Origin of the sequence: Streptomyces sp. NPDC086519 (assembly GCF_040686075.1) — a bacterium.
Taxonomy (GTDB): domain Bacteria; phylum Actinomycetota; class Actinomycetes; order Streptomycetales; family Streptomycetaceae; genus Streptomyces; species Streptomyces shenzhenensis.
In genome coordinates this window covers 1-113,771 of the sequence record NZ_JBFBJL010000019.1, presented here as the reverse complement: position 1 = coordinate 113,771, position 113,771 = coordinate 1, and the positions used below count along the sequence as shown (strand labels likewise).

Genomic DNA, 113,771 nt, shown 5'->3' with positions numbered 1-113,771 from the left:
CGATCGAACGGCTCGCGGGAGTGGTGGCGGTGTCCCGCCGCGCCGACCGGGCCGCCGAACGCGTCACCGCGAAGGCCGGCCGATGAGCACCGATCCGAGCGCCGACGTGAGCACCGTTCCGAGCATCGGCGTGAGCGCCGAACCGAGCGCCGAACCGAGCGCCGACGTGAGTACCGAAGCGAGCGCCGACGTGAGCGCCGAATCGAGCATCGGCGTGAGCGCCGAAGCGAGCGCCGACGTGAGTACCGAAGCGAGCGCCGACGTGAGCACCGTTCCGAGCATCGACGTGAGCGCCGAAGCGAGCGCCGAACCGAGCATCGGCGTGAGCGCCGAACCGAGCGCCGACGTGAGTACCGAAGCGAGCGCCGACGTGAGCGCCGAATCGAGCATCGACGTGAGCGCCGAACCGAGCGCCGACGTGAGCACCGAACCTAGTACCGGCCCGGGCACCGACCCCAGCACCGGCCCGGGCACCGACCCCAGCGCCGCCCCGGACGCCGTACCGGCCGGGGCGTTGGACCTGGACAAGCTGTACGCCGCCCGGCTGCAGGCCGCCCGGGCCCGGCCCTACCTCGCGACGGCGCTGTTCGCCCTGCACGTCGTGGCGTCCCGGCAGGTGCCGACGATGGCCGTCGACAAGCACTGGCGGTGCTACGTCTCGCCCGCCTTCGTGGACCGGATGCCGGAGGAGGACCTCGCCGGTGTGTGGGTGCACGAGGTGTCGCACCTGCTGCGCGACCACCACGCGCGCAGCGACCGGGTGGCGAGGCAGCGCGGGCTGACCGGGGCCGGTGAGCGGCTGCGGATGAACATCGCGGCGGACCTGGAGATCAACGACGACGCGTACGGCGACGGCCTGGCCCAGCCGCAAGGCGCCGTCCGGCCGTACATGCTGCGGCTGCCCGAAGGCCGGTTGATGGAGGAATACCTGCGCCAGTTCCGGCTCGGGCCGCTGACGCAGGACCTCACCTGGCTGGACTGCGGCAGCGGGGCCGACGGCCGGGAACGGGAGTGGGACCTGGGCCCGGACGGCGCGCACGGCCTCAGCGAACAGGAGCGGGACGGGGTCCGGTTCCGGGTGGCGCAGGCCATCGCCGGGCGGCCGGGCAGCACGCCGGACGGCTGGCGGCGCTGGGCGGAGGAGGCCTTCCATCCGCCGCAGCCCTGGCGGGAGTTGCTGGGCGCCGCGGTCCGCTCGGCGGCTGCGGCCGCCGGCGCCGGCGACGACTACAGCTACGGCCGCCCGTCGCGCCGCTCGGCCGGGCTGCCTGGCGTGGTCCTCCCGAGCCTGCGCCGCCGGCCGCCCCGGGTCTCGGTCGTCATCGACACCTCCGGTTCGGTCAGCGACGCCGAACTGGGCAGAGCCCTGCTGGAGGTGGCCGCGATCGCCCGCGCCGTCGGCGGCCGACGGGACCTGGTCTCCGTGCTGTCCTGCGACGCCGCCGCCCGGACCGTGCAGCCGCTGTGCCGCGCGGAGGGCATCGCGCTGGTCGGCGGCGGCGGTACGGACCTGCGCGCGGGCTTCGCCAGGGCACTGCGGGCACGGCCGGCCCCGGACGTCGTGGTCGCCCTCACCGACGGCCAGACGCCCTGGCCGAAGACACAGCCTGCCTGCCGGACGGTGGTGGGCCTGTTCCCCCGGCGGTACAGCGGCACGTCAGGGGAGAAGGACGACCCCGACTACGTACCGGACGCACCGCCCGCCTGGGCCCGGGTCGTCGACATCGGCTAGCACGGCCGACTTCGAGTCGCGCGCTCTGCCGTGCGGCTCCGGATGCCGGATGCCGGGGTCCGGGGTGCCGGGCAGTCGGGTGCACGCCACCGCCGAGCACGGCGCGGGCCCGTACCGCGCGGTCGGACCCGGCGGCGGCCTCGGACTCGGCCTCGGACTCGGTCTCGGTCTCGGAAAGGGCCGTCGGTCAGCCGGTGCGCGCCGCCGACAGGTAGGTGTAGGCGGAGGCCCGGGAGATGCCGAGACGGGTGGCGACCTGCTGGACCGCGCCGCGCACCGCGAAGACGCCCTGCCGGTCGAGGTCCCGGAACAGTTCCAGCCGTTCCTCGCGGGTGAGGTGGGGCCACGGCTTGGGCCGGCGGAGCTGGCCGGCGTCGACGATCGAGTCCAGGACGGCGGTGATGTCGTCGCCGAACGTGGTGGCCGGCGGCCCCCCGGGCCCGGCGCTGACCCCGGCGAGGCCGCCGACCAGGGCGTGCACCTGGTGGACGGCCGTGACGTCGAGGTTCATGCACAGCGCCCCGAACGCCGTGCCGCGTGAGTCGCGCAGCACCATCGTGGACGACTTGACCAGCTTCCCGTCCCGGGTGCGGGTCAGGTAGTTCAGCTCGTCGCGTGCCTCGTCACCGGCCGCCAGCAGTTTCATGCCGATCTCGCTCATGGAACCGCCGACCGTCCGGCCGGTGACCGATCCGGCGAGGGCGACGACGGAGTGCTCCGGACGGCGGAAGTCGTGGACGACGACCTCGCAGAAGGAGCCGAAGGTCGCCGCGATCCCGTCGACGACCGGGGACAGCGCGCCGATGATCGCGTCCTGTTCGGCCCGCGCCGCCGCCTCGCCGCCCGCAACCGCCCGTTCCTGTGCCATCGGCTCGCCTCCGTGCCCCCTGCCCCGACCTGGTCTGGACTTCACGTCCAGATGATAGACAATCAGTCCATGCGGTCGGCGCCGAGCGGCCGCGGGCCGATGACGAACGGCCCCTGTCACGTCCGTCGCCGGCGCCCCCCGGCGCGCGACGGCGCCCAGAACGGAGGACGAACATGCCCGACACCCCGCCCGTGACCCTCCAGGACGTGCAGGACGCGGCGGCGCGGATCAAGGGCGTGGCCCACCGCACCCCCGTGCTCCGCTCGCGCACCCTGGACGAACTGGTCGGTGCCGAGGTCTTCCTGAAGTGCGAGAACCTCCAGCGCGTCGGGGCGTTCAAGTTCCGGGGCGCCTACAACGCCGCGTCCCGGCTGTCCGCCGCGCAACTCGCCAAGGGCATCGCGGCCTACTCCTCCGGCAACCACGCCCAGGCCGTCGCCCTCGCCGCCCGTGAACTCGGCTCCACCGCCGTCATCGTGATGCCCGAGGACACCCCGCGCGCCAAGCTGGAGGCGACCGCCGGATACGGCGCGGAGATCGTGACGTACGACCGCTACACCGGCGACCGGGTCGCGATCGGCGAGGCCCTCGCCGCCGAACGCGGGCTCACGCTGATCCCGCCGTACGAGCACCCGCACGTCATCGCCGGACAGGGCACGGCCGCTCTCGAACTCATCGAGGAAGCCGGCGAGCTGGACGCCCTGGTGGTGCCGGTCGGGGGCGGCGGGCTGATCGCGGGCAGTGCCACCGCCGCCAAGGGGCTGCTGCCCGGGATCAGGGTGGTAGGGGTCGAGCCCGAGGCCGGCGACGACACCAGGCGGTCCCTGGCGGCGGGGCACCGGGTGTCGGTCCCGGTGCCCCGCACCATCGCCGACGGCCAGGCCGCGGACATCCCCGGGGAGCTGACCTTCTCCGTCAACCAGCGCTTGGTGGACGACATCTCGCTGGTCGGCGACGACCAGATCGGGGACGCGATGCGGTTCGCCTTCGAGCGTCTGAAGACCGTCCTGGAGCCGAGCGGCGCCAGCGGCCTGGCCGCGCTGCTCGCCCACCGGGTGGCGCCGCTGCCCCGCCGGATCGGGGTCGTCCTGTCCGGCGGCAACGTGGGCGCGGAGCGGTTCGCCGAGATCGTCGCCGGCTGAGCGCGCGACAGGGCACACGCGGCACGCTCACCGAGGAGCGCGGCGGCGAGGAGCGCTGCGGTTCCGGGATGCCGGAGCGCCCGCGGTGCCGGGCGGCTCTTGCGGAGTCGCCCGGCGGAGCACTCAGCAGTCGCGGAACTCCGGTGACTGGTTGAGGATCTGCGCGCGCGTCGAGGTGAACCGGGTGTGCGTCTCGCCGCCGCGCGCCCCGGGCGGGAACACCGCGACCCGGTGGCAGTTCTGGAAGGCCAGGGCGACCCCGAAGTGCCGCTCCAGGCTGCCCCGGATCGCGTCGGAGGACAGCGCCCGCAGCAGCTGCCCGCGCTCCCTCTCCGAGGGCGGCGGGGTCTGGTTGTCGGCGAACTCGGCGGTACCGGAACGCAGTTCGGCGGCCAGCCGGGCGATCAGCTCGTACGCGTAGGGCAGTGACGTACGGACGGTTTCCATGAAGTCCTCCTCCCGTACCGCACCGTTCTCGGCTTCGGCGAGCAACTGCGGGGAGACGTCGAGCGACATGTGGTGATGTCCTGTTCTTCTCGAAGTGGTCAATGAAAGTGGTGGTCTCAGGCGAAGGCGGGCAGGGCCGCCGGGCCGTGCCGGAAGTCCGGATCGACCTGGGCGGCCAGATCCCGGCCCGTCGCCGCGTCCGCCCAGGCGGCGGCGTTGCGCAGGTGGAACTCCACGGCGTGCCGCTGGAAGGCCTCCCAGTCCTTGGCCCGCGCGTCCACCGCGGCCCGCAGCCGGTCCAGCGCCCGGGAGTTGTGCCGCTCCAGCGCCCCGCCGCCCCGCCCCTGCTCCTGGGCGCGGACGTACGGCGACAGCCCGCAGTGGGCCAGCAGGTCGTCGCCCACCCGCTCGCGCAGGAAGGCCAGGTCGTCCGCGCCGGTCACCTTGTTGCCGACCACGGCGACCGGGATCTGGAACTCGGCCGCGTGGTCCCGGTACTGGTGGTACACGGACAGGCTCTTGCGGGTCGGCTCGACCACCAGGAAGGTCATGTCGAAACGGGTGAACAGACCGGAGGCGAAGGCGTCGGCGCCCGCCGTCATGTCGACGACCACGTACTCGCCGGGGCCGTCCACCAGATGGTTGAGATACAGCTCCACCGCGCCGAGCTTGGAGTGGTAGCAGGCCACCCCGAGGTCGCTCCCGGCGAACGCCCCGGTGACCATCAGCGGCACCCCGCCGACGTCCTGGACATGGCGGGAGTGCACCTCGTCGTCGCCCAGCAGCCGCAGCAGCCGCGAGCCGTGTCCGGGCGGTGTCGTCTTGACCATGGCCTCCCGGGACGCGATCCGGGGGTTGGTGCCGCGCAGGTAGTCCTTGATCTCACCGGTCCGCGCACTCAGCGGCGGCGCCGCGAACAGCTCGTCCTCGTCGAGGCCGAGGGCATGGGCCAGGTGCTGGTTGATGTCACCGTCGATCGCCACGACCGGTGCGCCGGAGCGGGCCAGATGACGGGCGAAGAGGGCCGACAGCGTCGTCTTGCCGCTGCCGCCCTTGCCGACGAAAGCCACACGCATCCTCTGCCGCTCCTCCTTTTGAAAATGGAATTCATGAGCACAGGTTGGTGGGGGCTGCGGACGGTGTCAAATCGGGGTGGCCCCATCGGGGGGCGGCCCCGCGCGGTTGACGGGGCCACAGGTCTGCCAGGGCGCGGTGCCGTACGGGCCCGCTGTCCCGGGCCGGCCTGATCATTTGTTCTTGACCGTCGTCACCGGCCGACCTAGCCTCCAGCCAACACACCTGGACAGATGGGCCGACGATGGCGGACGCACGGGAACCCGGCAGACAGCTCCAGGTCGAGACGCACGGGCTCGACGTGATCGGCGACGTGGACCGCAAGGGCACACCGCGTACCCTGTTCTGGCCCTGGTTCGGCGCGAACGTCTCCGTCCTCGGGGTGAGTTACGGCGCCTTCGCGCTCGGCTTCGGCATCTCCTTCTGGCAGGCGCTGGCCGCCGGTGTCCTCGGCATCCTCGCCTCCTTCCTGCTCTGCGGCTTCATCGCGGTCGCCGGGAAGCGGGGCTCGGCACCCACCATGGTGCTCAGCCGGGCCGCCTACGGCGTCCGGGGCAACCGGCTGCCCTCGGTCGTCTCCTGGGTGCTCACCGTCGGCTGGGAGACCGTCCTGATCGCCCTCGCCACCATGGCCACCGCGACCGTCTTCACCCGGCTCGGCTGGGGCGGCGGCACCGAGACCGAGGCGGTCGCGCTGATCGTGGTCTGCGGGCTGACCGTGGTGGGCGGTGTGACGGGCTTCGACCTGATCATGCGGCTACAGACCGTGATCACGGTGGTGACCGGCGTCCTCACCGTCGTCTACGTCGTCCTCGTCGCCGACCACATCCACTGGGCGACGGTGAACTCGATCCCGTCCGGCTCCGCCCAGGAGTTCATCGGCGCGCTGGTGTTCATGATGACCGGCTTCGGCCTCGGCTGGGTCAACGCGGCCGCCGACTACTCGCGTTATCTGCCCCGCGCCTCCTCCAGCCGGGGCGTGATCGGCTGGACCACCTTCGGCGGCTCCGCCGCCCCGCTGCTCCTGCTGGTCTTCGGGCTGCTGCTCGCGGGCTCCTCGGCGCCCCTGAACAAGGCGATCGCCGCCGACCCCATCGGCGCGCTCACCACCCTCCTCCCCACCTGGTTCCTGGTCCCGTTCGCCGTCGTGGCCGTCCTCGGCCTGGTCGGCGGCGCGGTCCTGGACATCTACTCCTCCGGACTGGCCCTGCTCTCCGCCGGCCTGCCCGTGCCCCGCTACCTCGCCGCCCTCGCGGACGGCGTCCTGATGACCGCAGGCTCGGTCTACATCGTCTTCTTCGCCGACGACTTCCTCGGCCAGTTCATGGGCTTCCTCACCACCCTCGGCGTGCCGATCGCCGCCTGGTGCGGGATCATGCTCGCCGACCTGGCACTGCGCCGCCGCGACTACGACGAGGCCGGCCTCTACCGCCCGGACGGCCGCTACGGCGACGTCCCCCTTCCGCCCCTGCTGCTCACTCTCGCCGCCACGGCCCTCGGCTGGGGCCTGGTCACCAACACCGCCGCGAACTGGCTGACCTGGCAGGGGTATCTGCTGGGCCCGCTCGGCCTCGGCGGCAGGTCCGGCGCCTGGGCGTACGCCAACCTGGGCGTCCTGGCCGCCCTGGCGCTCGGCTTCCTCGGCACCCTGGCCCTGGGCCGCGGCCGGGTCCGGGCCCAGGAGTCCCTGCCCGCGAGCGTCCCGGCGACGACCGTATGACCACCCCGCCCGGCCTCCTGGCCGTCATCGACATGCAGCACGTGTTCGCGGACCCGGCCGGCCCCTGGGCCGCCCCGCGCTACGCCGAGGCGGCAGCGGGCGTACGACGCCTGCTCCCGGCGTTCGGGGACCGCACGGTCTTCACCCGCTTCGTCGCCCCCGCCCGCCCCACCGGGGCATGGCGTGCCTACTACGACCGGTGGCCCTTCGCGCTCCGGCCCCCCGACGCCGAACTCTGGCGCCTGACGGACGAGTTCGCCGGGCAGGCCGAAGTCGTCCTGGACGCCCCGACGTTCGGCAAGTGGACCCCCGAACTCGCCGCCCGCGCCGCCCCGCACGGCCGCCTGGTCCTGGCCGGCGTCAGCACCGACTGCTGCGTCCTGTCCACAGCGCTGCCGGCCGCCGACGCCGGCATCGAGGTCCTGGTCGTCGCCGACGCCTGCGCGGGCGCCGACGACGACTCCCACGCGAAGGCCCTGCACCTGCTGGACCTCTACCGCCCGCTGATCCGGGTGACGACCACCGCCGAGCTGCTCACCTAGGCCCGGCGGAACACCGCCACGCTCTCCAGGACGCCGGTTTCCGGCCGCGAGCTGCCGGGCGAGGTGCCCGGGGTGCGGCGAAAGCCCCGGTGGTGTTCCGGCCGCATGGCCTGGCTCGGACCGGGTACGCGTGCCGTGGCCGCCCGGTACCCTGCCGGACGCGCGGCCCGTACCACCACCGCTACCTGGGGATCTGCCATGGTGACACCCGCACACGACGACTTCCCGACGCCGGCCCAGCGGGCTCTCGACTCGCTGGCCGTGAACGCCGAGGACCACGACGCCCTGGACACGCTCGCGCACAGTGACGTGCTGGTCCCGGTGCCGGACGACGCCGCGGAGGCGGCCGACCCCGCGATGATCGCCCTGCCCGTCCTGGAACGCCCCGACGGCGACCCCGTCGTCCCCGTGTTCACCTCGGAGGGGGAGCTGACCGGCCTGCTGCCGACCGTCTCCCGCTACCGCGTGGTGCCGCTCGGCGCGCTCGCCTCGCAGTGGCCCGAGGAGAACCTGTCGCTCGCCATCGACGGCAGCTCGGCGCACGCGCTGACGCTCACCTCGGAGGGAGTGCGCACCCTGCTGGCCCGGCCGGCGGGCTGACCGACGGGCTCCGGTCACCGTGAGGCCGCCGTGCGGGCCAGAATGGCGCCATGGAATGGATCTCCGGGGTGGCCGGGGGACTGGTACTGATCCTGGTCCTGCGCAGCATCCTGCGTACGCTCGTGGTCCCCCGTGGTCTGTACTCGGTGCTGGTCTACCGGCTGTGGTGGGGCACGCGCCGCGTGCTCTGCCTCGCCGCGCACCGGGGCGGCTACCGGGCCATCGACCGTGCGCAGACCTGGCTCGCCCCGCTCATGCTGATCGGCATGCTCACCGCCTGGCTCGGCGGGGCGTTCCTCGGCTTCGGGCTGCTGCTGTACGCGTTCTCGCCGCTCTCCTGGAGCATCGCCTTCCGGGAGGCCGGCTCCAGCCTGTTCACCCTCGGCTTCGCCAGCGGCGCCCGGCTGCGGCTGTCCGCGCTCGACTTCGTCGCCGCCGCCACCGGCCCGGTCGTCATCGCGCTGCAGATCGCCTACCTGCCCACGCTGTACGCCGCCTACAACCGCCGCGAACTGGAGGTCACCCTTCTGCAGTCCCGTGCCGGGGAGCCCGCCTGGGGTCCGGAGATCCTCGCCCGGCAGTGGCTCGTGGACACCGAGACCGCGCTGCCCGAGCTGTACCGGTCCTGGGAGCGGCTGGCCGCGGACATGGGGGAGAGCCACGCCACCTACCCGGTCCTGCTGGCCTTCCGCTCGCCCCGCCCCTACCGCAGCTGGCTGGTCGGCCTGATCGCCGTGATGGACGCGGCGGCCCTGCAACTCGCGCTCACCCCGCGCAGCGCCCCGCCGGAGGCCCGGCTGGTGCTGCGCGCCGGGTTCACCGCGCTGCGTGACATCGCCGCCTCCGTCCGGGCCGCCTTCGACACCGACCCGGCCCCGGACGCCCCCATCGAGCTGACCTATGGCGAGTTCGAGGAGGCCGTGACCATGCTGGAGAAAACCGGCTTCCGGGCCGAACGCGGCACCGAGGAGGCCTGGCCGCACTTCCACGGCTGGCGGGTCAACTACGAGGCGGTCGCCTACGAGCTGTGCCGGCGCTGTGACGCCGTACCCGCGCTGTGGACCGGTGGCCGCGACTTCCCGTCGGAGCCGATTCCGCCGCGGCGCCCGGTGGACCGGCGGCCTTCCGAAGGACGGCCGGAAGTTCCCCCCGGACGCGGGTGACACGGCGCGTCCAGAGGGAAGATCCCAGCAGGGGCCGGGGAGAGCGAGAGGGGCGGATCGTCGTGAGGGTCGTCCTGCTGGGCACCGCCGCGGGCGGCGGATTCCCGCAGTGGAACTGCGCCTGCGCGCTGTGCGCCGCCGCCCGGGACGGCAAGCTGCCCTCCCGAAGCCAGGAGTGCGTCGCCCTGAGCGGCAACGGCCGGGACTGGTGGCTGCTCAACGCCTCCCCGGACATCCGCGCCCAGCTCACCGCCACGGCCGCGCTGTGGCCGGGACCGGGCCCGCGGGAGACCCCGGTGCGGGGCGTGCTGCTCACCGACGCCGAGGCCGACCACGTCGCCGGCCTGGCCGTGCTGCGCGGGGCGCCGGACCTCAAGGTGTACGCGGCGCCGCCGGTGCGGACGGTGCTGGCTCCCGTCCAGGCCGCCCTGGACCGCTACGCCCCCTGGGACTGGGCCGACAGCCTGGCCGACGGCGGCTTCGTGCTGGCCGGCGGCCTGGTCGTCACCGCCCACCCGGTCGGCGCCAAGGTCCCGGCGTACGTCCCGGCCGCGCTCGCCGAGGCCGACGGCCGCTGGGTCACGGCCTACCGCGTCGAGGACCTGGCCACCGGGGGAGTGCTGCTCTACGCCCCGTGCGTCGGTGCCTGGAGCGACGCATTGGATGAACTGTGCGCGGAGGCCGACTGCGTGCTGCTGGACGGCACCTTCTTCACCGCCGCCGAGATGGGCACCACGGTCCGCACCGGTCCCCGGCAGGCGGCGATGTGCCATCTCCCGGTCTCCGGCGCGCACGGCAGCCTCTCCGCCCTGGCCCGCCATCCCCGCGCCCGCCGGATCTACACCCACCTCAACAACACCAACCCCCTGCTCGACCCGACGTCCCGGGCCCGCGCCAGGGTGGCCGCAGAGGGCGTCGAAGTCCTCCCCGACGGGATCGAGCTCGCGCTCTAGCGGACCGCAGGGGGCTCCAGGGGCTCCAGGGGCTCCAGGGGCTCTAGGGGGTGTCCGCGCCTTCGAGCATCCGCCCCAGCACCGCCCGCTGCAGCGGCTGTACCTCGGCGTGCAGGGCGCGGCCCTTCGCGGTGAGCGCGACCCACACGCCCCGTCGGTCCTCGACGCAGACGGACCGCTCCACCAGGCCGTCCTTCTCCAGCCGTGCGATCAGCCGGGACAGCGCGCTCTGGCTGAGATGGACCCGTCCCACCAGGTTCTGCACCCGGCAGTGGTCACCTTCCGCGGGGGTCTCGGTGGCGAGCAGGTCGAGCACCTCGAAGTCGCTCGCGCCCAGCCCGTGCGGATGCAGCACCCGGTCGATCTCGCACATCGTGCGCGCGTGCACCGACAGGATGTCCCGCCACCGTTCCTCAAGCCGGGCCTCGGCCGTCTTCACTGCCATACCCGCACCGTAACACCGATCACGCCAATTGTTGAGTGTGCAACTAGTGCGGGTGCAAGCAGCCGTACGACGAGCGCCCGGGGAGTACGGCGGCGGTCAGGCCACCGGGTCCTGGAGCAGGCCCACCATGTTCCCGTCGGCGTCCTTCACCGAGGCGACCAGCCGGCCGTTGCCGACGTCCCGCGCGTCCTGGACCAGCTCGGCGCCCTCCGCCAGCAGCGCCGCGAGCCGCTCCCGCAGGTCGGTGACGTGCCAGAACGGCGTCGGCCCGGTCAGCCCCTGGGCGTGCCCGTTCGGGTCGAGGCCGATGTCCTGCCCGGCGGCCTTGAACCCGATGTAGTACGGCTCGTCGGCGTACGGCTCGACGCCCAGCAGCGCGCCGAACAGGGCCTTGGCCCGGGCCGCGTCCTTGACGGGGTAGATGATCGTCTGCACGCCTGAGGTCATGGCGTTCTCACTCCTCGCGATAAGGGAACCGGCGCTTTCCGGCCGGTGACCTCACGCTAGGACGGCGGCGCCCGCCGCGGCTTCTTCGATCCTGACCGGTTGAGAAAGCGCCCCGAAGGGGTGCGGGGCTGTATCGACAGGCGGCTCCGCCGCCCGGGCGCGGCGCGACCGGCCCACGCGCGGCCGCGGCCGCCCGGCGGCGGACCCCGGCACCCCCGGCACCCCCGACCGCGTCCGGCTCACGTCGACTCGCGCCGCACCAGCTCCGTCGGCAGGATCACCGCCGCCGGGTCCTCGCCCCCGATCTGGGCGAGCAGCACGCGGACCATCTCGGTGCTGATCCGGTCCCAGGGCTGGCGGATGGTGGTGAGCCGCGGGGTCACCGCGGTGGCCGCCGGGGAGTCGTCGAAACCGCCGACAGCGATGTCATCCGGCACCCGCTTGCCGGCCCGCTGGAGCACCGCCAGCACGCCCTGCGCCATCAGGTCGGAGGCCACGAACACCGCGTCCAGGTCCGGGGCCTGCGCGAGCAGCCGCTCCGCCCCCGCCTCGCCGCTCGCCTTGCTGTAGTCCCCGGACACGACGAGCGCCTCGTCGATCGCGACGCCCGCCTCGGTGAGGACCTCCTTGTACCCGGCGAGCCGCTCGACACCGCCGGGGGTGTCCAGCGGGCCGGTGATCATGCCGATCCGGCGGCGCCCCACGTCCAGCAGGTGCCGGACCATGTCCCGGGCGCCGTCCCGGTCGTCGGCGGCCACATAACTCACCTTCGAGCCGAGCCCGATCGGCTTGCCGCAGGCCACCAGCGGCACGCCCGCCGCGCGCAGCTCCTCCGCGACCGGGTCACCGGAGTGACTCGACACCAGCAGCACGCCGTCGACGTGCCCGGCGGTGATGTACCGCGTGATCCGCCGCCGTTCGTCCTTCGTGCCCGCCAGCATCAGCAGCACCGGGATGTCGTGGCTCGCCAGCGCCTGCGTGCAACCGCTCAGCAGGACGTTGAAGTTGGGGTCCTCGAAGAACCGCTCCTGCGGCTCCGTCAGCAGGAAGCCCACCGAGTCCGAACGCCCGGTGATCAGCGAACGGGCGTGCCGGTTCACGACGTACCCCGTCCTGCGGATGGCGTCGTTGACCGCCTCCGCGGCGGCGGGACTGACGTAGTGCCCGCCGTTGAGCACCCGCGAGACGGTGCCCCGGGAGACACCGGCCTCGCGCGCCACGTCATGGATCGTCGGCGGTTTGCGCCGGCCCCCCGTACTGCTGCTCATGGTCATGACTTTACGGCCCCGGAGAGCAGGTCAAGGCTCCAGAAGCGCTGGATGACGAGGAAGAGCGCGATCAGCGGGAGCACCGCGAGGAACGCGCCGGTGATCACCAGCGTGTAGAGCGCGGGCTGGTTGGAACCCTGGGCCAGCAGTGTGTACAGGCCGAGCGTGAGCGGGAACTTCTCGTCGTCGCTCAGCATGATGTACGGGAGCAGGAAGTTGTTCCACACGGCGACGAACTGGAAGAGGAAGACCGTCACCATACCGGGGATCATCATCGGCATCGCGATCCGCGTGAAGATCCGCCATTCGCCCGCCCCGTCCATCCGCCCGGCCTCCACCACGTCCGAGGGCACCGCCGCGGCCGCGTAGACGCGGGAGAGGTAGACGCCGTACGGGGAGAGGATCTGCGGCAGCAGCACGGACAGGTAGGAGTCCGCGAGGCCGGCCTTGGCGAGCAGCAGGTACTGCGGGACGGCGAGGATGATCGGGGGCATCAGCACGCCCGCGAGCAGCACGTTGAAGATCGGCTCGCGGCCCTTGAACCGGTAGGTCGCCAGGGCGTAGCCGCTGACCGCCGAGACACCGGTGGACAGCAGGGCGCCCAGGCCGGCGTACAGGGCGGAGTTGCCCATCCAGCGCCAGTAGATGCCGTCGCGGTAGGCGTTGAGGTCCTTGAGGTTGCCGGCGAAGCCGGTGCCGGGCAGGAAGGTGAACGTGGAGAACAGCTCGCTGCCGGACTTGGTGGACGCGATCACCACCCACGCGACCGGGAGGAGCGTGTAGACCGCGCCGAGCAGCAGCGTGATCGTCGGGAACAGGGCGACCCGGCGGCGCAGCGGCGGGCCCTGGGCGGTGCCCGGGGTGGTGCCGGCGGCCGGGGCGGCCTTGCGGACGGCAAGAGAACTCACTGTGCTGCCTCCTGCTTGCTTCGGCGGTTCGCGGCCCGCAGGAACCCGAAGGACAGCACCAGCGTGGCGACGGCGATCAGGGTCGCCTCGGCCGCCGCCGAGTAGATGTCCCCCTTGCCGAAGGCGTCGACGTACACCTTCATCAGCGGACTCCAGGTCGTGCTGACCGAGTTGGTGAGGGGTTTGAGGGTGGTCGGCTCGTTGAAGACCTGGAGCGTCGCGATGATCGAGAAGAAGAAGGTCAGCACCAGCGAGGGCGCCACCATCGGGATCTTGATCCGCAGGGCGACCTGCATCGGGGTGGCGCCGTCCAGCTTCGCCGCCTCGTACACCTCCGCCGGGATGGACCTCAGCGAGGTGTAGATGACGATCATGTTGAAGCCGGTGCCGCCCCAGACCGCGATGTTGGACAGGGCCAGGTACAGCGGCCCGCCGTCCAGCAGGTCGGGCTGCGGCAGGCCCAGCCTGTCGAGCACGAAGTAGAAGGGGCTGACGTCCGGCAGGTACAGGAAGCCCCACAGCAGCGCGGCCACCACGCCGGGGATGGCGTACGGCAGGAAGATCGCGAGCCGGGTGAACGGGGCGAGACGGACCCGCTCGGAGTCGAGCATCAGGGCGAACAGCAGGGCGAGGCCCAGCATCACCGGGACGACGATGCAGCCGTAGCCGAGGACCCGCAGCGCACCGTCGTAGAACTCGTTGTCGCCGAGGGCCTGGGTGTAGTTCTCCAGGCCGGCCCAGACCTCGCTGCGGGCGCCCGCGCCGAGACCGAGGCCGGAGACGTGCACCTTGCGGAAGCTGAGCCAGACCGCGTACCCGATGGGCAGCACGAAGAACAGCGCGAAGAGGAGCGTGGCGGGGAGGAGGAAGAAGTAGGGGGCGCTTCGCGCTCGTTTGAGGGTGACGGGAGACGGAAGGGCGTACGGGGCCCCCTTGACCCCGTACGGCTTCCGGCGGTGGGGGCTGGTCACTGAGAGACCTCGAAGCCCTGCTTCTTCATGTCGGCGACCGTGGCGTCCTGCATGGTCTTCAGGGCGGTCACGAAGTCCGACTTGTTCTTCGCGGCGGCGCCGAAGGCGTCGTTGAAGGACGTGTAGGCGACGTTCACGTTCGGGCCCCACGCGGAGGGCGCCGTGGTCTTCGCGATCTTCGCGGCCTCGGTGTAGAAGTCCGCCTGGTTCGAGAAGTACTCCGGCGGGCTGGTGAAGGCGCCGCTGGTCTGGGCGTTCGTGGCGGCCGGGTAGATGCCGCTCTCCTTGGCCAGCGCGTTGAGCGCGTCGCCGTCCGTGTTCAGCCAGGCCGCGAACTTGGCGGCGGCCGCCTGGTGCTTGGAATCGGTGGTGACGGCGGTGGAGGAGCCGCCCCAGCTGCCGGTGACGTTCTCGGACGCGGACCACTGGGGGAGCGGGGCCATGGCCCACTTGCCCTTGGTGTCCGGCGCGGCCGTGGTCAGGGTGCCGGGGGCCCACACCGCGCTGACCCAGGCGATCTGCTTGCCGGTGTCCAGCGCCTTGTTCCAGGCCGGGGTGTACATCGGCTGGTTGTCGACGGCGCCCTCCTTGACCAGGCCGCCCCAGAACCTGGCGACCTTCTGGGTGGCCGCGTCGTCGATGGCGACCTTCCACTTGTCGCCGGAGGTGGTCCACCACTTGGCGCCGGCCTGCTGGGCCAGGCCCGCGAAGAGACCGGAGTCGTTGGCGGAGAACGTGGTCAGGTCGACGTCCGGCGCCTTCTTCTTCAGCGCGCGGGCGGTCCCGGCGAACTCGTCCCAGGTGGTGGGGACGGTCAGGCCGTACTTCTTGAAGAGGTCAGCGCGGTAGTAGAACATCATCGGGCCGATGTCCTGCGGCACCGCGTACACCGCGTCCGTGCCCAGTGTGACCTGCTGCCAGACGCCGTCGGCGAAGTCGCTCCTGGCGTCGCCGACCTCCTTCGATATGTCCGCGACGGCGCCGTTGCTGACCAGCGTCGGCAGCGCCTGGTACTCGGCCTGCACCAGGTCCGGACCGGACTTCGCCTTGTGCGCCGTGAGGATCTTGGTGACCAGCGAGTCGCCGGACGCCTGCTTCTTGAACGTGACCGTGATCTGGTCCTTCTTGCCCTGACCCTTGTTCCACAGGTCGACGACCTTGTCCATGCCCGGTGCCCAGCTCCAGAACGTCAGGTTGACCGGACCGGAGTCGGCCTTGCTGTCGTCGGAGGAGCCGCAGGCGGCGAGGGCGGTGGCGCCGAGCGAGACGGCGACGACGGTTGTCACGAGGCGGCGGCGCTTCGTGTGCGGCATGGATCTCTCCCCTGACCTGGGCCCCCGCACATCGCGGGAACCAGCCATGCAGATGGTGTGTGAGCGTTCTCAGACACGGATCATCGCCCGTCGCGAGTCCGTGCCCTGCTCTGTGAGCGTTCACAGTAGAGAAACGTCCCGGACACTTGTCAATGGTTAACGCTGTGCGGTTATGTTGGGCTCACGCCACGATCCATGTGTGTGAACGTTCCCAAATGATCGATTAAACGGGAGAGATCCATGCCGGACACCACCCCCAGGGGCCTGACCAGGCTCGCCTTCGGTGGGGACTACAACCCCGAGCAGTGGCCGGAAGACGTCTGGCACGAGGACGTCCGGCTGATGCGCGAGGCCGGGGTCACGATGGTGAGCGTGGGGATCTTCTCCTGGGCCCTGCTGGAGCCGGCACCGGGGGAGTACGACTTCGGCTGGCTCGACCGGGTCCTCGGCCTGCTGCACGACAACGGCATCCGCGTCGACCTCGGCACCCCCACCGTGGCACCGCCCGCCTGGTTCTACCGCGCCCACCCCGAGGCCCTGCCGGTGACCGCGGAGGGCGTGCGCTACGAGTTCGGCTCGCGCGGCGCCATCTGCCACTCCAACGCCGACTACCGTGCCGCCGCCGCGAACATCACCACCCGCCTCGCCGAGCGCTACGGCCACCACCCCGCGCTCGCGATGTGGCACGTCCACAACGAGTACGGCGTCCCCGTCTCGGCCTGCTACTGCGACTCCTGCGCCGCCCACTTCCGCCGCTGGCTCACCGGCGCCTACGGCACCGTCGACGCGGTCAACAAGGCCTGGGGCACGGCCTTCTGGGGCCAGCACTACACGGATCTCGCGCAGATCAACCCGCCGCGGGCCACCCCGACCGTCGGCAACCCGGGCCAGACCCTCGACTACAAGCGGTTCGCCGACGCCACCATCCGCGAGAACTTCCGCATGGAGCGGGACATCCTGCACCGCCTGGCGCCCGGCGTCCCGGTGACCACCAACTTCATGACCGCCCTGAGTCAGTGCGACTCCATGGACTACTGGGCCTGGGGCCGCGAGGTCGACCTGGTCACCAACGACCACTACCTGATCACCGACGGCCGTCGCACCCACGTCAACCTCGCCATGGCAGCCGACCTCACCCGCTCGGTGGCCGGCGGCGCCCCCTGGCTGCTCCTCGAACACTCCACCTCGGGCGTCAGCTGGCAGCCCCGCAACCCGGCCAAGGCCCCCGGCCAGATGGCCCGCAACTCCCTCGGGCACGTGGCCCGCGGTTCCGAGGGCGCCATGTTCTTCCAGTGGCGGCAGTCCCGGCGCGGCGCCGAGAAGTTCCACTCCGCGATGCTCCCGCACGGCGGCACCGGGACCCGGGTGTGGCGCGAGGTCGTCGAACTCGGGGCCGCTCTCGACTCCTTGAGCCAGATCAAGGGCACCCGCACCCGGGCCGACGTCGCCGTCCTGTGGGACTGGCAGTCCTGGTGGGCGCAGAACCTCCAGTGGCGCCCCACCGAGGACCACGACCCGCGCGAGCGTGCCGACGCCTTCTACGAGGCCCTGTACGACCGCCACCTCACGGTCGACTTCGCCCGCCCGGAAAGCGACTTGTCGGCCTATCCCCTTGTCGTCGTACCGGCCCTGTACCTGATGACGGAGGCGGCCGGGAACAACCTGCGCGAGTACGTCGAGAACGGCGGCACGCTCGTCGTGTCGTACTTCTCCGGGATCGTCGACGAGTACGACGCGGTGCACGAGGGCGCCTACCCCGGCCCCCTGCGCGAGACCCTGGGCCTCGGCGTGGAGGAGTTCTCGCCGCTCCTGAAGGACCAGCGGGTGCGGCTGACCGGCCCCGACGGCTTGGAGCTCACCGGCGACGTGTGGACCGAGTTCGTCGTCCCGCAGGGTGCCGAGACCGTCTGGACCTACGCCGACGGCCTCACCGCCGGCCTCCCGGCGGTCACCCGGCACCCGCTGGGGGAGGGCACCGCCTGGTACGTCTCGACGCGCCTGGACGCGCACGGCCTGGACGCCGTGCTCGGCCGGGCCGCCGAGGACGCCGGGATCGCGCCCCGCGCCGAACTCCCGCGCGACGTCGAGGTCGTCCGCCGCACCGGCGAGTCCGGCTCCTTCCTCTTCGCCGTCAACCACACCGGCACCGACGCCAAGGTGCCGCTGGAGGCGCACGGCACCGAACTGCTGACGGGCGAACGCGCCGCGGGCCGCCTCGCGGTCCCCGCCGGCACCGTCCGGGTCGTACGACTCGACGGCTGAGCCCGCGCGCCGGGCCCGGGCCGCCGGCCCGGGCCCACCGAGACTCCCCTCCGTCCGCGAGTGCCATGAGAGCCGCGGGCGGAGGGGCCTCCTCCGGTCCCACCGGAGGACACCCCTGACCAGTCACGTCGAAGGGACGACGGACGATGACGTTCCATCCCAGACGCACCCTCAGAGCCCTGCTGCTGCCGCTCGTGGCCGGGCTCGCCCTCACCGCCCTGCCCGCCCAGACCGCCCAGGCCGCGAGCACCCTCACCAACGGTGGCTTCGAATCGGACGGTACGGGCGCGGCCACGCCCACCGGCTGGTCGGAGTACGGCGACACGGGCGCCTCGTACACCGAGTCCGGCGGCCACAGCGGCAGTTACCGCCTGAGCCACTACTCGGCCTCCGCCTACAAGGTGGAGACCTACCAGTACCTGTCGGGCCTGGCCAACGGCACCTACACGCTCACCGCCTGGGTCCGCTCCAGCGGCGGGCAGAACTCCGCCTACATATCCCTGAAGAACTGCGGCAGTCCGGACCAGAAGACCGACCTGCCGGTCTCCACCAGCAGCTGGGTGCGGATCGTCACCTCGATCGCCGTCACCAGCAACCAGTGCACGGTCAGCGTCTACTCCGACGCCAACGCCGGCAACTGGATCAACGTCGACGACCTGACCTTCGCGTCCGGCTCGACCGGCCTGTCCGTCAAGGGCGCTGACATCTCGTCACTGGCCAAGAGCGAGGCCAAGGGCGGCGTCTACAAGACCAGTTCCGGCACCACCGGGGACGCGGTCACCATCCTCAAGAACGCCGGCATGAACTACGCGCGCCTGAAGGTCTGGGTCAACCCGGCCGACGGCTACAACGACAAGGCGCACGTCCTGGCCATGGCCAGGCGGATCAAGGCGGCCGGCATGAAGCTGCTGGTCGACTTCCACTACTCGGACAGCTGGGCCGACCCGGGCAAGCAGACCAAGCCCGCCGCCTGGGCGAACGACTCCTACAGCCAGCTGAAGACCGACGTGTACAACCACACGTACGACGTCCTGAACGCGCTGAAGTCCCAGGGCACCACCGCCGACATGGTCCAGATCGGCAACGAGATCAACGGCGGCATGCTCTGGTCCGAGGGCTCCACCAGCAACTGGTCCCAGCTCGCCGGCCTGATCAACTCCGGCTACAGCGCGGCCAAGGCGGTCTCCTCCGGTACCCAGGTCGCCCTGCACCTGGCCAACGCGGGCGACGACGCCACGGTCCGCTGGTGGTTCGACAACGCCAGGACCTACGGCATCAACTACGACGTGATCGGGCTGTCGTACTACGGCTACTGGCACGGTTCGCTGGCCGCCGCCCAGACCACCCTGGACGACGTGGCGTCCCGCTACAGCAAGCCGGTCTTCGTCGCCGAGACGGCCTACCCGTTCACCCTCGCCCAGGACGACTCGCTGGAGAACCAGATCGACACCACCAGCGAACTGGTCACCGGCTACCCGGCCACCGCGGCCGGCCAGCTGGCCTGGATGAACGCCGTCGCGAACATCGTCGAGGCCGTCCCGAACGGCCGCGGGCTCGGCGTCTTCTACTGGGAGGCCACCTGGACCGCCGTCACCGGCAACGGCTGGGATCCGACCGACGCCTCCTCCGGCAACGGCTGGGAGAACCAGGCCCTGTTCGGCTACGACGACAAGGCCCTGTCCTCCATGGCGTGGTTCAGGCACCGCTGAACCACCACTGAACGAGGGGCCCGGCCGTAAGGGGACGACCGGGCCCCTCAGCCGTGTCCCGAACCAGGCGCATCCGGTACCGCGTCTACTACCGGCGCGACGAGATCCGGATCGCCGAAGTGGCCCGGATGTTCGAGAAGGGCTGGTGAGACCGGTCCGCCCTGCCGCCACGGGACTCGGGGGCCGGCCGCCACCTGGTCCGCCACCTGGTCCTCGGCAGGGTCCGGGAGCCCGGTGCCGCGGTCCGCGCGGCACCCACCGCGAGGTGACCGCCGGGTACGCCCGGCGGTACCCTGGGGCACCCGTCAGGGGCGGTGCCGAACAGGAGACGTACGACCATGACAGCCCCGGAAGCCGAGAGCCTCCGAGTCCAGCCGACCCCGCGGCGGCGGCCCGAGTGGCGCGGCCAGGCCCCGGTCGTCGCGGTGGTCGCCGTCGGCGGCGCGCTCGGCGCCGTGGCCCGCTACGCCCTCGCCCTGGCCCTGCCCACGGCCGCCTGGGGATTTCCCTGGGCGACCTTCTGGACGAACGTCATCGGCTGCGCGGTGATCGGCGCCTTCCTGGTCCTGATCACCGAAGGACTGTCCGCGCACCGCCTGCTCCGCCCCTTCTTCGGCACCGGCGTCCTCGGCGGCTTCACCACCTTCTCCACCTACGCCGTCGACATCCAGAAACTGGCCGACCACGGCCGGCCCGCCGTCGCGCTGGCCTACCTCGCCGCGACCCTGGGCGCGGCGCTCACGGCGGTGTGGTGCGCGGCCACCGTGACCCGCCGTGTCCTCACCCGGAGGCAGCGATGACGAGACTGACCGGCCGCGCCCTGCGCCTGACCGTCTACATCGGCGAGGACGACACCTGGCACCACAAGCCCCTCTACACGGAGATCGTGCACCGCGCCCACACGGCCGGGCTCGCCGGCGCCAGCGTCTTCCGGGGCATCGAGGGCTTCGGTGCCTCCTCCCGCATCCACACCTGCCGGCTGCTCTCCCTGAGCGAGGACCTGCCGGTGGCGGTGGTCGTCGTGGACACGGAGGAGCGGGTGCGGGCGTTCCTGCCGCAGCTCGACGAACTGGTGACCGAGGGACTGGTGACCTTGGACGACTGTGAGGTCATCAGGTACGTCGGCCGCACCGGAAACCCGGATGAGGTGGGCGAAACGGACGCGAAGGGTAAGAAGTCGTTGTGAGCTGGCTGTTGGTGGTCCTCGGCGCCATGGTCGGTGCCCCGCTCCGCTATCTCACCGACCGCGCCGTCCAGGCCGGACACGACTCCGTCTTCCCCTGGGGCACCTTCGTGGTCAATGTCACGGGTTGCCTGATTCTGGGCCTCCTGGCCGGAGCCGCCTCGGCGGGCGCCGCGAGTCCGCACCTTCAGCTGCTCCTCGGCACCGGGCTGTGCGGGGCGCTGACGACGTACTCGACGTTCTCCTACGAGACCCTCCGGCTGACCGAGACCGGCGCCGGGCTCTACGCTGCCGCCAACGTCGTCGCGAGCCTCGTGGCGGGGCTCGGGGCGGCCTTCGCCGGGGTGGCGATCGCCCACTCGGTGTGGGCCTAGGACTTGCTTCACACCCGCCCGTTGTAAGACTGTCTACAGCACTGTCGACCAAACTCTGCAGAACTGGATCCCATGAGCGCCATCTCCGTCGGTCAGGCCGCCGTCCTCGGGGTAGTCGAGGGGGTGACCGAGTTCCTTCCCGTGTCCTCCACCGGTCACCTCAAGATCACCGAGGGGCTCATGCACATCCCCGTCGACGACCAGTCCGTCGTCGGGTTCTCCGCCGTCATCCAGGTGGGCGCCATCGCCGCCGTGCTGGTGTACTTCTTCAAGGACATCAAGCGGATCGTCTCCGCCTGGTTCCGAGGCCTGACCCACAAGGAGGAGCGCTACCACCACGACTACAAGTTCGCCTGGTGGGTCATCTACGCGACCATTCCGATCGTCCTGGTGGGCCTCGCCGCCAAGCCGCTGATCGACGGGCCGCTCGCCTCGCTCTGGGTGGTGGCCGGCTCCCTGATCGTCGGCTCCGGTGTGATGTGGTGCGCGGACCAGATGGGCCGCCACAAGCGCGGTGAGGACGACACCTCCTTCAAGGACGCGATGCTGGTCGGCTGCTCCCAGATCCTCGCCCTGCTCTTCCCCGGCTTCTCCCGCTCCGGCGCCACCATGTCCACCGCGCTCATCCTCGACCTGGACCGCGTCGCCGCCACCCGCCTCTCCTTCTTCCTCGGCATCCCGGCCCTGACCGGCGCCGGCATCTACGAACTCAAGGACGCCCTTGGCGCGGGCGTGGGCGCCGCCCCGCTGGCCGTCGGCACGATCGTCTCCTTCGTGGTCGCCTACGCCTCCATCGCCTGGCTGCTGAAGTTCGTCGCCAAGCACTCCTTCAACGCGTTCGTGCTCTACCGGATCGTGATCGGCCTGGCGGTCTTCGGCCTCCTCGCCACGGGCACCATCAACGGCTGACGGCCCCGGTCCCACACGTCACCGCACCGTAACGGGGTGTGATGCCTGCATTCAGGTGTCGCACCCCGTGAATGTTTCCTTTCCGGAAAGCTTGACAGCGTCCGTACGCAACCCGGACCATCTCATCCGTGAACCTGTCAGACAGCCCGACAGCCGGACAGCCCCCGCGTCGCGTGAGCGCCATGGAGGCGGTACTGGCGCATCTGCGCGGCGCCATCGAGCGCGGCGAGTACGCCGTGGGCGACAAACTCCCCTCCGAGGCGGAGCTCTGCCGCACCCTGGAGATCAGCAGGCCCGTCCTGCGCGAGGCCCTGCGGGCCCTGCAGACCATGGGTCTGACCGTCTCCAAGACCGGCAAGGGCACCTTCGTGGTCGCCAGTGCCGTCGAGGATCCCACCTTCGGCGACTACGCGGCCAGCGACCTGCTGGAAGTGCGTCGGCACGTCGAGGTCCCGGTCGCCGGGTACGCGGCGCTGCGCCGCACCCCGGAGAACCTGGACCACCTGGCCCATCTGCTCGACCGCATGGAGCGGGAGACGGACACCACCGCCTGGGTCGCGATGGACACCCTCTTCCACCTGGCCGTGGCCGAGGCCGCCCAGAACCCGGTCTTCCGCCGGGTCATCGAGGAGATCCGGGACGCACTGGCGCGCCAGTCGGCCTTCCTCAACGAGCTGGGCGGCCGCCGCGAGCAGTCCAACCGGGAGCACCGGGCCATCGTCGAAGCGCTGATGGACGGTTCCGAGACCGACGCCGTGGACGCCATGAGCCACCACCTCGACCGCGTCGAGACCACCCTCACCCACATCGTGCGCCCCGCGCGCACGGACCAGCACCAGGAAGGCGGAACCGAGGCGTGAGCGAACAGCACCTCAAAGACGAGACGCGCCCCTCGTCCCGTCACGTCGACGCCGGGGACCACGGCTACAGCAAGTCGCTGAAGCACCGGCACGTCAACATGATCGCCATCGGCGGAGCCATCGGCACCGGCCTCTTCCTCGGCGCCGGCGGCCGCCTCGCCGACGCCGGCCCCTCCCTCTTCGTCGCGTACGCGGTCTGCGGGGTCTTCGCGTTCCTCGTCGTCCGCGCCCTCGGCGAACTCGTCCTGTACCGCCCGTCCTCCGGCGCCTTCGTCTCGTACGCCCGGGAGTTCCTGGGCGAGAAGGGCGCGTACACGGCCGGCTGGATGTACTTCCTGAACTGGGCGACCACCGGCATCGCCGACATCACCGCGGTCGCCACCTACACCCACTACTGGGGCATGTTCTCCGACATCCCCCAGTGGGTGATCGCCCTGATAGCCCTCGCCGCGGTCCTCACCGTGAACCTGATCTCGGTCAAGATCTTCGGCGAACTGGAGTTCTGGTTCGCCATCGTCAAGGTCAGCGCCCTGGTGATCTTCATGCTCATCGGCATCTTCCTGCTGGTCACCCAGCACCCGGTGGACGGCGCGACCCCCGGCCCGTCCCTGATCACCGACAACGGCGGCGTCTTCCCCAACGGCCTGCTGCCCATGCTGCTGATCATCCAGGGCGTCGTCTTCGCCTACGCGTCGGTCGAGCTGGTCGGCGTCGCGGCCGGCGAGACCGAGAACCCCGAGAAGATCATGCCGAAGGCGATCAACTCGATCATGTGGCGCGTGGGCCTCTTCTACGTCGGCTCGGTGGTCCTCCTCTCGATGCTGCTGCCCTGGAACAAGTACACGGCCGGACAGAGCCCCTTCGTCACCGTCCTCTCCCACATCGGCGTCCCCGCGGCCGGCGGCGTGATGAACCTCGTCGTCCTCACCGCGGCCATGTCCTCCCTCAACTCCGGCCTCTACTCCACCGGCCGCATCCTGCGCTCCATGGCCGTCAACGGCTCCGCCCCGAAGTTCACCGCGAGGATGAGCCGCAGCCAGGTCCCGTACGGCGGCATCCTGCTCACCAGCGGCATCTGCATCCTCGGCGTCGGCCTCAACTTCGTGGTCCCCGCCGACGCGTTCGAGATCGTCCTCAACTTCGCGGCGATCGGCATCCTCGCCACCTGGGGCATGATCATGCTCTGTCACCTGCTGTTCTGGCGGAAGACCCAGAACGGCGAACTCATCCGCCCCGGCTACCGACTGCCGGGCTCCCCCTGGACCGAGATCGTGACGCTGGCGTTCCTCGCCTCCGTCCTGGTCCTCATGTACGCCGACGGCGGCGCCGGACGCACCACCGTGCTCTGCCTGCCGCTGATCGTCGCCGCGCTGGTCGCCGGCTGGTACGCCATCCGCGGCCGCCTCGCGCGCCCGTCCACCGGAACCGACGCGTGACCCGCGAACCGGTCCGTCCCGACTCACCCGAGACCAGGCAGTGATGTACAGCAGTTCCCCCGCGGCCGCACCCGTCGTCCGTGAACCCCTCCACGCCCCCGTCGCGCACCTCATCCGCGGCGGGGTCGTCGAGGGCATCCACTACGGTTCCGTCGTCGTCCTCGACGCCGACGGCCGGGTCCAGTTCCAGCTCGGCGACATCGAGGCCGCGTTCTACCCGCGCTCGGCCCTCAAGCCCGTCCAGGCCGTGGCCATGCTGCGGGCCGGGCTGCCGCTCGACGGCGACCTGCTCGCGCTGGCCGCCGCGAGCCACTCCGGCGAGGAACGGCACCTCGCCGGGACCCGGCGCATCCTCGATCTCGCCGGACTGACCGAAGCCGACCTGCGCAACGTCCCCGACATGCCCTACGACCCCGCCGTCCGCGACATCTGGATCCGCGAGGGACGGCAGCCGTCCCGGCTCGCCCAGAACTGTTCGGGCAAGCACGCGGCGATGCTGTGGACCGCGAAGCTCAACGGGTGGTCGCTGGGCGACTACCTCGATCCGGCCCATCCGCTCCAGCAGGCCGTCGCCGAGATCGTCGAGGACCTCACCGGGCAGCGGATCGCGCGAACGACCGTGGACGGGTGCGGGGCACCGCTGTTCTCCGTCTCCCTGCACGGCCTGGCCCGCGCGGTGTCGCGGATCGCGGCCGCCGCGCCGGGTACGCCCGAGGCGCGGGTCGCCGACGCGATGCGGCAGCATGCCGAGATGGCGTCCGGCACGGGGCGCGACGTGGCCGCGCTGATGGCGGCCGTGCCGGGGCTCCTGGCGAAGGACGGCTTCGAGGGCGTCGAGGTCGCGGCACTGCCGGACGGGCGCGCGGTGGCCGTGAAGATCGCCGACGGGGCGAACCGGGCGCGGGTGCCGGTCGCTGCGGCCGCTCTGGCCAGGGCCGGGGTCGATCCGTCGCTGCTCACCGAGTTCGCCGGTGAGGCGTTGCTCGGCGGCGGTCGGGCGGTCGGGTGTGTGCGGCCCGTCCGTTCGCTGGAGCCGGTTTCGGTTTGCGCCTAGTGGGTCCGGTCGAGTCGTCGGTCGGCGACTGCGGGTCCGTTGCGGCCGCTCGCGCGGTTCCTCCCCCAGCCTTCGGCCGGGGGTACCCCCAGCGCCCCTGTCGGGGCGCTGTAGTTCCGGGCTTGGAAAGTTCACTCCCTCCGAAAGAGGAATTCCCACCCTCATGACCACCACCCTCGTCACCCGCAGCGAACACGACCTGCTCGGCGACCGTGATGTGCCCGTCGACGCCTACTGGGGCGTGCACACCCTGCGCGCGACCGAGAACTTCCCGATCACCGGCACGCCGATCTCCGCGTACCCGCATCTGATCGACGCGCTGGCCGCCGTCAAGGAGGCCGCCGCTCTCGCCAACGAGGAGCTGGGGCTGCTGGCGCCCGCGAAGGCCGCCGCGATCGTGGCCGCCTGCCGGGAGATACGGGCCGGCAAGCTGCACGACCAGTTCGTCGTCGACGTCATCCAGGGCGGCGCCGGGACGTCGACGAACATGAACGCCAACGAGGTCGTCGCCAACCGGGCACTGGAGCTGATGGGGCACCGGAAGGGGGAGTACCGGTACCTGCACCCCAACGAGGACGTCAACCTCGGTCAGTCGACCAACGACGTCTATCCGACCGCCGTCAAGATCGCGACGGTCTTCGCGGTGCGCGGGCTGCTCAGGGCGATGGCCGTGCTGCAGGACTCCTTCGGGCGCAAGGCCGTCGAGTTCCGTGACGTGCTGAAGATGGGGCGTACGCAGTTGCAGGACGCGGTTCCCATGACGCTCGGGCAGGAGTTCTCCACCTTCGCCGTCATGCTGGACGAGGACCGCAGCAGGCTCGCCGAGGCCGTGGAACTGATCCACGAGATCAACCTCGGCGCCACGGCGATCGGCACCGGCCTCAACGCGCCCGCCGGCTACGCCGAGTCCGCGCGCCGGCACCTCGCCGAGATCACCGGGCTGCCCCTGGTCACCGCCGCCAACCTGGTCGAGGCGACCCAGGACTGCGGGGCGTTCGTCCAGATGTCCGGCGTGCTCAAGCGGGTCGCGGTCAAGCTCTCCAAGAGCTGCAACGACCTGCGGCTGCTGTCGTCGGGGCCGCGTGCGGGCCTCGGCGAGATCAACCTGCCGCCCGTGCAGGCCGGTTCGTCGATCATGCCGGGGAAGGTCAACCCGGTGATCCCCGAGGTCGTCAACCAGGTCGCCTTCGAGGTCATCGGCAACGACGTCGCCATCACCATGGCCGCCGAGGCCGGGCAGCTCCAGCTCAACGCCTTCGAGCCGGTCATCCTGCACTCCCTCTCGGAGAGCATCACGCACCTGCGCAACGCCTGCCTGACGCTGGCCGAGCGGTGCGTGGACGGCATCACCGCCAACACAGAGGTGCTGCGGGCCACCGTCGAGAACTCCATCGGCCTGGTCACCGCCCTCAACCCGTACATCGGGTACACGGCGGCCACCGACATCGCCAAGGAGGCCCTCGTCACCGGCCGCGGCGTCGCCGAACTCGTCCTGGAGAAGGGCCTGTTGCCCGCCGAGCGGCTCGCCGACCTGCTGCGCCCCGAGGTCGTCGCCGGGAGCGGCGCACCTCTCGCCTGACCTGCGAGTACGCACCAGGACCGGTTCGGAGACACAATGGTGATCGTGACAATGACGTCGTCCCGAGCCTTCCTGCCGGTCCTGGAGCGGATCGCCGAGGAGATAGAGCGCACGCCCGGCCGCGGCCGCCCCGCCGACTACATCCCGGCCCTCGCCGCCTGCGATCCCCGCAGCTTCGGCATGGCGGTCGCCGAGCTGGACGGCACGGTCTACGGCGTGGGGGAGTGGCGGCAGCCGTTCTCCACGCAGTCCGTCACCAAGGTCTTCACCCTCGCCCTGGACCTCGCCCGCGAGGGCGGCGAACTCTGGGAACACGTCGGCCGCGAACCCTCCGGCAATCCCTTCAACTCGCTGGTCCAGCTGGAGTACGAGCAGGGCATCCCGCGCAATCCCTTCATCAACGCGGGCGCCCTCGTCGTCACCGACCGCCTCCAGACCCGTACCGGAGACGCGGCCGGCGAGCTGCTGGCGTTCCTGCGCGCCGAGAGCGGCAACTCCTCCCTGGACTTCGACAAGGAGGTCGCCGCCTCCGAGTCCCAGCACGGCGACCGCAACGCCGCCCTGGCCCACTTCATGGCCTCCTACGGCAACATCGACAACGACGTCCCGCTCCTCCTCGACCAGTACTTCCGCCAGTGCTCCCTCCGCGCCTCCTGCGCCGACCTCGCCCTCGCCACCACCTTCCTGGCCCGCCACGGCATCCGCGCCGACGGCACCCGCCTCCTCACCAGAAGCCAGGCGAAGCAGGTCAACGCGGTGATGCTGACCTGTGGGACCTACGACGCGGCCGGCGAGTTCGCGTACCGGGTCGGGCTGCCGGGGAAGAGCGGGGTCGGGGGCGGGATCATCGCCGTCGTGCCGGGCCGCCTCGCCCTGTGCGTGTGGAGCCCCGGTCTGGACGAGCGGGGCAACTCGGTGGCGGGCGTGGCCGCGCTGGACCGGTTCACGACGCTCACCGGCCTGTCGGTGTTCTAGGACGTGCGGCCCCTGGCGCGGGTGCCTGCGTGGTCCGGCCGCCGCACGGCACGGTGATGAGTTCCATGGCGTGGCCCGCCGGGTCCCTGAAGTACACGCCGCGGCCGCCGCCGTCGCGGTTGATCGTGCCGGGCTGTCACCGGCGCGGGTCGGCGCAGTGCTCGATGCCGCGCTGCCCGATCCGCGCGTACGCGGCGTCGAACTCCTCGAAGCGCTCCGCGGACTCCCGGTTGTCCCGGGCGTGCACGATCTGCGGTTCCACTCGACCGGCAAGGGACGCCTCCGAGGGCCTCTCGAGCCGGCGTGGTCAGCGGAGAGAGGCGAGGCCGTCGAGGAGGCGGTCCACGTCGTCGGCGGTGTTGTAGGGGGCCAGACCCGCGCGCAGGGCGGGGGCTTCGAGCTTGAGCGCGGTGAACGGTTCGTGGGCGTAGAACGATCCGGCGGGAGCCAGCACGTCGCGCGCGGCCAGGTGGGCCTGGGCCTCGCGGGCGTCGCGGCCCTCGAGGGTCATCAGGAGCGTCGGGGAGCGGTCGGCGGCCTTCGAGTGCACGGTGACGGCGTCACCCAGGCGGTCCAGGCCTTCCTCCAGCCGTGCGCGCAGGGTCAGTTCGTGTTCGTGCACGGACACCAGAGAGCGGGCGAGGCGCTCCCTGCGCGCGGCCCCCGTGCCCGGGTCCAGCGCGGCGAGGAAGTCCACGGCGGCGGTGGCGCCCGCCAGGATCTCGTACGGCAGCGTGCCGAACTCGAAGCGTTCGGGCACCGTGTCGGGGGAGGGCAGGAGCTTGTCGGGGCGCAGGGTTTCGAGGAGTCCGGGAGCCGCCGCGAGCACCCCGCAGTGCGGCCCGAGGAACTTGTACGGCGAGCAGACGAACAGGTCGGCCCCGAGCGCGGGTACATCCACGAGGTGGTGCGCGGCGTAGTGGACGCCGTCGACGTACACCAGGGCGCCGACTTCATGGGCGCGGTCGGCGATCCGGCGGACCGGTGGCTTCGTGCCCAGCACGTTCGAGGCCGCGGTGACCGCGACCAGCCGGGTGCGGGACGTCAGGGCCCGCTCGTAGGCATCGAGATCGAGCTCGGTGGTCTCCGGGTCGATCTCGATCCAGCGGACCGTCACTCCGGCGCGCTCGGCGGCCTGGACCCAGGGGCGGACGTTGGCGTCGTGGTCGAGGCGGCTGAGGACGATCTCGTCCCCGGCGTTCCAGTCCTTGGCCAGGTGGCGGGAGAAGTCGTAGGTGAGCTGGGTGGCGCTGCGGCCGTGGACGACGCCGTTCGCGGGCACGTTCAGCAGGTCCGCGTAGGCGGCACGGAAGTCCGCGACGGCCCGCTCGGCGTTGAGCTCGGACGGGCCGGCGGTTCCCCGGTTGGACAGCGGGCCGGTCAGCGTCGCGGCGATGGCGTCGGCCACGGGGCGCGGGGTCTGCGTTCCGCCCGGGCCGTCGAAGAAGGCGAGCCCGGTGGCCAGGGAGGGGAAGTGGGCCCGCAGGGCGGTGAGGTCGATGGCCATGGTCTCGGCTTTCTGTCGGACGGAGTGCCTGGCGTCGGGTGCCTTCCCCCTGGCGCGGGCCCCGACGCACGCAGAGCGATCCACCGGGCCCCGGCCCGGGAGTCCGGCGCGCACCCACAGGTAACAACCAGGCCCCTCCCAGGAAAACACGCCGTCGCCTTCCGGCCACCCGCGATTGACACGCTGACCCAGTGTTGGCCATGGCTTTCCCCGTCGATCTACGCCGCTGCCAGGTGCTTGGCCTGGCCGGCACCGCCTTCCTCGCCCTGGGAGGTGAGACAGCCGGCGCCCTGCCCGTGGAGGATCTGCTCGCACCCAGCTCCGTGCAGGCGGCGTTCGGCCTGGTCGGCGTCTACTTCGGCGTCGTACTGCTGATCGCGGCGTGGCTGCTGCTCGGCCGCCTGGTGCGCGGCGCCGAGCCGCCCACCCCGCGGCAGCTGCTGCTGGTCCTCGCCGTCTGGGCGGCCCCGCTGCTGCTGGCGCCCCCGCTGTTCAGCCGGGACGTGTACAGCTACCTCGCGCAGGGCGCGATGGTCGACGCGCACATGGACGTCTACACGTCGGGGCCCGCCCAGCTCGGCGGCCCGCTGGCCGACGAGGTCGCGCCGGTGTGGCAGAACACCGCCGCCCCGTACGGCCCGGCGTTCATGGGCGTGGCCTCGCTGCTGTCCGGGCTGACCCGCGGTGAACTCCCGGCGGGACTCCTCGGGATGCGGCTGGTCGCCCTGCTCGGCGTCGGCCTGATGGCGGCCGCGCTGCCCCGCCTCGCCCGGCACAGCGGCGCCGACCCGGCCGCCGCGCTCTGGCTCGGTGCCCTCAACCCGCTGGTGCTGCTGCACCTGGTCGCCGGCGCCCACAACGACGCCATCATGCTCGGACTGCTCGGCCTCGGCCTGGTCGCGGCGCTCGGCCGCTGGCCCGTCCTCGGCGCCGTACTCGTCACCCTCGCGGCGCTGGTGAAGGCGCCCGCCGCGCTCGGGCTGCTCGCGGTCGTCGTCGTGCAGGCGCGGGGGGGCCGCAGTCCCGTGCGGGCCACGCTGACGACGGCGATCGCGTCGGGAGCGACGACGGTGGCGGCGACCGCCGTCGCCGGGACGGGGTACGGGTGGATAGGGGCGCTCGACACGCCCGTCTCCCCGCACAACTGGGCGCTCAGCAGCCTGCTCGGCCGGGCCACGGGCGCGCTCCTCGAACACCTCGGCAGCGACCTGGCACCGCTCGCCGTCCCGGCCTGGCATCTGCTCGGGCTCGCGCTCACCGCCGTGACCGTGCTGCTGATATGGGTCCGGCTGCGGCCCCGCCCGGTCTACGCCCTCGGCCTGAGCCTGGCCGCGGTCGCCGCCTTCGGGCCGGCGATCCGCCCCTGGTACGCCATCTGGGGACTGTTCCTGATAGCGGCCGCGGCGCCCAGCACCTCGGTACGGCACCGGGTGGCGGCCGTCACCGGCGTGCTCGCCCTCGCCGTGCTGCCCAGCGGCGGCCCCGCCGACGCCGGCCAGCTGGTCCTCGCCGTCTCCGGCGGGGTGCTCGGCGTGGTCGTGCTCTGGCAGGCCCACCAGGCCGCGCAGGCCCCGGCCGTGGGACGTACGGCATGAGGGGGCCGCGGACCGACCGGGGAAGACTGCTGCTCGTCCTGGCTCTCGTCGCCGCCGTGACCGTGTTCACGGCCACCGTGCCGCTGCTGCGCGACTGGTTCGACCTGCGTGTGTACTACGGCACCGTGCACACCTGGGTGCATCACGGCGGGCGGATCTACGACTACCGGGTGCCCGGGACGACGTACGGCTTCACGTATCCGCCGTTCGCCGCCGTCGGCATGCTGCCCATGGCGCTGGTGGGCCTGCACCTGGCCGTCGCCGCCTCGCTGCTGCTGAACCTGGCCGCGCTGGCGTTCGTGCTGCGCGTGCTGGCCGGGCCGGGCTGGCGGCGCTGGGGGTGGTACCGGTGGGCGCTGGCACTGTGCGGGCTGGCGCTGTTCGAGCCGTTGCGGGACACCTTCAGCTTCGGCCAGGTGAACCTGATACTGCTCGCCCTGGTGCTCGGGGACTGCTGTCTGCTGCGCAGCGGGCGGGGGCGCCTGGCCGGGGTCGGCATCGGGCTCGCCGCCGCGACCAAGCTCACGCCGGCGCTGTTCATCGGCATGCTGCTGATCGGCCGCAGGTGGCGGGCGGCCGGTGTCGCCACGGCCGTGGCGCTGGCTGCGACCGCTCTGGCGGCCTGGGCCGACCCGAAGGCCTCCCGCTTCTACTGGACGCACGCGCTGTGGGACACCAGCAGGGTCGGCCGGCTCGACTACGTCTCGAACCAGTCGCTGCAGGGCGTGCTGGCCCGGCTCGGCCATCCGGACAAGCCGCTGTGGGCGAGCGCGGTGCTGCTCACGCTGGCCGTGTGGGCCTGGCGGACCCGCCGGGCCGTGGCGGCCGGCGACTGGACGACCGCCTTCGCGCTCACCGGTCTGACGGCCTGCCTGGTCAGCCCGATCACCTGGGTGCACCACCTGGTGTGGGTGCTGCCGTCGTTCGTGCTGCTGGCCCGCGCCGGGCACCCGCGGATCGCGGGCGCTCTCTACGCGGTGATGTGCACCAGCGTGGTGTGGCTGTGGTTCGACGACGCCTCCGGCGTCGACGGGTTCCTCGGCAGCAACCTCTACACCTGGATCACGCTGGGCCTGCTGCTGGGCCTGCCGGTCGGTCAGTCCCGTCCGGAGCGTTCGCCCCTGAGCCGCTTCGCCAGGGTGACGGCGCCCGCGCCGAGCACCGCGAAACCCGCGACGACGGCGGTCTCCGACCAGCCGGAGTCGTCCTCGGGTGCCGTGGCCGCCGCCATCGGTACGGTGCTGGGCCCCGGGCTGGGCCGCGGCGGCCTGGCCCGCAGACCGTCCAGCGAGCCCACCGGGTCGACCCGTCCGGCCGCCGCGAAGCCCCAGTCGAGCAGTTGACGGGCCTCGTCGTACACGCCGCCGTCCTGCGGGTTCATCACCGTGACGATGAGGGTGCGCCCGCCGCGCCGGGCGGCGGCGACGAGGGTGTTGCCGGCGTTGCTGGTGTAGCCGTTCTTGATCCCGATCAGGCCGGGGTAGCGCCCCACACCGTCCTCGCCGGTCAGCAGCCGGTTGGTGTTCTCGATGCCGAACGACCAGCCGGCGCCGTCGGGGAAGCGGGCCTCGGCGGTGGAGCAGTACCGCGCGAAGTCGGGGTTGCGCAGCCCCTCCCGGCCGAACACCGCCAGGTCGAACGCGGAGGAGACCTGCCCCGGTGCGTCGTAGCCGTCGGGGGACTCGACGTGGGTGTCGAGGGCGCCCAGGGCGCGGGCGTTGGCCTGCATCCGGGTGACGGTGCGGTCCCAGCCCCCGTCGAGCGCGGCGAGGACGTGCACGGCGTCGTTGCCGGAGCTGAGGAAGACCCCGCGCCACAGGTCGGCCACCCGGTAGGTGTGTCCCTCCTCGACGCCGACCAGGCTGCTGCCCTCGGCTACGTCCGCCAGTTCCTCGGGGGTCACCCGGTGCTGGAGGTCCGCGGGCAGGACCGGCAGCACGGTGAGCGCGAACAGGGTCTTCAGCGTGCTGGCCGGAGGAAGTCTGCGGTGTGCGTGGTCGGCCGCCAGCACCTGGCCGGTGTCCGCGTCGGCGACCAGCCAGGAGAGCGCGGAGAGGTCCGGGAGCTCCGGGGCCCCGGGGTGCGGCCGCACCTGGGTGCCGGAGTGGTAGAGCAGCGACGGGCCGGGCACCACCGCCCTCGGGGGCGGGGCCGGGGCCGGCGCCGCGGTGCCGGCGACGGCCGTGCCGGGCGGCAGCGCCAGCAGGCCCGCCAGGCAGACGGAGCAGGTCGTCACCGCCGCTCGCCGGGGAAATCGGCCAGGGAATCCGATCGTCATATGATCAACGTAGGAATGGAGGCGGTGTCCGGCGCGCTGCCCGGGCCGGTCGGGTGCAGGGAGCAACCCGGATGCCGCACGCCGGGGTGTCAGCCCGTCGGCAGGGTCGGCTGCACGCGCCGCAGGAAGGCCGCGTTGTCCGGGGTCTCCCGCATGCGCTCCAGGAGCGTCTCCAGGCCGCCGCCCGGGGCGCCCTCCCGGCTCTGCAGGGCCCGGCGCAGCCCGCGTACGGCAGTCAACTCGGCCGGGGTGAGCAGGAGTTCCTCGCGGCGGGTGCCGGAGAGGGCGATGTCCACAGCGGGGAAGACCCGCCGGGAGGCCGGCTCGCGGTCCAGGCGCAGCTCCATGTTGCCGGTGCTCTTCAGCTCCTCGAAGAAGTAGCCGTCGGCCCGGGAGCCGGTGTCCACCAGGACGGTGGCCAGGATGGTGAGCGAGCCGCCCTCCTCGGCCTTGCGGGCGGCACCGAAGAACCGCTTCGGGCCGAGCAGCGCGCCGGCGTCGACACCGCCGCTGAGAGTACGGCCGTTGGAAGCGGCCGCGTTGTTGTGGGCCCGGCACAGCCGGGTCAGGGAGTCCAGGAGGATGACGACGTCCCGGCCGTCCTCGACGAGCCGCCTGGCGCGCTCGACCACGAGTTCGGCGAGGGCGATGTGCTCCTTGGCGGGCCGGTCGAAGGTGGAGGCGTACACCTCACCGCGCACCGAGCGCCGCATGTCGGTGACTTCCTCCGGGCGCTCGTCGAGCAGCAGCACCATCAGATGGCACTCCGGGTGGTTGCCGGCGACGGCGGCGGCGATCTGCTGGAGCAGCACGGTCTTGCCGGTCTTCGGCGGGGCCACGATCAGTCCGCGCTGCCCCTTGCCGACCGGCGCGAGCAGATCGGCGACCCGTCCGGCGAGCCCGGCGGCGGGGTGTTCCAGGCGGATCCGCTCGTGCGGGTGCAGCGGGGTCAGATCACGGAAGTGACGGCGGCCGCGCAGTTCCTCGGGCGTACGGCCGTTGACGCGCGTGATCTCGGTCAGCGTGCGCCGGTCGCCGCGGACGCCCTCGACGAGGTCGCCCCTGCGCAGGCCGTGACGGCGGATCAGAGCCGGGGAGACCTGCGGGTCGGCGGGGGAGGGCAGGCAGTCCCGGGCCCGCAGCTGCCCCTTCCCGCCCGCGTCGATGTCGAGGACACCGGTGACGGGCCGGGTGGCGGCCCGGTCCTGCTGCTGGACAGGGGGTTCGAGTGTGGTGGTCATGAGAGGTGGTCCTTTCGCGGACGGAAGACATGAGTGAAGGGGGAGTGGCCGCGAGCGGGAGGGCGTGTGCGCAGTCTCCGTGCGGCGGGGAACGGCACCTCGGGAACAGCGGGAAAGGCCCAGGTCACGAGGTGGTGCTGAGAAGCCGGTGAGCCGGTCGGGAAGCGACGGGCGACACGGCTGGAGGAGTGGAACCGGCACTGGGCGCCCGTAGCGGGGCGCTCACACGTGCTGATCGCACTATACCCAGGGTTCCGCGATCGTCAACATGGCACCGCTCACCGCTATTCCCGCCGCATGCCCGGCCGGGCATCGGTTCCCGCGTCCCGGTGCCTTGCGTGACCGGCCGGGAACCGCCCCCGCACGGGCCCGCGGGCGCCTACGATCGTCCGTGTCCGTGTCGTGCCGCTGTCAGGAGCCCCTGGTGGAGACCCCCTCCGTGCCACACCGTCCGGACCCCGCCGGCGGTTGCCCGCACGCCGACAACGCCAGGCTGCTGGCGCGCGGTGCCGTGGCTCCGGTGGTCCTGCCCGGTGGCGTCGAGGGCATGGCGGTGCTCGGGCACGAGGCGCTCAGGGAGTTCCTCCAGCATCCCGAAGTCGCCAAGGACCCCCAGCACTTCACCCGGTTGCGGGAGGGCCGCATCCCGGCGGGCTGGCCGCTGCTGACCTTCGCCACCGTGCGGGGCATGACCACCGCCGACGGCGCCGACCACCGCAGGCTGCGCGCCCTGGTCAGCCGGGCCTTCACCCCGCGCCGCGTCGAGGAACTGCGGCCCCGGATCGAGGAGTTGACCGGCACCCTGCTCGACGACCTGGAGCGGGCCGCCGACGCAGACGGCGTAGCCGAGCTGCGCCGGCACTTCGCGCTGCCGCTGCCCATGGGCGTGATCGGTGAGCTCCTCGGCGTGAACCCCGAGTTCCGCGACCGGCTGCACCACCTGACCAACCAGGTCGTGGCCACCGACATCGGACCCGCCGAGGCCGTCGCCGCCAACCGGGAGCTGGTCGCCGTCCTCGCCGCGGTCGCCGCCGCCCGTGCCGAGCACCCCGGCGACGATCTCACCAGCGCCCTGATCGCCGCCCGCGACGAGGACGGCGACCGGCTGGGGCAGGAGGAGCTGATCGGCACCCTGGTCCTGATGATCATCGCCGGGCACGAGACCACCCTCAACCTCGTCACCAACGCGGTGCGCGCGCTGTGCGGCCACCGCGACCAGCTGGAAATCGTCCGGAAAGGGGACGCGAGCTGGGCGGACGTGGTCGAGGAGACGCTGCGCTGGGACGCGCCGGTCAGCTACTTCCCCTTTCGCTACCCGGTGCGGGACCTGACCGTCGACGGCACGGTGATCCCCGCCGGCACCCCGGTCCTGGCCGGCTACTCCGCCGCCGGACGCGACCCGGCCGCGCACGGCCCGGACGCCGACCGCTTCGACGTCACCCGGCCGGCCCGCCCCGACGCCGTCCGCCATCTCTCCCTCGGCCACGGTGCCCACTACTGCCTGGGCGCCCCGCTGGCCCGCCTGGAGGCCACGGTGGCCCTGGAACGCCTCTTCGACCGCTTCCCCGCCCTGGACCTCGCCGTCCCCGAGGACGGCCTCGTCCGGCAGGCCAGCTTCGTCGGCAACAGCGTGCGCACCCTCCCGGTACGGCTGCGCCCCCGGACCGGCGGCGCCCGCGGCTGAGGCGCATACCAGCCATACGAACCCGTGATGGCGCTTCGCTGACGAATTTCTTGTTCTGGCCATAAGCCCTACCTACGCTGCCACCACCGCACCTCGGCGGCTTGGGACAAGGGACATGGCAATCATGGGTCGACTGGCCGGAAAAATCGCTTTCATCAGTGGAACGGGAGCTGGAATCGGCCGGGCCGCGGCACAGGTTTTCGCTGCCGAGGGCGCCACGGTATTCGGCTGCGACATCGACGAGAAGAGCGCCTCGGAAACCGTTGGACTCGTCGAGAAGGCCGGCGGTGTCATGCGTTCCCTGGCACCGGTCGACCTTTCCACCGAGGCCGGGGCGCGGGAGTGGATCGAGGCCGGGATCGCGGAATTCGGCGGGATCGACATCCTCTACAACAACGCCTCCGCCCTGCGGAACGGCCCCTTCGAGACGATGCCCGCCGAAGACTGGTACTTCACCATCAGGAACGAGCTGGACATCCCCTACTTCTGCACCCGGGCGGCCTGGCCGCACCTGATCGCACGCGGCGGCGGGGCCGTCCTCAACGTCGCCTCCGTGGCCGCCGTGCGCGGCGCGCCGTTCATGCCCATGGTGCCGCACGGCGCCGCCAAGGGCGGGGTCCTCGCCATGAGCAAGCACCTGTGCGCGGCCGGCGCCCCGCACCACATCCGCGTCAACACCGTCGCCCCCGGCATGACCCGCACCGCGGCCACCGCGTCCTTCCTCGACGACCCCGACGGCCCGAAGGCCCAGCTGGAGGCGCGGATCCCGGTCGGCCGGGTCGGCCGGCCCGAGGACATCGCCCGCGCGGCGGCCTTCCTCTGCTCCGACGAGGCGGCCTTCGTCAACGGCGCCAACCTCATGGTCGACGGCGGCGACAGCGCGATGGCGGGCTGAGCGCGGATGCACGCACGACTCGACCACGTGGGCGTCAGCGTACGCGACCTGCCCGCCCAACTCGCCTGGTACCGCGCGGCCTTCGGCCTGAGGACCGTCTTCGAGTTCCGTCTCGACGGCCCCGGCCTGACCGGCGTCGTCCTGGAACACCCGCACGGCTGGCGGCTCGAACTGCTCGCCAGGCCCGGGTCCGCGCCCGGCCTGAGGGCACCGGACCCGATGACCGCCGTCCTCACCGAGGGGTACGGGCACTTCGCGGTCACCACCCCCGAACTCGACCCCGTGTACGCCGCGTTGACGGCGCTCGGGGCCGGCGAGGTCCTCGCCCCCGGCCCGTCCCCCGAACCGGGGGTGCGGATGGCCTGGGTCAAGGACCCCGAGGGAAACCTCATCGAACTCATAGAGCGCGGCGAACTCGGAGAGAACGGCGAACTCGCCGAAGCCGAAGACCGCGGCACCACCGTTAACCCGTGAGATGGAGCAGGGAATGACCAACGCTGTGAAAAAACTGGACGTGGGCACGCTCATAGCCTGTTGTCTGGCAGTTGCCGCCGCGCAGCTGTGCATTACCGTCCCCTCGCCCATCAACGGGGAAATCCAGAGCGCATTCGGTGCCTCCGGATCGCAGGTCGCCTGGGTCACCTCGGCATTCATTCTGCCCACCGCTATTCTGGAACTGAATTTCGGTGTGGTGGGCGACCTGTTCGGCCGTAAGCGACTGCTGGTCCTCGGTGGATTCGTGCTGGCGGTCGGTGAACTCCTCAACGCCACCTCGCAGAACATCACCATGCTCTGGACCGGCCAGGCCCTCGCCGGCATCGGCGCCGCCGCGCTCTTCCCCAGCTCCCTCGCCGTGATCGCGGCCGCGACGCCAGGGGAGAAGGACCGCGCCAAGGCGGTCTCGACCTGGGCGCTGAGCATCTCCCTCGCCTCCGCCGTGGGCCCGCTCTCCTCCGGGATCCTCGCCACCGTCGCCGACTTCCGCTGGGCGTTCGTACCGCCGGTCGTCCTCGGTGTCGTGGTCGGCATCTCCTGCTGGGCCCTGGTCACCGACTCCAAGGCGCCCGAGGGCCGCGCCCTGGACTGGCCGGGGCAGATCAGCATCGCCGTCGGCCTCACCGCCCTGCTGTGGGGCATCATCGAGGGCGGCGACCGCGGCTGGAGCAGCCCCTCGATCCTCTTCGCGCTGATCCTCGCCGCCGTGGCCCTGGTCGGCTTCGTGACGGCGGAGCGGCGTGCCGCGTCCCCGATGTTCAACCTGGAGCTGCTGAAGATCCCGTCGTTCGCGGCGGCCGCGGTGGTCGCGCTGACCGGCATGTTCGGCTTCATCGGCACCGCCTACTGCGTCTCCATCCGGCTCGGCGCGGTGATGCACCTCAGCGCCCTGCGCGCCGGCATGCCGTTCGTGATCCTCCAGCTGATCCCGCTGCTCCTCGCGCCGGTGCTCAGCAGGATGCTCACCCGCGTCGAGCCGCGCTGGCTGCTGATGGGCGGTCTGCTGCCGATGGCCGCCGGCCAGTTCTGGATCGCCGCGCTGCCCATCACCACCACCTCCCTGGCGGCCTTCATCGGCCCGGTGCTGCTGCTCGGCATCGGCTTCATCTGCGTGGTCTCCTCGCTGACCTCGGCCGCCGTGAACGCGGTGCCGATCGAGATGACCGGCATGGCGAGCGGCGCCACCAGCCTGGTCCGCGAGTTCGGGCAGGGGCTCGGGCCGGCCGTGATCAGCACCATCGCGATGAGCGCGGCCTCCTCCGCGCTGGTCGGCAAGCTGAGCGGCGCCGACGCCGGCATGGAGGCCGCGGCCGGACCGCTCGCGGTGGTCAACGCGGGCAGCGACAGCGCCAGGGCGGCCGCGCAGGACGCCCTCGCGCACGGCATGGCCCTCGGCGTGGTGATCTGCGGCTGCGCCTCGCTGCTGGGCGCGCTGGTCACCCTGCTGCTGGTCCGCAGGAACACCGCGCGGGCGGCGGCCCAGGTGCCGGTGCAGACGGCATCCGCCTGATCCGCGGCACGGAGTGCAGGCCGGGGCGTGAGCCCCGGCCTGCACGCGCGCACCGGCCGCGGACGGCTCCGCCGGCTACTTCCGGCGCGGCGGGAAACGGGCCCTCAGGCCCGCCGGGGCGAGTCTGCCCATGAACTCCAGGGCCACCGACGAGGCGTTCGGCGACTCGACGGCGAAGCGTTGCGCGAGCCGCGAAGTGGCCAGTGTGAGCTGTCGCATGGCCAGTGCCGAGCCCAGGCAGACCCGCGGTCCGGCACCGAACGGAAGGTAGGCCGGACCGGGTGCCGGCCGCCCGTTCAGCCACCGGGCGGGGTCGAACTCGTCGGGCCGCTGCCACCACCGGGGATCCCGGTGGATCAGGTAGGCGTTGAGCAGGACGTCGTCGCCGGGGCCGACCGACCAGTCGCCGAGGGCCGTCGCCGTGCGGGCGGTACGGGTCATCAGCCACGCGGGCGGATACAGGCGGAGCGTCTCCCTGACCACCGCCTCGGCCAGCGGAAGCCGTGCCGCCGACACCGGGTCGGACGGCAGCGGGTCGTCGCCGCTCGCCGGTCCGTCCGCCTCGTCGCGCAGGTCACCGGCGAGCCGGGGCCGCCGCGCGAGTTCCCACACGACGGACGTGAGCGCGGCGGCGGGCACGCCGTGGCCGCCCATGAGGATGCTGTGGAGCGTCGACGTCACGGTGTCGTCGGGCATGGCCGGATCGGCGGTGAGCAGGAACCCGAGCAGGTCGCCCCCCGGCTGTCCGGCGTCCGACGCGCGCCGCTTGCGGACGATCCCGGTCAGCGCGTCGGTCAGGCGCCGGGAGGCGCGGAAGAAGTGGCGGTGGCGAGGGATCGGCAGCCATGCGGGGAACTCGTAGGACGACTCCGTGAACGGCTGGGTGGCGCGGATGACTTCGTGGAGCAGGCCGGGGACGCCGACGGCGTCCGCCCCGAAGCAGTACTCGGCGATCGCCCGGGCGGTGAACGCGCGCATCGTGGTGAGCACGTCCACCTCACGGCTTGCCCCGCCGGCCGTCACCGCGTCGAGGATCTCGACGGTCCGGTCGTCGGACGCGGCCGCCGCCGCGCGGTTGAGCCCCGGCCAGGTGGCACGGCGTGCGGACATCCACGCGGTGGCCTGCGTGGTGGCCTCGTCGAGGTCCCGCCGCATGTCGAAGGGCGCGAGCTCGGTCACGAAGCCGTGGCCGGTGCGGGCGAGGACGTCGTGGGTGAGGTCCGGGTCGATCACGAACACCGTCTGCTCGTCGTAGGAGAAGACGTCTCCGTACTCGCGGTGGCAGCGGCGCAGGAATCCGATCCGGTCCGCCTCGTACGCGCGGGTGTTGCCCGTCAGCCAGTGCCCGCGCGGGCCCGGCGGCCGTGCGGGCGTTTCGCGTTGTGCCATCCGGCCTCTCCCAGCAGATCGCAGGACCCCTCGTACGGGATCCCGCGATCGGCGTTCTTCCCCTGTCTGCGGTGGGTGTGGTGCGGAAGGGAGCGGGGTCGGGCTACCGGAGCTGGTAGGGCCAGTACGGGTAGCGGCCGCTGACCCGCTTCCTGCCCACCAGGCGAGCCACCAGGCGTCGTGTCCGTTTCATGAACACCCCCATTGCCGTCTTGGCGAATATTTGTCCGATCGTGGCACGGACTGTCAGGGGCGGCAATACGCCCGCCGAGGTTCTCCCCGGCAGCGGCCGACAAAGCTGATGCCATGTCAGATCAACCCCTTGTGCTCGTCCGCAATCCATAACGGTCTTGCCGAGGTGGGGACTTGATGTCTGGTTATGCCTTATCTTCACGACATGTCCACGCCACCGCAGCAGCCCCCTTCCGCTCCGCGGCAACCCGATCCCGACCCGCAGGACACGATCGCCGCCCAGCAGCCGCCCACGCCCGCGCAGCCCTCGTCCGCGCAGTCGCCGCCCGCGGTCCCGCCGCAGCCGACCGCCTACCCCTATCCGAACCCGCAGTCGCCGCTCCCGCAGAACCCCTACGCCCAGCCCGCTCCGCCTGACCAGGCCAACCCCTATGCCGCGCCGCCCGGTTACGGCTACCCGCCGCCGGCCGCACCACCGGCAACGGGCCCGAGCACGGCCGGGAGAGCCGTGCTGTGGGCCGTCGTGGGCGCGGTGGTCGCCTCCGCGGGCTGGGCGGCCGGACTCTTCCTGACCGGGGGCTTCGGGACCGGCGCCGACCTGCGCGGCTACCGGGCGCCCGCGAACCTCTGCGCCGGCTCGGACTACTCGTCGTTCAAGGACGAGTACCCCGTGGACGACTCGGCCCCGACGAAGAACGCGATGAAGGACCCGGCGCTGGACGAGAGCTACTGCAGCCTCAGCCTCAAGAAGACCGGCTCCAGCTACGCCGACGCCTACCTCTCCCTCCAGCTCGACCTGCACAAGAAGACCGACCCGGCACCGGAGTTCACGGCCACCTGGAAGAACTACGGCGACAGCCACACCGATTACGACGTGACACCCGTGCAGGGCATCGGCGACGAGGCCTACCTGGTCACCCAGGACACCAGCAACGGCTCCACCACCAGCGGCTCGCGGTACGCCACCCTCGCGGTGCGGGACGGGTGGACGACGTTCACCATGTACTACAGCGCGTACTTCTCCTCCTACGACAGCGACACCGACCCGCCCAGCCTCGACGACGTGACGGGCTGGCTGAAGACCGACACCAAGTCCACGCTGGAGCAGCTCAAGGCCTGACGCTCAGTCCTGGTCGAGGGCGTTGGTGATCGCCTTGACCGGGCCGTGCGCCGCGTAGCCGCCGTCGACGGTGATCTCCGCGCCGTTGACGTACGAGGCCTCGTCGGAGAGGAGATACACGACCAGCGGCGCCACCTCGTCGACCGTGCCCGGGCGGCCCTGGGGGGTCATGGCGAGGTGGGCGGCGACGAACACCGGGTTGGCCGCGGCCATCAGCGGGGTCTCGATGTAGCCGGGGTGGATGATGTTCGTCCGGATGCCGCGCGGAGCCAGCTCCAGGGCCGCCACCTTGGACAGGCCCCGCAGCGCCCACTTGCTGGCCGTGTACGCCACCGCGTGATGCGCGGTGAGCCCGGCGACCGAGCCGACGTTCACGATCGAGGAGCCGGCCGGCATCAGCGGGGCGAGGGCCTGGATGCCGAGCAGGGCGCCGGTGGTGTTCACGGCGAACGCCCGGTTCCAGTCGTCGAGTTCGACCTGACCGAGCCGGGCCCGCATCGGGATGCCCGCGTTGTTCACCAGGCCGTGCACGACGTCCAGCGAGGCGGCCAGCAACGCCCAGTCGGCGGGCGAGGTCACGTCCAGGTGGACGTACCGGACGTCGAGGCCGTCGGCGCGCAGGGACGCGGCGAGCTTCTCCCCGGTCTCGTCCAGCACGTCGGTCGCGATGACCGTGGCGCCCTCCCGGGCGGCCGCGGCCGCCTCCGCGGCTCCCTGGCCCTGCGCGGCTCCGGTGACGACGACGGTACGGCCCGCCAGGCGTGTGGCGCTCACGGCTTCCTCCAAGGGGGTACGGGAGAGATCAGAGATCCTCCCGTCCACGCTAGGAAGCCGCGGACAGTTCCGGAAACGCGTTGTCCGGATGGGTGGCATCCGTCTCGGCGATCTTTGGCGGCTCCTCCTCGCCGAGCGCCGCCCCGACCCTGCGGACCGCGTCCCGCAGCCACCGGTGCGCCGGGTCGGCATGCCGGTTGTGATGCCAGTACATGGCCTCCACCAGCGGCACGTCGGGGAACGGCGCCGGTACGACCGCACAGCGCGCGAAGCCCTCGTAGCGGCGGGCGAGCCGTTCCGGGACCATGGCCACCAGGTCCGTACCGCTCACCAGGAACGGCAGCACAGTGAAACCGGGCGTGCTGACCTGCACCTTCGGGGTGATCCCGAGGGTCTCCAGCTGGCGCTCGGCGGGGGTGTGGCTCTTGCCGATGGCGCACGCCGCGTGCGGCATCTCCGCGAGGTCGCGGAGGGTGAGCCGGCCGTCCACCAGGCGCGGGTTGCCCGGGTCGACGATGCACACGAACCGGTCGTGCATCACGGCCTCGCTCACACCGGGGAGCTGGTAGCCGAGCGGCACGATCATCAGGTCGTGACAGCGCAGATGCGTCTCCGTCTCCAGCTGCCCGTCCACGATCGGATGGAAATCGATCCGCACGCCCGGCGCCTCGGCCGCGATGGCCCGCAGCAGCGGCTCCACGAACACCGTCATCACGTAGTCCGACATGACCACCGAGAACCGCTGGCGGCTGCGCTCCGGGTCGAAGTACCGGGTCAGCGACAGCGCCTCCTCGGCCTTCTGAAGCGAGCCCTGGACGACCGGCAGCAGCCGCTCCGCGAGCGGCGTCAGCTCGTACTCGCGGCCCACCCGGATCAGCAGCTCGTCGTTGAAGTGCCGGCGCAGCCGGGCCAGCGAGCCGCTCATCGCGGACTGGCTGGTCGACAGCCGCACCCCCGCGTGGGTGACGTTCTTCTCCTCCAGGAGCGCTTCCAGTGCCACCAGAAGATTGAGATCGATCGCTCCGAGACCCATGAGTGTCCCCTTCCGGCCGGCCACGTCCTTGAAGCTTCGGTGAAACGCGAGGTTAACCAGCGGGCGGCCGTCGAGGAAGGGGGTCGGGGCCACTGTCGGGAAGATGTGATGCCAGGCATCCCGGTACCGGATACCCGCAGGTGGGGGGTCTGCGCGCACCACAGGCCCCCCACAGCCCGGGGTGCTAGGGGCGCGGCGTGCGGCCCCGCCTGCGGGCCCGCGGAAGGTACGCGTCCGCCCGTCCGGGCACGATCCGGTTGGACACCGTGCCCAGGTGCTCGACGGTCAGCGTCACCTCGTCGCCGGGCCGCAGCGGGGGCGGGGTGCGCTCCCCGAGCCGGCCCCAGAACTCCGCCAGCGCACCCCAGCCGCAGGTGCCCGAGCCGAGGATGTCACCGGGGCGCACCCAGGCGTCCCGGCTGGCGTAGGCGATCATCTCCTCGAAGGTCCAGGAGACGTTGGCGAGGGTGTCGTGGCCGATCAGCTCGCCGTTCAGGGTGACCGTCATCTCCAGGTCCAGGAACCCGTCCGCATCCCGCCGGTCCTCGACCTCGTCCGCCGTGACCAGCCAGGGGCCGAGCGTGTTGGCGAAGTCCTTGCCCTTGGAGAAGCCGAGGCCGAGGTTCTTCTCCGGCTTCTGCAGATCACGGGCCGACCAGTCGTTGAAGACCAGGTAGCCGATGATGTGGTCCCTCGCCTGCTCGGGGGTGAGGTCCCGGCCGCCGCGGCCGATGACCGCGCCGACCTCCAGCTCGAAGTCCAGCACCGAGCAGCCCGCCGGCACCGGCACGTCGTCATGGGCGCCGTAGGCCGCGTGCGGGTTGGTGAAGTAGAAGTTGGGGGCCCGGTACCACTCCTCCGGGACGTGTTCCAGGCCGTCCAGCGACTTCGACACGCCCTCGATGTGCGCCTCGAACCCGACGAAGTCCCGGATGGAGGGCGGCTTCAACGGCGGCAGCAACCGCACCTCCTCCACTGCCAGCTCGCCGGGGGCGTCCAGGGCCTCGGCACCCGCCGCGTGCAGCACGCCCGCCTCGACCAGCGTCAGGACGCTCACCCCGTCGGGCAGCGGGTGGATCAGCCCGTCCCGTACCACCCCGGCGCGCTCCTCGCCCTCGTACTCGTATGTCGCGAAACGCATCGCCGCTCACTGCTCCCAGTGGTTGGTGTTGGTGACGGTCCCGGCGCTCAGATGGCCGGCGAACACGCCCTTGGGGTCACGCGCGGCCCGGATCTCGTTCAGCCGCCGCCACTGCTCGTCGCCCATGAACCTCAGCTGCCGTACGGTGAAGTCGGAGTCGCCGAGGTACTGGCCCGCGGTCACCGGCTGCATCGCCGCCATCGCCTCGTCCAGCCAGCCGCGCAGCTCCGCGTCCCGTCCGGCGTCGTCGGACACGACATAAGCGGCGCAGTAGATCTCCGACTGCAACGAGAACGCCATGTCGGGGAGGCGGCGCAGCGGTGCCATGGAGAACCAGATGGTGAAGGTCTGCCGGGTCGGGTGCTCGGTGAACGCCTTGCGGATCGCCGGGACGACGTCCTCGGCGCTGCCGGTCAGCCACGCGTTGTCCACGAAGTACCGGTGGTCTTCGGGGTTGGCGGTGCGCTGGCCCGTCAACTGTTCGGCGATGGTGGTGGGCCGGGCCTCGACGCGGAACAGGGCACGGTCGGCGTAGGGGTTGGCGTGCAGCGGCGCGAGCGCCTCGGCCGCCTCCTCGGGGGTGTCCGTCATCGAGACGCCGGTGACCAGCAGCACCGGTCCGTCGAGGTCGGGCGGGGTCTGGGTGAGAGCGACGATCTCGACCAGGTCGCAGACCGTGTGATGGATGCCGTGCAGCCAGGTCATGACGTCGTCGAAGAGGTCGAGCGGGTAGGCGTGCACGGTGTGCGCGAGATGCCGGGGGAGGGGACGGGTGCGCAGGTGGAACCGGGTGACGACGCCGAAGAAGCCGGGGCCCGCCCCGCGCGCCGCCCAGAAGAGGTCGCTGTGCTGACTCTCGTCGGCCCGGACCAGCTCGCCGTCGGCCGTGACGACGTCGATCGCCACGATGTTCTCGGCCGCCCAGCCCCAGCCGCGCGCGTTCCAGCCCTGCCCGCCCTGGAGCAGGAAACCGCCGATGCCCACCGAGGGACAGTGCCCGCCGTTGAAGAAGCGTCCGAACCCGCCCAGATACGGGTTGAGTTCGTCGCCGCCCTTGACGCTGGGGGTGGCCGTCACGATCCCCGTCCCAGGGTCGTACGCCATCTCGCGGAAGCCGCCGAGATCGATCAGCAGCGCGTCCCGGCGCACCGACCAGGCGGCCCAGCTGTGCCCGCCGGAGCGGACGGCGACCTGCCAGCCGCGCTCCAGGGCGAGCCGTACGCCCTCGACGACATCCTGTTCGGTGACCGCCATCAGGACGGCGGCGGGCGTGCGGTCGGCCGGGCGGCGGGCGTTGAAGACCCTGCCGTACACGGCCTCCTCGAAGTCCTCCTCACCCGGGAGGTGGAGGGTGCCGGAGAACCGGTTCTCGTCCGGGGACTCGGGGGTCGTCCCCCGGTTGACTGCATGCATGGGGCGGCTCACTTGACTGCGATGGGACTGACGGGGACACCGGCCGCGCAGGGCACCGGCAAGGGCGCCGCGACCAGCAGGAACTCATAGACACCATCGGCCGCGCAGTCCTCCGCGAGGGCCTCCAGGTCCCACAGCTCGCCCAGCGGCAGGCCGAGGTGGGGGACGGCGACCCGGTGCAGCGGCGACATCGCCGGTCCGGCGAACTCGCTCGGCCGCACCTCCAGGTCCCAGGTGTCGGTGGCGATGGCCGCGACCTCGGTGCGGTGCAGCCAGCCGAGGGTGGTGAAGGACAGGCCGGGCGCGTGACCGGTCTCGTAACCGCCCCACGCGCCGAGCCGCCGTACCCGGCCGAGCTGTCCGGTGCGGACGAGGACGATGTCACCCCGGCGCACACTGGAGGTGGCGCCCTGCGCCTCGACGGTGTCGTGCAGGTGCTCCTCCAGGATCGGAAAGCCGTCGGGGAGTTCACCGCGCGTGTCGCCGACCGTCCGGCCGACGTCGAGCAGGACCCCGCGGCCGGTGAAGGCGTTCCGAAGGTGCTCGATGCCGGTCACGCAGGCACCGTCGTCGCCGCCGGGGCGCGAACCGCCGTGCCAGGTCCGCTCGGTGTCGTGTCCGCGGCCCAGCCCGTGCCACCGGGTGGCGGCTTCGAGGCCGGACTCGCCGAAGCCCTGGGCCAGCGAGACGGCGCGGCCGCGCCGGACCAGACCCGCGGCGTGCGCGCGGATCGCGTCGTCGACGAAGTTGAGTGTGCCCAGCACGTCGTCCCCGCCCCAGCGGCCCCGGTCGCGGTACGCGGCGCGGGCCTTGGCCAGCTCTTCCTCGATGGGCCCCAGGGTCATCGGCTGTGTCCTTTCAGCAGCAGATCGAGGGCGTTGCCCCCGGCGATCGCGTCCCGTGCGGCCGGGGCGAGGCCGGCCGCGTCCAGACGGGCCACCGGGTCGGTCACGCCCATGTCGAAAGGGTGGTCGGTGCCGAGCACCACCCGGTCCGCGCCCACCTCCTCGACCAGATGGCGCAGCGCACGCGGGGTGTAGACGAGGGCGTCGAACCACATCCGCCGCAGATAGGAACTGGGCGGCTCGGCGCAGCCGCGCGCGTCCGGCCGTACCCGCCAGGCGTGGTCGGAGCGGCCGACGTACGTCGGCAGATAGCCGCCGCCGTGCGCGGCCACCAGCTTCAGGCGCGGGAAACGGTCCAGGACCCCGGTGAAGATCAGGTGCGAGAGCGCGACCGTGGTCTCGGTGGGCTGGCCGACCGTGTTGCCGAGATAGCGGGAGGCGAGCCGCTCGCCGAGCGAGCAGCCCCACGGGTGGACGAAGACGACGGCGCCCAGCTCCTCCGCCTTCAGCCAGACGTCGTCGTGCGCGGGGTCGGCCAGCTCCCGGCCCCCGACGGCGGTGGAGACGCTGACGCCGTACAGGCCCAGCACGGTGACCGCCTTGTCCAGCAGGGCCACCGCCAGGTCCGGGTGCTGGAGCGGTACCGTGCCGAGGCCGTAGAGCCGGTCCGGCGCGGCGGCGCAGTGCGCGGCCACCGCCTCGTTGACGGTACGGGCCAGCCGCACGGCGAGGCCGGGGCCGGCCCAGTAGTGGTGCATGGGCATCGGGCCGACCACCTGGCGGTCGACGCCCATCGCGTCGAGGTCGGCGAGCCGCGTGTCCACGTCCGTCAGCTTTCCGGCCAGACGCCGGAGTTGGGCCCGGTTGGCGGCCAGCGACTCGGGGGAGTGGGCGCGCTGTTCGGCGGCCAGCTCGGCCGCGAGGCCCGCGGTGCCCGCCACCAGGGCGTCGGCCCCGGGCACGGCGAGATGGCCGTGGAAGTCGACGACGGGCGTGCTCATGCGGCCACCGTCAGGGAAGCAAGGGTCTCCGACAAGATCCGGGCCGGGTCGGCGCCCGGCGTGTCGGGGTGGATCTCCCACTCGGCGAGCTGGAGGGAGTTGTCCAGCACCATGCGGACGCGCGGCAGCCGCCGGGCCATGAACCGGTCCAGTGCCCTGTCCACCGGCTCGTCGGCGGTGACCAGCTCGGCCAGCAGCACCGCGTCCTCCATGCACATCGCGGCGCCCTGCGCGATCAGCGGCGGACAGGCGTGCGCCGCGTCGCCGATCACCATGGCCCGGCCGCGGTGCCAGTCCTCGTCGACCAGGACCGCCTCGATCCAGCGGTAGTCCACGGCCGTGTCCTCCGGCAGCGAGGAGAGTATCTCCCCCCAGGTTCCGCCGTACCCGGCGCCGCGCTCGCGCAGCAGGTCCAGCGAGGCGCGCGGGCCGATCAGGGAGGCGTCCAGGTTCTCGTCGAGGAGGTAGGCGTAGCACTGGTCGTCGGAGATCGGACTGTAACCGGCCTTGTAGCGGGGACCGCCGTAGTACACCTCGGCGCAGTCCATCTCGGCGGGGCGCCGGGCCACCACCCGGAAGATCGACATGCCCACCGGGCGGGGCCTGGTGGTGATGCCGATGAGCGCGCGCGTCGCCGAGTTGATGCCGTCCGCGCCGACCACCAGGTCGTAGCGGCCGGTGGAGCCGTCGGTGAAGGTCACGTCCACGTGGCCGGGCGACTGCTCCAGTCCGCGTACGCTCAGGCCGAGGCGGACGGCGACGCCGTGCGCGTACACCGCGTCGCACAGCGCGTTCTGCAGGTCGGAGCGGAGTGCGCCGGCCGTGGACGGCAGGTCCGCGCCGCCGGTGTGCGGGGTCTCCAGCTCGGTGATCAGACCGCCGTCCGCCCGGCGCAGCCGCATCAGGTCGAACGGCACGGCCCGGGACAGCACCCGGTCCAGTACCCCGACCGAGCGCAGCGCCTTGAGCGCGTTGCCCTGGACGGTGATGCCATGGCCCACCCCGAACCACTGGGGCGAGACCTCGACGAGCTCCACCTCGACCCCGCGCTGGGCGAGGGCGAGACACAGCACGCTTCCGGTGATGCCGCCGCCGACGACGAGCACCTTGTTCACGGGCATGGGCGATCCTTGCGAGAAGTAGAAAGACAGACGTGGGGGCCGGCAGCCTTCAGCCGGTGAAGCGGGGGCCCAGCTCGTGGTAGTGCTCCACGGCCGGCGGGGCGGCGAAGAACGGGCCGACCAGGGCCCGCCAGCGCGCGAACCGCTCCGACTCGCGGAAGCCGACCGTGTGCGCCTGGACCGACTCCCAGCCGACGAGCAGCAGGAAGGTCCGCGGCCGCTCCGCGCAGCGCAGCAGCTCGGTCCAGCGGAACCCGTCCGCCTCGGCGAGCACCTCGCGGGCCTGGCCGAAGACCTCCTCGAATTCAGCTTCCCGGCCTTCCTCGACGGTCAGCTCGGCGTGCTCGACTACCACGGTGCGCTCCTCGGTTCGGGGTGGCATCGAGCCTGATCGGCGGTAGGTGCAGGGTCAACGGATCGAGGCATCGACAAGGGGGACGTCATCCATCCCCGACGGCGATGGCGGCCCCGGCCGGCGCGGCCGCACATCGACGCAGGCCCCAGCGGAGTGCGCGGGCGATGGCAGGCATCGTGAACGGCCATTTCCGCCGGCCGAGCGCGATGCCTAGCGTCGAAGGCGAGCCCCCATCCGTACGAGGAGAGCCGCCCGTGCCCGAACCTTCCCCCTCCCACGCCGGACCCTTCGCGCTCGGCACCTTCCAAGGCGGCGCGGCCGCCTTCCCCGGCCTGGTCGCCGGCACCCGGGTCCGTGACCTCTCCGGTCTGGCGGCCTCGGTACGCGCGCTGGTCGAGGACTGGGACACCTGGCTGCCCCGGCTGCACGAACTGGCCGCGGCCGGCGACGGCACCTGGCACGACCTGGCGGACCTGCGGGTCCTGACGCCGATCGAACCGGGCCAGATCCTGCAGAGCGGCGCCAACTACCGCAAGCACGTGGTCGATCTGGTCGCCGCCGAGAAGGAGAGCGTGCACGGCGCCACCCCTGCCGAGGCCCGCGCCGACGCCGAGAAGATGATGGACGAGCGGATCCGCGACGGCGTCCCGTACATCTTCCTCGGCTCACCGCGCGCGCTGTGCGGGCCGTACGACGACATCGTGCTGCCCGCGCTCGGCGAGCAGCACGACTGGGAACTCGAACTCGCCCTGGTCATCGGCAGGTCGGGGAAGAACATCCCGGCCGCGGAGGCGATGTCGTACGTCGCCGGGTACACGATCAGTAACGACCTCACCACCCGGGACCGGCTGTACCGGCCGGACCTGAAAGCCATCGGCACGGACTGGTTCACCGCCAAGAACGCCGACACCTTCCTGCCGACCGGGCCGTTCCTGGTCCCGGCGGAGTTCGTCGGCGATCCGGGGGACCTGCGGATCACGCTGCGGCACAACGGGGTGGTCCGGCAGGACGAGTCCACCAAGGACATGATCTTCGACATTCCCCGGCTGATCGCCTACGCCTCCACGACCACCACCCTGCGCCCCGGCGACCTGCTGCTGACCGGCTCCCCGGCCGGCAACGGCGCGCACTGGGGGGTCTTCCTGGAGCCCGGAGACGTGATCGACGCGGAGGTCACCGGCCTCGGCCACCAGCGCAACACCGTCAGGAGCCACGCATGAGCTTCCAGCCCATCACCCATCTGCGCCACGTCGACCTGGCCGTACCGGACTTCGCCACCCAGCGCGCCTTCTACGGCACCACCTGGGGCCTGACCGAGGTCGCGAACGACAGCGGCATCGCGTTCTTCGCCGCCGAGGGCAGCCCCGAGCAGTACGTCGTGCGCATCCGCGAGGACGAGCGGAAGCGGATGGACCTCGTCGCCTTCGGCGCGGTGTCACCGGCGGCGGTGGACGAACTGGCGGTGCGACTGGGGCGGGCGGGGGTGCGGATCATCCACGAGCCGCGGGCGCTGGACACCCCCGGCGGCGGGTACGGGCTGCGCTTCTTCGACCCCGACGGGCGGGTGGTGGAGGTCTCGGCCGACGTGGCCACCCGCACCCATCGCAAGATCGAGGAGCGCGAGGCCGTCCCCGTGCGGCTCTCGCACTGTGTGGTCAACTCCCAGGACCCGGAGGGGCTGCGCGACTTCTACGTCCGGCACCTGGGCTTCCGGCTCACCGACACCCTGTACTCCACACACATGGGTGACCTCATGTACTTCCTGCGGTGCAGTCCGCTGCACCACTCCTTCGCCATCGCGCGCGGGCCCCATGTGTCGCTGCACCACGCCTCCTTCGAGATGCGTGGGGTGGAGGAGTACATGCGCGGCACCGGCCGCGCCCTGCGTGCCGGAACCCGGCTCACCTGGGGGCCGGGACGCCACCTGGCGGGCGACAACACCTTCTCCTACTTCCACGACCCGCATGGCAACACGGTCGAGTACACCACCGAACTCGCCGTCCTCGAAGAGGACCTGTGGCACCCCGGCCGGCACGACGTGGACGACCCGATCACCCAGGACCAGTGGGGCACCGCCGACCCGATGAGCGAGTCGGTCGCCAAGGAGCAGTTCAACGACCCCGACGTGCTCTTCGAAGCGCCCCCGGTCTGACCCCCATCCTTCCGAGAAAGGCCGCAGTTGTGGCAGAGATCCTGAAGCACGCCGTGCCCAAGGCCGAGGTGGCCGCCTCCCTCGACCAGGTGCGCCGGACGGTCGCCGAAGTCATCGCGGACATCCGTGAGCGAGGTGACGCGGCCGTCCGCGAGTACTCCGAGAAGTTCGACAAGTGGAGCCCCGACTCCTTCCGGCTGAGCGAAGAGGAGGTCGAGCAGATCGTCGCCTCGGTGCCCCGGCAGGTCATCGACGACATCACGTTCGTCCAGGAGCAGGTCCGCACCTTCGCCCGCCACCAGCTGGACTCGATGGGCGAGTTCGAGGTGGAGACGCTGCCGGGCGTGCGACTCGGCCAGAAGCACGTCCCGGTGCAGGCGGCCGGCGCCTACATCCCGGGCGGCCGCTACCCGCTCACCGCCTCCGCCCACATGACCATCGTCACCGCCAAGGTGGCGGGCGTGCCCCGCGTCGTCGCCTGCACCCCGCCCATCCGCGGCGAGATCCCCGCCGCCACCGTCGCCGCCATGCACCTCGCCGGAGCCGACGAGATCTGGCTGCTCGGCGGCGTCCAGGCGGTGGCCGCGCTGGCCGTGGGCACCGACACCATGGAGCCGGTCAACCTGATCGCGGGCCCCGGCAACGCCTATGTCGCCGAGGCCAAGCGCCAGCTGTTCGGCGAGATCGGCATCGACCTGTTCGCCGGACCGACCGAGATCCTGGTCCTCGCCGACGACCAGGCCGACCCGTTCGTCTGCGCGGTCGACCTGCTCTCCCAGGCCGAGCACGGCCCGGACTCCCCGGCGGTCCTCATCACCACCTCCCGCGAGGTCGCCGAGAAGACCATCGCCGAGGTCGAGCGCATCCTCCCCGCCATGCCCACCCGCGACTACGCCGAGCCCGCCTGGCGCAACCACGGTCAGGTGCACGTCGTCGGCTCGGTCGACGAACTCTACGAACTCGCCGACACGTTCGCCTTCGAACACGTCGAGGTGCTCACCGCCGAGCCGCGCCTCGCGCTGGAACGGATGACCCAGTACGGCGCCCTGTTCCTCGGCGAGGGCACCTGTGTGTCGTTCGGCGACAAGGTCATCGGCACCAACCATGTGCTGCCCACACGTGGTGCCGCCCGCTACACCGGCGGCCTGTGGGTGGGGAAGTACCTCAAGACGGTGACCTACCAGGAGGTCACCGACACCGCCTCGCAGGCCCTGCTCGGGCGGCTGTGCGGGCGCGCCTCCCGCGTCGAGCTGTTCGAGGGCCACGCCCGCTCGGGCGACGTACGGGCCGCGAAGGCCGCCGGTGACGCGCTGCCGTGGAACGAGGCGTGAACCTGGACGGCCGTACGGCCCTGGTCACCGGCGGAGGAGGGCCGCTCGGCCGGGCCTTCGGGCTGGCGCTCGCCGAGGCCGGGGCCCGGGTGATCCTCGTCGGGCGGAACGAGCAGGCCCTTGCGCAGGCGGCGGCCGAGGTCGGCGAAGCCGCCCGCACGGCGGTCTGCGACGTCTCCGACCCCGCCGCCGTGCGTGCGCTGGCCGCCGGGCTCGCCGACGAGGACGTGTCCTTGCTCGTCAACAACGCCGGCGTCGCGGGGCCGGTGCGCCCGCTCGTCGACATCGAACCCGACGAGTGGGACGACGTGTTCGCCGCCAACGTACGCGGCGTCTATCTCATGTGCCGGGCCTTCCTGCCGCCCATGCTCGCCGCCGGACGGGGTGACATCGTCAACGTCGCCTCGGTCAGCGGCAAACGCCCGCTGCTCAACCGCACGCCGTACACCGCTTCCAAGATGGCGGTGATCGGCCTCACCCGGACCCTGGCGGGCGAGGCCGGCCCGCACGGCGTCACGGTCAACTCCCTCTCCCCGGGCCCGGTCCGAGGACCCCGCATGGACCGCAACTTCCGGCTCACCGCCGAACTCACCGGCTGCACCGTCCAGGAGGCGGAACACGACTTCGCCTCCCGGGCCGCGCTCGGCCGGCTGGTCGAGGAGGAAGAGGTCGCGCGGGCGCTCGTCGCGATGCTGGCGATGCCCGGACTGTGCGGGGCGGACATCGACCTGTCGGCGGGGATGATCGCCCCGGCGTAGGTCACCCGCAGGGACACGGCGAGGTGGACGGCGAGCGGGCCGTCCGCCTCGCCGTCGTGCGTGCACCACAGGGGGCTGTGACCACTCTGTGTGAGCGCCATGAACCGGGCCGCCCGATCGAAGGCATCGGGTTCCGGGATGCGTGTGTGCCATGCCTGTCCCGGTTTTCCCAGGGCTGATTCACTGCCGTCCGCACACCCCAGGTGCCGTGGTCGCCTTGGTTCCGACGAGCGACTCGTAACCCTGCGTGACGGCGCACCCCACCCGTGGAAAGGCCTGCAATGACGCTGACATCCCGACGCTCGTTCCTGATCGCCGGATCCGCCACCGCGGCGGCCGTGCTCGTTCCGGTCGCCGCCGGCACCGCCACCGCCGCGCCGAAGGCGTCCGGCAGGACGATCTCCGTCGCCGCCGGGGAGACCTGCGAACTCGCCGGGACCACCCGGCTGAGCCGGTTGACCATCGGCGACGGCGGCAGGATCGTCGCACCGGACGGGTACGACATCAGCCTCACCGTCGACGGCGTGGAAACCGGCCAGCTGCTCACCGCGACCGGCGGCACCGCGACCCTGGTCCAGGCCGGCACCTACCGCGGTGACCTCGTCCTCACGGTCGCCGAGTCCAACGACGTCACCTACCAGACGCTGACCTTCCCCTTCCGCCAGGCCCTGTACGTCGGCTCCGACGGCGTCGACCCGGCGAAGTCCGTGCTGTCCGCCGTACGCGGCGGCAAGGTCACCGACCTCGCCGCCCGCAACGTGTCGATCTCCTCCACCGGCGAGTGCTTCAACGGCGTGTACGTCGAGAACGGCAGCTACACCCTCCAGAGCCCCACCATCACCCTCGACGGCAACGGCCGTTCGGACTTCGCCGGGTACGGCGCGGCCGTGGTCGGCGACGGCTCGGCGACCAAGCTGGTCGTGGACGGCGCCCGGATCAGCAACAAGGGCGTGGTCCGCACCACCGTCATTGCCAACGGCGGTGCCAACGTCCTGGTCAAGGACTCCTTCCTGCGCGCCCGCAACGGCGTCCTGCCCGCCGACTACCAGGCCACCGTCGAGACCCCCTACATGGAGTCGGTGCCCTGGATGCTGGGCCTGGACGGCAACGTCCGCGCCACCAACCTGATCGGCGAGAACAGCGTCGCCACCTACCTCAACTCGACGGTGTTCTCGGAGACCTGGGGCGCGCTGTCGGTGGAGGGCGGCAGCGGGCTGAAGCTGACCGCGATCAACAGCCACGTCGGCAACACCGGCGACTACGGCTACGGCACCTACGCCATCGGCGACGCCACCGTCCGCGTGCTCGGATGCCGCTTCGACGTCGGCTCCTACGCGACGATCATCGCCGGTCCCGCCGCTGTCGTGCACTACGGCGACAGCACCCGCGACGCCGTCGCCGCACTCAACACCGAGCTGGAACTCGGCCTGTCCAACGCGGAGTTGCGGGGCATCCCGGAGCGCAGCACGGTGGTCGACTCCGGCCACTTCGGCTACATGTTCTTCGGCGCCGGTCACCTCACCCTGGACGGCGGCACCGTGATCAACTCCGAGCGGGCCACCTTCCTCAACAAGGGCCAGCAGACCGCCATCTCGGTCGACGGGTCCAAGGGCGCCAGGCTCAACCCGCGCGACGGCGTCATCCTGCAGATGATCGAGCTGGACGACCCGGGCCCGGTCAACGTCAACGGCAAGATGATGAACGTCGGCGTCTACACCGAGCCGACCACCGACCCGACGAAGGACTCCTCCTTCGACGTCACCGCCGCCCACTCCACCGACGGCGCCGCCACCTTCAGCTCCATCCGGCTGAAGGGCGACTTCTACAACGGCATGCGGAGCGGCAAGAACATGGTCCTCACCTTCGAGGACGCTGGCGTCGAGGGCGTGATCTCGGCGACCAGGGCCAGGCACCGGGTCTCCTCGATCGACTCGTCCGCCTTCTACGAGCTCGGCATCGTCACCAACACCGTGCAGGCCGCCGTCAACAACGGCGTGGTGGTCGGGCTGAACAGCGGGTCGACCTGGACGGTCACCGGGACCTCGTACCTGACCAGCCTCACCCTCGCGGCCGACGCGGCCGTGCGGGCGCCGCGCGGCAGGACCGTGAAGCTGACGGTCGACGGCACCGAGACCGCGATCACCGCCGGCTCCACCTACACGGGCGCCCTCACGCTCACCGTGGCGTGACGTCCGGCGCCGTGGGCTGACACCCGGCGGCGACGTGCGACACGGCCGAGGGCGCGGCCCCCCGCCAGGGGCCCCGCGCCCTCTGCCGTGTCCGGCGGCACAAGCTCCCGTAAGCTGGGCGGATGTTCAGCCCCGAAGGCCCGAGCCTGCGTGAACTCGCCGTCCAGGCGCTGTCCTCGGTCGAGCGCGGCTACGATCTGCTGGCACCGAAGTTCGACCGCACCCCCTTCCGGACCCCGGACTCGATCCTCGAGGCGGTCGCGAAGGCGCTCACCCCGCTCGGTCCCTTCGCGGACGGTCTCGACCTGTGCTGCGGGACCGGCGCCGGCACCGAGGTGCTCGCCCAGGTGTGCGGGCACAGCGTCACCGGGGTCGACTTCAGCGCCGGCATGCTGGAGGTCGCCCGCCGTGAGGCCCCGTCCGAGGGCCCGCACGTCGCGTATGTGCGCGGCGACGCCCGGGCCCTGCCGTTCGGGCCCGCCTTCGACCTGGTCGTCAGCTTCGGGGCGTTCGGGCACTTCCTGCCCCGGGAACTGCCCGGCCTCTTCGGCCAGGTGTCCGCGGTGCTGCGGCCGGGCGGCACCTTCGCCTTCCCGGTGCTCGCGCCGCCGCGGCCCACCAGCCCCGGTTTCTGGATGCTGCTGGGCTTCGACGCCGTGATGCGGGTGCGCAACGCCCTGTGGCGGCCGCCGTTCGTCATGTACTACCGGGCCCTGCGACTCGGCTCCGTGCTGGGCGAGTTGGAGCGGGCGGGGTTCTCGGTGGACCTCCGCCCGCTGCCCGAGTTCGGCCGGCGCGACGACGGCAGTCCGCGCGCCCGGCTGGTCGTGGCCCGCCGGGGTCAGCCCGACGCGGGCATCGTGAACTCGTAGACCAGCGCGTCCTGCTGGGCGTCCACCACCAGGTCGGTGATCTCCAGCGGGCGCGCGTACTGGTCGTGCACCCGGCGGGTCACCCGGACCGTGGACGCGTCGGCGACCTGGGTGATGGAGTCCCGGTGGTGCAGGGTGAGACCCGCCTTGCGCATCCAGTCGTAGGCCCGGCGCAGTTGGGCGGCGGCACAGCCGTCGGCCCGGTTCCGGTAGCGGCCCAGTTCCGCGACCTCGGTCAGGGCCACCGCCGAGAAGGAGGTCACGGCGGTGCGCAGGGCGTGTCCGTCCGGGGAGGCGGACTCGTAGCGGTGCACCAGGGTCGGCCGGTGCGGGTCCAGCCCCAGCGCCGTCGCGTGCTCGGGCGGCGGCTCCTCCCAGGTCACCCTGGCCCGGTCGACCGCCCCGTGTTCCGTGGGCCCGGCGCCCACCGGGAAGGCCAGGGAGACCGGGCTCTGAACCGGACGGCCGGGCAGCGTCACGTGGCTGCCCCGCCGGTCGGTGGCCACCAGTCCGCTGTGCCGCAGCACGTCCAGCGCCTGCCGGACGGTCTCCCGGCTGACCCCGAAGTGCTGGGCCAACTGCCGCTCTCCGGGCAGGCGTTCACCCGGCGGTACGGTGCCGTCGCGCAGTTCGGTGAGGAGTCGTGTCGCGATCCGCCAGTACAGGGGCTGCCCTTCGCTCTCGGAGTGATCGTGGGGGGTGGTGCGGGCCATGCCGCTCCTCCTGTGGGTGACAAGAAGTAGTCGTGCGGGTTCGTTCCGCGACCACATCTAGCATTGGTCTAAACCAACAGGGAAGAGCGGCAGGCGGGTTCGGCCGAAACCGTGCGGGCCTCACAGACTCGCGTAAACGGCCTCGACCAGGGCCGTCTTGCGAGGGTCGTCCGCGATCCGCGGTCCCATGCGGTTCATGACGTAACCGAGGGAGACCCCCGCTTCCGGGTCGGCCAGCCCGCAGGAGCCACCGAACCCGTCGTGCCCGACGGCGCGCGCGTTCGGCCCGTACGAGCCGTTCGGCCCGCTCAGCCAGAGTCCCAGCCCGAGCTCGGTCTCGTGCTCGAAACCCGCCCCCAGCACCAGGTCACGGCAGCGGCCCTGGCCCTCCCGCACCCGCTCGGCCGCCTCGGGCGACAGCACCCGCAGGCCGCCGTACTCGCCCCCGCCCGCGAACACCCCGTACAGCGCGGCGACCGCCCGGGCCGTGCCGTGCCCGTTGGCCGCCGGGATCTCGGCCGCCCGCCACTCGGGCGTGTTCGCCGCGCTCGCGCCCACGCCCGGGTTGGCCAGGGCGGCCACCGCGGCGGGCGCCAACTGGCTGAAGATCGCGGCCTGTTCGCTGTCCGACACGACCCGGGGATGCGTCAGCTCGGCCGCCCGTCCCGCTTCCTTCTCCGGCAGCCCGATGGTGAAGTCGATCCCCAGCGGCCCGGTGACCTCCCGCTCCAGGAACGCCCCCGGCAGCAGCCCCGACACCCGTCGCACCACCTCGCCGACCAGGAAGCCGTAGGTCAGCGCGTGATACCCGGACCTGGTCCCCGGCTCCCACCAGGGCTCGGTCGCCGCCAGCCGCGCGGTCGTCAGTTCCCAGTCGTACAGGTCCTGGAGCGAGTGCGGCTCGCGCAGCCCGGACAGCCCGGCCCGGTGCGAGAGCAGATGGCGGACCAGGACCCGCTCCTTGCCCGCTGCCGCGAACTCGGGCCAGTGATCCGCCACCGGTGCGTCGAGGTCGAGCAGCCCCCGGTCGGCCAGGATGTGCGCGCACAGGGCCACCGGGCCCTTGGTGGTGGACCAGACGTTGACCAGCGTGTCGCGCTCCCACGGCCGGCTGCGCGCCGGATCCGCCCAGCCGCCCCACAGGTCCACCACGGTCTCGCCGCCGACCGTCACCGCGACGGCCGCGCCCAGCTCCTCCCGGTCCCGGAAGTTCTCCTCGAACGCCTCCCGCACGGCCGCGAAGCGCGGTTCGCAGTGGCCGTGGACCTGCGGCTGTGGCTCGTGCTCGGACATGCACCCTCCGTCGTACGCCGGAAACCCCGGACCGCGACGCTGCGGCCCGAGCGCTCCGAACGTACCGACTGGTCGGACTGGAGGGAAGGGCGGAGGAGGAGCCGCCCGGCCGGGCATGGCATCCGGTTCTCCAGCCCTCTGCCCTGCGGAAGCGAAGTGATGCCCGAGCGGGTGCAGGGCAACGGGCTGGGCCACCGGTATGCGCATCCGGTTCCGCCTCGACCAGGTCTCGCCACAGCCGCGCCGCTTCTCCGGCGGTATTCAGAGCCCCTGCCCAACGCCCCGCTTCGCCGAGGCGATACGCAGGACTGTCAAAGGCGATGGCGAAATCGGAAGCGTGGGTGTCGCAGCCCGCGTCTTTCCCGTGCCCGACGGCCCTGTCGCCCGCCACACCGGCCATCCGGAAGCATTGCCGCGGATGGCGGGGTCGGGAATACGGGCCACGAATTCAGTGCGCCGGCGTACGCCTGGAGCAAAAGCATGCCGGGAGAAAAAGCGGTCGCACTCGTGCGGTAATTGCGTATTTCTTTCGAATGGGAACGCGCGCGAGTGGTGCGGGAGTGGTTCGCCGAGGGCGCCCGAAAGGTACCGGACGTGTGTCAACTGGCCTGTTGTTCCCGTGGTGTTGACGACTCCTGTCGTCGACCGCCTGTTGTGCCCTCGTACGGCCATACGCCTCACCCTGGCGCAGTCGAGTCGCCGTATAGGGTTATTGCCCGATTTGCCGGGGCGGAAATAACGTAGTCATGACTATCTTTCCCTTTCCTCTTGATAGTCGGAAATGTCGTTTGTCATGCGCACGGACGTACAGGAGGCCCCTGTGACCATCACGACCCACGAACTCTTCGACCGGTCGCCCGAAGCCGTCGTCTTCGACTGCGACGGCACCTTGATGGACAGCGAACGCCACTGGCAGGAAGCCCGCAACCGGGCCTTCCGGGAGTACGGGCTCCAGCCGCCGCGCGGGTTTGCGGAGCAGGCGACGGGCCTGCACTACGAGGACTGCGGCCGGCTCATGGCACGGTCGGTGAGCAAGCCCGAACTCGCGGAGGGCCTGACGGCCGCGCTTCTCGACCACTTCCTGGCGCTCGTCACCGACGACCCGGTGACGATGCCGGGCGCGGTCCAACTCGTCCGGCTGCTCTCCGTCCGGCTGCCGCTGGCGGTGGCCAGCAACTGCCCGAGGGTGGTGGTGGAAGGCAGTCTGGAGCGGGCCGGGCTGCGTGCGCACTTCCAGCACATCGTCGTCCCCGACGTCGGGGACGGGGTGCGTCCCAAGCCGCACCCGGACGTCTACGCCGTGGCGGCCCGGCTGTGCGGTGTCCGCCCGCACCGGGCGCTGGCCGTCGAGGACTCCCTGACCGGTGTGAGAGCGGCCCGCCGCGCCGGACTGCGGGTACTGGGTGTCGGCCCCCGGCCGCAGGGCGACAGCGAGATCCGGGCCGACCTGTGGTTACCGGCGCTGCACGCCCCCGAACTGCTGGCCTGGGCCCGCTCCTGCGACATCCGCAGGACGCTGCCGGAGCCCTGGTCTTCCCGGTCCCCGGAGGGCGGTGACGATCGGCACGGCTGAGGGACAACGACATGGGTGAGGGCCGTCTGGCCCGTGCGGCGTTCGTCTCGTCTCCGGGCGGTGCATGCGTCGGAGCGTCCACGCGTGGCGTGCAGCATCACCTGTGCACGAGCCCGCAGCCGCTGCTCGGCCTTGTGGCCGTAGGCCATCTTCCTCAACCGCACGCGTTCGGCGGCACTCGGAGCTGTCGGACACGGGGCGCGGACGGGCACGGCGGGCGGACCGACCGGCCGAAGTGGATCACTGGTACCCCGCAGCCGCCCCACCCGTCACCGCCCCAGCCCCCGCAGTGACCGGGGCAGGAGGCCACTTGGACGGGGAAAACGCAACTTCGACACGGCCCGCGGAGGCAGCTACCTTCGCCTGGTCTTCGGCGATCGCCCACGGTCGCACAGGACTTCCTTCCGGCTGAGCCACCCCGCGACGGGATGAGTCGGTCACGCCCCAGGAATCCTCGCCTCCATGCGTGAGCCACCGAACCGGGTCCGCACCAGGCACCCCCGACCAGGAAGAGACGCATGCCCCCTCTTGCGCTGTACACATTCGGCGTCCTGAAGTCGCCTCTCGCCGATCCCGCACCTCTCACGCGCGAGTTCTACGACATTGGTGAGGCCGTCTACCGGAAGATCGGTCAGCACCCCGGACACCTCGCGCGTGCTGAGGCAGCAGACGGTGACCGGGGCATGCTCTTCGAGGCGGACTGGGGTGCATGGGGAGAGTTCGCCGTACCGGCCTGGTACGGCAAGGGCCGCACGGTGGAAACCACCGCCCTGGCCGCGACCCTCTCGCTCTGGACCGGCCTGCGCCCCGCCTTCGACGCCATTTACACCGGTCTGCACCGTGAGGCGCTGAACAGGCGTCACGACTGGTTCGAGAGGACAGGGCACCCGAATCACGTGTGCTGGTGGGTCTTTGACGGCGTGACACCCACGTGGCAGGACGGGGTTTCCAGGCTGGAACACCTCCACGACCACGGCGCCGCGCCGCACGCCTTCACCTTCCACCACTCATTCGCCCCGGACGGAACTCCGACCAGGATCAAAGGCATCGGGCCCAAGAGCGACCAGGTTCGCTGACAAGGAAGCCCGAACGAACCGCTCGGCGGCCCCGCGCGTGTCCCTCCCGGCCGCCTCCTCAGACGTACGAGCGCAGCCAGCGCACCTTCGCCGCCTCGTGGTACGGGCCGCCGCCCTCGTGGTCGTTGTAGTCGTACACCTCGATCGTCTTGTCCTGGTGCGCCCAGGAGTTGAAGGCGGCGAAGACCGTGGACGGCGGGCAGGTCTGGTCCTCCAGGCCCGCCGAGAACAGCGCCGGGGCCCGGCCGCGCGCCGCGAAGTGCACACCGTCGAAGTAGGAGAGGGTCCGCTGCACGTCGGCGGACCGGCCCCGGTGGGTCTTGAGGAACAGGCCGATCTCCCGGTACGGGTGACGGTCCGTCAGCGTGGTCGCGCGCGGGAAGTCGCACAGGAACGGCACGTCCGGAGCGACCGCGACCAGGTCCGGGACCAGACCGCCGACGGCGACGGTGATCCCGCCGCCCTGGCTGGACCCGAGCGCAACGGTCCGCGTCGCGTCGGTCAGCGGGTGCGAACGGGCCGCCTCCACGGCCCGCACCGCGTCCGTGAACACCCGCCGGTAGTAGTAGTTCTCCGGCGCGTCGATGCCCCGCGTCATGAACCCGGGGTACGCGGGCGCGCCGCCCACCGGGTCGGCGGTGCCGCCCCCGCCGCCCCACACGCTGCCCTGGCCCCGGGTGTCCATGGTGAAGTGCGCCCGTCCCGTCGACGCCCAGAGCAGGTTCTCGTGCGCCAGCCCGCGCCCGCCGCCGTACCCGACGAACTCCACGACCAGCGGCAGCGGTTCGGTGGTGCCGGACGGCAGCCGCAGCCAGCCCTTGACCGGGTGGCCGCCGAACCCGGCGAACGTCACGTCGTACACGTCCACCGTGGACAGCCCGGTGTCGACCGGCTCGAAGCGGGCGTCGAGATCGTGCTCGCGGGCCTCCTGGAGCGTCTTGGACCAGAAGGCGTCGAAGTCGTCGGGCGCCACCGACGTACTGCGGTGCTCCCGAAGCTCGTCGAGGGGAAGGTCGAACAGGGCCATGTACAACCGCCTTGGTGAAGGGAAGGTGCGGATGATCACACGGTACGTGGGTGGTCCGACGAATCGCCAGGCCTCTGCATCGATCGAGCCCTGCGACGAGCCCCTGCCGGCGGCTGTTGATCCGCTGGTCAGGGACGCCGGGCCGCGCGTCGTGGACGGAGCGCGAAAGATCCCGGGCGGCTGGGTGGCCCTGGCCGGTGGTCGGGTCACCGCGGCCGGAACGGCGGGCAGCGAGCCCGAGGCCCGCACGGTCGTCTCCACGTCGGACGGTTCGTCCCCGGCCTCGTCGACACCCACCACCCACCTGCCCGCGCGGGCGTGGACGGCGATGGCGGGCGGGCACGTGCCGGCCGACGGGGACGAACCCGTCCTGCCAGGGCTCATGGACGTGTCGCTCACGGACGTGTCGCGCACGGACGCACGCGCGCGTGGCGCGCCGTCCGCCGACGGACGACGGACGACGGCGGACGGCGGACGGCGGACGGTCGGCCAGGAGGTCTCAGGCGCGCCCGCGGGTCCAGTCCGGGCCGGTGCGCGCCCACTCCTGCTCCCACTCGGCGAGCCGGTGGCGCAGCGCCACCCGGCGCACGACGCCACGGCCGAGCAGCACCACGCCCGCCGCGCAGCTCGCCCCGCACAGACCCATGGTGACCGTGTGCTGCCAGACGGCGATGTCGTCGGGCGGCGGCGCGACCCCGTGACCCTGCCGGTCGAACCACACGTCCACCACGTCACCGGTCCGGGTCCCGGCCGGCACCCGGGCCAGGGCGGTCTTCGTCCCCTCGCCGGGTACGGCCCAGCGGACACTCGTCTGGTAGGCGTGCGCCCGGTCGCCGCCCTGCACCGAGGGCAGCTGCTCCGGGGCGCCGCCGATGACCAGGGCCCGTACCATGTGCCGTTCGGACCGCTCCGCGGCCGCCACCGACCGCGCCTGCCCATGGGCCCACAGCCCCGTCACCGCCCCCACCAGGGGCGCGCCCACGCACAGCAGGACCGCGACGGCCAGCGCGATCCAGGCCTCCACCACGTCGGACCTGCGCCGCAGCGGGTTGGGCCGCCAGCGCCAGCAACGCACCCGGGTTCGCATGTCGACCTCCTCGCCGCCGCAAGAGCCGGAGGGCCGGACAGCCGGTCCGCAGCTCCCAGCGTGCCCCCGCTCACATGCGAGCGTCCACACGGGACTGGTACCCCGAACGGAGCACCTCGCTCCCCGCGGAGTCCCCGGATGCGGCAACGGCTGAAGCACGGGTTTCGCCGCGCGCCCCGGCCGGGCGCCGGTCAGGCGCCAGGTGCGGCGGAGGATCTGCCCGTGCTGACCAGGAGGACGAACCGTCGGCCGGATTCCGCGAACGAACCGGACCGCGTCCAGGCGCAGGCGGTGGTTCGGCCCTCGGTGCGGACGCGCTCAGCGCCCGACATTGCGGCCGTATGAACGATCCGCGCGGGCGGGAATAGCCGCCACGTGCCCGTCCTTGGCGCTGAATGCCGCTGCCGGGACACCGGTGACAGCACCAGAGAGCGAGGAAACACGATGCCCCAGGCGTACGTCTACACCAGACACGGCGGCCCCGAGACCGAGGCCTTCGCCGACATCGACCGGCCCGTTCCCGGCCCCGGTGAACTGCTGATCGCGGTCCGCGCGGCGGGGGTCAACCCCGTCGACTGGAAGCTGCGGGGCGGCTTCCGCCGCCCCGGCGAGGGGGAGGCGCACTTCCCGGCCGTCCTCGGCAGCGAGGCCGCCGGTGTGGTCGAGGAGACCGGCGCGGGCGTGACCGGGTTCTCGGCCGGCGACGAGGTCTTCGGCAACGCTCCCCACGGCGCGTTCGCCGAGTACGCCCTGCTGGCGGCGTCCGCGACGGCGCACAAGCCCGCCGCGCTGTCCTTCACCGACGCCGCCACCCTGCCGGTCGCCGCGGCGACCGCCTTGGACGGCGTACGCCAGCTCGACCTGCCCGAGGGCGCGACCTTGCTGGTCACCGGCGCGGGCGGCGGGGTCGGCGTGGCGGCCCTGCAGATCGCCCGTGCCTGGGGGCTGCGGGTGGTCGGCGTGGCGAGCGCGGCCAAGAAGGACCTCGTCGAGTCGCTGGGCGCCGTGCACGTGCCCTCCGGTCCGGGGCTGGCCGACCGGGTGCGGGCGGCCGCGCCCGAGGGCGTGGACGGCGTCTACGACCTGGTCGGCGGCGAGGTGCTCGCCGAGGCGGCCGAACTGCTCGCCGACCGCACCAGGCTGATCACCGCGGGCGCCCCGCCGCAGGCCGTCGCCGCGCTGGGCGGCGCCCGGGTGGAACGCGCCCGGACCGCCGCGGTCCTGGACGAGGTGGCCGAACTCGTCGTGGCCGGTGAGCTCGACCCGCGGGTCTCGCGGACCTTCCCGCTGGACAGGGCCGACGAGGCGCTGCGCGCCGTCGAGGACGGGCACGCCGTCGGCAAGATCGTGATCGAGGTCGCCGTATGAGCGTCCCGAACCCCCGCGAGGGTGCCCCGCACGTCCTGGACCACCCCGCCCGCGCCTCGCTCACCGGCCCGCACTCCCGCTTCGCCGAGCGGCGCGGCCGGATCCTGCGCTACCCCGTCGACGTCTCCCCGTGGCTGGCGCTGCCCGAGGCGCCGGAAGCCGACGACTGGGCGGACCTCGCCGCGCTGGCCGGCCCCGGCGCGGAGGTCCCGCTGCCCGGGTACCGCGGTGAGCTCCCGGACGGCTGGGAGCTCACGATGAACATCGCGGGCGTACAGCTGGTGGACGACGGCATGGACGCCGTCCCGGAACCGGCCGCGGTCCGCCTCGGACCGGCCGACGTACCGGAGATGCTCGACCTGGTCGCGCGCACCCGCCCCGGCCCGTTCCTGCCCCGCACCATCGAACTCGGTACCTATCTGGGCATCCGCCGCGACGGCAGACTGATCGCGATGGCGGGGGAGCGGCTGCACCCGCCGGGCTGGACCGAGATCAGCGCCGTCTGTACCGACCCGGCCCACCGCGGCGAGGGCCTCGCGACCCGGCTGATCCGCGCGGTCGCGCACGGCATCCGGGAACGCGGCGAGACCCCCTTCCTGCACACGGGCGCCGAGAACACCACCGCGATCCGGCTGTACGAGTCGCTCGGCTTCCGCCTGCGCCGCCGTACGGCGTTCGTCGCGGCCAGGGTGCCGGTGCCGCTCGGTCAGTCGATTGCGGAGCCCGCCGAGGCCCGGGCGTTGTAGCGCTCCAGGTAGCCGGCGAACCTGACCAGGTCCGCCTCCGGCCAGTCCGCCAGCCGCTCCCGGAAGGCGGCCCGGCGGCTCCGCGTGACCTGGGCCAGGATCTCCTGCGCGGTCTCCGTCAGATGCAGCAGCTGGACCCGGTGGTCCTCCGGGTCCAGGCGGCGCTCGATCAGCCCCGCCCGCTCCAGCGCCGCCACCTGCCGGCTGACCGTCGACTTGTCCAGCGCGTAGTGCGCGGCCAGATCGGTGGCCCGGCAGCCGCCGCTCTCCTCCAGATGCCCGAGCAGCGTGTACGACACCAGCGACAGCTCGGGATGCATGCGCCCGGCCGACGCCCGGGCCCGCCGGGCGAAGATCGTCATCTCCCGCTGGATGGTCTCGACTGCCGTCTCCGCCGCCGTCACGGCACCACCTTCGACGGCTGCGCCCTGCACCTCACGGGACTACCTCCTCCGACGCTCTAGTTGCAGAGTACAACTTGGCATACGAGTTGTATGAACCAACCAGTTTGGCCGCGAGAAGCGCAAGGATCTGGAGCCGAGGAGGAGACCGGGGAAACGGTCGGCGTCCGACCGTCCGGCGGGCGGATCGTCCGCCCGCCCCGAAGTGGTGCCCGCCGCGACATCGCCCCCTACGGCGGCCACGCCCACGCCGGCGACCTCCTCGACGCGCTGCCCGCCGTCCTGCGCGGCCGGACCGGCATTCTCGCGGCCGACGTGCCCTGCGTCCCCAGCGACGAGGTGGGGCTGCTGCCCGCCGAGGCCCGCGACCACGAGCCCCTGGTCGCCCTCGACGGCCTCGACGTACTGCGCAGGGTCGCCGCCGGAGCGCCCGAGTAGTTCGCGCCCGGTGGCTGCGTCCTGGTCGAGACGAGCGAACGCCAGGCCGAACAAGCCGTCGACATCTTCCGCCGCGCCGGCCTGGCCACCCGGCTCGCGGTCTCGGCGGAGCTGTACGCGAACGTCGTGACCGGCGTGCGCGCCTGACACCGCGTCCGGTGCGGTGAGCCGGACGGGGCGCTTGTGGCGGCGGACACCCTGTGGCGGGCTGCCTCGGTTGTACCGCCACCGCAGCGCCCTTCTGCTCGCACAGGCCGTCCGCGCCGCCCCCGGCGGCCATGTTCGGAGCATGCTCGGCAAGCGATTCCGGCAGCGTCCGTGAATTCCGCCCGGCAATCCTGCAACGGCCGTCCCCGGAAGAGGGCGCGCTCCCCGGGGGAACGTGTGACCCGGTCCGGTTGGGGGAGACCGGCAGCATGCGACTTCTTCTCACTTCGGCCGGTGTCAACAACCCGGCCATCCGGGGTGCGCTGGTCGACCTGCTCGGCAAACCGATCGGCGAGTCCAACGCCCTCTGCATCCCCACCGCGGGTTACGGGAGCTCTTACGGACCGACCGGGCCATGGCGTTTCATCCGCGGGGTCGATCTGGGGTGGAAGTCCGTGGGAGTGCTGGAACTCACCGCGCTGCCCAGCATCGACCAGGAACGGTGGGTCCGGTGGGTCCGAGAGGCCGACGTCCTGCTGGTGAACGGCGGCGACGCGCTGTACCTGGGCCACTGGATGCGGGAGTCCGGGCTGGCCGGTCTTCTGCCGGAACTGCCCGAGATGGTCTACGTGGGATTCAGCGCCGGGAGCATGGTGCTGACCCCCCGCGTCGGGCGGCAGTTCGTCGACTGGAAGTCGCCCACCGGGGACGACCGCACGCTCGGGATGGTCGACTTCTCGATCTTCCCGCACCTGGGTCATCCGGACCTGCCGGAGCTCACCATGGCCGCCGCGGAGCGATGGGCGGCCGAGATCGCGGGTCCGGCGTACGCGATCGACGACGACACCGCCATCAAGGTGACCGACGGCACCCTGGAGGTCGTCTCCGAGGGGCAGTGGAAGCGCTTCACCCCTGCCCCGTGAAAACACCGCACCGGCGAAGGCGGCGGTGTCCGGGACGTCCCGGAGCCGTCGGGTCACCCGCTGGGGCAACCCGGTGACCAGGCGGTGGCCCCGCTGTGACTAGCCCGGCCCCGACAGCACTCCCCACTCCGGTGCGGCCTGCGGGGGACGGTCGGGCATCGGCGGGACCGACGGCTCCATTCCGTCGCCGGCACGGCGGTTCTCCTGCTCCGGTTCGTGCGGCACGGCTCGCTCCCATCGGCGAACGGCACGCGGCACCGCGCGACGCATGCCTCTCTGTGAAGTGTGGGAGTTCGCCGACAAGAACCCGGTAATCAGTTCCTGTGAGTTCCGTGAATCCGCACCGGCGCCCCGACGCCTCCGCCGCTACGGCAGTTCCCGTGCCCGCGCGATGAGCAGCGCCACGTCGTCGTGGTTGTCGGGGTGGTGCAGCTCCCGCAGCAGCAGGTCGCAGGCCTCCTCCAGCGGGCGGGCGGGATCGCCGAGCAGGGCCAGCAGTTCGTCCAGCCGTTCGTCCAGGGAGTGCGTGCGCGTCTCGACCAGACCGTCGGTGTACAACACCAGCTCGTCGCCGGGCTCGAAGTCGACGGTCGTGGTGGCGAAGGGCACTCCGCCGACGCCCAGCGGGACCCCGGTCGGCAGGTCGAGGAGTTCCGGCGGCCGGCCGGGGCGGACCCGGGCCGGGGGCAGATGGCCGGCGTTGGCGATCCGGCACCGGCGCAGGTGCGGGTCGTACACGGCGTACACGCAGGTCGCGATGGAGTGGTCGAGGCCCGAGGTGGTTTTGTCCAGGTGTTCGAGAAGCACCGCGGGATCGAGGCCGAGCGAGCTCAGGGTGGTCGTCGCGGTGCGCAGCCGGCCCATCGTCGCGGCCGCGTTGATGCCGCTGCCCATCACGTCGCCCACCACCAGGGCGGTTCTCCCGTCGTCCAGTGGGATGACGTCGAACCAGTCGCCGCCCACCTCGACGGTGGCGCCCGCGGGCTGGTAGCGGGAGGCGACCTCCAGGCCCGGGGTGACCCGGGGATGCGTGGGCAGCAGGCTGCGCTGGAGGGTCAGGGCGGTGGTGCGGGCGTTCTGGTACCAGCGTGCGTTGTCGATCTGCACGGCCGCCCGCGCCGCCAGTTCCCGGGCCAGCAGCAGGTCGTCGTCGTCGAAGGGCGCCGGATTGCGGGTGCGTCTGAGGTCGAGGGCGCCCAGCACCTCGCCGCGCGCGATCAGCGGCACGGCCAGATACGAGTGCACCCCGGCCCGGCCCAGCTCCACCGCGGCCTCGTGGGAGGGGGCGATCCGCGCCAGGTCCTCGTCCGTGACATGCGGGACGACGACGGCCTCTCCGGTCCGTACGCACCGGGTGACCAGCCGGTCCGGCGCGTACCGGGCGACCGTGCCCGGCTCGTCGGCGGCCTGGACCGCGTCCGGCTCCCGCTCCGCGCGCACGGCGAGTGCCCGGAGCATGGCCGGCTCACCCGGGCCGAGCGTGCTGCGCCGGCCCTCGACCACCGAGTCCAGCAGGTCCACGGCGGCCACGTCGGCGAGCTCGGGCACGGCGACGTCGGCCAGCTCCCGGGCGGTGCGCTCCAGGTCCAGGGTGGTGCCGATACGGGTGGAGGCGTCGGCGATCACGGCCAGCCGGCGGCGCGCGTTCTCGGCCTCGATCCCGGCCCGGTACGGCTCGGTGATGTCGACCACCGAGGTGGCCACGCCCAGCACGTTGTCCAGGGCGTCCTCCAGCCGGTAGATCGACACCGCCCAGATGTGCTCCTCGTCCGGGTCGGCCGGCGTACGCCCCACCGCGGGTTCGTCGATGACCGGTTCGCCGGTCCGCAGCACCCGCAGGTACGCCGACTCCAGGGCGTCGTAGTCCACAGCGGGCAGCACCTCGCGGATCGTCCGCCCCACGTGCTCCTTGGCCGGGACACCGTTCATCTGCTCAAGGGCCGGGTTGACCGACACGTACCGCAGGTCCGCGTCGAGGACGGCCAGCCCGATGGGCGACTGCTTGACGATCCGTTCGGACAGCGCCACGTCCTGCTCCAGCCTGCGCACCGTGGACTGGTCGGCGGCCAGGCCCAGCGCGAACACGTCGCCGTTGGCGTCCATGAGACGCATGTTGCGGAACTCGACCACATGGGTGGTGCCGTCCTTGTGCCGGATCGGGAAACCGCCGGCCCAGCTCCGCCCGGTGCTCATCACGTCCGCGAACAGCTTGCCGACCAGTTCGATGTGGCGCTCGTCCACCATCAGCCGGGCCGCGTACTGCCCCAGCGCCTCCCGCGCCGAGTAGCCGAACAGCTCCTCGGCCTGCGGGCTCCACAGCACGATGCGCCCCTTGGCGTCCAGCACCACCGAGGCCACGCTCAGGACGTCCAGCAGGCCGCCCGGCCGCACGGGTCCGCGCACGGGCTCCTGGCCCCCGGGCACCGCAGCCTCGGCTGGACTCATCCCACGCACCGCCTTCGAACTTTCGTACGGCACGCCGTCCCCCGTGCCGACTCCCCTTGTTCTATCGCGCTCACACCTGTCCCGCCGAAGCCGCCGCCGACTTTTCCACCATCTCTCAACACGGCGGCATCCGTACGGCCAAGCGGCCACGGGGGCGGCTGGGGCGCGAGTTCACTTTCCCGACCTGTCTTTGGTCTGTACATGCCCATCGGGCCCGCGCAAGACTGACCGGCGCACGCGCGTACCGCCCCCCAGATACCGAGGAGTAGGCTTCCATGCCCGCGTCCACCCGGCAACGTTGTCGCGCAGGCCTGACCGCCCTGGTCGCCCTCGCCACCACCCTGGTCCTCGCGACCGCCGCCCCGGCCTCTGCCGCCGACACCTGGACCGAGACCGGCTCCGACCACGCCGATGCGCTCACCGAGAGCCAGGGCCTGACCTCGGTCGAGGTCCCGGCCAACAGCCCCAACCGGTACACCGGCATCGGCACCATCCCGCTCAGCGTCTCCATCCGCGGCTGGAATCACGTCGGCGACCCCGACGAGTCCTACGACGGCTACTACGTCGAGCCCTACCAGGCGGACTCCGGCACCGCCAAGATGTACCGGGTGCAGGCTCCCGACGGCACCTGGTCGGAGTACGTCCACACGCTCGTCTCCGGAGAGGCCCTGAACAACTCCTGGTCCGCCATCACGCCCGACAGCCAGTACATGCTCTCCGGCGAGTACGGCACGATGACCCGCTTCCTGGTCTTCCCGGCACCGGGCGCCAACAAGAGCACCTCGCCGTCCGCGAACCTCCCGCTCGCGTCCGTCGTCAACCTGGACCACGCCGTACGTGACGTGCAGGGCTGCGACTTCTCCAGTGCCACCACGCTGCTGTGCTCCTCGGACGACCCGGACGGCAGCCTCTTCGGCTACACCAAGCCGCTGCTGCAGATCGACCTGTCCGCCCAGCCCGGCACCGGCGACGTCACCGGGCATGTCACGGCCCTGCGCCAGCTGCCGCTGCGCAGCTCCTGCTCGGGCACCTTCGAGGCCGAGGGCATCGACTACGACCGGCGCACCGGCACCCTGCGCGTGATCGTGATGTCGCCCGGCTTCTGCGTCCTCACGGACGGCAAGACCTACAAGTTCACCCGGAGCTGAGCCCCCTCCGCCTGCCGCGGGCGGGTGGTGCGGGGCCCGGAGATCGGTGCTTTTCTGTTGGCATGGCGCGGCCTGCGGGGGAACCCGTGCTGCCGCGCCATCGCCATGAGAGGAGCGATCACCATGGTCCGTGAGCGACCGCACGAGGAACCCGTCTCGCTGGAGATCAGCGGATGCAGCAAGGAGGACGCCCGGATCGTGTTCGACGCGCTGTGCCAGTGCTTCGAGTCCGACCGGGCCCCCGAGGACGTGCCGCAACAGCTTCACGAGACCCGCCCGATGGTGTGGCTCGGCACGTTCGAGGTCACCGACGCCCACGAGTGCACCCCGCCGCCCCGGCTCTCGGCCTCGGTCGAGGCCGACGCGCAGGGCGGCTACTGGGCCATCGACCGGCTCCGTACGACCCTCGACTCCCTGTTCGCGGTGCGCAACCTGTCCTCCGCCTCGGGGGACCAGGAGCGCGAGCTGCACGTGCTGCTCGAAAGCCGGTGACCGGTGATCTGAGACACGTCACACCGGAGCGCTTGTGCAACTAGTTGCACAATCCGTGCGCGGTCCTCTACAACTACGGTGACGACACCGCGCACGGAGGCCCCGATGAGCCGTTACCCGCACCTGCTGCAACCCCTCGACCTGGGCTTCACCACACTGCCCAACCGCGTGCTCATGGGCTCCATGCACGTCGGCCTGGAGGAGGCCGAGCGCGGCTTCGAGCGGATGGCGGAGTTCTACGCGGCCCGCGCCCGCGGTGGAGTCGGCCTCATCGTCACCGGCGGCATCGCGCCCAACAACGAGGGCCGCCCGTACGAGGGCGGCGCCAAGCTCACCACCGAGGAGGAGGCCGGGCAGCACCGGACCGTCACCGAGGCCGTGCACCGCGCAGGCGGCCGGATCGCGATGCAGATCCTGCACTTCGGCCGGTACGCCTACCACCGCGACATGGTCGCCCCGAGCCCCCTCCAGGCCCCGATCAGCCCCTTCCCGCCCCGGGAGCTGACCGAGGCCGACGTCGAGCGCACCATCGACGACTACGCGCGCGCCGCCCGCCTCGCCCGGCAGGCCGGCTACGACGGCGTCGAGATCATGGGCTCCGAGGGCTACCTGATCAACGAGTTCATCGCCGCCCCGACCAACCGGCGCACCGACCGCTGGGGCGGCTCGTACGAGAACCGGATGCGGTTCCCCGTGGAGATCGTCCGCCGGGTGCGCGAGGCCGTCGGCGACGACTTCATCATCGTCTACCGGCTGTCCATGCTGGACCTGGTCCCCGGCGGCTCCTCCCTCGACGAGGTGATCACCCTGGCCAAGGCCGTCGAGGCCGCCGGGGCGACCATCATCAACACCGGCATCGGCTGGCACGAGGCCCGCATCCCCACCATCGCCACCTCCGTGCCGCGCGGCGCCTACACCTGGGTCACCAAGAAGCTGATGGGCGCGGTGTCCGTGCCGCTGGTGACCACCAACCGCATCAACACCCCGGAACTCGCCGAGGAGTTGCTCGCCGAGGGCTACGCGGACATGGTCTCCATGGCCCGTCCGATGCTCGCCGACCCCGACTTCGTGGCCAAGGCCGAGGCCGGGACGCCCGAGGCCATCAACACCTGCATCGGCTGCAACCAGGCCTGCCTCGACCACACCTTCAGCGGGAAGATCACCTCCTGCCTGGTCAACCCGCGCGCCTGCCACGAGACCGAGCTGGTCCTCGCCCCGACCCGGCTGAAGAAGCGCGTCGCGGTGGTCGGCGCGGGACCGGCCGGCCTCGCCTGCGCGGTCTCCGCCGCCGAACGCGGCCACGAGGTCACCCTGTTCGACGCGGCGGCCGAGATCGGCGGCCAGCTGAACGTGGCCCGCAAGGTCCCCGGCAAGCAGGAGTTCGACGAGACCCTGCGCTACTTCCGCCACCAGCTCGACGCCCACGGTGTGGACGTACGCCTGAACACGACCGTCGAGCCCGCGGACGTCACCGGGTACGACGAGGTCGTGGTCGCCACCGGCGTCACCCCGCGCACCCCCGACATCCCCGGCATCGACCACCCCCGCGTCCTCGGCTACCTCGACGTGCTGCGCGACAACGCCCCCGTCGGCGACCGGGTCGCGATCCTCGGCGCCGGCGGCATCGGCTTCGACGTCGCCGAGTACCTCACCGACGGCGGCGACAAGGCGAGCGACGACCCGGCGACTTACTTCAGGCACTGGGGCGTCGACATGGACTACCAGGGCCCCGGCGGCCTGGCCGCCCCCGAACGCCCCGCGCCCCCGCGCACCGTCCACCTGCTCCAGCGCAAGACCGGCAAGGTCGGCGCCGGACTCGGCAAGACCACCGGCTGGATCCACCGCACCGAACTCAGGCACCGGGGCGTCACCATGGTCCCGGGCGCGCGGTACGACCTGATCGACGACGCCGGACTGCACGTCACCGTCGACGGGGAGAGCACCGTGCTGGAGGTCGACACCGTGGTGCTGTGCACCGGGCAGGAACCGCGCCGCGGCCTGTACGACGAACTGGTCGCCGCCGGCCGCAGCGCGCACCTGATCGGGGGCGCCGACGTCGCCGCCGAGCTGGACGCCAAGCGGGCCATCAAGCAGGGCACCGAGCTGGCGGCGGCCCTGTAGGGGCCGTCCCTAGGATGAGCCCATGTCACTCCCGCACGCGATTCTCACCGCCCTGCTCGAAAGGCCGTCGTCGGGGCTTGAGCTGACCCGCAGGTTCGACCGGTCGATCGGGTACTTCTGGTCGGCCACGCACCAGCAGATCTATCGCGAGCTCGCAAGACTCGAGGCCGGGGGCTACATCCGCACCCTGCCGGCCGAGCAGCCGGCCCGTGGGCAGAAGAAGAGCTACGAGGTGCTGCCCGCGGGCCGCGCCGAACTGGCCCGCTGGACCGCCGCCTCCCAGGACCCCAAGCCACAGCGGGACGTGCTCCTGCTGCGGCTGCGGGCGGCCGCGGTCGTCGGCACCGCCGGACTCGAAGCCGACCTGCGCCGCCATCTGGAGCTGCACCGACGGCAGTTGGCCGAGTACGAGGAGATCGAGCGCCGCGACTTCCCGCCCGGCAAGGACGCCCCCGAGGACCGGCTGCGACACCTCGTGCTCCGGGCCGGCATCGACCTGGAGACCTTCTGGACGCGGTGGCTCGGCCATGCCCTGGAGGAGTTCGGCGAACTTCCCCGCCGCCCTGGCTAGAGCCGGTACGGCTTCGAGCGCTTGCGCAGGTACCAGCCGGTGGCGATGACGCCCGAGCCGACCAGCGCCGCGCCGATGCCCAGGGTGAGAGGGCCGTAGTCGCGGGCGGCGCCGCCCAGGCCGCCCATCACACCGCGGGAGGGCGCGTCCGGTCTGGCGGTGGAAGAGGTCGTCGGCGCCGCGGAGCTTCCGGACACGATCACCGACTGGGTGCCCGCCGTACCGCCGTTGGAGCAGACGACGACCACCGTGTAGGTGCCCGGCGACACCCCGGACCAGGCGGCGGACTGGCTCACGGTGGTGCCCGCCAGCGCCACCTGCCGCCCTTGGGCGAAGGCGGTCTGACCGCTGTTGAGCAGCGAGGCGTTGCCCCAACTGCCGTTGTTCTGGGTGCAGGCGCTCGTGACCACCGAGACCGTGGTGCCGATGGTGCTCACCGAGATGCCCGTGAGCGCGGCGGACGGTCCGGCGAGCCAGGTCGGGAACGCGGCGACGGCCGCCAGGGTCAGGCCGGAGCGGAGGAGAAATCGTGTAGTGCGCATGGTCTGCCCTCCGGCGGCACGGTTGGCGGAACGTCCCTTGCGCCGCCGAGGGTGGGGAAACGCCCGTGCTGCCTCAGGTTCAGCGAAAGGGGCCCCGGCGCGTCCCGCACCCGGAGGGCGACCGGCCAGGTGACTTCTTCCTCCGTCCGGCGCAGGCCGGGATGCGCCTCAGGTGCCCGTCGTCACGGTCCGCTCCACCGACCAGCCGCCCCAGGTGCCGTCCGGCAGCCGCGCCCGGAGCCGCACATGGTGCACCACCCCACGGTCGCGACCCACATAGAAGCTAGAGGCGGAGTGGCCCTTCGGTGGGGTGCCACCCCACACCAGGGAGATGGTCGTACCGGCGTCGAGGCGGATCTGGTATTCCGTGACCACACCGTCCACCCGCGGCGGGTCCCAGGCCAGATCGAGGTAGCAGGCCCCGCTCTTCTCGTGGGTGCGCGCCGTGAACGCGGTCGGCGCGGTGTCCCGGCCGGCGCCGGTGCCCGGCGTGGTCAGGCGCACCGCCGCGCTCGCGGGCGAGAGGTTGTCGGCCGCGTCCCGGGCCCGGACGGAGAAGACATAGCGGGTGCCCGGCCGCAGCCCGGTGACGACGGCCGCGGTCTGGTTCCCGCCCACACTGTGGATCTTGGCTCCGCCCTGCCAGATGTCGTACGACACCACGGCCCGGTCGTCCTTCGAGGCGCCCCAGGACAGCTGTACGGCACGGCTGCCCACGGCCCGCCCGTCCGGCCGGGTCGGGCGGCTCGGCGCCGACCGGTCCGCCGCGACCATCGCCGGGGTGGTCGCCCGCACCGCACGGCTGCGCGGCCCGAGGCTGCCGTCCCCGCCCCGGGCCCGCACAGTGAACACATACACCGTGGACGGTCTGAGCCTGGTGACGTCCACCATGTGCTCGGAGCCCGGCACCTCGTCGACCTTCGTGGTGCCCCGATACACCTCGTAGGCGCGGATACCGGAACTGTCCGGCAGCGCGTTCCACATGACGTGCACGCTGGTGGCGCTTCCGGCAGCCGCGGTGAGCCCCGTCGGGGCGCCGGGCAGCCGCCCGCTGTCGCCGTCGGCGCCGCCCCGGCCGCAGGACGCCACCAGCAGCAGGGCGCAGACCACGACGGCGACTCGGCGCACGGTTCCGCCTCCCCGGGACGGCAGCACGGCAATGGTCCGGACCAATCGGATCCACTATGGCCCGCCCGCGACGCGGGCATCAAGAGGGCCGTATTGGAGACGGCGGGGGAGAGTTACGTATGCTGAGGGCACTGCGGCCGAACTTACCCGGGGAACAGGGGAGTTCGCGCCTGTGGCGCGGAACGCTGTCGTCGCTGATCCCGCGCCGGCACGGGCGGCCGGGGTGGCCTGGGCTGACACCGGCTCAGCGCCCCGGCCCTCGGCGATCTCTCACGAAGCGTCAGTTTCGTTGCTCCGAACGGCCCTGTACGGCCTCCACGTGCTGGCTCGGCCGCCCGACCCGCACCAGATTGTTCCGGTGACTCCATGTCCCCCACGAAAAGGGTCCCTCATCGTGCGTGTCCAGTCGCTGACGCTGGCCGCGGCCGGCGCCGCCCTGCTCGCCCCGGCCACTCTGCCCGCCCCCGCCGTCTCGTTCGCGGCCCCCGGTCCGCGGCACCGGATCACCGCGACCGATCTGCTGGCCCGGGTGCGGGACTGTGCCCAGGTCTCCAAGGGCCGCTACCGCTCCGACGCCGACACCGCCGCCACCGTCCCCGTGTGCGGCACCTCGCAGGCCGTCTTCTGGAAGGCGGACCTGGACATCGACTGTGACGGCCGGCCCACCGCCCACTGCAACCGCGGCGCCGACCCGTCGTTCTCGGCCGCCACCGCCTACCAGCAGTCCAACGGCCGCCAGCTCGACGCCGAGAAGCTGCCCTACGTCGTCGTACCCGCCCCCAGCGGCCGCTGGAACCACTGGGCGTCCGGCGTCCGGGGCGGTGCGGTCGCCGCGGTGATCTACCAGGACCGGGTGCAGTACGCCGTGGTCGGCGACACCGGACCGCGCGACATCATCGGCGAGGCCTCGTACGCCACCGCGAAGGCGCTGGGCGTGAACCCCGACCCGCTGGTGGGCGGGGTGCCCTCCGGCGTCACCTACATCGTCTTCAAGGACTCCGGGGTCGACCCCATCGAGGACCGTGCGGAGGCGGAGGCGGAAGGGGAGCGGCTGGCGGAGGAGTTCGTCGAGGGCGGCTGACCCGTGACCGGCCGCCCCCGGCCGTGGGGGTCAGACTGCCGCCCAGCCGTTGTCGACCGGCAGGATCGCGCCGTTGATGTTGCTCGCCGCGTCCGAGGCGAGGAAGACGATCGCGGCCGCCTGTTCCTCGGGCTCGGAGACCTGGCCCGCGTTGCCGAAGTACGGGCCGAGCGCGGCCGGCCCGTGGGCGCCGTCCTCCAGGTCGATCCGGATCTCCGTCCTGGTGCCGCCGGGCGCGATGGCGTTGGCCCGGATGCCCTGGTTGCGGTACATCACCGCCAGGTTCTTGGTCAGGCCGACGATCCCGTGCTTCGAGGCCGTGTAGGCGGCGCCCGCCGCGCTGCCGCGCAGACCGGCCTCGGAGGCGGTGTTGACGATCGCGCCGCGGCCCGCCGCCAGCATGTGCGGCAGCACCGCCCGGGTGAGCAGGAACGGCGCGGTGAGGTTGACCCGTATCACCCGCTCCCACTCCGTGTCGCTGACGTCCGCGAGCGCCGACATCCGGTCCATGATCCCGGCGTTGTTCACCAGGACGTCCACTCCGCCGAACCGCTCCACCGCGGTCGCGACCACCTGGTCCACCACGGACTGCTCGCTGAGGTCCCCGGTGACGGCCACGGCCGTACCGCCCGCCTTCTCGATCTCCGCCACCGCCGCGCCCGCGGTTTCGGCGTTCAGGTCGGCGACCAGGACCCGGGCGCCCTCCCTGGCGAAGGCCAGGGCGGCGGCACGCCCGATCCCCGATCCCGCGCCGGTGACGATGACGCCGCGCCCGTCGAGTCCGCTGGCCATGTGGTGCTCCCATCAGGTGGTTCGAGGCGCTCTGCGCCTGGTGCGGTCACACCATACGACTTAATGTCTTCAGGTGACATAAAGTCGTGGCCGGAATTTCCGCCATCCCGGCTTCTCGGGGAGAATCCCGGTGCGACAGCCGCCGGCGCCGGAGGGACAGATGACCGCAGGGGGACGCACGGGACGCCCGCCGCTGACCGAGGAGCGCAAGGCCGAGATCAGGCTGGAGATCGCCCGCGCCGCGGTGGACCTGTTCGTCACCCAGGGGGTGGCCGCGACCACGGGCGAGCAGATCGGGCAGGCGGTCGGGGTCTCGGCGCGCACGGTGTGGCGCTACTTCCCGAGCAAGGAGGCCTGCGTACGGCCGTTGTTCGCGGCCGGCATCGAGGCCGTCGCCGACTGTCTGCGCGCCTGGCGCCCCGGCCGGCCGCTGGTGGCGGTCTTCGAGGACGCCGTACCGACGGACAGCCGGCTGGTGGCGGGCCCGGACCGCGCCACCATGGGAGCCCTGGTCCGGCTGACCCGCGGCGAACCGGGCCTGCGGGCGGAGTGGCTGCAGTCCTACGACGAGGCCGAACCGGCGTTCGCCCGCGCCCTCGCCGAACGCTCCGGGCTGGCCGCCGACGACCTGCGGCCCGCCATCCAGGCGGCCATGTTCAACGCGGCCCTGCGCGCGGCCGTCGAGCACTACGCCTGGCGGGTCGCCGACGAGACCACGGACCCCGCCACGGCGGAGGCCGAGCTCACGGCGACCATGCGCTCGGCCCTCGCGGTGGTGGCGGAGGGGCTTGCCTAGGGCCGGCGACGCCGGCATGCACCGGACGGCGGGCCCAGGGGTCCTCAGACCTTGCGGTAGGTGTACGCCTCGGCGGCGGCCGCCGCCACCGCGTCCAGGTCGGCCCCGGTGCTGGCCGTGACGACCGCGGCGACCGCGCCCTCGACGAACGGGGCGTCCACCAGGCGGGTGCCGTCGGGGAGTTCGTCGCCCTCGGCGAGCAGCGCCTTCACGGTGAGCACCGCGCTGCCCAGGTCGGCGAGGACGGCGACCCCGGCGCCCCGGTCCACGGACGCGGCAGCCGCGGCGATCAGCTCGGCGCTGGTGCCGAGCCCGCCGCCCTCGGTGCCGCCCGCCGGGGCGACCGGCACCGTCGTGGCGCCGCCCGCCAGCCCCTTGGCCAGCTCCGCGACGGACGCCGCGACCTGCGCGCTGTGTGACACCAGCACGATCCCGACCAGCTTGTTCTCACTCACCGGCCGCCTCCGCGAGACCCGCGACGAGCAGCGCCGACGAGGTGGCGCCCGGGTCCTGGTGGCCGATGCTGCGTTCGCCGAGATAGCTCGCCCGGCCCTTGCGGGCCTGCAACGGGATCGTCGCCTCGGCGCCCTGCTCGGCGGCGGTCCGCGCCGCCCCGAAACCGTCACCGAGCGCGTCGACGGCCGGCACCAGGGCGTCGATCATCGTCTTGTCCCCGGGCGCGGCCCCGCCGAGCGCCATGACCTTGTCCACCCCGGCCCGCAGCGCCTCGGCGAGCTGGGCCTCACTGACCTCGGCCGCGTCGCCGAGCGCCTTGCCGGTACCGCGCAGCAGCGTGCCGTACAGCGGCCCGGACGCGCCGCCGACCGTGGAGATCAGCCGGCGCCCGGCGAGTGTCAGCACGGCACCCGGGGTCGCGGGCGCGTCCTTCTCCAGCGCGGCCACCACGGCCTTGAACCCGCGCTGGAGATTGCTGCCGTGGTCGGCGTCCCCGATGGGGGAGTCAAGGGCGGTGAGCCGCTCCGCCTCACGGTCGACGGATGCGGCGGTCACCGCCATCCAGCGGCGGAAGAAGTCGGCGTCGAGCACTGGATCTCCTTGCGTTGCGGTACGGACGCGGGTCGGTGCTGTCTCTCGCTCACATACCCCAGCGCAGCGCCGGTGTCTTCACCGGCGCGTCCCACAGCCGCAGCAGCTCCTCGTCGACCTGGCAGAGCGTGACCGAGGCACCGGCCATGTCCAGGGAGGTCACGTAGTTGCCGACCAGCGTGCGAGCCACGCTCACCCCGCGCTCCGCGAGCACCCGCTGGACCTCGGCGTTGAACCCGTACAGCTCAAGGAGCGGGGTCGCGCCCATGCCGTTGACCAGGACGAGGACCGGGTTGCGCGGCGGCATGTCCTCCAGTACGGCGTTGACCGCGAAGTCCGCGATCTCGCCGGAGGTCATCATGGCCCGCCGCTCCCGGCCCGGCTCGCCGTGGATGCCGATGCCCAACTCCAGCTCGCCGGGCGGCAGATCGAAGGTCGGGGTGCCCTTGGCCGGCGTGGTACAGGCGCTCAGCGCGACACCGAAACTGCGGGAGTTCTCGTTCACCTGGCGCCCGACGGCCTCCACCCGCTCCAGCGGCTGTCCCTCGGCGGCGGCCGCCCCGGCGATCTTCTCGACGAACAGGGTGGCGCCGGTGCCGCGCCGGCCCGCCGTGTACAGACTGTCGGTGACGGCCACGTCGTCGTTGACGAGCACCTTCGCGACCTGGATGCCCTCGTCCTCGGCGAGTTCGGCGGCCATGTCGAAGTTGAGCACGTCACCGGTGTAGTTCTTCACGATGAACAGCACCCCGGCCCCGCTGTCCACGGCGGCGGCGGCCCGGGCCATCTGGTCCGGGACGGGGGACGTGAACACCTCGCCCGGACAGGCGGCCGACAGCATCCCGGGCCCGACGAATCCGCCGTGCAGCGGCTCATGCCCGGAACCGCCGCCCGAGACCAGCGCGACCTGCCCGGCGACGGGGGCGTCCCGTCGTACGATCACCCGGTTCTCCACGTCCACGGTGAGGTCGGGAAAAGCCGACGCCATGCCCCGCAGCGCATCCGCCACCACGGTTTCCGGAACGTTGATCAGCATCTTCATGTGATCCTCCAAATGACGTTACCAGACTAGTCTCTGACCTGCTTCTTCACAGGTCAGAGCAGGTTTTACCGGTCTGCTTCGGTGACTGTTCGTCAGGTGTGGGCGGGGGTCGTGACCGCGAGCGGCGTAGTTGTCCTGAGCGCAGTATCGACCTTGTGCGGACGAAGGTCACCTGGGCGGGCCAGTAAAGGGGACGGGCCGGGACCAGCCCACAGGGAGCAGGGCCGATTCCGTGGTGTAGGGGGCTACACCACGGAATCGGGAGAGCACTCCCTCGTAGCGGCGCGCGGCTCACGAAAGGGTTGGAAGCGGAAACGGACGCTTCCCGACGGAGGCGGTCGCTGTTCCTCCTGACATTTCTGAACCACTGATGCGGAGGCGTCCCCCGTCATGGCAACTGTCCTCTATCACCTGGGCCGTGTGGCCTTCAGATGGCGATGGTTCGTCGCCCTGCTGTGGGTGGCGGTGCTGGGTGTCGTCGGATTCGCCGCGTCCAAGGCGCCCGCGGCGGCCGACGAGGGTTTCACGATGCCCGGGATCGAGTCCCAGAAGGCGTTCGACCTGATGGAGAAGCGCTTCCCCGGTACGACGGCCGACGCGGCGACCGCACGGATCGTGTTCATCGCGCCCAGCGGTGAGAAGGTCACCGCGGCCGGCAACCGGGCCGCGATCGAGAAGCTCGTCGACGAAGCGGCCGACGGCTCCCAGGTCTCCGGTGCGGTCGGCCCCTTCCAGGCCAAGGCCGTCAGCAAGGACGGCACGACCGCGTACGCCACCGTGTCCTTCAAGGCGAAGGCGGACGACCTCACCGACACCAGCAAGAAGCATCTTGAGCGGGCCATCGACCAGGCCCGGGACGCGGGTCTGACGATCGAGGTCGGCGGCGACGCGCTCGCGAAGCAGCCCGCGGCCGGCGGACCCGCCGAGGTGGTGGGCATCGCCGTCGCCGCGCTCGTTCTGCTGATCACGTTCGGTTCCCTGGCGGCCGCCGGCCTGCCCCTGCTCGCCGCGATCACCGGTGTGGCCGTCAGCATGACCGGGATCATGGCGCTGGCCCACACGTTCGGCTTGTCGGACAGCACCGGCACGCTCGCCAGCATGCTCGGCCTGGCCTGTGGCATCGACTACGCCCTGTTCGTCGTCTCCCGCTACCGGGAGGAGCGTGCCAAGGGGCACGCACCGCGGGAGGCCGCCGGTCTGGCCGTCGGCACGGCGGGCTCCGCGGTCGTCTTCGCCGGACTCACCGTCATCATCGCGCTCGCCGGTCTCTGGGTGGTCGGCATCCCGATGCTCACCAAGATGGGCCTGGCCGCCGCCGGTGCGGTGCTCGTCGCCGTGCTGGTCTGCCTGACCCTGGTCCCGGCGATCCTCGGCTTCTGGCCGAACGCGGTGCTTTCGCGGGGCACCCGCAGGAACTCCGAACGCCACCGCAGGAAGCGGCTCAGGACCGACAACGGCGGCTCTAGATGGGCCAAGGCGGTCGTACGCCATCCCCTGCCCGTGCTGCTGCTCGGGGTGGTGGGACTGGGCGCCGTCGCGACTCCCGTGACGCACCTCGAACTCGGTATGCCGGGCGACGAGTCCAAGCCGACCTCCACCACCGAGCGCCGCGCCTACGATGCCCTGGCCGAGGGGTTCGGCCCCGGTTTCAACGGGCCCTTGAGCATCGTCGTCGATGCCACGGGATCCGCTGACCCGAAGGCGGCGGTGACCACGATCTCGAAGCACATCGCGGCCGCGAAGGGCGTCGTCTCCGTCTCGCCTGCCCGTTTCAACCAGGCAGGGGACACCGCGGTGTTTTCCGCCACCCCGTCCACCAGCCCCACCGACGAGAAGACCAAGGACCTGGTCAAGACCATCCGTGCCGACCGGCCGGGCATCGAGAAGGACGCCGGCGTCTCCTTCGAGGTGACCGGCAAGACCGCGCTGGACATCGACGTCGCGGACAAGGTGCAGGCCTCGCTGGTCCCCTACCTCGCGGTGGTGGTCGGCCTCGCGATCGTGCTCCTGCTGCTGGTCTTCCGTTCCCTCCTCGTGCCGCTCAAGGCCGCTTTCGGCTTCCTGCTCTCCGTCCTGGCGGCTCTCGGCGCCGTCGTCGCGGTCTTCCAGCAGGGCCACGGCGCGCAGCTGCTGGGCGTGCAGTCCACCGGCCCGATCATGAGCATGATGCCGATCTTCCTGGTGGGCATCGTCTTCGGCCTCGCGATGGACTACGAGGTGTTCCTGGTCTCCCGGATGCGCGAGGCATACGTCCACGGGGACGCGCCCAAGGAGGCGATCGTCTCCGGGTTCCGGCACAGTGCCCGGGTCGTCGTGGCCGCAGCGCTGATCATGACGGCCGTGTTCTCCGGGTTCGTCGGCGCCGACGAGTCGATGATCAAGATGATCGGCTTCGGCCTCGCGATCGCGGTCGTCTTCGACGCCTTCGTCGTCCGGATGGCGATCGTGCCGGCCCTCCTCTCCCTGCTCGGGAACAAGGCCTGGTACCTGCCGAAGTGGCTGGCCCGGCTGCTGCCCGACATCGACGTCGAGGGCGAGAAGCTGAGCCGCAAGGTACCCGCCCCGGCGGCCTCCGTGGACGACGGACCCCAGCCGGCCGAGTCCGCCCTGACCCACTGAGCCGCAGCAGGCGAGGGGCCGCCCCTGACGGGCGGCCCCTCGCCGGTTCGCCGTCCGCGCCCTGCCCGCCGCCCTCGCGTTCACCTGCGGCGCCCTGCCTGGTGCGGCGCCGTCGGCGCCAGGCCCATGAGGTCGGTCCGGTCGTCCTCCGCGGATGCTTCGACCTCGGTCCACGCCCGGCCGAACCTCTCCCGGGCGACGACGGGCGGATCTCCGGCGGCCGCCTCACGGCGGGCAGGCCGTGAGCGCCGTCAGGAGGCCGTCGGCCAGGAGCCGGGGCGGGGCGGCTTCGCCCGGTGCCGCCGCCGTGGCGCGCAGGACGGCCTTCAGATGTGCCCCGGGGAAGGTGGCGGCATAGGCAACGGGATCGTCGGCCGCGTACGCCGTCGCGAGCGCCGCGCCGAGGGCCGCCGCGTGCGCCTCCGCGAAGGCGCGGGCGTTCGCCTCGGTGCTCAGCCGCGCGTACTCGTGGCCGTACGCGTCCGCCTCGGCGGTGGAGTACCCGTTGGCCAGGGCGTAGTCGCGGGCACCCGCGTGGCCCTGCGCGTAGGCGCCGGCACGGTCGTAGGCGGCGTCGTGCAGCCGCAGCAGCAGCGGGCCGAGTGCCGACCGCCAGGTGTCCCGGTCGCCCGGTGCGCCCCGGGCCGCCGCGCGGTGCAGGGCGGCCGGCGCGGCCGTGTCCGCCGTGCCCGCGAGCAGCGGCAGTACGGTCTCCGCCTGCCAGACGTGCACGGGCCGCAGCCCGGCAGGGATCCTCGCCGTGCCGAGCAGGGCGTGCAGCCGGGTCGCCCAGGCGTCCGCGGCGGGCGGCGCCAGTTCCCCGTGGACGGCGGTGGCGAGCCGCCACAGCCAGGCGGGCACCCCGGCCGCGGGCGGCTCGGCGGCCTGGGTCCGCAGCGCGGCGCGGAAGGCCGCCGGTGCGGCGGTGGTCGTGGCCATGTGCGCTCTTTCCTCGGGCGGGTCAGCCGTGCAGAGACGTGCCGTCGATCGCCACGCGGCGGCCTTCCCTGGTGTGCGGGAAGTAGTCCCACACGGCGTGGTGCTGCACGCTGCGGTTGTCCCAGAACACCAGGGTGCGCTCCTGCCAGCGGACCCGGCAGTGCAGCAGCGGGGTGCGGGCGATGTGCGCGTACAGCATCCCCAGCAGGGCGTCGCTCTCGGCGCGGGACAGCTGGGTGATGTGCGAGGTGTAGGGGGCGTTGACGAACAGCAGTTTGCGCCCGTTCTCTGGGTGGCGGACGACGACCGGCTGTTCGGTGCGCGGCACGTCGTACTCGGGCGGCGGGGTCAGCCCGGCGTCCGTCCAGGGCTTGGCGCCGTCGTGGAGGGCGGTCAGAGTGTCGAGGAAGCCGCGCAGGGCGGGGGAGAGCAGCTCGTAGGCGAGGTGCATGTTGGCGAACAGGGTGTCGCCGCCGCTGCCGCCCTCGGGAATCGTGGTGATGTACAGCATCGAGCCGAGGGAGGGCTCCGGGTCCGCCGTGCCGTCGGAGTGCCAGCCGTTGCCGGCGACGGCCTTGGAGTCCCTGTCCGCCTTGATCTGAAGGATGTACGGATCGGATCCCTCGGCGGCGAGGGCGACGGGGTGCAGCGCGCCGAAGACGCCCGCGAACCGCTTGTGCTGGTCGGGGGTCAGGTCCTGGTCGCGGAAGACCAGCACGTGATGGGTGTGGAAGGCGTGCTTGAGCTCCTTCTCCTGCTGCGGCGTCAGCTCCCGGGAGAGGTCGAGACCGGTGACCTCGGCGCCCAGCACCGGGGTGATCGGGGCGACGGAGAGGGTGTCGTAGGGCTCGGCGGGCCGGGTGGTGAGCTGCGCCACGGCGCGCAGTGCGTAGTCCTCCATGAGGGACCTCCTTGGGGCGGGGCGGGGCGGGGCGGGGCGGACGAGGGCAGGGGCGGGTGAGCGGGGTCAGAGCCCGCGGTCGAGGAGTTCGGCGACCACCAGCCGGCCGAAGGCGAGGTTGCCGTGGATCGTGTCGTCGGCCTGGCAGAAGACCGGCCGCTGGTGTCCCGCGCCGTCGCTGGCGCGGGCCCGCAGGTCGAGCAACTCCACACCACGTGCCGTCAGTTCGGCGCCGATGACGTCCTGGGCGGCGAAGAAGACACCCGGGTCGGACGTGCCGGGGACACGCTGCGGCGGCATCAGGGCCAGCACCCGCAGTCCGAGGGCGGCCGTACGGTCGTAGAAGGCGAGCGCACCGCGCACACTCGCCCGGACCAGGTCGCCGAACAGGCCGCTGCGCAGGAACCGTTCGGGCACGGTGCCGTGCCGGTCGCGGTGGATGTCCCAGTTCTGCCGGGTGGCCACCGTGTGCGCGCTCAGCCCGAACGTGCACACGAGCGGCACCCCGAGCCCCGCGAACCCGGGCACGCCGAGCGCGTCCAGCGACTCCCTGACCAGCCGCCGCGCCCGCGCGTCCCGGAATTCCAGATCACCGTCACCGTCGTCGAGGAACGGCCCGAGGAAGTCCCGGCCCGAGCCGACCGGGCCGCCCACGAAGGGCAGCCCCGCCTGGTGCGCGGCCCGTCCGACGCAGCCTGCGTGGGAGTCACCGAGCAGAAGGAACCGGGCCGGAACGGGGGGCGTAGTAGTCGAGTACGGCGTCGTCACACCAGTGGTCCTCTCCGCCGGTGACGGGGGTGGAAGGCGCGGGCACCGGCGCGGGCGGCGCCGCGTCGGCCCCGGGCCGGACGGCCCGGAAGAAGTGCCGCATCACGAAGGCCACTCCGTCCGGGGTGACCGTGCGCAGGTTCGGGCCGTAGAACGCCGCCCGGTACGGGAAGCCCGTGACGATCTCGTACGACGGGAAGTAGTCGACGTCGTCGGACGCGTCGGCGAGCTGGCCGGCCGCCGCGCGCAGCACCGACTTGGAGTGGGTGGTGGCGACCAGCGCGTGCCGCCCGGTGGCGGTCGCCGTCAGTGGGACCGGGGAGACGGTGAGGACCGTGCGCAGCCGGGAGTTGACGCCGCGCGCCATGGCGAGCACGGCCGTGAGGTCGCGGTGCACCCGGTCCACCGTGTGGTTGCGCAGGACGTGCCGGCCCGGGTCGTAGCTGCCGCGCACGGTACCGGGGCACACCGGCAGGACCGTTCCGGTACGGGCGTCGTGCCACGCCTCGGTCAGGCCGAGGGTGAACACGAGGACCGCGGCTTCGGCGAGGGCGGTGCGGACCGCGTCGAGGGTGATGGCGCGGGCCCGCAGCACGTCCTCCGGCGAGCGGTGGCCGGCCGGTTCCACGCCCGGCCGGTAGGGGTCGTAGAAGGCTCCGTCCTCCTCCCACACCTCCTGCGGCGGCGTCTCCTCCTCCAAAGCCCAGGCGACCCACTGGCGCAGCGCCGCGGCCGTGTAGATGTTGCCGGTCCGGAAGGAGAACCGGCGGTATCCGCGGGCCGCCTGCTCGGCGGGCGTCAGGCCCGGGGGCGGCAGTTCGGCGTCGTACCAGTGCATGCCCTCGGCCAGGAGGGCCCGGCCGATGTGCGCGGCGAAGCAGGACCCGGCGGTGACGACGGGATCGTCCTGGCCGATGGCGAACTTCGGCGTCCACAGGCCGTCGATGTCCGCCGGGTCGGGTTCGGCGACCGCGGTGCGCCAGAACGACCGGGCGGGCAGGCGGGTGTACGGATGCTGCACGGGTGGTCTCCTCAGATCCGTCCGGCGGGCTGCGGCCGGGCGTCGGACGGGGACACGGTCTCGGTGAGGGCGGCGGCGATCTCCCGGACGTGTGGCTCGCCGACGATCTGGTAGTGGTCGGCGTCGACGTGGTGCAGCCGGTACGGCGCCGGGAGGTGGGCGTCCCAGGCGCCGGGGGCGGTCGGATCGGGCGCGAGCGCGGCCTCGGCCACGGGGCGGACCGCCAGCCATACGGCGGCGGGCGTCCGGCGCAGCCTCGGCAGCCGGTGCCCGGCCATGGCCGCCAGGTTGGCGCGGCAGCAGCGCGCGAGCCGCTCGGCGTAGACGCGACCGGACTCCGCGAGCCCGTCGGCCGGGTCCGCGCCCGAGGCCGCCGGCCGCCCCGCGCCGTGCCCCGGGCCCGTCGGCCGCCCCGTGCCGTTTCCGCTCAACTCGCGGGCGAACACGGCCTGTATCCGCTCCTCGTCATAACCGGCGAGGCGCTGCCCGGCACCGGGCGGCGGCGGATCCAGGAGATGCAGGGCGGTCACCGGCCGGTCCTCGGCCTCGGCGAGCGCGGCCATCGACAGCGCGGTCCACGCCCCGAACGACCAGCCGGCGAGCGTCAGGCGGCGTTCGGGTTCCGGGAACTCCCGTCGTACGGCGGCCAGGTAGTGCGCGGCGCGCTCCTCGATGGGGCGCTCCGGCAGCCCGGGGTCGCGCAGGGCGGGGTCGGCGATCAGGCAGACGGTGCGGTCGTCCGGCAGGGCGGACACCAGCGGCCGGTAGGCCTGGATGTCCCCGCCCACCGGATGCACCAGGCACAGCACGTCCGGCCCCGGGCCGCGCTGCCACACCTCGACGTCCACCGAGCCGTACGGGCGGACACCGCCGTCGAGGTGGCCGAGGATCTCCGCGAGGCTCACCCGGTGGCTGAGCCGGGACAGCTCGATGTCGGTGCCGTGCCGGCGTTTGATCTCGTCGAGCAGCTCCAGCAGGGTCAGGGAGTCGGCGCCCAGGTCGTACAGGGCGGCCTGCGGGTCGACGGTGTCCACGCCGAGCAGGCCGAGGAGGATTCCGGTGATCTGCGCGCCGAGGTCGGCCGGTACGGGCACGGCCGGTTCGGGGGCGGGTTCGGCGGCCACCGGTTCGTACGCGTAGAAGGCCCGTGCGGCCGTCAGGTCCGTGGTGCTCACCATGAGACACGGCAGTTGGAGGTGGAGGGCCCGCTCGAAGACGGCCGTACCCTCCTGCGGGGTCAGCGCCACGGCGAGGTGGTCCCGGTGCCGGGCGTCCGCCCGGCCGGCGTGCCGCTGGGCCATGCCGACGTCCCGCCACGCGTCCCAGCCGACACTGGTGCGGACGGTGGCGTCGCCGCCGGGCGCGGTGCGATGGGCGTAGGCGTCGAGGCAGGCGTTGGCGGCCGCGTAGTCGAACTGGCCGACTCCGCCGAACCGGGCCGCCATCGAGGAGCAGTACAGGACGTGGTCGGGGGCGTGTTCGGCGACGAGCAGTTCGACCAGCAGGGCGCCGCGCAGTTTGGCCGCCGTGACACCGCGGGCGGCGGCCGGCTCGCGCCGCGCCAGGAGCCCGCCCGCGGCGCTCCCGGCGGCGTGCACGATGCCGGCCAGGCCGTCCAGCAGCGGGCTCAGCCGGTCCGCGACGGCCGCGGGTTCCTCGGCCGCCAGGTCGGCCGTGACCAGGGTGACCCGTTCGCCGAACTCCCGTAGCACGGCGGGCACTTCGGTGCCGCGGGCCACCAGGACGACCCGGTTGCCGGGGTGCCGCAGGAGGCTCGCGGCCAGGGTGGTGCCGATGCCGCCGGTGCCGCCCAGGATCAGATGGGTGCCCGGCGCGGCGGCCGGCCGGGGTGTCTCGCCGACGGGCACCGGCACGCTGGTGGGATGCCACCAGAAGCCGTCCCGCAGGGCCGTCGCCCGGTCGGCGACGGCGTCGTCGAGGAGCAGGTCGGGCAGGCGGGCGGCCCAGTCGGCCGGGTGCGGGCCGGGCAGGTCGGTCCAGCGCAGGGTGACGCCCAGTTCCTGCCGGGGGACTTCGAGGGCGGCGGCGAGCAGGCCCGCCTCGGGGGTGTGCACGCTCCCGGTGACCGGCTGCGCCCGCTGGGACAGCAGCCAGGCCCGGGGCCGCCGGGGCTCCGGGCGACCGGCGAGGGCCAGCGCGAGGGCGGCGACGGTGTCGAGGCAGGCCCACTGGGCCGTCTCCAGCGCTGACGCGGTCAGGCTGCCGTCGAGGGCGAGCGGCAGCGCGTGCAGCCAGTCGACGGCCGGTCCGTCCGCGCCGGCCAGGCGGCCGAGCAGGTCGGCGAGCTGCCCGGCGTCGGCGACATCGGCCTCGTAGCGGTCGTCGCCGAGCCGGGTCAGCCGCTGCCCGGCGCGCACGGTCACCACCCGGGCGTAGTGGCGTTCCAGGAACCGCCAGCTCTCGCCGTCCTGGCCGGGGCCGATCACCACCACGGCGGTACGGCCGGACACCGCGGGCCCGGTGCGGGCGCGCCGCGAGCGCGTCCACAGCGGCTGGTGCAGCCACTGCGCGGCAGGCAGCCGGGAGGTCCCGGACCGCTCCTCGGCGGGGCGGGGCAAGCCGTACTCGGCGGCGCGCGAAGAGCCCTTCCCGGCGGCGCGCGGAGCGTCGCGCTCGGGGGCGCGCGGGTAGTCGTACTCGCTCGTGTCGAAGGCGGGCGGCGGGAAGTCCCAGGGCGCGGCGGCCGGACCCGCCGGCCATGCGACGGTGCGGCCGGCCGTCCATGCCTCGGCGAGGGCTTGCGGGTCGCGGCCCTCGACCGGCGGTGCGTCCCGGGACGGGGGCGCGGTGACCGCCGGCAGGGCCCGCAGCCAGGCGACGGCCGAGGCGGCGTCCGGGCAGACGGCCGCCGCGCGGTGGGCCAGGGCGGGCCGCCCGGCCTGGAGGTGGCGCAGCACCTGGGGGTAGGCGTCCGGACGGGCGGTGAGGTAGTCGGCGACGCGGCGCGCGTCCGCGCGGACCGCGGCCTGCGAGGCGCCGGACAGCACCAGGCACGGCAGCGGCTGTGCCGGGTCCGGGTCCGGTACCGGGTCCGGCTGCTCCAGCAGCACATGGGCGTTGGTACCGCCGATGCCGAAGCCGCTCACCCCGGCCACCCGGCGCGGGCCGGCCGGCCAGGGCTCGGCGGCGACCGGGATCCGGAACGGGCCGTCGGCGATCTCCGGGTTGAGCCGGCCGAAGTCGGCCGTCGGCGGCACGACCCCGTGGTGCACGGCGAGCACCGCGCGCACCAGGCCGGCCACGCCCGCCGCCGCGCCCAGATGCCCGATCTGGCTCTTCACGGACGACAGCGCCACCCGCGCGTCCGCCGCCAGTCCGTACGCCTGCCGCAACGCGGCCGCCTCCACCGGGTCGCCGAGCCGGGTACCGGTGCCGTGCGCCTCCACATACCCGACGTCGCCGCCGGAGCGACCGCTGCGGTCCAGCGCCGCGCGGATCGCCGCCCGCTGCCCGGGCAGTGACGGAGCGCTGTAACCGAGCTTGCCGGAACCGTCGTTGTTGAGGCCCGAGCCGGTGACGACCGCGTACACGGTGTCGCCGTCCCGGCGGGCCGCGGCCAGCGGCTTGAGGACGACCACGCCGGTGCCGCTGGCCCCCACGGTGCCCTCGGCGTCCGCGCTGAAGGGCCGGCAGTGCCCGTCGGGGGAGAAGATGTGCTGCGGCCGGTAGGTGTAGCCGTCGGTCAGTTCGGTGTCGACGAGGACCCCGCCGACGAGCATCACGTCGGCGTCGCCCTGCCGCAGCATCCCGGCCGCGACATGCACCCCGGCGAGCGAACTGGAGCAGGCGGACTGGAGCGTGAACGCCGGTCCGGTGAGCCCGAGATGGTAGGCGGCCTTGGTGGCGAGGAAGTCCTTCTCGTGGTGCAGGGCGAGCCGGAAGGAGTCCGGCAGCAGATCCGGGTCGCCGTCGCGGAGCATGCGCTGGAAGTAGGTGTTCTCGCCGCAGGAGGCGACCAGACCGACCCGCAGCCGGGCCGGCTCGCCGATTCCGGCGTGGGCCAGGGCCTCGGCGCAGTTCATCAGCAGCTGACGCTGCTGGGGGTCCATCAGCCGGGCCTCGTGCGGGCTGATCGTGAACCGGCCCGGGTCGAACGCGAGCGGCCCCGCCAGCTGGCTGCGGGCGCCGACCCGGCCGCCGTCCGCGGCGAAGTGCTCGATGCCCCGCCGGCCGGAGACGACCAGGTCCCAGAACGCGGCCAGGTCGGGCGCGCCCGGCAGCCGGACGGCCATGCCGACGACGGCGACGGGCTCATCCGCCCGCCGAGCGCTGCCGGACGCCCCCGGCCGGCGCGTCGGGGCGTCCCGGGTGGCGCCGCCGTCCGTCACCAGCCGGGCCAGGGCGCGCAGCGTGACGTGCTCGAACAAGTCCGGTACGGAGAACGGGAGATCGCCCTCTCCCGAGCATCTGAGCTGGAAGCGCATCAGGTCCAGGCTGGTGGCACCGGCGTCGAGGAACCGCTCGTCCACGCCGACGCTCCGCCCGGTCGCCGCCCGGAACAGCTCGGCCAGCCGCAGCTCCAGCGGCGACAGTCCGGCGTCCGCGCGGTCGCCCGGCCGCAGCTCGCGCCCCGGAGCGGTGAGCGCCGCCCGCCGGTCCACCTTGCCGCTGGGGGTGCGCGGCAGGTCCGTCACCCTGCGGAAGGCGGCGACCCGGACGTAGGCGGGCAGCAGCCGCGCCAGCCGCCGGGTCAGGTCCGCCGGGTCGGGATCCGCACCCCGGCACTGCAGGACGGCGACCAGCCTGCCGTCCAGCACGCCCGCGACCGCGTTGACCACCTCGTGGCACCCGAGCAGCGCGGCCTCGACCTGACCCAGCTCCAGGCGGTGGCCGCCGAGTTTGACCTGGCCGTCGTCGCGGCCGGCGTAGTGCAGCAGGCCGCGCTCGTCGAAGCGGGCGCGGTCCCCGCTGCGGTAGAGGGTGCCCAGCTCGGGGTCGTCGACGAACCGGTCGTGATGGTCGGCGGGATCGCCGAGGTAGCAGCGGTTCGCCATGGGACCGCCGATGAGGAGGTCGCCGGTCACACCCGGCGGGACGGGCAGACCCCCTTCGTCGACCACCCGCAGCACGGCCCCCGCCACCGGGCGCCCGATGGCGGGACGCGCCGGCCAGGCAGCCGGGTCGCCGTCCAGGCACAGGGCGCTGACGACATGGGTCTCGGTCGGACCGTAGTGGTTGAACAGCCGGGCGCCGTCCGGCAGCCCCGCGAACCAGCGCCGGATCGCGTCCGTACACACCAACTGCTCGCCCGCGGTCACGACATCACGCAGCCGGGACGGGAACACCCCCGCGCGCACGCCGTGTTCGGCGAGCAGCTGCAACGCCACGTAGGGCAGGAAGATGCGTTCCGCGCCGCCCGTCTCCAACTCGCGGAGCAGTGCCGGCACGTCCTGCCGCCAGGCCGGGCGCACCAGGCGCAGCTCGCCGCCGGAGCAGAGGGTGGTGAGGATCTCCTGGAAGGAGACGTCGAAGGAGAGCATGGAGAACTGCTGCGTGACGGCGGGCCGTTCGAGTCCTCCCGTGGTCCGCTGCCAGGTGAGCAGGTCGCACAGGGTCCGGTCGGGGACCCGGACGCCCTTGGGGGTGCCGGTGGAGCCCGAGGTGAACAGGGTGTAGAGCGGCCGCAGTCCGCGGTGCCGGTACGGCACCGGCGGCGCGGTGGGCGTGCGGGTGAGGGTGACGACGTGCCGCGGCAGGTCCGGCGGGGCGATCGTGGCCAGGACGTCCAGGTCCTGGGCGCCGGTCAGGACGCACAGCGGGGCCGCCTGGTCGAGCACATGACGCAGCAGGGCCGCCGGGTAGGCGGGGTCGAGGGGGACGACGGTCAGGTTGCGGCGGGCCGCCGCGAGAAGGGCGACGACATGCTCGACGGACGGCTGGAGGTAGAGGGCCACGGACGCCGGGGCGGCGGGATCCTCCGGCACGCTCAGGAGTGACGCCAACGCGTTGGCCTGGGCGTCGAGTTCGGCGTACGTGAGGGTGGTGCGGCCGAGGGTGACGGCGGGTGCGTCGGGAGTGCGGGCCACCTGGCGGGCGAACCCCTCGGCGACCGTCGCGAAGTCCGGTTCCGCCGGGGAGCCGTGGGCGGCCCCCGACGAGCGGTACGGGGCGACGAGCGCGCGCAGGGTCAGGTCACCGTCGCCGGTCAGCCGGTCCAGGGCCCGCCGGAACAACCGGTCCGCCGCTTCGGCGCGTTCGGCGCCGAAGTCGTCCCGGTACTCCCAGAGACAGCCGAACCCCGACTCGTCCTCCACCACCGACAGGGTCAGCGCGCACTTGGCGCCCGCGGGCTCGGGCCACAGGGGCTCGATCGCACAGCCCGCCAGCCGCAACGCGGAGAACTCCGTGTTCTCCAGGACGAACATGTAGTCGAAGAGCGGCGAGCGGTCGCGGAACGCCGGCGCGGACAGCACATCGGCGAGGAGGATCTCCTGCCCCTCCAGCACCCGGCGCACGGTGTCGGCGTGCGCCGTGAGATGGGTGCCCAGCAAGTCGTCGGGCCGTACGGCGAGGTCGAGGAGCACGGTGTTCGCGAACATGCCGACGCTCTCGGCGAACTCCGGGCGCGGCCGGTTCGCCACCGGAGCGGCGACCAGCGGCCGGGCCTGCCCGGTCACGCCGTACAGGCACGCGGCGAACGCCGACACCAGCAGCTGGAACCTGGTCAGGCCCAGTTCCGCGGCACGCCGGTCCAGCGCGGCACGGCGGACCAGGTCGAGGGAGGTGCGCAGCAGCCGGGCCCGGGCCCGCGGCCGGACCGGGGACGCGGACTCGGGAGCGGGCCGGGCGGGTGACGGTTCCGGCGCCTCGGCGTAGTGGTCGCTCAGCCGGGTGCGCAGCCGCTGGTATCCGGCGGCCGCCCGCCAGTGCCGCTGCCAGCGGGCGAGGTCGACAGGACCCGTGGCCGGGGCCGGACGTTCCGCCTCGCCCGCGTAGGCGCCGGTGAGGTCACGGAAGAGGAGGTTGAGCGACCAGCCGTCCACGGCCGCGTGGTGCAGATGCAGTAGCAGCAGACCGCCGCCGGCGTGCTCCGCCCAGGCGGCCCGCAGCATGTGGGGCTCGGTGAGGTCGAAGCGGTGGGCGAAGAAGCGGTCGGCGGTCTCCTGCCAGGGCTCCCCCTCGCGGGCGTCGAGCGGCTGCCAGGGATCGTACGGCGCCTCGGTGCGCTGCCGCAGGCCGTCTGGGGCGGGGACCAGCCGGGTACGCAGGGCAGGGTGGCGTTCCACCAGCGTGCGCAGCGCGCGGCGCAGCGCCTGCCCGTCGACGGCCCCCTGGACGCGGAAGGCGAGCGGCACGTCGTAGGAGCGGTCGTCCGGGTCGCGCCGGTGCAGGAACCAGAGGCGTTCCTGTTCACTGGTGGCAGGCCCCTCCGCGGCGGCCGTTGCGTCGGTTGCGGGTGGCACGGGCGGCCGCTCGTCGGCCGGAGCGGTGCGCACGGCGTCCGCGAGAGCGGCGAAGTCGGCCCGCAGCACCAGGTCCTGGGGGATGTCGACGCCGTACCGCTCCTGGATCTCGAAGCGGAGACGCAGCGCCTTCAGGGAGTCGCCGCCGCTCGGTATCCAGCGGTCGTCGGGACGCAGACCGCCGACGCCGAGGACGCCCTCGGCGATCTCCAGGACGGGACGCTGCTCCGGGCGGACGGCCACCGCGTCCGCACGGGTGCCGCGCCACGGTGTGGCCGCCTCGCGCAGCAGCGCGGCCTGGTCGACCTTGCCGTTGGCGGTCAGCGGGAGTTCCGGGACCAGGTGGGTGTGGTGGGGCCGCATGTACGGCGGCAGGGCGGCGGTGAGATGACGTTCGTAGTCGGCGAAGGAGAGGCCGTCGTCGCCGAGGACGAGGAAGGCCAGCAGCTCGTGGCGGTCCGCCGTGTCGCGCCGGGTGCAGACATGGGCGCGGCGCACGGCGGGCAGGGCCAGGATCTGCTGCTCCACCTCGCCGGGTTCGATGCGGAAGCCGCGCACCTTGACCTGCCGGTCGGCGCGTCCGACGTGGTGCACGAGCCCGTCGGCGTCCCGGCGTACCAGGTCACCGGTCCGGTACCAGCGGCGCGCGGAGCCGTCCTCGTCCGGCAGGTGGACGAAACAACGCCCGGTCAGTTCCGGGAGATTGCGGTAGCCGCGCGCCAACGCCGTACCGGAGAGGAGGAGTTCTGCCACCTCGCCGTCCTCCGCGGTGCGCCCGTCGGCGGTGCGCAGCAGCAGTCCGGTTCCCGGGAGAGCGGTGCCGATCGGGACCGACGAGTCGCCGTCGACGTCACGGGGGATCGGGTGGTACAGGGCGAACGTCGTGGCCTCCGTCGGCCCGTACACGTTGTAGAGGACCGTGGCCGCATCCGGGTTGGCGTCGTACCAGGCGCGGATCGCGCGCGCGTCGAGCCGTTCGCCGCCGACCAGGACCTGGCCCGCGTCGGCGAAGCAGCCGGGAACCTTGTCGACGACCGTGTTGAAGAGGGCCACCGTGATGAACAGGGTGTCGACGCGGCGCTCGCGCAGCACGGCGGCCAGCCGGTGCGGGCTGTGCACCTCGGAGTCGTCCAGGACGACGCAGACGCCGCCGGTGAGCAGCGGGGCCCAGATCTCGAAACTGAGCGCGTCGAAGGCCGGGTTGGACAGGCACGCGAAGCGGGCGCCGGGCCGCGGGTCGAGCCAGCCGGGCCGGGCCAGCCGCAGCACGCCCGCGTCGGTGACCTCGACGCCCTTGGGGCGGCCGGTGCTGCCCGAGGTGTAGAAGAGGAAGCCGGCCGGGTCGCCGTCGCAGGTGGGCGCGGACGGCTCCACCGCCACGGATGCCGCAGCCGGGCCGAGGAGCAGGCCGGCGTCGATCCCGTCGGCGTGCCCGGCCGTGCCGTCGTGGACGACCGTGACGGCACCGGAGTCGTCGAGGATGTGGCGCTGGCGGTCGGGCGGGCTGAGCCGGTCGAGGGGGACCACCGTGGCCCCCGCGCGGCGGATGCCGAGCATGACGCACACCAGTTGCCAGGAGCGGGGCAGGCAGACCGCGACGGACTGCCCGGCGGCCACGCCCTGTTCGCGCAGCCTCGCGGCTACCCGGCCGCTGAGCAGGTCGAGTTCCGCGTAGTCGAGCAGGCGCCCGCCGTCCTCGACGGCGACGGCCGACGGCGTGCGGTGCGCCTGGGCGAGCACGGCTTCGGCGAGTCCGGGTGCGGCCGGTCCGGCCTCGGCCGGTCCGGTTGCGGGGAGTGCGGCTTCGGCGAGTCCGGTTGCGGGCAGTGTGGCTTCGGCCGGTCCGGTTGCGGGGAGTGCGGCCTCGGCGAGTGCGGCTTCGGGCAGTGTGGCTTCGGCGAGTCCGGTTGCGGCCGGTCCGGTCGCGGGGAGGGAGGCTTCGGCGAGTCCGGTTGCGGGCAGTGCGGCCTCGGCGAGTGCGGCTTCGGGCAGTCCGGCCTTCGGCCGTGCCGGCTCGGTCGACCCGGCCTCGGCAGGTCCGGAGGATGCGGTGCGGTCGGTCATCGCGCTTCTCCCGCCGGTACCGCGACGGAGTGCGCCGCGCGCGTCGACTTCCCCTCGTGATGGGCGAGTTCGGCGGCGAGCAGCGCGGCCACCCGGGCGGTCTCGGAGCCCTCCAGGATCTCCCAGTGGTCGCAGGCCATCGTCTCCACGCGGAACTCGCCCTGCGCGCGCCGCCGCCAGAAGGCCCGGACCTCGGCGTGGAAGGGGGTGTCGCCGTCCGGCACGGCCTCGGCGAGGACCAGCCTGGCCGGGGAGGCGGCCGGTACGTGGTCGCGGGCGGTGAGCCGGTTGTGGTTGTAGATCCGGAAGTAGCGGTCCACCTGGGCGTCGTCGATGCCGGGGTACATCCCGTTGAACCGTACGAGTTTGTCGCGGAACTCGGCCGCGTCGACGGCGGTGATCGCCGCGCGGGCCTCACTGTCGTCGGTCGCCTGCGTGTCGAGGAGGACCACGCTCACATCGCCGCGCCCGGCCTGCCCGAGCAGGCGCCCCATCTCGTGGGCGACGAGCCCGCCGTAGGAGAGCCCGGTCAGGACGAGCGGACCCTCCCCGAGGGGTTCGAGGAGGCGCAGATACGTCTCGGCCATGGCCGCCACGCTGGGCAGCACGTCCTCTCCCGGGTTCACGCCGGGGGACTGGATGCCGTACAGGCCGGCGTGTGCGGGCAGGTGGGCGGCGAGGGGCAGGTAGCAGAAGGCGGTGCCGCCGGCCGGGTGCACGCAGACCACCCGCGGGCCGCTGCCCCGGCGGAACTCGATCAGGCTGCCCGGGGCGCGGTGTGCGCCGTCCTCGCGCAGCAGCGCGGCCAGCGACTCGATCGTCGGCCGCACCATGACCTCGGCGACCGGCAGCCGCCGGCCGAAGACCTCGGTGACCTCGTGGGCCATCTTGATGGCGGACAACGACGTGCCTCCTACGTCGAAGAAGTTGTCGCCGACGCCGATCGAGGGGTGGAGCAGAACGCGCTGCCATATCCGGTACAGGGCGTGCTCGACGTGGTCGCGCGGGCTTGCGGTGTTGACCTGGCCGGACGTCTGCTCGTGGACCAGGCGCAGCACAGTGGCGCGGTCGAGTTTGCCGCTGCGGCTCAGCGGCAGGGCCTCCAGGTCGAGGACGACGGCGGGCACCATGTAGTCCGGCAGGCTGCGGGCGAGGGCCGCGCGCCAGTCGGCGCTGGTGCGCGCCGCGGCGGCACCCCGGCCCACGGCGGCCACCAGCCGGGGCCGGCCCGCCGGGTCCCGGTCGGGGAGGACGACGGCCTCGCGGACGCCGGGCAGCCGCGTCAGCGCCGCCTCGATCTCGCCCGGTTCGATCCGGAAACCGCGCAGCTTCACCTGGTCGTCGGCGCGCCCCGCGTAGTGGAGCAGGCCGTCGTCGCCCCAGCGGGCCAGGTCGCCGGTGCGGTAGACGCGGGCGCCGGGCACGAACGGATCCGGCAGGAAACGTTCCTCGGTGAGGTCGGGGCGGCCCAGATAGCCGCGGGCGAGGGCCGCTCCGCCGAGGTGGACCTCCCCGACGACCCCGGGCGGGACCGGTTGCATCCGGGCGTCCAGGACGTAGCAGCGGGTGCCGGGCAGCGGGCGGCCGATGGGGCACGGGCGGTCCAGCGGGCGGGGGTCGTGGTGGGCGGTGCTGTAGAGGGTCGCCTCGGTGGGGCCGTAGCCGAAGCAGATCCGCAGGCCGGGCAGCCGCTCCGTCATGCGGTGCAGCGCGGCCTCGGTCAGCGACTCGACCCCGGTCAGCAGCTTGCGCAGACGCAGGCCGCGCAGCCGTCCGTCCGGATCCTCGTCGACCCATTTGACGTAGGCGGGCGGCAGGAACGCCTGCACGATCTCGTGCTCACGCAGCCAGGCGAACAACGCCTCCGGGTCGCCGCGCACCTCCTCGGGGACGATGTGCAGCGTCCCGCCGGTGGTGAGGGGCAGCAGGAGTTCGTGGACCGAGGCGTCGAAGCCGATGCTGGACCAGGCCGAGCCCGCCTCACCGGGGGCGGTGCCCATCCGGTCGTGCCAGGCCGAGAAGAGGTTGAGGACGCTGCGATGCTCGACGGCGACCCCCTTGGGGCGTCCGGTGGACCCGGAAGTGAAGATCACGTAGGCCAGTTGGTCCGGGGCCCGGGTGATCCCGGCCGGCGGCCGGCTCCAGGCCGTCCCCTCGGCCTCGGGCTCGGCCGCGACCTGGACTTGGACTTGGACCTCGGCCTCGACCGTGCGGATGTCGAGCCAGTCCCGCGGGCGGTCCGCTCCGGAGTGGTCGCTGAGGACCACGGGGCACACGGCGTCCTCGACCATGGCGGCGAGGCGTTCCCAGGGCTGGCCGGGGTCGAGCGGGAGATAGGCGGCACCCGCCTTGAGGATGCCGAGGATGCCGACGGCCAGGTCGACGGTGCGGCGCGCGTGCAGTCCGACGACGTCACCCGGGCGGACGGCACGGCCGACGAGGGCGTGCGCGAGCCGGTTGGCGCGCCGGTCGAGCGTCGCGTAGTCCAGCGCGTGCTCGCGGTCGGTGACGGCGGTGGCGGTGGGGTGCGCGCGGGCCCGGGCCTCGAAGAGTTCGGTGAGACCGGAGGCCGCACGCAGGGCGGTAGCGGTCGCGTCGGACGGGTCGCGGGCCTCCTCCCGTGCCCCCGTCGCGTCGCCGGCGCCGATCAGCGCCTGGCGCTCGCGCGGGTCCATCAGCTCCAGGGTGTCGACGGTGCGGTGCGGGTGCCGGGCCATGTCGGTGAGCAGGTGTCGCAGGTGCCCGGCCCAGCGTTCGGCGGTGGCGGTGTCCAGCAGCGCGGTCGCGTGGTCGAGGTGCCCGGTGACCCGGCCCCCGGACTCGGTCGCCGACAGGGCGAGGTCGAACTTGGCCGGGGCGTGCGCGATCGGCAGCGGCGTGGTCTCGACGCCGGGCAGCTTCAGCAGGTCGTGCCGGTCCGGGACCCAGGCCAGCATGGTCTGGAACAGCGGGGTGTGGGCCGCGCTGCGGGGTGGGTTCACCACCTCGACGATCCGCTCGAACGGCAGGTCCTGGTGGGCCAGGGCGTCGCGGACCACCGCACGGGTCCGGGCCAGGGCCTCGGCCGCGGTCGGGGAACCGGACAGGTCGACGCGCAGCGGGAGCGAGTTGACGAGGAAGCCGATGAGCCCGGCCGCCCCCGGACCGCGGCGGCCCGCGACCGGGCTGCCGACAACGATGTCCTGCTGCCCGGACAGCCGGGAGAGCAGCACGGCCCAGCCCGTGAGCACTGCGACGAACAAGGTGGCCCGGTGCTCCCGGGCCAGGGCGCGCAGGGCGGCCGTGACGTCCGCGTCCAGCTCGAACCCGACCCGACCGCCGGTGTAGGCCTGCTCCGCCGGGCGCGGCCTGGCCAACGGCAGTTCGAGCACGGCCGGGGCGTCGGCCAACACGCCCTTCCAGTAGGCCTCTTGGGCGGCCAGGGCGCCACTGCGCACGGATTCCCGCTGGGCGTCCGCGTAGTCCGCGTACTGGAGCGGCAACCGCGGCAGTCCGGCCGGCACCCCCGCCGTCAACGCCTCGTAGACGAGCCCCGCTTCCCTCATCATCACGTTCATCGACGCGCCGTCGTAGATGCTGTGATGGAACGTCAGCAGCAGCACATGGCGCGCGGGGCCGAGGGCGAGCAGCCGGCCGTGCCACAGCGGACCGGCCGCCAGGTCGAACTCCCGCTCCGCCTCCTCCCGCTGGCACTCCGCGACCCGGCCCTCCGGGTCGGCCGCGGCGCTGAGATCCTCGACGTCCAGGGCGATGCCCGAGCCCGCCGGGTCGATGTGCTGACACACCCCGCCGGCCTCGGCCACCAGCCGGGTCCGCAGCGTCTCGTGCCGGTCGGTCAGGACGTCGAAGGCGGCGGCCAGGACGCCGCGGTCGAGCGGGCCGGTCAGGAGGAAGGCCAGGGTCTCGTTGTAGGCGGTGTTCCCGCCAGGGAGCTGGGCGAGGAACCACAGCCGCTGCTGGGCGAAGGACGCGGGCCGGACCCGGGGGGCCGGGTCCGCGGGGACGTGGCGGGGGGTGTTCTGCGCCGGCAAAGCCTGGCCTTCCTGTCGGGGGACGGGACCGGGGACGGAACAGAGGGAACACGGACGCGGCGGATGACGGCATCGCGTCACATGCCCGAAGGATGCGAAGGAGGGGGCGCGAAGGTGGGGGTGCGAAGTAGGCGGAGCGAAGTGGGGATGAAGTGGGGGTGCGAAGTGGGGGCGGGGATATCGGCGAGTGGGAAAGGACCGATGGGGAGAGACGCGTGGTGCGGATGCGCACGCTGAGGCGTCAGCTGTGCGGAGTTTCCGAGGGGGCTCCGTGACGTAGCTGTGATCATCAGCCACGTGCTGAGGGCATGTCAACACTTGACTTTGCCGGGGAAGTTGACCTAGGCGCCCATGGTGTAGCGCACTACACCCGCGGTCCGGGAGCGCGCTCCCTCGTGGCCGCGCGGGAGCGCCGGGATTGTGGTGGTCAGAGATTCCCGGGGCGAGAAGCCCCTCGTCCCAAGGATGTCCGATGACCGCCAAGTCGCCGCTCGCCACCGCCACGTCGTTCTTCGCCGACCTGCTGCTCTGGTCCTTCTTCGGCGCGGGCCTGGCCGCCGCCACGGGCGGGGCGGGCGCCGTTCTCGACGGCACGGCGAAGACCGTGGCGACCTTCGCCGGCATCGCCGTCTCGCTGCTGACCGGCACCCGCATCGCGAGGAAGCCGAAGATCAAGGCCTTCCTGTCGACCCGGCCCGTCCTGTGGTTCCTGTTCCTCTTCAACGGCGGTGTGGCCGCCATCGCCTACTTCACCGTCGACGGCGCGAAGGGCATCGCCACCGCCGCAGGGATGGGCCTGGTCGCCCTGGGCGCGGCGGGCGGTCTGGTGTCGGGCCGGCGCAGGTCCGGCGCCGGCCGGGCCGAGGACGGCACGACCGAAACCTCGGCCACCGGCTGGTAGGCCGCGACCTTACCGGCGCGGGGCCGAGCCGCCCGGTGCCCGCGCCGGCCCGGGCGGCGGCTGAGAGGCCGTGTGCCCCGGAATCCGCCGCGGCCGCCGAGCCGGGGGAGGGGCCGCCAGGACGGGCGGGCCCCTCCCGCCGCGTCACGCTCCCGGCTGTGGTGTGTGGGCCAGGTAGGCGAGGACGGCCAGCACCCGGCGGTGGCCGCCGTCGCTCGGGGGCAGGCCGAGCTTGAGGAACACGTTGCCGATGTGTTTGTGCACCGCGCGCTCGGTGACCACGAGGGTCCTGGCGATGGCCGCGTTGCCGTGGCCCTCGGCCATCAGCGCCAGCACCTCGCGCTCGCGGGGCGTGAGCGAGTCGAGCGGTGAGTCCTTGCGGCGGGTCAGGAGTTCGGCCACGACCTCCGGGTCCAGCGCGGTACCGCCCGAGGCCACCCTCTCGAGCGCGTCGAGGAAGTCGTCGACCCGGCCGACCCGGTCCTTGAGCAGATACCCGATCCCGCTGGTCCCGCCGCCCAGCAGCTCACCGGCGTACGACTCCTCGACGTACTGCGAGAGCACCAGCACCGGCAGCCCGGGCATCCGCTCGCGTGCCTCCAGCGCCGCCCGCAGCCCTTCGTCGCGGAAGCCCGGGGGCATCCGCACGTCGAGCACGGCCACGTCCGGCCTGTGCTCCAGGAGCGCGGGCATGATCTGGGGCCCGCTGCCCGCGACGGCCACCACCTCGTGCCCGGACGAGGTCAGCAGCAGGACCAGCCCCTCCCGCAGCAGGGCGTTGTCCTCGGCGATCACCACACGCACGGCAACTCCACTTCGATCACGGTCGGTCCCCCGACCGGACTGGACACTTCCATCGTTCCGTCGAGCGCGGCGACCCGCCGCCGCATGCCGAGCAGCCCCGAGCCGCCGGTCTCGTCCGCGCCGCCGCGGCCCTCGTCCCGGACCCGCACTCGCAGGCCGCGCCGGACGCGGACCAGCTGGACCTCGGCACGGGACACCCCGCTGTACTTGGCGACGTTGGTCAGGGATTCGGCCACCGCGAAATAGGCGGCGGCCTCCACCGCCGCGGGCGCCCGCGGCCCCTGGCCGAGGCCGCCGTCGTCCACGGCCACGTCCAGTCCTCCCGCAGTCCCGGCTTCACTCGTGCGGGGCGACCCCCAGCCCGCCGCCAGCGCCCGTACGGCGCCGGTCAGGCCGCGGTCGCTCAGGATCGGCGGATGGATGCCGCGCACGACCTGACGCAGCTCCGTCAGCGCCTTCTCGGCCTGCTCCTGGGCCTCGTCGAGCAACCGGAGACCGGTCTCGGGATGACCGCCGTAGGCGCGCCTGGCGAGCCCGATGCGCACGGACAGCGCCACCAGGTGGGCCTGCGCGCCGTCGTGCAGATCCCGCTCGATCCGGCGCAGCTCGGCCTCGTGCGCGCTGATCGCGTCGGCGCGGGTCGCGGCCAGTTCCTCGACCCGGGCCGTGAGGAGCGCCTGCGGGGACGGTTTGAGCAGCGCCGTCGACCAGTCCGCCTCCAGGTCCGCGAGCCGCGCGATCAACGGCAGGACGACCGCCTCCCGGCGCAGCAGCCCGCACCACAGGCCGTCGACGACCAGCCCCACCGGCCACAGCGGCAGGGCGACGCCGAGCAGCGCGCCGTAGAACCAGTGCGCGAGCATCCAGCGCGCGTCGGTGCGGGTGCCGGGATCCCGTACGGCGGTGACCACCCGCTCGCGCACCGTCCCGGTCAGGGGCTGGTACGCCTCGGGGATCCGCACCCCGGTCCAGGCGGCGGTCAGGCTCCGCTTGGCGCCCGCGATCCGCCGGATCAGCAGCACCGTCTCGGGCAGCAGCCAGACACCGACGACCAGCAGCGTGCCGATGGCGGTGATCAGCAGGACGGTGATGAAGATCCACATCCCGAACGCCGTCGCGGCGGCCAGAAAGAGGTGGGCCGTGGCCCGCGCGGCACGCCGCACCGATTTCCACATGAAAGGAAGCTAAGTGTTTTACTTGACTCACGCAAGTTTCTCTCTGGTGGAGGGCGGAGCCTGAAAGGCGGCGCCGCTGTCGCCGCCCGTCGGCGGCCGGCCGCCGCTCGTGCGGTGCTCGGCAGGCGATCGCGCTTGACCGGACGGTCTTCCGCAGTCCGCAGTCCGAAGCGGAAGCCGGAGCGGCGTGCCCGCGTGCCCGCGTGCCTGCGTGCCCGCGCGGGCGGCGGGACGAGGGCCCGGGGGGACCGGGCGTCCCATGCGATGCGAGGATGGGCGGAGGCGGCGCACGGGCCGCCGGGTCGCTCCTCGGGGGCGGCGGTCGTGCCGGACGGAGGGATCGCGGATGGAGCCGCCCCGGGGCAACGCGGCGGTCTGTGCGGGACCCGCCCGGACAGGACGGCCACGGGCGACGTCACGGGCCGCGCTCGAACGGCTGGGCTTCGAACTCTTCGCCCGGCACGGCTTCGACGACACGACCGTCGACCACATCGCCGCCGCGGCGGGGATCGGCCGACGCACCTTCTTCCGCTACTTCGCCTCCAAGAACGACCTCGTGTGGGGCGACTTCGAGGAACAACTGGCCCGGCTCGACGCCCTGCTGGCGGCGGCCGACCCGGACACGCCGATGATGGACGCGGTGCGCGAGGCCGTGGTCGAGTTCAACCGGTTCGACCCGGCGGTGGTGCCCTGGCACCGGCAGCGCATGACCCTCATCCTGAGCGTGCCGACGCTCCAGGCGGACTCGGCCGTGCGCTACGCGTCCTGGCGGGCCCTGGTCACGGAGTTCGCCGCCCGGCGCCTGGGCCGTCCCACCGCCGACCTGCTGCCCCGGCTGATCGGCGGCACCGTCCTGGCGGCGTGCGTCACCGCGTACGAGCAGTGGCTGGCCGACGAGGACGCCGACCTGAGCGGCCTGCTGGATCGAGCCGTCCGGCAACTCGCTGAAGGATACGGCCACTTGCCCGTGCGCGACTGACCGCGCCCGGCTCCCGGTGCCGGTCACGTCAGGCCGCGGCGCATGGCGTCGGCGACGACCTCGCCGATGAGCACGGCGGTGGCCGCGGTGCCCCGCGTCGGAGGCGTCGGCAGGACGGACGTGTCCGCGACCCGCAGACCGGCGACACCGTGCACCCTGCCGTAGGGGTCGACGGCCGCCCGGGGGTCACCGGCGGGGCCCAGCGGGACCGTGCCGCAGGTGTGGTGGGAGGTGCCGAGATGCCCGAGGATCCACTCGTCGAGCAGCCGGTCGTCGGCCACCACGTCCGCCAACGGTTCCCTGAGCCCTGCGGAGACCTCCCCGAAGTCGGCCGTACCGGCCAGCTCGGCCGTGGCGCGGACCGCTTCGCGCATGCGCCGCCGGTCCGCCGCGGTCGGCAGATAGCCGTAGTCGATCAGCGGCGGCGTCGCGGGATCGGCGGACCGGGTGCGCATCCGGCCGGTGAGCCGCGGTGTCTGGACGCAGACGAGGAACGCGAGGGGCGCGCCGGGCACGGACACCGTCCCGGCCGTCAGGCCGGCCATCGGGACGAGGGACTGCAGGATCTCCAGGTCGCCCGGGTGGTCGCTGCCCGACGAGGTGAGGTGCAGCGCGCCGCCGAGCCATGAGCCGACGGGCGCCGGCAGCGGCCGCCGGGGCGCCCACTCCAGCACCACCTGCGGATGGTCGCCGAACCGGGCTCCGACGGCCGGGGCGTCCTGGACGACCGGGATGCCGAGGGCTTCCAGCAGGCGGCGTGGCCCGATGCCCGACAGGTGCAGCAGTTGCGGCGAGCGGAACGCCCCCGCGCAGAGCACGACCTGACCGCCGCGCACCGTCCTGCGGCACCCGTGCCGCTCCACCACCACACCGCTCGCGCGACCGCGTTCCACGACGACCCGCAGGACCGTACTGTCCCCCTCCACCGTGAGGTTGGGGCGGCCGGAGGCGCTCAGCAGGTGGCTGATCCCGGTGTTGACGCGCACTCCGTCCACGACGTTGCACGGCACCGGCCCGAATCCCGGGGTGCCCTGGGCGTTCTTGTCCGGTTCCTCGGGAAAGCCCAGCCGCCGAGCCGCCGCACGGAACGCGACGGCGGCGGGATGACCGAGATCCGTGCGGCCGACAGGCACCGGCCCGCAACCGCCGTGCACCGCGTCGGCGCCATGGTCCAGGTCGGTCTCCAGGGCGCGCAGGAACGGCAGCATCCGGGCGTACGACCAGGCCGCGCCGCCCGCGGCCGACCAGCGGTCGAAGTCCGCCCGCCGGGCCCGGACGAAGTACCCGCCGTTCACGGCCGTCGAGCCGCCGAGGACGCGCCCCCGGACGACCGTGTACGGGCGCCCCGGGCCGAGGCGCACGGCGTACTCCTGGACGGCCTGTTGCCCTGGCCGTGCCCCCGGTACCAGCCGGGCGTCCAGCAACTCCGGCGCGAACTCCGACGTCCGGCGCGGCGCCGGTCCCGCCTCCAGCACCAGCACGGTCCGGCCGGGATCCTCGCTGAGCCGCGCCGCGAGCACGGCGCCGCTGCCACCGGCCCCGACGACGATGACGTCGGGGCGTCTCACCGGGGTCCGCCCGCCGTCGGGAGGTGACACGGCGTCAAGTCCCGTTCGGGTGCGGTGATCTTCATCCGTGCCCCCTCGAACGCTCCGTACGGTCCGCCCTCTTCACTTTCGGCACTCGGTGTCATTATTCTCCGGATGTCCGATGGGAGCGATGCCCAGGGAGAGTCGCATGAACGAGCTCCACGTCACCCCGCCCGTCCCGGCCACCGAGAACCCGGACGAGAGGACCCCGGCCGAAGAGTCGCTGATCGAGGCCGACGAGCTGATCGAGGAGGTCTCCATCGACGGCATGTGCGGCGTCTACTAGGCGCCGCCGCATGACCGCGATGGACCTCGACCGGGGCTGGGACCTGCATCCGCAGGTCTCGGTGCGGCCGGAACCCTTCGGTGCGCTGCTCTACCACTTCGGCACCCGCAAGCTGTCGTTCCTCAAGGACCGGCGGCTGCTCGCCGTCGTCCAGGCGCTCGCGGACGCGCCCACGGCCCGTGCCGCCTGCCTGGCCGCGGGCCTCGCAGAGGACGAACTGCCGCGCTACGGCCGGGCCCTCGCGGTCCTCGTCCAGTCGTCGATGGTCGTCGGGAGGACCTCATGACCACCACGTCCACCACGTCCACCACGTCCACCACGGCCGCCGCGTCCCGGCTGGCCGACCTGTTCGAGCTCGGGCTCGACGCGCCGATCTGCCTGACCTGGGAGCTCACCTACGCCTGCAACCTGGCCTGCGCCCACTGCCTGTCCAGCTCCGGCCGCCGTGACCCGCGCGAGCTGAGCACCGCCGAGGCCAAGGCCGTCATCGACGACCTGGAGGCCATGCAGGTCTTCTACGTCAACATCGGCGGCGGCGAACCCACCGTGCGCCCCGACTTCTGGGAACTGCTGGACTACGCCACGAGCCATCACGTGGGCGTGAAGTTCTCCACCAACGGCGTCCGGATCACCCCCGAAGCCGCCCAGCGCCTGGCCCGCAACGACTACGTGGACGTCCAGGTCTCCCTCGACGGCGCCACCGCGGACGTCAACGACGCGGTGCGCGGCCCCGGTTCGTACGCCACGGCGGTGACGGCCATGGAGAACCTCGCCGCCGCCGGCATGCGGAACTTCAAGCTCTCCGTGGTCTGCACCCGGCACAACATCCCGCAGCTGGACGCCTTCAAGGCCCTCGCCGACCGCTACGGCGCGCAACTGCGCCTGACCCGCCTGCGCCCCTCCGGCCGCGGCGCCGACGTCTGGGACGACCTGCACCCGACCGCCGCGCAGCAACGGCAGCTGTACGACTGGCTGCTGGCCCACGGCGAGCACGTGCTGACCGGCGACTCCTTCTTCCACCTCTCCGCCTACGGCCAGGCACTCCCGGGCCTGAACCTGTGCGGTGCCGGACGCGTCGTCTGCCTGATCGACCCGGTCGGCGACGTCTACGCCTGCCCGTTCGCCATCCACGACGAGTTCCTGGCCGGCAACGTCCGCGAGCCCGGGGGCTTTCCCGGGGTCTGGCGCGGCTCGGAGCTGTTCCGGCGGCTGCGGACCCCGCAGCACGGCGGAGCCTGCGCCTCCTGCACGTTCTACGACACCTGCAAGGGCGGCTGCATGGCGGCGAAGTTCTTCACCGGGCTGCCCCTGGACGGGCCGGACCCCGAGTGCGTGCAGGGCTACGGCACGGAACGCCTCGCCCGGCGCCCGGCCGGGACCGCGCACCTCCCCAGGCCGTCCCGTGACCATTCCCACCGGGCCTCTCCCCGTCCCGTGGACCTGGTCCTCACCCGCCGCCCGCCGGTCGGCGACTGCGCCGAGAGTCCGCTGGCCGGGCTGGACCCGACACCCTCCGGAAGGGGCCGAACCCATGCGTAGGAACCCGTGGTTCGAGACGGTCGCTGAGGCTCGGCGCCGGGCGAAACGGCGACTGCCCGGCCCGGTCTACGGCGCGCTCGTCGCGGGCTCGGAGCGCGGCCGCACCATCGACGACAACATGGCGGCCTTCGCCGAACTGGGCTTCGCGCCACGCGTCGTGGGCCATCACGCGGAGCGCGACCTGTCCACGACGGTCCTGGGCGTGCCCACCGAGCTGCCCGTGCTCATCTCACCGACCGGGGTGCAGGCGGTCCACCCGGACGGCGAGGTGGCCGTGGCCCGGGCCGCTGCGAGCCGGGGCGTGATCATGGGCCTCAGCTCGTTCGCGAGCAAGCCCGTGGAGGAGGTGGCCGACGCCCAGCCGGACCTCTTCTTCCAGCTCTACTGGAGCGGCACCCGCGCGACCATGGTGCAGCGCATGGACCGGGCCCGCGCGGCCGGCGCCAAGGCGCTCATCGTCACCCTCGACTGGTCCTTCTCCCACGGCCGCGACTGGGGCAGCCCCGCCATCCCCGACAGACTCGACCTGAGGACCATGCTGAGGTTCGCCCCCGACGTCCTGCACCGGCCCGGGTGGCTGTGGCGCTATGCCAGGTCGGGACGTGTCCCCGATCTCACCGTCCCCAACCTGGCGGCTCCCGGCGCTACGGCGCCCACCTTCTTCGGCGCCTACGGCGAGTGGATGGGAACCACGCCGCCCACCTGGGAGGACATCGCATGGCTCCGCGACGAGTGGGGCGGCCCCTTCCTCCTCAAGGGCGTGTCCCGGGTGGACGACGCCAGGCGGGCGGTCGACGCCGGGGTGTCGGCGCTCTCCGTCTCCAACCACGGGGGCAACAACCTCGACACCACCCCGGCCACCATCCGGCTTCTGCCCGCCATCGCGGAAGCGGTCGGCGACCAGGTCGAGGTCCTGCTGGACGGCGGTGTCCGGCGCGGCGGCGACGTGGCGAAGGCGCTCGCCCTCGGCGCCCGCGCCGTACTGATCGGCCGCGCCTACCTCTGGGGACTCGCGGCGAACGGGCAGGCCGGGGTGGAGAACGTCCTGGACATCCTGCGCGGCGGGCTGGACTCGGCCGTCCTGGGCCTCGGCCACTCCTCCGTGCACGAGTTGGGGCCGGACGACCTGGCGATACCTCCCGGCTTCCGGCTCACCCTGGGCGGCGCGGACGTACCGGCGGCCACCGCGGCCCCGGCGGCACTCCCGGCCGACGCCGGGTCCACGGCCGCCTGAGTATGGCGGCGGGCGACATGGTGATGGGGGACATGGCGGCGGGCGACATGGTGGGGAGCCACATGGTCGGCAAACCCATGGCGGGCCACCACGTGGTCGGGAACTCCACGGTGGGCCACCACGTGGTCGGGAACCACACGACCAGCAACCACACGGTGGGCGGCACCATGACGTCAGCCCTGGCCGACGCCGTCTGGCCGGCCGTGCCGTCCGGTGCGCTCGTCCTCGTCCCGGTCGGCTCCACCGAGCAGCACGGCCCGCACCTGCCGCTCGACACCGACACCGTCGTCGCCCGCGCCGTCGCCCGGCGGACGGCCGACGCCTTCACCACCCCGACGCACGCCCCGCCGCTCGTCGCGCCGGCACTGGCCTACGGCGCGAGCGGTGAGCACGCCGACTTCCCCGGGACCGCCTCGATCGGGCACGTGGCGCTGCGCGCGGTGATCGTGGAGCTGACCCGCTCGCTGTCCCTGTGGGCGGACCGGATCGTGTTCGTCAACGGCCACGGCGGCAACACGGCCACCCTCGACAGGGCCCTCGCCCAGCTGCGCGCCGAGGGCCACGACGCCGTCTGGACCGGCTGCGAGGTGCCCGGCGGCGACGCGCACGCCGGCCGCGCCGAGACCTCCCTGCTGCTCCACCTCGAACCCGGGCGGGTCCGCCTCGACGACGCCGTCGCGGGCGACGCACGCCCCCTGTCCGTGCTCCTGCCGGAGCTGACGGCCCGTGGCGTCCGGGCGGTCTCGCCCTCCGGCGTGCTCGGCGATCCGGCCGGGGCGTCGGCCGAGGAGGGCCGCGGTTCGCTGGACGCGATGGTGTCCGCGACCGTCCGCCGGATCACCGCGTGGGACGCCGACGACCGGGGCCGCCTCGCCGATCCGGACCCGCTGCCCGAGCCGGCCGGCCGATGACCCTTCCCCGCGGCTTCGTCGTCGAACTCGACCGGCACGCGCGCGTGGTCGACGGCGGCCGGGCGCTCCTCGGCGGCCACCCGACCCGGCTGCTCAGACTGACCCCGCGAGCGCGCCGGCTGCTCGACGGCCGCTCCCTTCGCGTACGCGACGCGGCGAGCGCCCTCCTCGCGGACCGGCTGCTCGACACGGGCCTGGCCCATCCCGTGGCCGACTCCCTCCCGGCGCCCGCCGACCCCCGCTGCACGGTCGTCGTCCCGGTCCGCGACCGCCCCCGGCAACTCGCCCGACTCCTGCGCAGCATCGGCACGGACCACCCGGTGATCGTCGTCGACGACGCCTCCAGGCACCCGGCCGCCGTCGCCGCCGTCACCGCCGCACACGGAGCCCGGCTGGTCGCCCTGACCGCCAACGTCGGACCCGCCGGCGCGCGCAACGCCGGGCTCCGCCTCGTCACCACCCCCTACGTGGTCTTCGCCGACTCCGACGTCGTACTGGATCCCGACACGGTCCCGACGCTGCTGCGGCACTTCGCGGATCCCCGGGTCGCGATGGCCGTACCCCGGATCACCGGCCTGCCCGGCCCGGCAGCGAGCTGGATCGAACGGTACGAGAACTCCCGGTCCTCCCTCGACCTCGGCGCCCGTCCCGCCCCGGTGCGCCCCGGCACCCCCGTCTCCTGGGCCTCCTCGGCCTGCGTGGTGGCCCGGGTCGACGCGCTGGGGGAGGGCTTCGACGCCGGCATGCGGGTCGGGGAGGACGTCGACCTGTGCTGGCGGCTGGTGGCGGAGGGCCGCCGGGTGCGCTACGAACCGGCCGTCCGGGCGGCCCACGAACACCGGGCGCGCCTCGGGGACTGGCTGCGGCGCAAGGCCTTCTACGGCACCGGGGCGCAGCCGCTGGCCGAGCGCCACCCCGAGTCCGTCGCGCCCGTAGTGCTCGCCCCGTGGAGTGTCGCGTTCGCCGCGGCGCTGCTCTGCGGGCGGCGCTGGTCGGCGCCGGCCGCGGCGGGCGTCCTCGGCGTGGTCACCGTGCGCATCGCCCGCAAACTCGGCGGCACCCGGTACCCGTACCGGCTGGCCGTGCGGCTCACCGGCAACGGAGCCCTCGCCACCCTGGCCCAGACCGGGGCGCTGCTGACCCGTCACTGGTGGCCGCTGACGGCCGTCGGCTGCGCGCTCTCCCACCGGGTACGACGGGCCACCGCCGTCGCCGCGCTGGCCGACGTCGCCCTGGAGTACCGGCACGATCAGGCCACTCTCGACCCCCTCCGCTACGGCCTCGCCCGCCGCCTCGACGACCTCGCCTACGGAGCCGGCGTGTGGTTCTCCGCGCTCCGGGCCCGCTCCGTCGCCGCGCTCCTGCCCCGCGTCACCCGCTGAGGCGACCCGCAGTCCCGGTCAGCGGAAAGCGCCCGGCCGGGGCCCGCCGCCTGCCCCGACACTTGGGCCATCCCGCCGCAGGCGACGCGCGGAGCGGGCGATGGACCAGTCACCAGGAGGTGGGCGGAGTGACGCACGAAGTGGTCGGCCGTGTCGAGGAGGCGGGTCCCGAACTGGCCGCACTGGCAGACGAGAACGAGTCACTCGGCAGGCTGAGCGACCGGACGGTCGACCTGCTGAAGTCCGCAGGCGTCATCCGGCTGCTGCAGCCCAAGGAGTTCGGCGGCTTCGGCGCTCATCCCCGGGACTTCGCGGAGGCGGTGATGGCCGTCGCGCGGCACGACGGGGCCGCCGGCTGGGTGTGCGGGGTCGTCGGGGTCCACCCGTGGGAACTGGCCCAGATGGACCCGCGCCTCGCCCACGAGGTGTGGGACGACGACCCGGACACCTGGATCGCCTCCCCCTACATGCCCAACGGCATCGCCGACCCGGTGGACGGCGGCTATGTGCTCAGCGGCCGCTGGCCGTTCTCCTCGGGCAGCGACCACTGCCGCTGGGACTTCCTCGGCGCCCTCGTAGGGGACGGGAAGGGCGGGCCCGCCGGGCCGATCACCGTCCTCCACGTCGTGCTGCCCCGCTCGGACTACGAGATCGTCGACGGCACCTGGGACGTGGTCGGCCTCTCCGGCACCGGCAGCAAGGACGTCGTCGTCGACAAGGCGTTCGTCCCCGAGTACCGCACCATCCGGCAGGAGGGGGTCCAGGCCGGTGCGGCCGCCGAGGCGGCCGGACTCACCGACTCCGTCTACAAGCTGCCGTTCGCCTCGATGTTCCCGCTCGGGATCACCGCCGCCGTCATCGGCATCTGCGAGGGCGCGCTCGCCCTCCACCTCTCCCAGCAGAAGGACCGGGTCGCCGTGACCGGCATCCAGGTGCGCGACGACCCGTACGTGCTCTACGCCGCCGGGGAGGCCGCGGCCGAGATCGCCGCGTCCCGGGTGCAACTCGTCGACGGCATCAGCCGGATGTACGACCAGATCGAGGCCGGCAGGCCGGTGACCATCGAGGACCGGGCGACCGTACGGCGCAACCAGGTCCGCTGCGCCTGGCGTGCCGTCTCCGCGCTGGACGAGATCTTCGCGCGCTCCGGCGGCAACGCCATCCGCAAGGGCAACCCGATCCAGCGCTACTGGCGGGACGCGCACGTCGGACTCCAGCACATGATCCACGTACCGGGCACCGCGTACCACGCGTACCCGCTGGCACAGATGGGGCTCGACCTGCCCGAGTCGATGCGGGCCGTCATATGAGGGACGGCGCCGTCCCGCGCCGGGAGACGGATGGGACAGACGGGCGCCGGTCCCGCGACGTCCTGGGCGACTTCCCCACCAGCGTGGTCGCGCTCACCACCACGGACGCCGGGGAGCGGCCGCACGGCGTGACCGTCGGCACCTTTCACGCCCTGCGCGTCGCGTAGTCGAAGACCCCGCCGCTGTTCTTCCGCGGCGGATACGGCGACTACCTGTCCAGCGCCGCGCTGCTGCTGGACAGGCTCGTCGGCTGGGACGAGATCGGCCGGTGGACGCCGGCCGGCACACAAGGGAGCCGCAGTTGAGAAAAGACCTCTACATCAGACTGGAGCGCATCTCGGCGTGGTGCGGAGTCGTGCTGCTGATCGGCTTCATCGCCGCGTTCGGCGCCGGAGGCATCCTCACCCCGATGAGCCCGACGAAGAGCCCCGCGGACATCGCCACCTTCCTTCAGGACCACCGCACCGGGATCCTGTGGTGCACGGTGATCATGGTGCTGACCGTCCCCTTCGAGTACCCCTACGTCGTGGTGACGAGCCTTCAGCTCAAGCGGGTCGAGGGCGGCTGGGGACTGCTGTCCATGATCCAGCTGACCACGGGCGTCGTCGCCCCGCTGGGGTTCTTCTTCCCCCTCGCCATTCTCTCCGCCGCCGCGTACCGGCCGGACATCCACTCGCCGGACGTGCTCGCCGCGATGAGCGACACGTTCTGGCTCATGCTGGTGGGCAACGCCTGCATCTTCGTCCTCCAGGTCTGGTCGATCGGATACGCGGCGTTCATCGACCGCCGTGAGCGCCAGGTCTTCCCGCGCTGGTACGGCTGGCTCAGCGTCGTGCTGGGAGTGCTCCTGATACCCGGGGCCTTCGTCTATCTCAACCACAGCGGGCCGCTGGCCTGGAACGGCGTGCTCGCGAACACGATCCCCTCGCTGACCTACTTCGTCTGGAAGATCGCCACCCCCTATGTGCTGCTGAAGGCGATCAGGTCGGAGGAGCGCGAGCTGGCCGGCACGGCCGAGTCCGAGCCGCTGACCGTCTGAGCCGGGGGCGGTGGCCGTGACCTCCGCGTCGAC

The 113,771-nt window shown here is 72.7% G+C and carries 99 protein-coding genes and 4 pseudogenes (1 of these 103 running past the window's edge); 57 read left to right on the top strand and 46 right to left on the bottom strand.

Features of this window, described 5'->3' with window-relative positions:
* Positions 1-86 carry the 3' end of an AAA family ATPase gene (locus tag AB0P24_RS19990; RefSeq protein WP_365795721.1) on the top strand. 1,132 nt of this gene lie to the left of the window's left edge, so only the last 86 of its 1,218 coding nucleotides appear in the window; its start codon lies beyond the left edge, outside the window; the stop codon is at positions 84-86.
* On the opposite strand, the gene AB0P24_RS19985 is transcribed toward AB0P24_RS19990, so the two are convergent.
* The gene (locus tag AB0P24_RS19985; RefSeq protein WP_365795719.1) at positions 64-426 is read right to left on the bottom strand and encodes a hypothetical protein; all 363 of its coding nucleotides are present in this window, start codon (positions 424-426) and stop codon (positions 64-66) included. The two genes, AB0P24_RS19990 and AB0P24_RS19985, sit on opposite strands and share 23 nt — an antisense overlap.
* An 88-nt stretch (positions 427-514) precedes the next feature.
* Between AB0P24_RS19985 and AB0P24_RS19980 the strand changes: the two genes are divergently transcribed.
* Positions 515-1,732 carry a VWA-like domain-containing protein gene (locus AB0P24_RS19980; protein WP_365795824.1) on the top strand — a complete coding sequence of 406 codons (1,218 nt, stop codon included), beginning with the start codon at positions 515-517 and terminating at the stop codon, positions 1,730-1,732.
* A 187-nt stretch (positions 1,733-1,919) separates the two neighbouring features.
* Here AB0P24_RS19980 and AB0P24_RS19975 read toward each other — a convergent pair whose 3' ends face one another.
* Positions 1,920-2,600, bottom strand: a complete 681-nt coding sequence (locus AB0P24_RS19975) for a PAS domain-containing protein (RefSeq protein WP_365795717.1) — start codon at positions 2,598-2,600, stop codon at positions 1,920-1,922.
* 173 nt (positions 2,601-2,773) lie between these two features.
* On the opposite strand from AB0P24_RS19975, the gene AB0P24_RS19970 reads away from it, so the two are divergent.
* Positions 2,774-3,742 (top strand): pyridoxal-phosphate dependent enzyme, encoded by a 969-nt coding sequence (locus AB0P24_RS19970; RefSeq protein ID WP_365795715.1) that lies wholly within the window; start codon positions 2,774-2,776, stop codon positions 3,740-3,742.
* A 123-nt stretch (positions 3,743-3,865) separates the two neighbouring features.
* Here the strand turns inward: AB0P24_RS19970 and AB0P24_RS19965 are convergent, their stop codons facing one another.
* On the bottom strand, positions 3,866-4,258 hold the full coding sequence (locus tag AB0P24_RS19965; protein ID WP_365795713.1) for an SCO5389 family protein: 393 nt from the start codon (positions 4,256-4,258) through the stop codon (positions 3,866-3,868).
* Between the two features lie 47 nt (positions 4,259-4,305).
* On the bottom strand, positions 4,306-5,265 hold the full coding sequence (locus AB0P24_RS19960; protein ID WP_365795711.1) for an adenylyl-sulfate kinase: 960 nt from the start codon (positions 5,263-5,265) through the stop codon (positions 4,306-4,308).
* Between the two features lie 242 nt (positions 5,266-5,507).
* Here AB0P24_RS19960 and AB0P24_RS19955 point away from each other — a divergent pair, with 242 nt between their 5' ends.
* Positions 5,508-6,983: a cytosine permease gene (locus tag AB0P24_RS19955; protein ID WP_365795709.1), complete on the top strand. Its 1,476-nt coding sequence runs from the start codon at positions 5,508-5,510 to the stop codon at positions 6,981-6,983.
* Entirely contained in the window at positions 6,980-7,525 is a 546-nt protein-coding gene (locus tag AB0P24_RS19950) for an isochorismatase family protein (RefSeq protein ID WP_365795707.1), read from the top strand. The genes AB0P24_RS19955 and AB0P24_RS19950 overlap by 4 nt, the downstream gene beginning before the upstream one ends.
* On the opposite strand, the gene AB0P24_RS19945 is transcribed toward AB0P24_RS19950, so the two are convergent.
* Entirely contained in the window at positions 7,522-7,725 is a 204-nt protein-coding gene (locus tag AB0P24_RS19945; RefSeq protein WP_365795705.1) for a hypothetical protein, read from the bottom strand. The two genes, AB0P24_RS19950 and AB0P24_RS19945, sit on opposite strands and share 4 nt — an antisense overlap.
* Here AB0P24_RS19945 and AB0P24_RS19940 point away from each other — a divergent pair.
* The 3 genes from AB0P24_RS19940 to pqqB all read left to right on the top strand — a co-directional run bounded on the left by AB0P24_RS19940 (position 7,724) and on the right by pqqB (position 10,241).
* Positions 7,724-8,125 (top strand): SseB family protein, encoded by a 402-nt coding sequence (locus tag AB0P24_RS19940; RefSeq protein ID WP_181809386.1) that lies wholly within the window; start codon positions 7,724-7,726, stop codon positions 8,123-8,125. The genes AB0P24_RS19945 and AB0P24_RS19940 overlap by 2 nt on opposite strands.
* 50 nt (positions 8,126-8,175) lie before the next feature.
* On the top strand, positions 8,176-9,288 hold the full coding sequence (locus AB0P24_RS19935; protein ID WP_365795703.1) for a hypothetical protein: 1,113 nt from the start codon (positions 8,176-8,178) through the stop codon (positions 9,286-9,288).
* A gap of 62 nt (positions 9,289-9,350) precedes the next feature.
* Positions 9,351-10,241: a pyrroloquinoline quinone biosynthesis protein PqqB gene (gene pqqB, locus AB0P24_RS19930; RefSeq protein ID WP_365795701.1), complete on the top strand. Its 891-nt coding sequence runs from the start codon at positions 9,351-9,353 to the stop codon at positions 10,239-10,241.
* 43 nt (positions 10,242-10,284) lie between these two features.
* Here the strand turns inward: pqqB and AB0P24_RS19925 are convergent, their stop codons facing one another.
* The 6 genes from AB0P24_RS19925 to AB0P24_RS19900 form a co-directional block, all read right to left on the bottom strand.
* Positions 10,285-10,686 (bottom strand): MarR family transcriptional regulator, encoded by a 402-nt coding sequence (locus tag AB0P24_RS19925; protein WP_181809483.1) that lies wholly within the window; start codon positions 10,684-10,686, stop codon positions 10,285-10,287.
* 96 nt (positions 10,687-10,782) lie between these two features.
* Complete coding sequence (locus AB0P24_RS19920; protein ID WP_365795698.1) at positions 10,783-11,133, bottom strand: VOC family protein; 351 nt, start codon at positions 11,131-11,133, stop codon at positions 10,783-10,785.
* Between the two features lie 239 nt (positions 11,134-11,372).
* A complete protein-coding gene (locus AB0P24_RS19915; RefSeq protein ID WP_365795696.1) occupies positions 11,373-12,407 on the bottom strand; it encodes a LacI family DNA-binding transcriptional regulator in 1,035 nt (344 codons plus the stop codon).
* Positions 12,404-13,309 carry a carbohydrate ABC transporter permease gene (locus tag AB0P24_RS19910; RefSeq protein ID WP_365795694.1) on the bottom strand — a complete coding sequence of 302 codons (906 nt, stop codon included), beginning with the start codon at positions 13,307-13,309 and terminating at the stop codon, positions 12,404-12,406. The genes AB0P24_RS19915 and AB0P24_RS19910 overlap by 4 nt, the downstream gene beginning before the upstream one ends.
* A complete protein-coding gene (locus AB0P24_RS19905; protein WP_365795822.1) occupies positions 13,306-14,148 on the bottom strand; it encodes a sugar ABC transporter permease in 843 nt (280 codons plus the stop codon). The genes AB0P24_RS19910 and AB0P24_RS19905 overlap by 4 nt, the downstream gene beginning before the upstream one ends.
* A 128-nt stretch (positions 14,149-14,276) precedes the next feature.
* Positions 14,277-15,593, bottom strand: a complete 1,317-nt coding sequence (locus tag AB0P24_RS19900) for an extracellular solute-binding protein (protein ID WP_365795692.1) — start codon at positions 15,591-15,593, stop codon at positions 14,277-14,279.
* Between the two features lie 240 nt (positions 15,594-15,833).
* Between AB0P24_RS19900 and AB0P24_RS19895 the strand changes: the two genes are divergently transcribed.
* The 12 genes and pseudogenes from AB0P24_RS19895 to AB0P24_RS19840 all read left to right on the top strand — a co-directional run bounded on the left by AB0P24_RS19895 (position 15,834) and on the right by AB0P24_RS19840 (position 27,934).
* Complete coding sequence (locus AB0P24_RS19895; RefSeq protein ID WP_365795690.1) at positions 15,834-17,855, top strand: beta-galactosidase; 2,022 nt, start codon at positions 15,834-15,836, stop codon at positions 17,853-17,855.
* A 146-nt stretch (positions 17,856-18,001) separates the two neighbouring features.
* Positions 18,002-19,564, top strand: coding sequence for a glycosyl hydrolase 53 family protein (locus AB0P24_RS19890; RefSeq protein WP_365795688.1), 1,563 nt, complete (start codon positions 18,002-18,004; stop codon positions 19,562-19,564).
* A 53-nt stretch (positions 19,565-19,617) separates the two neighbouring features.
* Positions 19,618-19,713, top strand: a pseudogene (locus AB0P24_RS19885) (ArsR family transcriptional regulator); the annotation flags it as partial.
* A gap of 189 nt (positions 19,714-19,902) precedes the next feature.
* The gene (gene crcB, locus AB0P24_RS19880; RefSeq protein ID WP_365795686.1) at positions 19,903-20,364 is read left to right on the top strand and encodes a fluoride efflux transporter CrcB; all 462 of its coding nucleotides are present in this window, start codon (positions 19,903-19,905) and stop codon (positions 20,362-20,364) included.
* A complete protein-coding gene (locus AB0P24_RS19875; protein WP_365795684.1) occupies positions 20,361-20,750 on the top strand; it encodes a DUF190 domain-containing protein in 390 nt (129 codons plus the stop codon). The genes crcB (AB0P24_RS19880) and AB0P24_RS19875 overlap by 4 nt, the downstream gene beginning before the upstream one ends.
* Positions 20,747-21,121, top strand: a complete 375-nt coding sequence (crcB, locus tag AB0P24_RS19870; RefSeq protein ID WP_365795682.1) for a fluoride efflux transporter CrcB — start codon at positions 20,747-20,749, stop codon at positions 21,119-21,121. The genes AB0P24_RS19875 and crcB (AB0P24_RS19870) overlap by 4 nt, the downstream gene beginning before the upstream one ends.
* Before the next feature lie 72 nt (positions 21,122-21,193).
* A complete protein-coding gene (locus AB0P24_RS19865; protein WP_365795680.1) occupies positions 21,194-22,030 on the top strand; it encodes an undecaprenyl-diphosphate phosphatase in 837 nt (278 codons plus the stop codon).
* A 182-nt stretch (positions 22,031-22,212) separates the two neighbouring features.
* Positions 22,213-22,890, top strand: coding sequence for a FadR/GntR family transcriptional regulator (locus AB0P24_RS19860; protein ID WP_365795820.1), 678 nt, complete (start codon positions 22,213-22,215; stop codon positions 22,888-22,890).
* On the top strand, positions 22,887-24,326 hold the full coding sequence (locus AB0P24_RS19855) for an amino acid permease (RefSeq protein WP_365795678.1): 1,440 nt from the start codon (positions 22,887-22,889) through the stop codon (positions 24,324-24,326). The genes AB0P24_RS19860 and AB0P24_RS19855 overlap by 4 nt, the downstream gene beginning before the upstream one ends.
* A 43-nt stretch (positions 24,327-24,369) precedes the next feature.
* Positions 24,370-25,380: an asparaginase gene (locus AB0P24_RS19850; RefSeq protein ID WP_365795676.1), complete on the top strand. Its 1,011-nt coding sequence runs from the start codon at positions 24,370-24,372 to the stop codon at positions 25,378-25,380.
* Positions 25,381-25,543: 163 nt separating this feature from the next.
* The gene (aspA, locus tag AB0P24_RS19845) at positions 25,544-26,959 is read left to right on the top strand and encodes an aspartate ammonia-lyase (protein WP_365795674.1); all 1,416 of its coding nucleotides are present in this window, start codon (positions 25,544-25,546) and stop codon (positions 26,957-26,959) included.
* Positions 26,960-26,995: 36 nt separating this feature from the next.
* On the top strand, positions 26,996-27,934 hold the full coding sequence (locus tag AB0P24_RS19840) for a glutaminase (protein WP_365795672.1): 939 nt from the start codon (positions 26,996-26,998) through the stop codon (positions 27,932-27,934).
* Here AB0P24_RS19840 and AB0P24_RS19835 read toward each other — a convergent pair.
* Positions 27,912-28,196: pseudogene (locus AB0P24_RS19835) on the bottom strand (hypothetical protein). The gene AB0P24_RS19840 and the pseudogene AB0P24_RS19835 sit on opposite strands and share 23 nt — an antisense overlap.
* A 45-nt stretch (positions 28,197-28,241) precedes the next feature.
* Entirely contained in the window at positions 28,242-29,441 is a 1,200-nt protein-coding gene (locus AB0P24_RS19830) for a cysteine desulfurase-like protein (protein ID WP_365795670.1), read from the bottom strand.
* A gap of 200 nt (positions 29,442-29,641) precedes the next feature.
* Here AB0P24_RS19830 and mptB point away from each other — a divergent pair, with 200 nt between their 5' ends.
* The gene (gene mptB / locus AB0P24_RS19825; RefSeq protein WP_365795668.1) at positions 29,642-31,036 is read left to right on the top strand and encodes a polyprenol phosphomannose-dependent alpha 1,6 mannosyltransferase MptB; all 1,395 of its coding nucleotides are present in this window, start codon (positions 29,642-29,644) and stop codon (positions 31,034-31,036) included.
* Positions 31,033-32,379: a glycosyltransferase 87 family protein gene (locus tag AB0P24_RS19820; RefSeq protein ID WP_365795666.1), complete on the top strand. Its 1,347-nt coding sequence runs from the start codon at positions 31,033-31,035 to the stop codon at positions 32,377-32,379. Before mptB ends, AB0P24_RS19820 begins: the two co-directional genes overlap by 4 nt.
* Before the next feature lie 41 nt (positions 32,380-32,420).
* Here the strand turns inward: AB0P24_RS19820 and AB0P24_RS19815 are convergent.
* Both AB0P24_RS19815 and rho read right to left on the bottom strand, forming a co-directional pair.
* Positions 32,421-33,314 (bottom strand): annotated as a pseudogene (locus AB0P24_RS19815) (serine hydrolase); the annotation flags it as partial.
* Between the two features lie 89 nt (positions 33,315-33,403).
* Positions 33,404-34,555 carry a transcription termination factor Rho gene (rho, locus tag AB0P24_RS19810; protein WP_365795664.1) on the bottom strand — a complete coding sequence of 384 codons (1,152 nt, stop codon included), beginning with the start codon at positions 34,553-34,555 and terminating at the stop codon, positions 33,404-33,406.
* A gap of 424 nt (positions 34,556-34,979) precedes the next feature.
* Here rho and AB0P24_RS19805 point away from each other — a divergent pair, with 424 nt between their 5' ends.
* From AB0P24_RS19805 to AB0P24_RS19790, 4 genes are all read left to right on the top strand, one after another.
* On the top strand, positions 34,980-36,239 hold the full coding sequence (locus tag AB0P24_RS19805) for a cytochrome P450 (RefSeq protein ID WP_365795662.1): 1,260 nt from the start codon (positions 34,980-34,982) through the stop codon (positions 36,237-36,239).
* A gap of 115 nt (positions 36,240-36,354) precedes the next feature.
* A complete protein-coding gene (locus tag AB0P24_RS19800; RefSeq protein WP_365795660.1) occupies positions 36,355-37,134 on the top strand; it encodes an SDR family NAD(P)-dependent oxidoreductase in 780 nt (259 codons plus the stop codon).
* Positions 37,135-37,140: 6 nt separating this feature from the next.
* Positions 37,141-37,608 (top strand): VOC family protein, encoded by a 468-nt coding sequence (locus tag AB0P24_RS19795; protein WP_365795658.1) that lies wholly within the window; start codon positions 37,141-37,143, stop codon positions 37,606-37,608.
* Positions 37,609-37,621: 13 nt separating this feature from the next.
* Entirely contained in the window at positions 37,622-39,139 is a 1,518-nt protein-coding gene (locus tag AB0P24_RS19790) for an MFS transporter (RefSeq protein ID WP_365795656.1), read from the top strand.
* 75 nt (positions 39,140-39,214) lie between these two features.
* Here the strand turns inward: AB0P24_RS19790 and AB0P24_RS19785 are convergent, their stop codons facing one another.
* Positions 39,215-40,528: a cytochrome P450 gene (locus tag AB0P24_RS19785; protein ID WP_365795654.1), complete on the bottom strand. Its 1,314-nt coding sequence runs from the start codon at positions 40,526-40,528 to the stop codon at positions 39,215-39,217.
* Positions 40,529-40,925: 397 nt separating this feature from the next.
* Here AB0P24_RS19785 and AB0P24_RS19780 point away from each other — a divergent pair, with 397 nt between their 5' ends.
* Entirely contained in the window at positions 40,926-41,840 is a 915-nt protein-coding gene (locus tag AB0P24_RS19780; RefSeq protein ID WP_365795651.1) for a hypothetical protein, read from the top strand.
* Between the two features lie 3 nt (positions 41,841-41,843).
* Here the strand turns inward: AB0P24_RS19780 and AB0P24_RS19775 are convergent, their stop codons facing one another.
* From AB0P24_RS19775 to AB0P24_RS19740, 8 genes are all read right to left on the bottom strand, one after another.
* On the bottom strand, positions 41,844-42,614 hold the full coding sequence (locus AB0P24_RS19775; protein WP_365795649.1) for an SDR family oxidoreductase: 771 nt from the start codon (positions 42,612-42,614) through the stop codon (positions 41,844-41,846).
* A gap of 49 nt (positions 42,615-42,663) precedes the next feature.
* Positions 42,664-43,647, bottom strand: a complete 984-nt coding sequence (locus AB0P24_RS19770; protein WP_365795647.1) for a LysR family transcriptional regulator — start codon at positions 43,645-43,647, stop codon at positions 42,664-42,666.
* 184 nt (positions 43,648-43,831) lie between these two features.
* Positions 43,832-44,788, bottom strand: coding sequence for a fumarylacetoacetate hydrolase family protein (locus AB0P24_RS19765; RefSeq protein ID WP_365795645.1), 957 nt, complete (start codon positions 44,786-44,788; stop codon positions 43,832-43,834).
* Positions 44,789-44,794: 6 nt separating this feature from the next.
* The gene (locus AB0P24_RS19760) at positions 44,795-46,201 is read right to left on the bottom strand and encodes an FAD-binding protein (RefSeq protein ID WP_365795643.1); all 1,407 of its coding nucleotides are present in this window, start codon (positions 46,199-46,201) and stop codon (positions 44,795-44,797) included.
* Positions 46,202-46,209: 8 nt separating this feature from the next.
* Positions 46,210-47,046, bottom strand: coding sequence for a cyclase family protein (locus AB0P24_RS19755; protein WP_365795641.1), 837 nt, complete (start codon positions 47,044-47,046; stop codon positions 46,210-46,212).
* The gene (locus AB0P24_RS19750) at positions 47,043-48,047 is read right to left on the bottom strand and encodes an amidohydrolase family protein (protein ID WP_365795639.1); all 1,005 of its coding nucleotides are present in this window, start codon (positions 48,045-48,047) and stop codon (positions 47,043-47,045) included. Before AB0P24_RS19750 ends, AB0P24_RS19755 begins: the two co-directional genes overlap by 4 nt.
* The gene (locus AB0P24_RS19745) at positions 48,044-49,168 is read right to left on the bottom strand and encodes an FAD-dependent monooxygenase (protein ID WP_365795637.1); all 1,125 of its coding nucleotides are present in this window, start codon (positions 49,166-49,168) and stop codon (positions 48,044-48,046) included. Before AB0P24_RS19745 ends, AB0P24_RS19750 begins: the two co-directional genes overlap by 4 nt.
* Before the next feature lie 49 nt (positions 49,169-49,217).
* Entirely contained in the window at positions 49,218-49,523 is a 306-nt protein-coding gene (locus AB0P24_RS19740) for an antibiotic biosynthesis monooxygenase (RefSeq protein ID WP_365795635.1), read from the bottom strand.
* Positions 49,524-49,777: 254 nt separating this feature from the next.
* Between AB0P24_RS19740 and AB0P24_RS19735 the strand changes: the two genes are divergently transcribed.
* The 6 genes from AB0P24_RS19735 (at position 49,778) to AB0P24_RS19710 (ending at position 56,825) form a co-directional block, all read left to right on the top strand.
* Positions 49,778-50,743 (top strand): fumarylacetoacetate hydrolase family protein, encoded by a 966-nt coding sequence (locus AB0P24_RS19735; RefSeq protein ID WP_365795633.1) that lies wholly within the window; start codon positions 49,778-49,780, stop codon positions 50,741-50,743.
* Positions 50,740-51,675: a VOC family protein gene (locus AB0P24_RS19730; RefSeq protein WP_365795631.1), complete on the top strand. Its 936-nt coding sequence runs from the start codon at positions 50,740-50,742 to the stop codon at positions 51,673-51,675. The genes AB0P24_RS19735 and AB0P24_RS19730 overlap by 4 nt, the downstream gene beginning before the upstream one ends.
* A gap of 29 nt (positions 51,676-51,704) precedes the next feature.
* Complete coding sequence (hisD, locus tag AB0P24_RS19725; protein WP_365795629.1) at positions 51,705-53,006, top strand: histidinol dehydrogenase; 1,302 nt, start codon at positions 51,705-51,707, stop codon at positions 53,004-53,006.
* A complete protein-coding gene (locus tag AB0P24_RS19720; protein WP_365795627.1) occupies positions 53,003-53,764 on the top strand; it encodes an SDR family NAD(P)-dependent oxidoreductase in 762 nt (253 codons plus the stop codon). The genes hisD and AB0P24_RS19720 overlap by 4 nt, the downstream gene beginning before the upstream one ends.
* Positions 53,765-54,045: 281 nt before the next feature.
* Positions 54,046-55,953: a hypothetical protein gene (locus AB0P24_RS19715; protein ID WP_365795625.1), complete on the top strand. Its 1,908-nt coding sequence runs from the start codon at positions 54,046-54,048 to the stop codon at positions 55,951-55,953.
* Between the two features lie 122 nt (positions 55,954-56,075).
* Positions 56,076-56,825, top strand: coding sequence for a methyltransferase domain-containing protein (locus AB0P24_RS19710; protein ID WP_365795623.1), 750 nt, complete (start codon positions 56,076-56,078; stop codon positions 56,823-56,825).
* Here the strand turns inward: AB0P24_RS19710 and AB0P24_RS19705 are convergent.
* Positions 56,795-57,538: a GntR family transcriptional regulator gene (locus AB0P24_RS19705; RefSeq protein ID WP_365795621.1), complete on the bottom strand. Its 744-nt coding sequence runs from the start codon at positions 57,536-57,538 to the stop codon at positions 56,795-56,797. The two genes, AB0P24_RS19710 and AB0P24_RS19705, sit on opposite strands and share 31 nt — an antisense overlap.
* 120 nt (positions 57,539-57,658) lie before the next feature.
* Complete coding sequence (locus AB0P24_RS19700) at positions 57,659-58,831, bottom strand: serine hydrolase domain-containing protein (protein ID WP_365795619.1); 1,173 nt, start codon at positions 58,829-58,831, stop codon at positions 57,659-57,661.
* Between the two features lie 820 nt (positions 58,832-59,651).
* Between AB0P24_RS19700 and AB0P24_RS19695 the strand changes: the two genes are divergently transcribed.
* Both AB0P24_RS19695 and AB0P24_RS19690 read left to right on the top strand, forming a co-directional pair.
* On the top strand, positions 59,652-60,404 hold the full coding sequence (locus AB0P24_RS19695) for an HAD family phosphatase (RefSeq protein ID WP_365795617.1): 753 nt from the start codon (positions 59,652-59,654) through the stop codon (positions 60,402-60,404).
* Positions 60,405-60,922: 518 nt separating this feature from the next.
* A complete protein-coding gene (locus tag AB0P24_RS19690) occupies positions 60,923-61,480 on the top strand; it encodes a DUF3291 domain-containing protein (RefSeq protein WP_365795615.1) in 558 nt (185 codons plus the stop codon).
* A gap of 58 nt (positions 61,481-61,538) precedes the next feature.
* Here the strand turns inward: AB0P24_RS19690 and AB0P24_RS19685 are convergent, their stop codons facing one another.
* Both AB0P24_RS19685 and AB0P24_RS19680 read right to left on the bottom strand, forming a co-directional pair.
* Positions 61,539-62,507, bottom strand: coding sequence for an acetylxylan esterase (locus AB0P24_RS19685; RefSeq protein ID WP_365795613.1), 969 nt, complete (start codon positions 62,505-62,507; stop codon positions 61,539-61,541).
* Positions 62,508-63,006: 499 nt separating this feature from the next.
* On the bottom strand, positions 63,007-63,594 hold the full coding sequence (locus tag AB0P24_RS19680; RefSeq protein ID WP_365795611.1) for a hypothetical protein: 588 nt from the start codon (positions 63,592-63,594) through the stop codon (positions 63,007-63,009).
* 444 nt (positions 63,595-64,038) lie between these two features.
* On the opposite strand from AB0P24_RS19680, the gene AB0P24_RS19675 reads away from it, so the two are divergent.
* Complete coding sequence (locus AB0P24_RS19675; protein ID WP_365795609.1) at positions 64,039-64,962, top strand: NADP-dependent oxidoreductase; 924 nt, start codon at positions 64,039-64,041, stop codon at positions 64,960-64,962.
* The gene (locus AB0P24_RS19670; RefSeq protein WP_365795607.1) at positions 64,959-65,708 is read left to right on the top strand and encodes a GNAT family N-acetyltransferase; all 750 of its coding nucleotides are present in this window, start codon (positions 64,959-64,961) and stop codon (positions 65,706-65,708) included. Before AB0P24_RS19675 ends, AB0P24_RS19670 begins: the two co-directional genes overlap by 4 nt.
* Here AB0P24_RS19670 and AB0P24_RS19665 read toward each other — a convergent pair.
* The gene (locus AB0P24_RS19665; RefSeq protein ID WP_365795818.1) at positions 65,669-66,070 is read right to left on the bottom strand and encodes a MarR family winged helix-turn-helix transcriptional regulator; all 402 of its coding nucleotides are present in this window, start codon (positions 66,068-66,070) and stop codon (positions 65,669-65,671) included. The genes AB0P24_RS19670 and AB0P24_RS19665 overlap by 40 nt on opposite strands.
* A gap of 249 nt (positions 66,071-66,319) precedes the next feature.
* On the opposite strand from AB0P24_RS19665, the pseudogene AB0P24_RS19660 reads away from it, so the two are divergent.
* Together AB0P24_RS19660 and AB0P24_RS19655 are read left to right on the top strand one after the other, a co-directional pair.
* Positions 66,320-66,694 (top strand): annotated as a pseudogene (locus AB0P24_RS19660) (putative protein N(5)-glutamine methyltransferase); the annotation flags it as partial.
* 269 nt (positions 66,695-66,963) lie between these two features.
* Entirely contained in the window at positions 66,964-67,617 is a 654-nt protein-coding gene (locus tag AB0P24_RS19655; protein WP_365795605.1) for a Type 1 glutamine amidotransferase-like domain-containing protein, read from the top strand.
* Between the two features lie 99 nt (positions 67,618-67,716).
* On the opposite strand, the gene AB0P24_RS19650 is transcribed toward AB0P24_RS19655, so the two are convergent.
* Positions 67,717-67,842, bottom strand: a complete 126-nt coding sequence (locus AB0P24_RS19650; RefSeq protein ID WP_365795603.1) for a hypothetical protein — start codon at positions 67,840-67,842, stop codon at positions 67,717-67,719.
* 141 nt (positions 67,843-67,983) lie between these two features.
* Entirely contained in the window at positions 67,984-70,062 is a 2,079-nt protein-coding gene (locus AB0P24_RS19645) for a SpoIIE family protein phosphatase (RefSeq protein WP_365795601.1), read from the bottom strand.
* A gap of 275 nt (positions 70,063-70,337) precedes the next feature.
* Between AB0P24_RS19645 and AB0P24_RS19640 the strand changes: the two genes are divergently transcribed.
* From AB0P24_RS19640 to AB0P24_RS19625, 4 genes are all read left to right on the top strand, one after another.
* Positions 70,338-71,210, top strand: a complete 873-nt coding sequence (locus AB0P24_RS19640) for a hypothetical protein (RefSeq protein WP_365795599.1) — start codon at positions 70,338-70,340, stop codon at positions 71,208-71,210.
* A gap of 123 nt (positions 71,211-71,333) precedes the next feature.
* Positions 71,334-71,702 (top strand): hypothetical protein, encoded by a 369-nt coding sequence (locus AB0P24_RS19635; protein WP_365795597.1) that lies wholly within the window; start codon positions 71,334-71,336, stop codon positions 71,700-71,702.
* Positions 71,703-71,807: 105 nt separating this feature from the next.
* A complete protein-coding gene (locus AB0P24_RS19630; protein WP_365795595.1) occupies positions 71,808-73,823 on the top strand; it encodes an NADPH-dependent 2,4-dienoyl-CoA reductase in 2,016 nt (671 codons plus the stop codon).
* 22 nt (positions 73,824-73,845) lie between these two features.
* Positions 73,846-74,394 (top strand): PadR family transcriptional regulator, encoded by a 549-nt coding sequence (locus AB0P24_RS19625; protein ID WP_365795593.1) that lies wholly within the window; start codon positions 73,846-73,848, stop codon positions 74,392-74,394.
* Here AB0P24_RS19625 and AB0P24_RS19620 read toward each other — a convergent pair.
* Both AB0P24_RS19620 and AB0P24_RS19615 read right to left on the bottom strand, forming a co-directional pair.
* The gene (locus AB0P24_RS19620) at positions 74,391-74,936 is read right to left on the bottom strand and encodes a hypothetical protein (RefSeq protein WP_365795591.1); all 546 of its coding nucleotides are present in this window, start codon (positions 74,934-74,936) and stop codon (positions 74,391-74,393) included. The genes AB0P24_RS19625 and AB0P24_RS19620 overlap by 4 nt on opposite strands.
* Before the next feature lie 168 nt (positions 74,937-75,104).
* On the bottom strand, positions 75,105-76,064 hold the full coding sequence (locus tag AB0P24_RS19615; RefSeq protein WP_365795589.1) for a fibronectin type III domain-containing protein: 960 nt from the start codon (positions 76,062-76,064) through the stop codon (positions 75,105-75,107).
* A 394-nt stretch (positions 76,065-76,458) separates the two neighbouring features.
* On the opposite strand from AB0P24_RS19615, the gene AB0P24_RS19610 reads away from it, so the two are divergent.
* Positions 76,459-77,145, top strand: coding sequence for a glycoside hydrolase family 75 protein (locus AB0P24_RS19610; protein ID WP_365795587.1), 687 nt, complete (start codon positions 76,459-76,461; stop codon positions 77,143-77,145).
* Positions 77,146-77,175: 30 nt separating this feature from the next.
* Here AB0P24_RS19610 and AB0P24_RS19605 read toward each other — a convergent pair whose 3' ends face one another.
* Positions 77,176-77,937 (bottom strand): glucose 1-dehydrogenase, encoded by a 762-nt coding sequence (locus AB0P24_RS19605; protein ID WP_365795585.1) that lies wholly within the window; start codon positions 77,935-77,937, stop codon positions 77,176-77,178.
* A gap of 160 nt (positions 77,938-78,097) precedes the next feature.
* On the opposite strand from AB0P24_RS19605, the gene AB0P24_RS19600 reads away from it, so the two are divergent.
* Entirely contained in the window at positions 78,098-78,733 is a 636-nt protein-coding gene (locus tag AB0P24_RS19600) for a TetR family transcriptional regulator (protein WP_365795583.1), read from the top strand.
* A 44-nt stretch (positions 78,734-78,777) separates the two neighbouring features.
* Here AB0P24_RS19600 and AB0P24_RS19595 read toward each other — a convergent pair whose 3' ends face one another.
* Genes AB0P24_RS19595 through dhaK form a run of 3 tightly spaced genes read right to left on the bottom strand, consistent with a single transcriptional unit; the run spans position 78,778 to position 80,822 of the window.
* Complete coding sequence (locus AB0P24_RS19595; protein ID WP_365795581.1) at positions 78,778-79,188, bottom strand: PTS fructose transporter subunit IIA; 411 nt, start codon at positions 79,186-79,188, stop codon at positions 78,778-78,780.
* On the bottom strand, positions 79,181-79,780 hold the full coding sequence (gene dhaL, locus AB0P24_RS19590; RefSeq protein WP_365795579.1) for a dihydroxyacetone kinase subunit DhaL: 600 nt from the start codon (positions 79,778-79,780) through the stop codon (positions 79,181-79,183). The genes AB0P24_RS19595 and dhaL overlap by 8 nt, the downstream gene beginning before the upstream one ends.
* A gap of 49 nt (positions 79,781-79,829) precedes the next feature.
* On the bottom strand, positions 79,830-80,822 hold the full coding sequence (gene dhaK / locus AB0P24_RS19585; RefSeq protein WP_365795577.1) for a dihydroxyacetone kinase subunit DhaK: 993 nt from the start codon (positions 80,820-80,822) through the stop codon (positions 79,830-79,832).
* 390 nt (positions 80,823-81,212) lie between these two features.
* Here dhaK and AB0P24_RS19580 point away from each other — a divergent pair, with 390 nt between their 5' ends.
* Positions 81,213-83,441 carry an MMPL family transporter gene (locus AB0P24_RS19580; RefSeq protein WP_365795575.1) on the top strand — a complete coding sequence of 743 codons (2,229 nt, stop codon included), beginning with the start codon at positions 81,213-81,215 and terminating at the stop codon, positions 83,439-83,441.
* Between the two features lie 225 nt (positions 83,442-83,666).
* Here AB0P24_RS19580 and AB0P24_RS19575 read toward each other — a convergent pair whose 3' ends face one another.
* The 6 genes from AB0P24_RS19575 to AB0P24_RS19550 all read right to left on the bottom strand — a co-directional run bounded on the left by AB0P24_RS19575 (position 83,667) and on the right by AB0P24_RS19550 (position 100,589).
* Positions 83,667-84,380, bottom strand: coding sequence for a hypothetical protein (locus AB0P24_RS19575; RefSeq protein WP_365795574.1), 714 nt, complete (start codon positions 84,378-84,380; stop codon positions 83,667-83,669).
* 22 nt (positions 84,381-84,402) lie between these two features.
* Positions 84,403-85,281 (bottom strand): TauD/TfdA family dioxygenase, encoded by an 879-nt coding sequence (locus tag AB0P24_RS19570; protein WP_365795572.1) that lies wholly within the window; start codon positions 85,279-85,281, stop codon positions 84,403-84,405.
* A gap of 66 nt (positions 85,282-85,347) precedes the next feature.
* Complete coding sequence (locus tag AB0P24_RS19565; RefSeq protein ID WP_365795570.1) at positions 85,348-85,935, bottom strand: hypothetical protein; 588 nt, start codon at positions 85,933-85,935, stop codon at positions 85,348-85,350.
* A gap of 52 nt (positions 85,936-85,987) precedes the next feature.
* Positions 85,988-87,070, bottom strand: a complete 1,083-nt coding sequence (locus AB0P24_RS19560) for a GSCFA domain-containing protein (protein ID WP_365795568.1) — start codon at positions 87,068-87,070, stop codon at positions 85,988-85,990.
* A gap of 11 nt (positions 87,071-87,081) precedes the next feature.
* A complete protein-coding gene (locus tag AB0P24_RS19555; protein ID WP_365795566.1) occupies positions 87,082-96,558 on the bottom strand; it encodes an amino acid adenylation domain-containing protein in 9,477 nt (3,158 codons plus the stop codon).
* The gene (locus tag AB0P24_RS19550; RefSeq protein WP_365795564.1) at positions 96,555-100,589 is read right to left on the bottom strand and encodes an amino acid adenylation domain-containing protein; all 4,035 of its coding nucleotides are present in this window, start codon (positions 100,587-100,589) and stop codon (positions 96,555-96,557) included. The genes AB0P24_RS19555 and AB0P24_RS19550 overlap by 4 nt, the downstream gene beginning before the upstream one ends.
* Before the next feature lie 472 nt (positions 100,590-101,061).
* On the opposite strand from AB0P24_RS19550, the gene AB0P24_RS19545 reads away from it, so the two are divergent.
* On the top strand, positions 101,062-101,490 hold the full coding sequence (locus AB0P24_RS19545) for a hypothetical protein (RefSeq protein ID WP_365795562.1): 429 nt from the start codon (positions 101,062-101,064) through the stop codon (positions 101,488-101,490).
* 144 nt (positions 101,491-101,634) lie between these two features.
* Here AB0P24_RS19545 and AB0P24_RS19540 read toward each other — a convergent pair whose 3' ends face one another.
* A complete protein-coding gene (locus tag AB0P24_RS19540; RefSeq protein ID WP_365795560.1) occupies positions 101,635-102,294 on the bottom strand; it encodes a response regulator transcription factor in 660 nt (219 codons plus the stop codon).
* Positions 102,282-103,469, bottom strand: a complete 1,188-nt coding sequence (locus AB0P24_RS19535) for a histidine kinase (protein ID WP_365795558.1) — start codon at positions 103,467-103,469, stop codon at positions 102,282-102,284. The genes AB0P24_RS19540 and AB0P24_RS19535 overlap by 13 nt, the downstream gene beginning before the upstream one ends.
* 346 nt (positions 103,470-103,815) lie before the next feature.
* Here AB0P24_RS19535 and mftR point away from each other — a divergent pair, with 346 nt between their 5' ends.
* Positions 103,816-104,448 (top strand): mycofactocin system transcriptional regulator, encoded by a 633-nt coding sequence (gene mftR, locus AB0P24_RS19530; protein ID WP_365795556.1) that lies wholly within the window; start codon positions 103,816-103,818, stop codon positions 104,446-104,448.
* A gap of 23 nt (positions 104,449-104,471) precedes the next feature.
* On the opposite strand, the gene mftG is transcribed toward mftR, so the two are convergent.
* Positions 104,472-106,016 (bottom strand): mycofactocin system GMC family oxidoreductase MftG, encoded by a 1,545-nt coding sequence (gene mftG / locus AB0P24_RS19525; RefSeq protein WP_365795554.1) that lies wholly within the window; start codon positions 106,014-106,016, stop codon positions 104,472-104,474.
* Between the two features lie 169 nt (positions 106,017-106,185).
* Between mftG and mftA the strand changes: the two genes are divergently transcribed.
* The 9 genes from mftA (at position 106,186) to AB0P24_RS19480 (ending at position 113,738) form a co-directional block, all read left to right on the top strand.
* Positions 106,186-106,323 (top strand): mycofactocin precursor MftA, encoded by a 138-nt coding sequence (mftA, locus tag AB0P24_RS19520; protein ID WP_365795552.1) that lies wholly within the window; start codon positions 106,186-106,188, stop codon positions 106,321-106,323.
* Positions 106,324-106,333: 10 nt separating this feature from the next.
* Entirely contained in the window at positions 106,334-106,609 is a 276-nt protein-coding gene (gene mftB, locus AB0P24_RS19515; RefSeq protein WP_365795550.1) for a mycofactocin biosynthesis chaperone MftB, read from the top strand.
* A complete protein-coding gene (gene mftC / locus AB0P24_RS19510; protein WP_365795548.1) occupies positions 106,606-107,862 on the top strand; it encodes a mycofactocin radical SAM maturase in 1,257 nt (418 codons plus the stop codon). The genes mftB and mftC overlap by 4 nt, the downstream gene beginning before the upstream one ends.
* Positions 107,855-109,096, top strand: a complete 1,242-nt coding sequence (gene mftD / locus AB0P24_RS19505) for a pre-mycofactocin synthase MftD (RefSeq protein ID WP_365795546.1) — start codon at positions 107,855-107,857, stop codon at positions 109,094-109,096. The genes mftC and mftD overlap by 8 nt, the downstream gene beginning before the upstream one ends.
* Positions 109,097-109,113: 17 nt before the next feature.
* Positions 109,114-110,007 (top strand): mycofactocin biosynthesis peptidyl-dipeptidase MftE, encoded by an 894-nt coding sequence (mftE, locus tag AB0P24_RS19500; protein ID WP_365795544.1) that lies wholly within the window; start codon positions 109,114-109,116, stop codon positions 110,005-110,007.
* Positions 110,004-111,389: a mycofactocin biosynthesis glycosyltransferase MftF gene (gene mftF / locus AB0P24_RS19495; protein WP_365795542.1), complete on the top strand. Its 1,386-nt coding sequence runs from the start codon at positions 110,004-110,006 to the stop codon at positions 111,387-111,389. The genes mftE and mftF overlap by 4 nt, the downstream gene beginning before the upstream one ends.
* 128 nt (positions 111,390-111,517) lie before the next feature.
* The gene (locus AB0P24_RS19490) at positions 111,518-112,699 is read left to right on the top strand and encodes a hydroxylase (RefSeq protein WP_365795540.1); all 1,182 of its coding nucleotides are present in this window, start codon (positions 111,518-111,520) and stop codon (positions 112,697-112,699) included.
* Positions 112,696-112,866 (top strand): hypothetical protein, encoded by a 171-nt coding sequence (locus tag AB0P24_RS19485; protein ID WP_365795538.1) that lies wholly within the window; start codon positions 112,696-112,698, stop codon positions 112,864-112,866. The genes AB0P24_RS19490 and AB0P24_RS19485 overlap by 4 nt, the downstream gene beginning before the upstream one ends.
* A gap of 134 nt (positions 112,867-113,000) precedes the next feature.
* Positions 113,001-113,738 carry a hypothetical protein gene (locus tag AB0P24_RS19480; protein WP_365795536.1) on the top strand — a complete coding sequence of 246 codons (738 nt, stop codon included), beginning with the start codon at positions 113,001-113,003 and terminating at the stop codon, positions 113,736-113,738.
* Positions 113,739-113,771: the final 33 nt, after the last annotated feature.

Coding starts and splice junctions, on each gene's coding strand:
- AB0P24_RS19925 (WP_181809483.1), bottom strand. CDS start 10,686: ATGGCAGTGAAGACGGCCGAGGCCCGGCTTGAGGAACGGTGGCGGGAC.
- AB0P24_RS19715 (WP_365795625.1), top strand. CDS start 54,046: ATGACGCTGACATCCCGACGCTCGTTCCTGATCGCCGGATCCGCCACC.
- AB0P24_RS19965 (WP_365795713.1), bottom strand. CDS start 4,258: ATGTCGCTCGACGTCTCCCCGCAGTTGCTCGCCGAAGCCGAGAACGGT.
- AB0P24_RS19670 (WP_365795607.1), top strand. CDS start 64,959: ATGAGCGTCCCGAACCCCCGCGAGGGTGCCCCGCACGTCCTGGACCAC.
- AB0P24_RS19680 (WP_365795611.1), bottom strand. CDS start 63,594: ATGCGAACCCGGGTGCGTTGCTGGCGCTGGCGGCCCAACCCGCTGCGG.
- mftB (WP_365795550.1), top strand. CDS start 106,334: ATGACCGCGATGGACCTCGACCGGGGCTGGGACCTGCATCCGCAGGTC.
- dhaK (WP_365795577.1), bottom strand. CDS start 80,822: ATGAAGATGCTGATCAACGTTCCGGAAACCGTGGTGGCGGATGCGCTG.
- AB0P24_RS19840 (WP_365795672.1), top strand. CDS start 26,996: ATGGTGATCGTGACAATGACGTCGTCCCGAGCCTTCCTGCCGGTCCTG.
- AB0P24_RS19785 (WP_365795654.1), bottom strand. CDS start 40,528: ATGGCACAACGCGAAACGCCCGCACGGCCGCCGGGCCCGCGCGGGCAC.
- AB0P24_RS19890 (WP_365795688.1), top strand. CDS start 18,002: ATGACGTTCCATCCCAGACGCACCCTCAGAGCCCTGCTGCTGCCGCTC.
- AB0P24_RS19920 (WP_365795698.1), bottom strand. CDS start 11,133: ATGACCTCAGGCGTGCAGACGATCATCTACCCCGTCAAGGACGCGGCC.
- AB0P24_RS19690 (WP_365795615.1), top strand. CDS start 60,923: ATGCCCCCTCTTGCGCTGTACACATTCGGCGTCCTGAAGTCGCCTCTC.
- AB0P24_RS19575 (WP_365795574.1), bottom strand. CDS start 84,380: ATGGCCACGACCACCGCCGCACCGGCGGCCTTCCGCGCCGCGCTGCGG.
- AB0P24_RS19665 (WP_365795818.1), bottom strand. CDS start 66,070: ATGACGATCTTCGCCCGGCGGGCCCGGGCGTCGGCCGGGCGCATGCAT.
- AB0P24_RS19535 (WP_365795558.1), bottom strand. CDS start 103,469: ATGTGGAAATCGGTGCGGCGTGCCGCGCGGGCCACGGCCCACCTCTTT.
- AB0P24_RS19570 (WP_365795572.1), bottom strand. CDS start 85,281: ATGGAGGACTACGCACTGCGCGCCGTGGCGCAGCTCACCACCCGGCCC.
- AB0P24_RS19860 (WP_365795820.1), top strand. CDS start 22,213: ATGGAGGCGGTACTGGCGCATCTGCGCGGCGCCATCGAGCGCGGCGAG.
- mftD (WP_365795546.1), top strand. CDS start 107,855: ATGCGTAGGAACCCGTGGTTCGAGACGGTCGCTGAGGCTCGGCGCCGG.
- rho (WP_365795664.1), bottom strand. CDS start 34,555: ATGACCACCACACTCGAACCCCCTGTCCAGCAGCAGGACCGGGCCGCC.
- AB0P24_RS19545 (WP_365795562.1), top strand. CDS start 101,062: ATGACCGCCAAGTCGCCGCTCGCCACCGCCACGTCGTTCTTCGCCGAC.
- crcB (WP_365795686.1), top strand. CDS start 19,903: ATGACAGCCCCGGAAGCCGAGAGCCTCCGAGTCCAGCCGACCCCGCGG.
- AB0P24_RS19800 (WP_365795660.1), top strand. CDS start 36,355: ATGGCAATCATGGGTCGACTGGCCGGAAAAATCGCTTTCATCAGTGGA.
- AB0P24_RS19485 (WP_365795538.1), top strand. CDS start 112,696: ATGAGGGACGGCGCCGTCCCGCGCCGGGAGACGGATGGGACAGACGGG.
- AB0P24_RS19850 (WP_365795676.1), top strand. CDS start 24,370: ATGTACAGCAGTTCCCCCGCGGCCGCACCCGTCGTCCGTGAACCCCTC.
- AB0P24_RS19875 (WP_365795684.1), top strand. CDS start 20,361: ATGACGAGACTGACCGGCCGCGCCCTGCGCCTGACCGTCTACATCGGC.
- AB0P24_RS19555 (WP_365795566.1), bottom strand. CDS start 96,558: ATGACCGACCGCACCGCATCCTCCGGACCTGCCGAGGCCGGGTCGACC.
- AB0P24_RS19620 (WP_365795591.1), bottom strand. CDS start 74,936: ATGCGCACTACACGATTTCTCCTCCGCTCCGGCCTGACCCTGGCGGCC.
- AB0P24_RS19745 (WP_365795637.1), bottom strand. CDS start 49,168: ATGCCCGTGAACAAGGTGCTCGTCGTCGGCGGCGGCATCACCGGAAGC.
- AB0P24_RS19900 (WP_365795692.1), bottom strand. CDS start 15,593: ATGCCGCACACGAAGCGCCGCCGCCTCGTGACAACCGTCGTCGCCGTC.
- AB0P24_RS19630 (WP_365795595.1), top strand. CDS start 71,808: ATGAGCCGTTACCCGCACCTGCTGCAACCCCTCGACCTGGGCTTCACC.
- AB0P24_RS19790 (WP_365795656.1), top strand. CDS start 37,622: ATGACCAACGCTGTGAAAAAACTGGACGTGGGCACGCTCATAGCCTGT.
- AB0P24_RS19580 (WP_365795575.1), top strand. CDS start 81,213: ATGGCAACTGTCCTCTATCACCTGGGCCGTGTGGCCTTCAGATGGCGA.
- AB0P24_RS19685 (WP_365795613.1), bottom strand. CDS start 62,507: ATGGCCCTGTTCGACCTTCCCCTCGACGAGCTTCGGGAGCACCGCAGT.
- mftE (WP_365795544.1), top strand. CDS start 109,114: ATGGTGATGGGGGACATGGCGGCGGGCGACATGGTGGGGAGCCACATG.
- aspA (WP_365795674.1), top strand. CDS start 25,544: ATGACCACCACCCTCGTCACCCGCAGCGAACACGACCTGCTCGGCGAC.
- AB0P24_RS19935 (WP_365795703.1), top strand. CDS start 8,176: ATGGAATGGATCTCCGGGGTGGCCGGGGGACTGGTACTGATCCTGGTC.
- mftC (WP_365795548.1), top strand. CDS start 106,606: ATGACCACCACGTCCACCACGTCCACCACGTCCACCACGGCCGCCGCG.
- AB0P24_RS19830 (WP_365795670.1), bottom strand. CDS start 29,441: ATGGCCATCGACCTCACCGCCCTGCGGGCCCACTTCCCCTCCCTGGCC.
- mptB (WP_365795668.1), top strand. CDS start 29,642: ATGGCTTTCCCCGTCGATCTACGCCGCTGCCAGGTGCTTGGCCTGGCC.
- AB0P24_RS19865 (WP_365795680.1), top strand. CDS start 21,194: ATGAGCGCCATCTCCGTCGGTCAGGCCGCCGTCCTCGGGGTAGTCGAG.
- AB0P24_RS19970 (WP_365795715.1), top strand. CDS start 2,774: ATGCCCGACACCCCGCCCGTGACCCTCCAGGACGTGCAGGACGCGGCG.
- AB0P24_RS19820 (WP_365795666.1), top strand. CDS start 31,033: ATGAGGGGGCCGCGGACCGACCGGGGAAGACTGCTGCTCGTCCTGGCT.
- AB0P24_RS19975 (WP_365795717.1), bottom strand. CDS start 2,600: ATGGCACAGGAACGGGCGGTTGCGGGCGGCGAGGCGGCGGCGCGGGCC.
- AB0P24_RS19675 (WP_365795609.1), top strand. CDS start 64,039: ATGCCCCAGGCGTACGTCTACACCAGACACGGCGGCCCCGAGACCGAG.
- AB0P24_RS19600 (WP_365795583.1), top strand. CDS start 78,098: ATGACCGCAGGGGGACGCACGGGACGCCCGCCGCTGACCGAGGAGCGC.
- AB0P24_RS19710 (WP_365795623.1), top strand. CDS start 56,076: ATGTTCAGCCCCGAAGGCCCGAGCCTGCGTGAACTCGCCGTCCAGGCG.
- AB0P24_RS19940 (WP_181809386.1), top strand. CDS start 7,724: ATGGTGACACCCGCACACGACGACTTCCCGACGCCGGCCCAGCGGGCT.
- AB0P24_RS19895 (WP_365795690.1), top strand. CDS start 15,834: ATGCCGGACACCACCCCCAGGGGCCTGACCAGGCTCGCCTTCGGTGGG.
- AB0P24_RS19945 (WP_365795705.1), bottom strand. CDS start 7,725: ATGGCAGATCCCCAGGTAGCGGTGGTGGTACGGGCCGCGCGTCCGGCA.
- AB0P24_RS19955 (WP_365795709.1), top strand. CDS start 5,508: ATGGCGGACGCACGGGAACCCGGCAGACAGCTCCAGGTCGAGACGCAC.
- AB0P24_RS19795 (WP_365795658.1), top strand. CDS start 37,141: ATGCACGCACGACTCGACCACGTGGGCGTCAGCGTACGCGACCTGCCC.
- AB0P24_RS19915 (WP_365795696.1), bottom strand. CDS start 12,407: ATGACCATGAGCAGCAGTACGGGGGGCCGGCGCAAACCGCCGACGATC.
- mftF (WP_365795542.1), top strand. CDS start 110,004: ATGACCCTTCCCCGCGGCTTCGTCGTCGAACTCGACCGGCACGCGCGC.
- AB0P24_RS19765 (WP_365795645.1), bottom strand. CDS start 44,788: ATGCGTTTCGCGACATACGAGTACGAGGGCGAGGAGCGCGCCGGGGTG.
- AB0P24_RS19605 (WP_365795585.1), bottom strand. CDS start 77,937: ATGGCCAGCGGACTCGACGGGCGCGGCGTCATCGTCACCGGCGCGGGA.
- mftA (WP_365795552.1), top strand. CDS start 106,186: ATGAACGAGCTCCACGTCACCCCGCCCGTCCCGGCCACCGAGAACCCG.
- AB0P24_RS19625 (WP_365795593.1), top strand. CDS start 73,846: ATGTCACTCCCGCACGCGATTCTCACCGCCCTGCTCGAAAGGCCGTCG.
- AB0P24_RS19705 (WP_365795621.1), bottom strand. CDS start 57,538: ATGGCCCGCACCACCCCCCACGATCACTCCGAGAGCGAAGGGCAGCCC.
- AB0P24_RS19770 (WP_365795647.1), bottom strand. CDS start 43,647: ATGGGTCTCGGAGCGATCGATCTCAATCTTCTGGTGGCACTGGAAGCG.
- AB0P24_RS19750 (WP_365795639.1), bottom strand. CDS start 48,047: ATGAGCACGCCCGTCGTCGACTTCCACGGCCATCTCGCCGTGCCCGGG.
- AB0P24_RS19760 (WP_365795643.1), bottom strand. CDS start 46,201: ATGCATGCAGTCAACCGGGGGACGACCCCCGAGTCCCCGGACGAGAAC.
- AB0P24_RS19645 (WP_365795601.1), bottom strand. CDS start 70,062: ATGAGTCCAGCCGAGGCTGCGGTGCCCGGGGGCCAGGAGCCCGTGCGC.
- AB0P24_RS19950 (WP_365795707.1), top strand. CDS start 6,980: ATGACCACCCCGCCCGGCCTCCTGGCCGTCATCGACATGCAGCACGTG.
- mftR (WP_365795556.1), top strand. CDS start 103,816: ATGGAGCCGCCCCGGGGCAACGCGGCGGTCTGTGCGGGACCCGCCCGG.
- AB0P24_RS19700 (WP_365795619.1), bottom strand. CDS start 58,831: ATGTCCGAGCACGAGCCACAGCCGCAGGTCCACGGCCACTGCGAACCG.
- AB0P24_RS19960 (WP_365795711.1), bottom strand. CDS start 5,265: ATGCGTGTGGCTTTCGTCGGCAAGGGCGGCAGCGGCAAGACGACGCTG.
- AB0P24_RS19640 (WP_365795599.1), top strand. CDS start 70,338: ATGCCCGCGTCCACCCGGCAACGTTGTCGCGCAGGCCTGACCGCCCTG.
- AB0P24_RS19635 (WP_365795597.1), top strand. CDS start 71,334: ATGGTCCGTGAGCGACCGCACGAGGAACCCGTCTCGCTGGAGATCAGC.
- AB0P24_RS19730 (WP_365795631.1), top strand. CDS start 50,740: ATGAGCTTCCAGCCCATCACCCATCTGCGCCACGTCGACCTGGCCGTA.
- AB0P24_RS19755 (WP_365795641.1), bottom strand. CDS start 47,046: ATGACCCTGGGGCCCATCGAGGAAGAGCTGGCCAAGGCCCGCGCCGCG.
- AB0P24_RS19780 (WP_365795651.1), top strand. CDS start 40,926: ATGTCCACGCCACCGCAGCAGCCCCCTTCCGCTCCGCGGCAACCCGAT.
- AB0P24_RS19655 (WP_365795605.1), top strand. CDS start 66,964: ATGCGACTTCTTCTCACTTCGGCCGGTGTCAACAACCCGGCCATCCGG.